The following is a 115,343-nucleotide window of genomic DNA, read 5'->3' as shown; positions in this document are numbered from 1 at the left end:
TGCCGCTCGTGCTCGTCGCGACCGCGCCGCTGCTGATCTCGTCGTTCGCGTTCAGCTTCAACAACTTCACGGTCATCTACATGTTCAACAACGGCGGGCCGTCGATCCCCGGCGCACCGTACGCCCTCGGCGCCACCGACATCCTCATCTCGGCGATCTACGACATCTCCGGAGTGTCGGGCGGCGCGGCCGACTACGGTCTCGCGAGCGCCCTGTCGATCCTCGTGTTCGCGGTGGTCGGCGGCATCTCGGCGATCGCGTTCCGGCAGACCCGCAAGCTCGAGGAGTTCCAGTGATGTCCACCGCAACGACGGCCTCCGCTCCCGCCGCCACGACCGCCCGTGACCCGCGACGCGGCGCACGACGCCGGCGCTGGCTGCTCGACGTGGGCTGGAAGTACCTGCTCGCGGTCGTCGTCATCTTCTACGCGGTCTTCCCGCTGGTCTACGTGCTGTCGGCCTCGCTCAACCCGCACGGGACTCTCGCCGCCAGCAACGCCCTGTTCAGCGTCGTCGACCTGTCGAACTTCTTCGCGCTCGGCCAGACGCAGTTCTGGACGTGGGCCGGCAACACGCTGCTGATCGGCGGCATCTCGTCGGTCGGCGCCGTGCTGATGGGGGCCGCGGCCGCGTACGCGTTCTCGCGCTTCCGGTTCTCGGGCCGCCGTGCGGGCCTGACCGGTCTGCTCATCATCCAGATGTTCCCGCAGGCGCTCGCGTTCGTCGCGATCTTCCTGATGCTGCTGACGCTCGGCGAGGTGGTGCCGGCACTGGGACTCAACTCCAAGATCGCGCTCATCTGCGTGTACCTGGGCGGCGCTCTGGGCGTCAACACGTTCCTCATGTATGGCTTCTTCAACACCGTCCCGATCGAGATCGACGAGTCGGCGAAGATCGACGGCGCCACGCACGCGCAGATCTTCTGGCGGCTCATCATGCCGCTGGTGACGCCGATCCTCGCGGTTGTGGCGCTGCTGGCCTTCATCGCCGCGTTCGGCGACTACATCATCGCCAAGATCGTCCTGGTCTCCGAGGAGAACTGGACCCTCGCGGTCGGCATGTACCAGTGGGTGTCGAACCAGCTGGCATCCAACTGGGGCCTGTTCGCGGCCGGCGCCGTGATCGCCGCGATCCCCGTCCTCGTCCTGTTCCTGTCGCTGCAGCGCTACATCGTCGGCGGCCTCACCGCGGGTTCGGTCAAGGGCTGACCCGCCGCGCCGGTGCGCCCGGCATCCATGCAGTCATTCAGAGAGGAATGCGAACGTGCAGCGAACGACATCCCGAACCCGGAGGGCTGTGCTCGGCGCCGCCGTCGCAGTGACCCTCGTCGCGGGTGCCGCGGCACCGGCCGCGTGGGCGGCCGCCGGCGATGACCCCGTGGACGCCGGCATCTTCGTCGACCGGGTCGACGGACTGACCGACGACTTCGCGATGGGGGTCGACGTCTCGACCGTCCTCTCGCTCGAAGCGAGCGGAGTGGTGTTCCGGGATGCCGCCGGCCGGCCGGCCGACGTCTTCGAGGTGCTCGCCGACAACGGCGTGAACTCGGTGCGCGTGCGGGTCTGGAACGACCCCTACGACGCATCGGGCGGCGGCTACGGCGGCGGGACTGTCGACGTCAACCGCGCCGTCGAGATCGGTGAGCGTGCGACAGCGGCGGGCCTGGACGTCCTGGTCGACTTCCACTATTCCGACTTCTGGGCCGACCCGGCGCGTCAGCTCGCGCCGAAGGCCTGGGCCGCGCTGGACGACGCCGCCACCGTGACCGCGCTGCACGACTTCACGGCGGACGCGCTCCAGCGCTTCGAGGACGCCGGCGTCGATGTGCGCATGGTCCAGATCGGCAACGAGACCAACAACGCGATCGCCGGCCACACGCGCGCCGGGCGCGCGATCGACGAGCAGTTCGCCGCCCTGGTGTCGGCGGGCAGCGCCGCGGTGCGCGAGGTGCTCCCGGACGCGCTGGTCGCAGTCCACTTCACGAACCCCGAGACACCGGGCCGGTACGCCGAGTACGCGGCGGGTCTCGCGCAGTACGGCGTGGACTACGACGTCTTCGCGAGCTCGTACTACCCGTACTGGCACGGCACGCTCGACAACCTGACCACGGTGCTGTCGCAGGTCGCCACGACCTACGACAAGAAGGTCACGGTCGCCGAGACGAGCTGGGCGCGCACGCTCGACGACGGCGACGGCTACCCGAACGTCATCGGCGCGAGCGGCACCACCAGCCAGTACCCCGTCAGCGTGCAGGGGCAGGCCTGGGAGCTGCGCGACGTGATCGCGGCGGTCGCGGCCGTCGGCGATGCCGGCGTGGGCGTGTACTACTGGGAGCCGGCATGGCTGCCGGTGGGTCCGGCCGACCAGGTCGATGCGAACCGCCTGCTGTGGGAGCAGTACGGCTCGGGCTGGGCCGCAAGCGCGGCGAGCGGCTACGACCCGCTGCACGTCGGCGACTCCTACGGCGGGTCGGCGTGGGACAACCAGTCGCTCTTCGCCTGGGACGGCACGCCGCTGGAGTCGCTGCGCACCTTCGCATACGTCCGCACCGGCGCGGTCGCCCCGCGCGAGGTCGTGGCCGTCCAGCAGGTGTCGCTGACTGTCGTCGACGGCTCTCCCGTCGAGCTCCCGGCCGCGGTCGAGGTGTCGTACAACGACCGGACGAGCGAGCGGCAGGACGTGACGTGGAGCCGCGCCGTCGACTGGATCCGCGGTCCCGGGCACTACGCGATCCCCGGGCGGACGGCATCCGGCCTCACCCTGACCGCCGACGTCACCGTCGCGGCGGCGAACCACGTCGTCAACGGAGGGTTCGAGGACGCCGACATGAGCGCGTGGCGCCTCACCGACCCCGCCGCCCGTCAAGAGACCGCCGACGCCGCGGTCGGCGACCACGCCGTCACGTTCTGGAGCGGCTGGGCCTACCAGACGTCGGCGTCGCAGACGGTGACGGGCGTGCCGGCCGGCACGTACGTGCTGCAGGCGACGACGCAGGGCACGAACAGCCCCGCGACTGACACGCGCACGCTGACGGCCCGCACGTCCGCGGGCACGTGGACCGCACCGATGGCGTTGACCGTGTGGAACGACTTCCACACCGCCACTGTCGCCGGCATCGTCGTGGGCGCCGACGGCGTGGTCGAGATCTCGGCGGACTTCTCGCTCACGGCCGGAGCATGGGGCGTGCTCGACGACGTGCGGCTGGTGGACGCCGCCTCGGCGGGCGGTGGCGAGCCGATCGACAAGTCCGCTGTCCAGCAGGCGCTCGCCACGGCCGCCGCCGTGGACCGGGCGCGCTACACGGCGGCCTCGCTCGCACAGCTCGATGAGTCGACGGCGATCGGCGAGGTCGTGGTCGCGGCCTCGCAGGCGTCGGCGCGCGAGGTGAAGGACGCGGCGAAGCTCGTGGTGAAGGCCGTGCACCAGCTGAAGGTCGTCAAGACGAAGGGCTGAGGGATGCCGGCCCCCGGTGCCGTCGGCGCCGGGGCCGACATCACCCGCGGCGGGTGAACGCCGCCGAGACCAGGCATTCCCCCTCGTCTGGACCGGCGCGGTCGGCTAGGGTCTGGAATCACGACGCGTGCGGGTCCACGGGTGGGGAGGACGTGCGCACGCCCTGGAGGGATGTCGATGCGCAGGATCCAGCTGGTCTCACTCGTCGTCGTCGGTGCGCTGATCGGCGCGCTGGCCGCCCCCTTCGGCGTCGCGGGTGCCGCGACGGCCGCGACTCTGCAGCCCAGCGGGCTGCAGACCGGCATGCAGATCGACGGCGACAAGACCGGCGGAACCCCGCCGAACACCTTTGACTGGAACTCGTTCCTCAGCGCCCCGCAGGCCGACGGGACCTACTCGTTCACTCCCACGGGCTCGTACACCACCGCGCAGGGCAATCGCTCGACGGGCATCCTGGATGCGAAGTTCGAGTGGGACAACGGCACCCTCGCCGACGCGTGCGAGTCCACCACGCTCGATGCGACAGGCTCGCCCGGCAGCCAGACGCCGAACACGAACCCGTGGGCGCCCGGCCCGCAGAACACCAATGCCAAAGGCGACCTCTGCAGCACGGCCTCCGCGTACGAGGTCGTCGCCGACGCGCAGGGCGTCCGTCACGCGGTGCTGTACTCGTACTGGACGCGCGCCGTCGGCAACGGCAGCCTCAGCGTGCTGCAGGTGCTCGAAGGCGCCGCGGTCGGTCGCTGCGACGACGTCATGGTCGTGTTCGACTACGACTCCAGCACCAGCACCGCCACCATGCACACGAGGGCGTGGGTGCCCAGCGCCGGCGACGCCTGCGCCAATCCGAACGGCACCGGGGCGTGGGTCAGCACCGGCAGGGTCATCGAGACGGCCTGGGCGGTCGGCGTCCGCGCCGAGGGGCCACCGCTCGGCAACCAGTCACAGGCCACGTTCGGCGAGTTCGCTGTCGACCTCACCGCCGCCGGGCTGCTCAGCCCCACGCAGTGCTCCAGCTTCCGCGTGACGACGGCACTCACCCGCACCGGGGCGGACTTCACGGCGCAGACGCAGGACTACTTCCTGGCCGATGACCCGCTGGTGATCGCTAACTGCGGTGCGCTGACGGTGACCAAGAGGGCGGTCCCGGCCGATGTCACGAGCACTGACCGGTTCCCGTATGCTGTCGCCCGCGTGGACGGCGGCATCGTCCTGCCGGCGACCGCGGCGACAAGCATCCAGGACGACCTCGGCATCGGCGAGACCGACACGTTCTCGGGGGTGCTGTCGGCCACGGACTACCGGCTCTCAGAGGTGGTCTCGGGGCCATGGGCGCAGCAGTCCCTGGTGTGCACCACTGCCCAGCCGGGCACCGGAGCCCTGCTCACATTCGTCCTCGACGATCCTTCCGACACATTCCCGGTCTATCCCTCGTCGAGGACGGACTGCGTCATCACGAACGCGATCTCGACGGTCACGGTGACCAAGCAGACGCTGCCCGACGGCTCGACGCAGCCATTCGTGTTCGACATCGGCGGGAACCCCGCCGCGCTCAGCGACGGTCAGAGCGCGACCTTCACGTTCGCCCCCGGGTCGACCGTCGACATCACCGAGACGATCCCCGACGGCTGGATGGCGGGCCCCGACATCGTGTGCACCGACGCCGGCGCCGTCATCAGCGAGTCCGACGCCTTCGCCGAGGTGACCACCGTCGCGGGGGCCGACGTGCAGTGCACCTTCACCAACACGCAGCTGGGCGACATCTCGATCAGCAAAGAGGCGATCGGCACCGATCCGAACACCTCCTTCGAGTTCACGGGCACCTGGCCGGGCGGCGAGACGTTCTCGATCAACGCCGAGGTCGGCGACGGCACGAACTATTACCAGGACTTCACCGGGATCCCGCCGGGGCACTACACGGTCTCCGAGACCGGCGACCGCCATGGGACGCTGATCGGGTCGCTCATCTGCACGATCGGCGGCGTCGACACCGTCTTCCCCGCCGGGACGACCGCCGCCGAGTTCGATCTCGCGCCCGGCGACACCGTCACCTGCTACTTCGTGAACGTCGTGCCCGGACACATCCTCGTGGTGAAAGAGACCGACCCGTTCGAGTACGACCAGGACTTCCTGTTCGACTTCGGCCCGGCCGGCGAGGACCCCACCGATCAGTTCACGCTGAACCCGCGGCCCGGGTTCGCGACGTGGGACAGCCCGAGCCTGCCGGCCGGCAGCTACGACATCACCGAACTGCTGAGCGACCTCCCGGACTGGGAGCTGACGGACATCACGTGCGACGTGTCGGACGGCGGCAGCTCGACCGTCGACCTCGAGACGCTCACGGCGACGGTCGACCTGCCCGATCAGGGAATCGCCCAGTGCGTCTTCCACAACACCGCCGCGCGCGGCACGCTGAACCTGTCGAAGACCGTCACCGGGCTCGCCGGCGGCACGCCGTGGTCGTTCGACTTCGCGTTCACCGGCTCCGACGGTTCGTCGCAGTCCGTCACCGTGTCCTCCGCCGACCCGTCGGTGTCGTTCACCCAGCTCGTCCCCGGGGTCACCTACAGCCTGGACGAGACGCTGCCTGCCGGGTGGGACGGCACGCTCACGTGCGGCCTGGCGGATGCCGCGACCACGCTCGGATGGCAGTTCACCTTGGCGCCGGGCGACGAGATCACGTGCACGGCCGAGAACACGGCGGCACCGGCATCCGTCTCGGTGGCCAAGACAGTGACCGGGGTGACCGACGACCTCCCCTGGGAGTTCGACTTCACCCTGACCCCGCCCGACGGCGTGCTCCCGGCAGGCGGCGTGCAGACGATCTCGGGCACGGGACCGACCTCGCAGACGGCGACGTGGACGAGCCTCCTGCCCGGCCAGACGTACACGATCGCCGAGCAGGCCGAGCCGGGGTGGGCAGCCGGCGAGCTCACCTGCACGGGGATCGAGGATGCCGACACAGACCCGCTGACAGTCACGTTCGTCGCCCAGCCCGGCCAGGCGCTCGAGTGCGCCATCACCAACGAGCCCGAGTCGATCGACATCAGCATCACGAAGACCGCGCTGGCCGGCGACGGCACGTTCCAGTTCATCCTGACACCGCTGGACCCTGTGGCGCCCGCCCTGGTGTCCTCGGTGCTCACGGCGGACGGCACCGGCGTCGCCACGTTCACCGGCCTCGCGCCGCGCGGGCTGTACTCGCTCGTCGAGCGCGAGATCCCGGGATGGGTGCAGGGCGAGCTGGCCTGTACCGTGACCCACGCCGACGGCGCCTCCGAGCCCCTCGACGTGACCGGATTCCGCGTCGCCCCCGGCGACCAGATCGCGTGTGGCATCGAGAACACCGCGACCCCGGCGACGCTGTCGGTCACCAAGATCGTGACCGATGTCCCGGACGGCTTCGCCTGGTCGTTCCCGTTCGCGCTGACGCCTGCCGACGGGGTCACGCCCGACGGCGGCACGCAGGCGATCTCGGGCACCGGCCCGTCGTCAGAGACCGCGACGTGGACCGGGCTGCGCCCCGGCCGGACCTACACGATCACCGAGCAGCCGGTGCCCGGCTGGCAGCCCAGCCCCTTCGTCTGCGAGGGCGTCGAGGACTCGGACGACGACCCAGCCAGCGTCACCTTCATCGCGCAGGCGGGCACCTCCTTCGATTGCGTGATCGCGAACGCGCCGGACCCGGTCAGCGTGACGATCGACAAGTCGACGGTCGCCGGCGACGGCACGTTCGACTTCGTGCTCACCCCGACCGATCCGGCCGGCGACCCGATCGACGCATCGGTCACCACAGTCGACGGCGCCGGCACCACGACGCTGGACGACGTCCCGCCGGGCCGGTACACGCTCACCGAGAGCGGCGCCGCCGGGTGGGTCGCCGGCGACCTCGCGTGCACGCTGACCCGCAGCGGCGAGACCTCGCCGGCGGACGCCGCGGACCTCGATCTGCAGCCGGGGGACGCCCTCGCGTGCGGCATCCAGAACACCGCCACCGGTCGCATCGTGGTGGTGAAGGACGTCGACGGCGACGACGGCACGTTCGACTTCACGGGCGGCTGGCTCGACCCCGAGGACTTCTCGATCACGACGGCCGACGGCACCGGCTCCGCGACGTTCGAGGACGTCGCACCGGGCTCGTACGAGCTGGCCGAGGTCGCCCGCGACGGCTTCGACGCCACTGCCCTGGCGTGCGCCGACGGCGATGCCGACGGCACGGCATCGACCGTCGACGACCTGGTCGGCGCCGTCAATGTCGACCCGGGCGAGACCGTGGTCTGCACGTTCACGAACACCCAGTGGGGTTCGCTGATCGTCGACAAGACCACTCTTCCCGCCGGCTCGACACAGGAGTTCGCCTTCGAGTGGGGCCCGGACGGCGAGGAGTTCGCCCTCACCGATGCGGCCGACCCCTATTCGACAGGGCTGATCGCGCCCGGGACGTACACCGTGACCGAGACCAGCACGCTCGACGGCTGGCAGCTGGGCGCCATCCAGTGCACCGGCGCCGACGGCGATCCGGTGGTCGACGGCCCGTCGGTCACGGTCGACGTGCCGCTGCAGGGGACGGTCTTCTGCACGTTCGTCAATGCGTACCGTGCGCCGCTCGAGATCGAGAAGACGGTGTCATCGGGTCCGACGCTCCAGGACGACGGCACGTACGTGATCGGCTACACCGTCACCGTCGCCAATCCGGGCGGCGTCGCCGACGTCTACGACCTCGACGACGCGCTGCGCTTCGGCGAGGGCGTCACGGTGACGGCGGCATCCGTCACCTCCGCCGACGGCGTGACGGTGGACCCGAGCTGGAACGGCCTCGACGCCGTCCGGGTGACCTCAGGCGCCACGATCGAGGCGGGCGACACGCACGCGTTCGCGGTGACCGCGACGGTGACGGTGGCCTCCACCATCACCCCCGAGCAGGCCGACTGCAACCGGAGCTCCGAGACCGAGGGCACCGGTCTGCTCAACACCGCGATGATCGCCTTCACCGACGGGGATGCCTCCACGACGGCATGTGCGCCGGTGCCGCCGCTGGAGCCCCCGGTGCCGCCGATCCCGCCGGAGCCTCCCGTGCCGCCGATCCCGCCGGTGCCCCCGGTCCCCCCGCTGCCGCCGACCGGAATGACGCTCGACGCCCTGTGGCTGGGACTGGCGCTGCTCGCCGGCGGCGTGGCTGTCATGATCGTGCGCCGGAGGCGTCACCCGCGCACGGCGAGCGACGCCTGATACAGCTCGCGGCTGGAGTGTCCGGTCAGTCCGGACACTTCGGCCGCGGCATCCTTCAGCCGCATGCCGTCGCGGACGAGCTCGAGCACCTGGGTGACGGCATCGGGGAACGCGACCCCGCGCGCAGGCGCGCCCGCCACGACGATGACGAGCTCGCCGCGGACGCCGGGCTGTGCCCAGGCGGCGAGTTCGGTGAGCGTGCCGCGCGCGATCTCCTCGTGCAGCTTGGTCAGCTCGCGGCAGACCGCCGCGCGACGGTCCTCTCCGAACTCGGCCGCCATGTCGGCGAGGGTGGATGCCACCCGCGACGGCGCCTCGAAGAACACCATCGTGCGCGGCTCCGCCGCCAGCGCCCGGAGCGTCGAGGCGCGCTCCCCCGCCTTGCGCGGCACGAACCCCTCGAAGCTGAAGCGGTCGGTCGGCAGGCCCGAGACGGCGAGCGCGGTGACGACCGCGCTCGGGCCCGGGATCACCGTCACGACCACGCCCGCCTCGGCGGCCGCGGCGACGACGCCGTAGCCTGGGTCGCTGACTGTCGGCATGCCGGCGTCGCTGAGCACGAGGACGTCCTGGTCGCGGGCGAGCTCGACGATCTCGGGCGCCCGGTCCTTCTCGTTGTGGTCGTGCAGGGCGATGAGCCGCGGCCGGTTCGCGATCCCGAGGGCCGCGAGCAGGCGCTGGGTCGTGCGGGTGTCTTCGGCGGCCACGACGGTGGCGGCTTCGAGCGCCTCGACGAGCCGGCGGGACGCGTCCCCGAGGTTGCCGATGGGAGTGGCCGCGAGGATGATCACGTCCTCAGCCTAGACTCGGCCCTCCCAGGTTGCTCCGGGCGCGACGCCTAGACTGGGCCGGGTGACGGATGCCCCGCGGCTCGAGGCCGACCAGCCTGCCGCGCCCCTTCTGCCTCCCCCGCGCCCGACCCTCTACGACCGGTTCGCGACGAGCGTGGCCGCAAGCCCGCGGGCGCAGCGCCTGTACCGATGGCTCGGCCCGGCTCTGGTCGTCGTGCTCGCCGGCATCCTGCGGCTGTGGAACCTCGGCGCCGCGCACGATCTGATGAACCAGTTCGACGAGACGTACTACGTCAAGGACGCCTGGTCGATGCTGCACCTCGGCTACGAGGGCTCTTGGCCGTCGGACGGCAACGCGAGCTTCCTCGCGGGCGACCCGAACGTCTTCACGTCGAACCCGTCCTTCGTGGTGCATCCGCCGCTGGGCAAGTGGATCATCGGACTGGGGATGCTCGTGCTCGGCCCGGAGTCCGGCTGGGGCTGGCGCATCACGACCGCGCTGCTGGGCACCGCCTCGGTGCTGCTGCTGATGCTGATCGCCAAGCGCCTGACGCGCTCGACGACCTTCGCCGTCGTCGCCGGACTGCTGATGGCCGTCGACGGCCTGGCGATCTCGATGAGCCGCATCGCATTGCTCGACACGTCGCTGACGTTCTTCGTGCTGCTGGCGATCCTGTTCGTGATCCGTGACCGCGAGCGCACGATGACCCGCATCGCGGCGACGGTGGCCGCCCGCTACGACGGCGATGAGCCGCCGTCCTGGGGTCCGATCCTGTGGAACCGCCCGTGGCTCATCGCGGCCGGCGCGGCCCTCGGCGCCGCGAGCGCCGTGAAGTGGTCGGGCGCGTGGGTCCTGGCGGGACTCGGCGTGTACCTCGTGGTCACCGACGCGCTCGCACGCCGGCGCGCCGGGGTCGTGTTCTGGCCGACGGATGCCGTGCGTCAGGGGCTCGCGACGTTCGTGCTGTTCGTCCCGGTCGCCCTCGGCGTCTACCTCGCGTCGTGGACCGGGTGGCTCGTCACCGACGGCGGCTACGATCGCCAGTCCGGCAGCAACGCGCTGCAGAGTCTGTGGCTGTACCACGAGGCGATGTACCGGTCGACGTCGCAGATCACCTCCGGGCACACCTACGCGAGCCCGGCCTGGCAGTGGCCGCTGCTGGTGCGCCCGACGGGCGTGTACTGGCACCACGACGCGTTCGGAGTGAACGGGTGCGAAGCGGCGAACGGGTGCTCCGAGGTGATCTCGACCATCCCGAACCCGCTCATCTGGTACGCGGGCGTCGCCGCCGTGCTGTACCTGGCGTACCGGTTCTTCCGCACGCGGGACTGGCGCTACGCGCTCGTGCTCACGGGAGTCGCCGTGACCTACGTGCCGTGGCTCTTCCTGCCCGCGCGCACCGTCTTCCAGTTCTACACGGTGCTGATCCTGCCGTTCATGCTGCTCGCTCTGACGTTCGCGCTGAGAGACATCGCCGGCCCACCCGACGCGACCGCGTACCGGCGCACGACGGGTCAGCGGCTGGTGATCGTGTTCCTGGGCGTGGCGCTCGCGCTGTCGGCCTTCTGGTATCCCGTGATCTCGGCCATGGACGTCACGTACGACTTCTGGCACCTGCACGCCTGGATGAACAGCTGGATCTAGGGCACGAGCTCGGCGGGGTCGGTGACCGGCAGCCGGCACGCGAAGTCCCGGCAGTCGTACGCGGTCGCGAGCCCCTCGCGCAGGCCCTTGTCGGCGAACAGCCCGAACCCGGCGGCGGCCCACGCGGCCGCCTGCTCCGGGCTGACCACCGCGAACAGATCGGCGGGGATGCCGCGCGCCGCCGCCGCAAGGCCGGCATCCCGGTCGGGGGTCACGACGACGACCTGCCGCGGCGCGACCGCGAGGATCGAGGCCGCCCGCAGCAGCGCGCCGTACGCGAGGGGCTGCGCGAGCGCCGCGGCGGCGTGCGCGGCCACGAGGCGCTCCGCCCGCTGCCGGTGGTCGTCCGCGCCGAGCAGCCATAGCGCGACGGCCGCACCCGCAAGCGCTGCGGCGCCGGACGGCTCGTCCGCGTCGGAGGCGGCATCCGGGACACCGATGCCCTGCTGCGCGAGCACCGGGTCTCCTCCGCCGGGCACCGCGGCCTGCCCGTCGTCGTCGACGCAGGCCTCGACGAGCTCGCGCGCCCGGACGGCGTACGCCACCTCGCCGGTGGCCAGCGCCAGGGCGATCAGGCCCGCCGCCAGCTCGCCGTGGTCGGCGAGCGTGGCGGGCGATCGTGACGGGATCTCGTCGAGCGAGGCGCGCACGAGCCCGCCCTCGGCGCTCGTGCCGGCCTCCAGCACGGCGTCGGCGGCCCAGCGCGCGGCTTCGATCCAGCTGGGTTCGCCCAGTCGTGCGCCGGCGCGCGCGAGGGCGCCGATCGCCAGCCCGTTCCAGCCGGTCACGACCTTGCCGTCCACGGCCGGGGGTTCCAGGTCCGCACGGCCGCGGGCATCCCGCAGGTAGTACCCGCCCTCGCTGCGCGCGCCGTCGATCCACGACTCGGAGTCCTGCGCGGCGCCGAAGCCGCCGCCGGGCTGCTGCAGCACGTCGATCAGGAAGGCGGCGATCCCGCGCACGATCCCGGGCTGCGGCGGCACGGTATCGAGGGCGACCTCGAGCAGCTGCGCGTTGTCGGTCAGCATGCGCTCGTAGTGGGGCACGGTCCAGTCCGGTCGCGTCGCGTACCGGAAGAACCCGCCCTCGACCGGGTCGCGCAGGGGCGAGGACGCCATCGCCACGAGCGCACGGTCGGCGACGGCCGCCGCATCGGCCGCGCCCTCGCGGACGACCCGCGCCTGCAGGAAGCGCAGTGCCGTGGCGACCGGGAACTTCGGCGCCGGGGCGGCGGGATCGCCGAACCCGCCGTGACGCGGGTCCTCACGCGCGGCGAGCGCGTGAGCGGCGACGACGAGCGCCTCGGCGGACGGTGAGTCCGTTTCCGCCGCGGCGCTCGTGCGCGCCTCGGCGAGCGCGTCCGCGATCGCGTCCGCGGTCCGGTCGATCTCTTCGCGCCGCTCGGCCCATGCCTCTCGCACGGCTGCGAGCACCTGGCGGAACGCCGGGATGCCGGCGCGCGGCGCCGGCGGGAAGTAGGTCCCCGCGTAGAACGGGCGGCCCTGCGGCGTGACGAACACCGTGAGCGGCCAGCCGAGGTGCGGGGTGAAGGCGGACGCCGCGGCCAGGTACGCGGCGTCGACCTCGGGATGCTCTTCGCGGTCGACCTTGATCGACACGAACCCGTCGTCGAGCTCGGCGGCGGTCGCGGGGTCCTCGAACGACTCCCGGGCCATCACGTGGCACCAGTGGCAGGTCGAGTACCCGATCGACACCATGACGGGCACGTCGCGCCGCCGAGCCTCGGTGAACGCCTCCTCGCCCCACGGAAACCACCCGACCGGATTGCCCGCGTGGGCTCTCAGGTACGGGCTCGTGGCATCCGCGAGGCGAGGGTTCACGGCATCCGCTCCGGCAGGGGGTCCGGCGTCAGTTGACCTCGTCGGGGTGCGAGCTCACGCGGCCCGAGCCGTCGCCCGTGTCCATGGCGTCGATCGCGGCGATCTCGTCGGCCGTCAGCTCGAAGTCGAAGACGTCGAGGTTCTCCTGCAGGCGTTCGCGGCGCACCGACTTCGGGAAGACGATGTACCCCTTCTGCAGGTGCCACCGCAGCACGGCCTGCGCCGGCGTCTTGCCGTGGGCCGCAGCCGCTGCGGCGACGGGCTCCGCTCCGAACAGGTCGTACTTGCCCTGACCGAGGGGGCCCCACGACTCGATCCGCACGTCGTGCGCGGCTGCCCAGTCGGTGATGTCACGCTGCTGGTACGCCGGGTGCAGCTCGATCTGGTTCACGGCCGGCACGACGCCGGTCGCGGCGACGATGCGCTCCAGGTGCGGCACGAGGTGGTTCGACACGCCGACGCTGCGGGCGAGCCCCTGGCCGCGCAGCTCGACGAGCTTCTCCCACGCGTGCACGTAGTTGTCGTGCGCGGGCGCGGGCCAGTGCACGAGGTACAGGTCGACCTGGTCGAGCCCGAGCTTCTCGAGGCTCTCGGCGAGGGCGGCGTTCGGCTCGTCGCCGGCCTGGCGGTCGTTCCAGAGCTTGGTGGTGATGAAGAGGTCGTCGCGGGCGATGCCGCTGGCGGCGATGGCCGCGCCCACGCCCTCTTCGTTGCCGTAGATCGCGGCGGTGTCGATGTGACGGTAGCCGACCTCGAGCGCCTCGCTCACGGCCCGCTCCGTGTCGGCCGGCGGCACCCGGAAGACGCCGTAGCCGAGCTGCGGGATCTGGTTGCCGTCGTTGAGGGTCACGCTGGGGACTGTCATGCATCCAGCCTAGAAGCCCCCGCCGTCTCCGCGGTCCGCCCGCCCCGGATTGGCGACATCGGGCGAGGCAAGGCTAACCTAATCGGGTTCCCGCACATTCAGACACATGGAGACGCATGCCCTCCTTCAGCCCGCGCCGACGACTTCACGCCGCCCTCGGCGTCACCGCGGCTCTCGCCGCCGTCCTGGCTCTGACCGCCTGCTCCCCCACGACGGACGAGCCCGCTGCCGGGACTCCGGCGGCGGACGGCGCGTTCCCCGTGACGATCACCTCCGCCCTCGGCGATGCGGTCATCACCGAGAAGCCGGAGCGCGTCGCAACGTGGGGCTGGTCGACGCAGGATGCGGTGCTGGCGCTCGGCGTCGTCCCTGCCGCGATGCCGGCCTACGCGTACGGCGGCGTCGACGGCGTGCTGCCATGGGACGCGGATGCGATCGAGACGCTGGGCGGCCAGACGCCGACCCTGCTCACCGGCACCGACACCGGAGAGATCGACGTCGAGGAGTTCGTCGCGGTGCGCCCGGACGTCATCCTCGCGCCGTACTCGGGCCTCACGCAGGACGAGTTCGACGCGCTCAGCAAGATCGCGCCGGTCGTGGCCTACCCCGACCAGCCGTGGGCGACCACGTGGCAGGACCAGACCGCTCTCGTCGGCAAGGCCCTCGGCCTGAGCGACGAAGCCGATGCGCTCGTCGCCCAGACGGACGCCGACGTCGCCGACCTCGCCGCGGAGTACCCGGTCCTGGACGGCAAGACGTTCGCGTACGGCGCGAACAACGAGCCCGAGATCCTCAACCTCTACCTGGACAGCGACCCGCGCGTGCAGCTGCTCACCCAGCTGGGCATGTCCCTGGCCCCGTCGGTCACCGAGCTCGACCCGAAGGCCGACGACGAGACGTACTTCTACGGCCTCGGCTTCGAGAGCCTCTCGAAGCTCGACTCGGATGTGCTCGTCGCCTACTTCGGCTCGCAGGACGAGGCTGACGCCTTCGTCGCGGACCCGCTCGTGGCCGCGATGCCGCAGGTCGCGCAGGGCCGCTTCGCGCCGATCGTCGGCGAATCATTCGTGATGGCGTCGAGCGCGCCCACCGTCCTGTCGATCCCGTGGATGCTCGACCAGTACGTGCCGCAGCTCGCCGACGCGGCGGCACGTGTCGGCTGACACGACCCCCGCCGCGACGCGCCGGCACTCGTCCCGTTCGGGGACGAGGCCGGCGCGTCGCCGTGCGCTCGGCGCCGCGATCATCGTCGTGGCGCTCATCGTCGCGTGCCTGGCGAGTCTCGCCGTGGGGACCGCCGCCATCCCCCTGCACACGGTGTGGGACGCGCTGACCGCGTACGATCCGGCGAACCCCGAGCACATCGCCATCGTGCTCAAGCGGCTCCCGCGCACGATCGTCGGCGTCGCGGTCGGCGTCGCGCTGGGACTGGCCGGCGCCGTCGCGCAGGGCGTCACCCGCAATCCGCTCGCCGACCCCGGCATCCTCGGGATCAGCCAGGGTGCGGCCCTGGCGGTCGTCGCGGGCATCGTGCTGTTCGGCCTCACGCAGCCTTCGCAGTATCTGTGGTTCGCGTTCGCCGGCGCCTGCGTCGCGGGCGTGTTCGTGTGGGCTGTCGCCTCGCGCGGTCGCGAGGGCGCCACGCCGGTGAAGCTCGCGCTCGCGGGCGCCGCGGTCGCCGCGGCGTTCTCGTCCCTCGTCGCCGGCCTGCTCATCGCCAACCGGCAGGCGCTGGACACCATGCGCTTCTGGCAGGTCGGATCGCTCGCCGGTCGCGGGTTCGACGTCCTGCTTCCCGCGCTGCCCGCCCTCGTCGTCGGCACCGCCGCCGCGTTGATGATCGGGCGCATGCTCAACCTCTTCGCGCTCGGCGACGACACCGCCTCGGCGCTCGGGCTGCGCGTGGGACGCTCGCGGCTGATCGCCGGTGCGATCGTGGTGGTCCTGGCGGGTGCGGCCACCGCCGTCGCCGGACCGATCGCCTTCCTCGGGCTCGTCGTGCCGCACGCCGTCCGCGTCGCGACCGGGCCGGACTACCGCTGGATCCTCGCGTACTCGGCGCCGGCCGCCGCCGCCCTGCTCGTCGCCGCCGACGTGGTCGCGCGCGTCGTCGCACGCCCGGGCGAGGTGCAGGTGGGGATCGTCCTCGCGGTGCTCGGCGCGCCGGTCTTCATCGCCCTCGTACGCCGCGGACGGGCGGTGGCCCTGTGACCGCGGCATCCACCGCGCGCTCGGGCGCCACGACCCGCGCGTGGCGCGCGCATCTGCGCCGGCGGACCGCGATCGTCTGCGCCGGGCTCGGCGCCGTCGTCGTCGCGCTGTTCATCACCGCCCTGCTGCTCGGCGAGGCCGGGCTCTCTCCCGCCGAGGTGCTCTCGGCGTTCACCGGACGCGCCGACCGCATCACGGCCTACGTGGTGCTCGAGCTGCGCCTGCCGCGCGCGCTGGCCGCCGCGATCGTCGGCGCATGCCTCGGCGCTTCGGGGGCGGTGTTCCAGTCGGTGGTGCGCAATCCGCTGGCGAGCCCCGACATCGTCGGCATCACGTCGGGCGCCGGGTTCGCGGGTGTCGTCGCGGTGGTCGTGCTGCACGCGTCGGGGATCGCGCTGTCGTTCATCGTCATCGCGGGCGGGATCGCCGCCGCGATCGCCGTCGCCATGCTCACCTGGCAGCGCGGCATCCACGGGCTGCGCCTGGTGCTCGTCGGGATCGGCGTCGCCGCACTCGCGACCGCGCTCACGTCCTACCTGCTCACCCGCGTCGACATCCGTGAGGCGGGGGTCGCCTACACATGGCTGGTCGGCAGTCTCAACGGCGCGTCGTGGCCGATCGTGTCGATCACCCTGATCCTCGCCGTGATCGCCTTCGTCGCGCTCGCGTGGCGATCCCGTGCGCTGCGCGCGCTCGAACTGGGCGACACGACGGCGGCGGCGCTCGGGTTCCGCGTCGAACGCGACAGGGTCGTCGTGCTGCTCATCGCCACGGTGCTCGCCGCGATCGCCGTCGGCGCGAGCGGCCCCATCGCCTTCGTCGCGCTGATGGCGCCGCAGATCGCACGGCGGCTCGTCGGCCGCACCTCGCTCTCGCTGGTCGCCGCGGCGGCGACGGGGGCGGCCCTCGTGAGCGCCGCCGACCTGCTCGCGCAGTACCTGGTGCCGGGGGTCTCCTTCCCCGTCGGCGTCGTCACGGGCGCGATCGGCGCCCCGTACCTGGCCTGGCTGCTCGCCCGGTCGAACCGCACCCGTTCCGGAGGAACGACATGACCGCCGCACGCTCGCTCGCCACCCGCGACCTGACCCTCGCCTACGACGGCCGCACCGTCGTCGACGGGCTCACGTTCGAGGTCCCGCCGGGCCGCATCACGGTCATCGTCGGCGCGAACGCGTGCGGCAAGTCGACGCTGCTGCGGGGACTGTCACGCCTGCTGCCGCCGACGTCCGGCTCGGTGCTGCTGGACGGCGGCGACATCCACCGGATGCCGACGGCCGAGGTCGCACGTGTGCTGGGGCTCCTCCCCCAGGCGCCGGTCGCGCCCGACGCGATCACGGTGGCCGATCTCGTCGCCCGCGGCCGCTATCCGCATCAGGGCTGGCTGCGCCGTCGCCAGGGCGAGGACGACGCGATCGTCGACGCCGCGATGGCCTCGGCGGGCGTGCTCGAGCTCGCCGAGCGCTCCGTCGACGAGCTGTCGGGCGGCCAGCGCCAGCGCGTGTGGATCGCGATGGCCCTCGCGCAGCAGACCGACCTGCTGCTGCTCGACGAGCCGACGACGTATCTGGACATCAGCCACCAGATCGACGTGCTCGACCTGCTCGTCGACCTCAACGCCGAGCGCGACACGACGATCGTCATGGTGCTGCACGAGCTCGCCCTGGCATGCCGATATGCGGATCACCTCGTCGCGATGCGCGGCGGCGCGGTCATCGCCGCCGGCGCGCCGTCCGACATCGTGGATGCCGCGCTGGTCCGCGACGTGTTCGGCATCGACTCGGTCGTCGTGCCCGACCCCGTGAGCGGCACGCCGACGGTCGCCCCGTTCGGACGGCACCACCGGCTCCCCCGGGACTGAAGCCGGGCGGCCGGCCGACGCGATACGATCGAAGGCTATGTCTGCGCCCGAACCCGTCATCTCGTACCCGCCGGAGCTCCCCGTCAGCGCCGCGCGCGACGAGATCGCCCGTGCGATCCAAGACCACCAGGTCGTCATCGTCGCGGGCGCCACCGGGTCGGGCAAGACGACGCAGCTGCCCAAGATCGCGCTGGAGCTCGGCCGCACGCGCATCGCGCACACCCAGCCCCGGCGGCTCGCCGCCCGCACGATCGCCGAGCGCGTCGCCGAGGAGCTGCGGGTGCCGCTGGGCACCGCGGTCGGCTACAAGGTGCGCTTCACCGACAAGGTCTCGGCCGACACGAGCATCGCGCTCATGACCGACGGCATCCTGCTCAACGAGATCCACCGCGACCGCCTGCTGCGCCGCTACGACACGATCATCGTCGACGAGGCGCACGAGCGGTCGCTCAACGTCGACTTCCTGCTCGGCTATCTGCGCCGCATCCTCACCAAGCGGCCGGACCTCAAGGTCATCATCACGAGCGCCACGATCGACCCCGAGAGCTTCGCGAAGCACTTCGCCGAGCCCGACGGGACCCCCGCGCCGATCATCGAGGTGTCGGGCCGGACGTACCCGGTCGAGATCCGCTACCGCCCTTCGACGGGCGCAAGGACCGCGACGGGCGCAGGGACCGCACGGCGCGACGACGAGTCCGACGACGTCGACGGCATCACGGCGGCCCTGCGGGAGCTCGACCGCGAGCCGGCGGGCGACGTGCTGGTGTTCCTCCCCGGCGAGGCCGAGATCCGGGACGCCGCCGACGCGGTGCGCGGCCTGTATGCGAAGGACGCCGCCCCCACCGAGGTGCTGCCCCTGTTCGGCCGTCTCTCGGCAGCCGAGCAGCATCGCGTGTTCGAGCCGTCCCACGTGGCGGGCGTCCGTCGCCGGGTCATCCTGGCCACCAACGTCGCCGAGACGAGCCTCACGGTGCCCGGCATCCGCTACGTCGTCGACACCGGCACGGCCCGCATCTCGCGCTACAGCAACCGCAGCAAGGTGCAACGCCTGCCGATCGAGCCGGTGTCGCAGGCCTCGGCCCAGCAGCGCTCGGGGCGCGCCGGCCGCACCAGCGCGGGCGTCGCGATCCGCCTCTACGCCGAGGAGGACTTCGAGGCCCGTCCGGAGTTCACCGAGCCCGAGATCCTCCGCACGAGTCTCGCGTCGGTGATCCTGCAGATGCTGGCGCTCGGCTTCGGCGACATCTCGTCGTTCCCGTTCCTCACCCCGCCGGACTCGCGCGGGGTGAAGGCCGCATTCGATCTGCTCGTCGAGCTCGGCGCCGTGAAGACCGGCCGCGAGCACCATACGCTCACCGATCTCGGCCGCGAGATCTCACGGCTGCCGATCGACCCGCGGTTCGCGCGCATGCTCATCGAGGCGCGGCGGACGGGCGTGCTGCGCGACGTGCTCGCGATCGTGGCAGGCCTGTCCATCCAGGACGTGCGCGAGCGGCCCGAGGAGCGGCGCGAGGAGGCCGACAGGTTCCACGCGCGGTTCACGGACCCGACGAGCGACTTCCTGAGCCTGCTGAACCTGTGGAACCACCTGCAGGAGAAGCAGGCTGAGCTCGGCTCCAGTGCCTTCCGGCGCCTGTGTCGCGCCGAGCACCTCAACTACGTGCGCGTGCGGGAGTGGGCCGACGTGCATCGGCAGCTGAGCGCGCTCGTGAACGCCCCGCGCCGCGGGGTCGACCACGACGGCACCGCCGAGCCCGACCAGGTGCACAAGGCGATCCTCTCCGGGCTGCTCTCGCAGCTCGGCGTGCTCGACGAACGCACCGCCGCCCGCGCCGCGGGTCGCGGGCAGGCCGCTGCCGGCGACGCCAAGCGGCGCACCCCGCCGGCCGAGTACCTCGGATCGCGCGGCACGCGCTTCGCGATCTTCCCCGGCTCGGGGCTGCGCAAGCAGCGCCCGCAGGCGGTCATGGCCGCCGAGGTCGTCGAGACCAGCCGGATGTTCGCGCGGACGGTCGCCGCGATCGACCCGGAGTGGGCGGAGCCGCTGGCCGGAGACCTCGCCAAGCGGTCGCTGAGCGAGCCGCACTGGTCCAAGGCGTCCGGTGCGGCATCCGCGTACGAGAAGGTCACGCTCTTCGGCGTCGAGATCGTCCCCAAGCGCCGTGTGCAGCTGGCCCGCTTCGATCGGCCGTACGCGCGCGAGCTGTTCCTGCGTCACGCGCTGGTCGAGGGCGACTGGGACTGGTCGCACCTCGACAAGCGCCTGACCGCGTTCGAGCGCCGCAACCACGAGCTGCGCCGTCGACTCGAGAAGATCGAGGAGCGCGAGCGCCGCCGCGACATCCTCGTGGGCGACGAGGCCGTCTTCCGGTTCTACGACGCGCGTCTGCCGCAGGACGTCTTCGACGCGCGCTCGTTCGAGGCGTGGTGGAAGGATGCCGCCGCCCGCACGCCGCGGCTGCTCGACATGACCGAGGCCGACCTCGTCGACGAGGCATCGCGCGGCGACGAGCGCGACTTCCCAGCGCGCTGGCAGCAGGGCGACCAGGTTCTCTCGCTCGCCTACCGGTTCGAGCCGGGCGCACCCGACGACGGTGTGACGGCCGTGGTGCCGCTGGCCCTGCTCGCGCAGCTGCGGCCCGACGGCTTCGACTGGCAGGTGCCCGGCATGCGCGACGAGCTCATCACAGCGCTGCTGCGGGCGCTGCCCAAGTCGATCCGCCGGCACGTCGTGCCCGCGGCGGACTGGGCAACGACCTTCGCGGCCGACCTCGCGGGTCTCGGCCCCGAGGCGCACGACGGTCTTCCGCCGACCGCGCTGCGCGACGCCCTCGCCGCCCGCATCCAGCGCGTCGCGAACCAGCCGGTGACCGCGGCCGACTTCGAGCTCGACCGCGTCCCGGGCCACCTGCAGGTGTCGTTCCGCGCCGTGGACGAGCGCGGCCGCGCCGTCGGGTCAGATCGCGACCTCGCCGCACTGCAGGCACGGCTGTCGGACCGGGCGCGGGCATCGGTGTCGCGCTCGCTCAACGCCCCCGCCCGCGGCCCGCAGGGCCCCGCGACCACCTCGCGCCCCGCCCCCGCCGGCGCGCCCGCCGGCCCCGCCTTCGCGGAGCGCACCGGACTCACCGAATGGACGTTCGGCGACCTCCCGGACGTCGTGGACACCCGCGTCGCCGGCGGCGTCGTGCGCGGCTACCCCGCGATCGTCGACGAGGGCTCCTCCGTCGCGCTGCGCATCGAGGCGACGCCCGAGGCCGCCGTGAGCGCCACGCGCGCCGGCGTGCGACGGCTCGCGCTGCTGGCCGTGCCGTCGCCCACCGCGTACGTGCTCGATCACCTGACCTCGCCCGAGAAGCTCGCGCTGGCGGCATCCCCGTATCCGTCCGCGAAGGCGCTCGTCGAGGACTGTCGCGTGGCCGTGGCGGATGCCGTCATCGCCCGCGTCGCGGGTCCGGGCGCCGTGCGCACCCAGGCGGGGTTCGAGGCCGCGCGCGATGCGCTGTCGGCGGTGATCGTCGACGAGCTGTTCCAGACGGTGTCGCTGACCGCGCGCATCCTCACCGCCGCCCGCGACGTGGAGCGCAGCATGCGCGACGCGAACTCGCTCACGCTGCTCGGCGCGCTCGGCGACGTGAAGGCGCAGCTGGCAGGGCTCGTGTTCCCCGGCTTCGTGTCGCGCACCGGCACCGCGCGGCTCGCGCACCTTCCCCGGTACCTGCGCGGTGCGCTCGACCGCGTCAAGGCGCTGGCCGACAACCCCGGACGCGACCGGCAGCGCATGACGGAGTTCGAGCGCGCGAGCGCGCTGTACGCCGAGGCCGGCGGGACCATTCCGCCGGTCGCGGACGCGCCGGAGGCGATCGCGCATACACGGTGGCTGCTCGAGGAGTATCGGGTGAGCCTGTTCGCGCAAGGTCTCGGCACGGCCGAGCCGGTGTCGCTGCAGCGGATCGGCAAGGCGCTGCGCGAGTAGCGCCGGACGCCGGCATGTCACGCGGCGACACACGGGAATGGCCCGCGACCCCGGAGGGATTCACACGACATGACCAGAGCCATCGCGTACACCGAGTTCGGGGGCCCTGAGGTCCTGCACGAGATCGAGACCACCGACGTCCAGCCCGGACCCGGCGAGGTCGCGATCCGCGTCCAGGCCGCGGGCGTGAACCCGATCGACGCCAAGCTGCGCGCGGGCCTGCGCGCCTCGGCCGCCATCGTCGAACCACGCCGGGTGGGCGCGGACGGCGCCGGGATCGTCACCGCTGTCGGCGCGGGGGTCGACGGCTTCGGGGTGGGCGACGCCGTCGTGTTCGGCGGCGCCCACGGCGCGTACGCCGACGCCGTCGCGGTCCGCGCCGAGCACGTGCACCCGCGGCCGGCGGACGTGAGCGCCGCCGTCGGGGCCGCCATCGGCATCCCCGCCGGCACCGCCTACCAGACGCTGCGCTCGCTCGCCGTCGGCGCCGGCGACACCCTGCTGATCCACGGCGGATCGGGCGCCGTGGGGCAGGCGGCGGTGCAGTTCGCCGTGCTGTGGGGCGCGACGGTCCTCGCCACCGCGTCGCCCGCACGATTCGGCAGGCTGCGCGACCTCGGCGCGACCCCGGTGGCCTACGGCGACGGGCTCGCCGACCGGGTGCGCGAGGCCGCGCCGCAGGGCGTCACCGTCGCGATCGACGCCGCGGGCACCGACGAGGCGCTGCAGACGTCGCTCGAGCTCGTTCCCGACCGCCGGCGGATCGCCACGCTGGTGCGGGGTGCGGATGCCGCAGGCCTGGGCATCCGCGCCTTCTCCGGCGGCTCGCCCGAACCGCTCACGGCGCAGCAGCAGACCTGGCGCGCCGAGTCGGCACCGGTGACCCTCGCCCTCCTCGCGGCGGGTGCCTTCTCGGTCGAGCTCGGCCCGCAGTTCGCACTCGCGGACGCCGCGGCGGCGCATCGCGCGCTGGCCGAGGGCGTGTCCGGCAAGATCACGCTCCTCCCCTGACCCGGTGCGCGCAGGCGCTCACACGGTGCCGGTGACCTCCCCGGGGGCGGCGCCCGTGGCGATCGGGCGGCCCGGAGTGTTCGACCACTGGCTCCACGAGCCCGGGTAGAGCGCGAGCTCCAGCCCGGCCAGCTCAGCGGCGAACACCGCCTGCGCGGCGGTGACGCCCGAGCCGCAGTACGCCGCCGCGTCGGCGCCGGGCACCACGCCCACCGAGGCGAACAGCTCGGCGAGGGCGGCGGCATCCCGGAACCGCTCGCCGTCCATGTACGCCGTCGTCGCGAGGTTCACGGCGCCCGGGATGTGCCCGGCGATCGGATCGATGGGCTCGACCTCGCCGCGGTAGCGCTCGGCCGCGCGCACGTCGACGAGCACCCCGTTCGCGGGCAGTCCGGCCGCATCGTCGATCGACAGCACGGGTTCGGCGATGTCGTGCACCACCGCGTCTCCCGGCTCGGGCGTGACCGCACCGGTTTCGAGTCCGAAGCCGCCATCGATCCAGCCGCGCAGGCCTCCGTCGAGCAGCCGCACGTCGGCGATGCCCGAGCGGGTGAGCGCCCACCACGCCCGCGAGGCACCGAGCGCACGCGCATCGTCGTAGACGACCACCGTCTCGCCCCTGCGCAGTCCCCAGCGACGGACGGCCGCCTGCAGATCGGCGAGCGCGGGAAGCGGATGCCGCCCCTCATCGGGACGACCGTGACGCGACAGCTCCGACTCGAGGTCGACGTAGACGGCGCCGGGCACATGGCCGGCAGCGTGGTCAGCGCGGCCGTCGGGCTGGTCGAGGCGATAGCGGACGTCGAGCACGCGCACGGGGGTGCCGGTGCGGAGGAGGACGTCGAGTTCTGCGGGGGTGATGAGCTGCGCCACACGTCCATTCTCATCCCGTGCGCGCGTACCGCCCACCCGGCGCCCGCGGGCCGCGCCCGCAACAGTACGACACACGACGAGCACGCATCCAGGCGCGGGACCGACAATGGTTCCCATGCCCGAAGAGACTCGTCGCTCCGCCCCCTCTCGTCAGACCAGGTCGGGCTCCTTCGCGACGGCGCAGGTCCAGGCTGGTTACGTGTCGGGCCTCGCCGAGAACACCGCCGTGCCCTCGATCCACCAGTCGAACGGCTTCGAGTTCGCGTCGCTGAGCGAGGCGCGCGACCTGTTCGCCCTCCGCAAGGACGGGAACATCTACAGCCGTGCGGCCAACCCCACGGTGCTCGTGTTCGAGCGCCGGGTGGCCGAGCTCGAGGGCGGCATCGGGGCGGCGGGCGTGGCCTCGGGCCAGGCGGCCGTCGCGGTCGCCCTCCTCGCCCTCGCGAAGCAGGGCGAGCACATCGTCGCGGCACGGCAGCTGTACGGCGGCACCGTCGACCTGCTGCAGGACACGTTCGCCGACTGGGGAATCGAGGTCACCTTCGTCGACCAGGACGACCTCGACGCCTGGCAGGCCGCCGTCCGCCCCACCACCCGCGCGCTGTTCGCGGAGTCGATCTCGAACCCGATCGCCCAGGTCCTCGACCTCGGCGCTGTCGCGGCCGTCGCCCGGCGCGCGGGCGTGCCCCTCGTCATCGACAACACCGTCGCGACCCCGTACCTGCAGCGCGCGAAGGACTTCGGCGCCGACATCGTGGTGCACTCCGCGACGAAGTTCCTCGGCGGCCACGGCACGTCGCTCGGCGGCGTCGTCGTCGATCTCGGCACCTTCGACTTCACGGCCGAGCCCGAACGGTGGCCGCAGCTGACGCAGACCTACGCGCGCGTGCCCGACGGCAGCCTCGTCGAGCGCTTCGGCGAGACGGCATCGCCGTACATCGCGCTGGTCAAGACCAAGTACGTGCACGACCTCGGCCCATCGCTGTCGGCGTTCAACGCGTTCCAGCTGCTGCAGGGGCTCGAGACGCTCGACCTGCGCATGGAGCGCCACACCGCGACGGCGCTCACGGTCGCGCGATTCCTGGAGCAGCACCCCGCCGTCGCCCGCGTGCACCACCCCAGCTTGGAGTCCAGCCCGTGGCGCGAGAACGCCGCGACCTACCTGCCCGACGGCGCGAGCTCGGTGTTCGCGTTCGATCTGAGCGCCACCGGCGACGCCGAGGCGGACTTCCGCCTCGTCGAGGACCTCATCTCCCGGCTGCAGGTGATCCGCCTCGTCGCGAACATCGGCGATGCGCGCAGCCTCGTGGCCCACCCCGCGTCGATGACGCACAGCCACATGTCGCCGGCGCAGCTCGCCGAGGCCTACATCTCGCCGACGACGGTGCGGCTCTCGATCGGCCTGGAGGACGCGCACGACATCGTCGACGACCTCCGCCGCGCGCTCGACGGCGTCGCCGCCGCCCTCACCCCGGCCGAGGCGGATCGTCAGCTCGCCGAGACCAGCGCCCGGTAGAACCCGATCCCCCGCAGCCACACCTCGACGCGGATGCGCTCGTTGTGGGCGTGCAGCGCGTCGCGCTCGGCCCGCGTCAGGTGGAACGGCGTGAACCGGTACACGTTGTCGGAGATCGCGGTGAACCAGCGGCTGTCACTGGCGCCCAGCTGCAGATAGGGCAGCGTCACGACGTCCTCGCCGAGCGATGCCGTCACCGCTGCGGCGATCCGGCGCCACTGGTCGCCGCGCCACGGCGAGATCGGCGACGGGTCGGAACCGTGGGCCAGGGTCACCTCGACCTCGGGGTCGGCGATGACCCGGCGCACCCGCGCGGTCGCACCGTCCACGGTGTCGCCGGTCAGCAGCCGGATGTTCACGGCGGCCGTCGCCGAGGTCGCCAGCACGTTGTCGCCGGGTGCGCCGCGCAGCCGCGTGGCCACCGCGGTGGTCCGCACGGTCGCGTTCATCTCGGGCCCGAGCCGCGCCAGCACGCCTGCCACGAGCGGGCCGGTCACCGCGAGGCTGCGGAACAGCGCCCGCAGGGGCTGCGGCGCGTGCGGCGCCACTGTCGAGAGCATCGCGCGCACCGGCGCGGCGAGTCTCGTCGGGAAGGGATGCCGGTGCAGTCGGTCGACCGCGCGCGCGAGGCGTGCGGTGGCGGGGAACGACGGCGGGGTCGACGCATGCCCGCCGCCCTCTCGCGCGGTGAGCTCGAGAGTCATGACGCCGCGCTCGGCGACGCCGACCATCGCGGTGGGCACCGCCACGCCGGGGACCACGCCGTCGACGACGGCGCCGCCCTCGTCGAGCACGAGGCCCGGACGGATGCCGCGCCCGCGCAGCAGGGCGACGATCGCCTGTGCGCCGCCGCCCGCCGTCTCTTCGTTGTGGCCGAACGACAGGTACACGTCCCGCGCCGGCGCGAAGCCCTCGGCCGCGAGCTCCTCGACGGCCTCGAGGATCGCGACCAGGGACCCCTTGTCGTCGATCGCCCCCCGCGCGTGCAGGACGGCATCCGCGCCCTCGCCGACGATCTCGGCGGCGAACGGGGCGTGATCCCACTCTTCGGGCACGACCGGCACGACGTCGATGTGGGCCATGAGCACGAGCGGGAGCGCCGAGGTCGCGCCCCGCCAGCGATACAGCAGGGAGTGGCCGTCGACGACCTCGCGTTCGAGGCGCGCGTGGAGGGCCGGGTACAGCCGCACGACGGCGGCCGCGAAGTCGTCGAACGCGCTCCAGTCGGTCTCGGCCTCGTCGGCGTGCGACACGGTGGGGATCTGCAGCAGCTCGCGGAAGCGTTCGACGGAAGAACTCACGCGAAGAGCATACGCAGGCCACTAGCCTCGGTCTCATGACTTCTCAGGCATCCCTCCGCTGGGGCATCCTCGGCCCCGGCGGCATCGCCCGCGCCTTCACGAGCGACCTGCGCACCGCGGGGCTCGACGTGGCGGCGGTCGGGTCGCGCCGTCTCGAATCGGCTCAGGCGTTCGCCGCCGACTTCGGCATCCCGCACGCGCACGGCTCGTACGAGGACCTCGTCGCGGACCCCGACGTCGACATCGTCTACGTCGCCACGCCGCACCCGATGCACGCCGGTCAGGCGCTCCTCGCCCTCGAAGCCGGCAAGCACGTGCTCGTCGAGAAGCCCTTCACGCTCAACGCGGCCGAGGCCGAGGCGGTGCGCGAGGCGGCCGCGGAGCGCGGGCTGCTCGCGATGGAGGCGATGTGGACCCGCTACCTGCCGCACATGATCCGCATCCGCGAGATCGTCGCGTCGGGTGTGCTCGGCGAGATCCGCGCCGTCACCGCCGACCACACGCAGCGCATCACGAGTGATCCGGCGCACCGGCTGAACGCGCTGGAGCTCGGCGGCGGCGCGCTGCTGGATCTCGGCATCTATCCGGTGTCGTTCGCGTGGGACATCCTCGGCGAGCCGCTCACCGTCGTCGCCTCGGCGCGACTGGGCGAGACCGGCGCGGACACCGAGATCGCGACGATCATGGCGCACGCCAACGGCGCACTGTCGACCACGCTGACCTCGTCGCGCTCGGCGGGGCCCAACACGGCCTCGATCGTCGGCACGGACGCCCGCATCGACATCGACCGCGTCTGGTACACGCCGACCTCGTTCCGCGTGGTCGCGCCCGACGGCAGCGTGCTCGAGGAGTACCGCTCCGAGGTCGAGGGACGCGGGATGCAGTATCAGGCGCTCGCGGCCGAGCGCATCGTCGCGGCGGGGCGCACCGACTCGGACGAGCTGCCGATCGACGAGAGCGTCGCGATCATGGCGACCCTCGACGAGATCCGCTCGCTCGTGGGCGTCCGCTACCCCGTGGAGGACTGACATGGCCGACCTGCAGGGCGCCCGAGTCGCCGTCTATCTCGACTTCGACAACATCGTGATGTCGTGGTACGACCGCGTGCACGGCAAGAACTCCTACTCGCGGGACCGGCAGAAGATCGCCGCGAACCCCTCGGACCCCGAGATCGCCGAGCGCCTCGCGGCCGCCACCATCGACGTCGGCGCGATCATCGACTACGCGACGTCGTTCGGCACGCTCGTGCTCACGCGCGCGTACGCCGACTGGTCGTCACCTGTGAATGCCGAGTACCGTTCGCAGCTCGTCGCCCGCGCGGTCGATCTCGTGCAGCTGTTCCCCGCGGCCGCCTACGCCAAGAACGGCGCCGACATCCGCCTCGCGGTCGACGCGGTCGAAGACATGTTCCGCCTCCCCGACCTCACCCACGTCGTGATCGTCGCGGGCGACTCGGACTACGTGCCGCTCGCACAGCGCTGCAAGCGGCTCGGACGCTTCGTCGTGGGCGTCGGGGTCGCCGGCTCCACCGCCAAGTCGCTGGCCGCGGCATGCGACCAGTTCGACTCGTACGACGCCCTCCCCGGCGTCGCCGCGCCGCCGACCGGGAAGAAGGATGCCGCACCCGCCGGTGCCGCCAAGAGCGGCCGCCGCGCGAAGAAGCCGTCGGCCGACCCTGTCGAGAGCCTGCTCGAGCGCGCGCTCCGGCTGGAGAGCGACAAAGAGGGCGTGGAGTGGCAGCACGCGTCGGCCGTCAAGAGCCTCATCAAGCGCCTCGACCCGTCGTTCAGTGAGAAGGGCCTGGGCCACAAGAGCTTCTCGGAGTTCGTCAAGGCCCACCCCGACGTGGCCGAGGTCGACGAGTCCGGCAACATCGTGCTCATCCGGCTGGCGCCGTCACGGCGCTGACGCGGGGTCGCCGACCGACAGGCCCCCGTCTACCGGCCGGACGCCGGCGCGGTCCGCGCGAGGAACTCGAGCAGTCCCGCGTTGAACGCCCGGGGCTGCTCGATGTTCGCCGCGTGTCCGTCGTGAGCGATCACGGCCGACTCGCCTCGCGCCGCGAGCGCCGCGGACGCCGCGGCGTGCGAGCTCGGCCAGAACTCGCTGTCGGCCCCGGCGACGAACAGCACCGGCAGCCCGGTGGCCGCGATGACGCCTCTCCAATCGGCGGTCGCGTGATCGTGCAGGAGCGAGAGCTCGCCGGCGGTGAGAGCCCGCTCAGCGCCCTTCATCGCCCGCAGCAGCCGGACGAGCCGCAATCCGCGGCGCACCAGCGGCGTGCCGCGGCCGGTGGCGGGGATGCCTTCGGCGAAGTACGTGTCGGCGTTCGAGGGTGTGTAGCCGTAGAACCCGTGCGGCCAGTCCTCGGTATTGAGCATCTTCGGCGTCTGGTCGACCGACACGACGGCCGCAGTGCGCTGCTCGCCCTCGGCATGCAGATACGACCAGATCGTGCTCGCCCCCATCGAGCCGCCGATGAGCACGACGTCACGAAGGTCCAGCGCGTCGAGGATGTCGCGCACATCGCGAGCCCGCCGCGCCATGTCGACGCCGCTCTCGGGCCGCTCCCCCGCTCCGTGCCCGCGTACGTCGACCGACAGCACACGGTACCCGGCACCAGCGAGCGCGGGCACCTGATACATCCAGCTGGTCGCTGCGGCCTTGAAGCCCGCGAGCAGCACGACCGGACGCCCGTTCGGATCACCGGCCGCCTCGTACTGCAGCCGGACACCGTCGTCAGCACGGATCGCGGGCATGTCAATCTCCGTTCGGGAAGGCCTTGCCGGGGTTGAGGATCCCGGCCGGATCGAGGGCGTGTTTGATCGCGTGATGCATGCGGCGCACGACAGGGCTCAGCTCTTCGGCAGCGCCGGGAAGCTTGAGCAGCCCCACGCCGTGCTCACCGGTCACCGTCCCGCCCAGCGCGCGGCAATCGTCGACGATGCGATCGAAGGCCCGCTTCGCACGCGACCGCGCGGCGTCGTCGCCTTCTGGAGCGATGATGAGCGGATGCAGGTTGCCGTCGCCCGCGTGGGCGATGTTGGCGATCACGACGTCAGCTTCGGCAGCCGTCGCCTCGATGCGTGCGAGCATCTCGGGTACGGCTCCTCGCGGGACGCAGACGTCCTCGGTGAGTACCGGCCCCAGTCGCTCCAACGCGGGGTATGCGAGGCGCCGGGCCGCGAACAGCCGGTCGATCTCGGCAGGATCGACCGCACGTTCGACGCGGCTGCCGCCGGCGCGACGGAACAGCCCCTCGATCTCGGCCGCCAGTTGCTCGCCGCGCGCGCCCGGCTCGTCGACCTTGGCCAGCAGCAGCGCCCCCGCCGCCTCGGGCAGCAGCCAGCCCTGCCACCGGGCGACGGCGTGCAGGCACGTGCGATCGATGAGTTCGAGCGCTGAGGGCACGATGCCGGCCGCGGTCACCGCGGACACGGCGCGCCCGGCGTCCGCGAGGGTGCCGAAGTAGCCGACGACGGCCCGCTCCTCGCGGCCGCCCAGCGGACGAAGCTTCACCGTCACGTCGACGATCACGCCGAGCGTCCCCTCGGAGCCGACGAAGAGCCCGGTCAGGTCGTACCCCGTCACGCCCTTCGCCGTCGTTCGCCCGAGTCGGGCAACGGTGCCGTCGGCGAGCACCACTGTCATGCCCAGTACGTAGTCGCGGGTCACTCCGTACTTCACGCAGCAGATGCCGCCCGCATTGGTCGCGACGTTCCCGCCGATGGTCGAGATCGCCTGGCTCGCCGGGTCCGGCGGATACCAGAGGCCCTGGGCGGCCACATGCTGCCGCAGATCGTCGTTGAGGACCCCGGCCTCCACCACGGCGTACCGCTCGGCGGTGTCGACCTTCAGGACGCGGTTCATCCGCTCGAGCGAGAGCACGATGCACCCCTCGATCGCGTTCGCCCCGCCCGACAGCCCGGTGCCGGCACCGCGCGGCACCACCGCGACGCCATGCGCGGCCGCCGCGGCGACAGTCGCGACGACGTCTTCGAGGGACGACGCGAAGACGGCCGCGGCAGGACGACCGAAGTCGGCCCATTCCGCGTCGTCGTGGCTGAGCTGATCGAGCGTCTCGCGCTCAGTCGTGACGGCATCCGGCGGCAGGACGGCGCGAAGCGCCTCGGCGATGGGGGGCATGGCCCTCCGATGCTATGCCCGGCGACAGCCTGCCCCCGAACCGCACGCTTCGCTTCCTGGTCCGCACAACACCCGGCCCCGGAAAACACCGGTCCGGTACAGTGTGACCCGTGGCACGCCGTAATGCCCCGCCGGGCTCGCAGACCTCGCTGCGCGAGGCCAATCGCGCGCGCGTCGTCGAGTCCCTCAAGCGCCACGGCCGCCTCACCCAGATCGAGCTGGCCGGCAGCACCGGCCTGTCCCCCGCGACGGTGTCGAACATCGTCAAAGAGCTGACCGCCTCGGGACTGCTGCACACGTCGTTCACCACGAGCAGCGGCCGCCGCGCGACCCTCGTGTCGCTCGCCCGCCGGCTCGGCCTCGTCGCCGGAGTGCACTACAGCTCGCGGCACCTGCACATCGCGATCGCCGACACGGCCCGCACGATCGTCACGCAGTCCTCGCTGCCGCTCCCCCTCGACCACCGCCACGACTCCGAGCTCGACAGGCTGGCGCTGCTGCTCGGCGACATGATGGAGTCCATCGGCGGGTCGCTCTCGGACCTGCTGGCGGTCGGCCTCGCTCTGCCCGCACCCATCGACCCGCGCACCGGGCGCGTGTCGACGCCGGGTCTGCTGCGCGGCTGGGAGGGCGTCGACGTCGCCGAGTCGCTGTCGATCCGCATCGGACGCCCCGTGTACGTCGACAGCGAAGCCAACCTCGGCGGGCTCGCCGAAGCGCGCGAGGGGAACGGCCGGGCGGCGGCATCCAGTGTCTTCATCCGCGTCGGCCACACGATCAGCGCCGGACTCGTCGTCGACGGCGACCTGTTCCGCGGGGTCAACGGCAAGGCCGGCCAGATCGGGCACGTGACGCTCGACGAGAACGGGCCGATCTGCCGCTGCAGCAACCGCGGGTGCCTGGAGACCTACGCGGGCGGACCGGCACTGCTGTCGCTGTTCCCGCCGAGTGAGGGCATGCACCGTCTGGGCGACCTGCTGCAGGCCGCCGAGGCCGGAGACGGCAGCGCACGGCGCGTCATCGCCGACGCCGGACGCCACATCGGCATCGCCGCGGCGAGCCTGTGCAATCTGTTCGACCCCGAGCTGATCGTCGTGGGCGGCGAGCTCGGCCAGGCCGGTGAGATCCTGATGGCGCCGATGCGGCACTCGCTGGAGCGCACCGCGCTGCCCTCGGCCGACGGGCTGCCCGAGATCGTCGGCGCCTCGTTCGGCGAATGGGCCGAGACCCGCGGCGCGATCGCGATCGCCCTCGACCACGTGACGGTGCTGGATGCCGGGGCCGGCCTCGACGGCATGTCGGGCACCGGCCCGTTGCCCGGCGCACCGACCCTGCCGATCACGGCTTAGGCTCTTCCGATGCCCCTCACGCGACTGCTCCGGCCGCGACGGCGCCCGGCGCCCTCGCGCGGTCTGCCCTCGCACCCTGGCCTGCGACGCGCCGTGGCGGCGGCATCCACGATCCTGCTCGGCGCGACCATGCTCGCGGCGTGCACCGCGACACCCTCGCCCAAGAGCACTCCCGACGACTCCACGATCGCGCTGCTGCTGCCCGACGCCAAGACCGCGCGCTACGAGACGTTCGACCGGCCGCTGTTCGAGGAGCGCGTCGACGAGCTCGGCGACTACAAGGTGCTCTACGCCAACGCGGATCAGGACGCCGCGAAGCAGCAGCAGCAGGCCGAGTCCGCGCTCACGGCGGGGGCCGGCGTGCTCGTGCTCGACCCCGTCGACGCGAACGCGGCAGTCAGCATCGTGACCTCGGCCAACACGCGCGGCGTGCCCGTGATCTCGTACGACCGGCTCATCGCGGGCGGCGACCTGGCGTATTACGTCTCGTTCGACAACGAGAAGGTCGGCGTGCTGCAGGCCACCGCGTTCGTCGAGGGCATGAAGGACCTCGCCGACGGCAGCGGCATCCTGATGGTCAACGGATCGCCCACCGACAGCAACGCCGCACTGTTCAAAGAGGGCGCCCACAGCATCATCGACGACAGCGGCCTGCACGTGCTCGCCGAGTACGACACCCCCGGCTGGAACCCCGAGAAGGCCCAGGAATGGGTGTCGGGGCAGATCGCACAGCATCGCGGCCAGATCGCCGGCGTGTACGCCGCCAACGACGCCACCGCGGGCGGGGCCGTCGCCGCGCTGCGGGTCGCGAACGTGAGCCCGTGGCCGATCGTCACCGGCCAGGACGCCGAGCTGTCGGCGATCCAGCGGCTGCTCACCGGCGACCAGTACATGACCGTGTACAAGGCGATCAAGCCGCAGGCGCGCCTCGCGGCCGAGGTCGCCGTCGCACTGCTGCACGGTGAGACCGTGACCGCGCCGCTGGAGATCCAGGGCACGCCGTCGACGCTGCTCGACCCCGTCGCGGTCACCGTCGACAACATCATGCAGACCGTCGTCGCCGACGGGTTCTGGACGGTCGATGACATCTGCACACCGGCGTACGCCGATGCGTGCGAGGCCGCGGGCATCGGGTAGGGTCCGGAGGATGTCGATGACGCACCCGCGGACGGGACGACCGCGCGAACGAGTGCTGACGATGCGCGGCATCGGCAAGCGCTTCGGCGCCGTCAAGGCGCTCACCGACGTCGACTTCTGGGTCAACGAGGGCGAGGTCGTCGCCCTCGTCGGCGACAACGGCGCCGGCAAGTCCACTCTCGTGAAGGTGCTCGCGGGCGTCCATCCGCCTGACGCCGGCACGATCGAGTTCGACGGCGAGCCGGTCGACATCGACTCCCCCGCCGACGCGCAGGACCTCGGGATCGAGACGATCTTCCAGGACCTCGCACTCTGCGACAACCTCGACGTCGTCGCCAACCTGTGGCTCGGCCGCGAGCTGCGCGACGGCGCGACGCTCGACGAGGTCGACATGGAGCGCCGCACCTGGACGCTGCTGCGCGAGCTGTCGGCCAAGATCCCCTCGGTCCGCGTGCCCGTCGCTTCGCTCTCGGGCGGGCAGCGCCAGACCGTCGCGATCGCGCGATCGCTGATCGGCGAGCCGAGGGTCGTGATCCTCGACGAGCCGACCGCCGCGCTCGGCGTCGCGCAGACCGCCGAGGTGCTGAACCTCATCGAACGGCTCCGCGAACGCGGCCACGGCGTGATCCTCATCAGCCACAACATGGCCGATGTGCTCGCCGTCGCCGACCGCGTCGTCGTGCTGCGGCTGGGCCGCAACAACGGCGTATACAACGTCGCCGACGTCACGAGCGAGACGCTGATCGCCGCCATCACCGGCGCGGTCGGACCGGTGCGCCCGGCCACCGACCGGCGGCCGCCGGTGCCGACCGCCGCCCCGGACCCCGTCGCCCCCGAGCTGGTCGCCCCGGTCGACGAGGACACCGGCGGGACTGTCATCCGGATGCCCCACGCCGGCTCCCGCCGGCACCCCCGCGAGAACGGACGCCGATGAGCTCGCGCGGCGACGAGCGGATCGCCGAGCAGACCGCCGATGAGCGGCGGCTCAGCAGCAGCGGCATCCGCACCCTGTTCGAGGGCTTCGTGGCGCGCATCCGCGGCGGCGACCTGGGTGCGCTGCCCGTGGTGCTCGGCATCGTCGTGATCTGGTCGGTCTTCCAGGCGCTCAACCCGGTGTTCCTCTCCAGCGAGAACCTCGTCAACCTCACGATGCAGTGCGCCGCGATCGGCACGATCGCGCTCGGGGTGGTGGTCGTGCTGCTGGTCGGCGAGATCGACCTCTCGGTCGGCTCCGTGTCGGGCCTGGCCGCTGCGGTCCTCGCCGTCACGTTCGTCCAGCTGCAGTGGAACCTCGTGGTGTCGATCATCGCGGCACTCGCGATCGGCTGCGCCGTCGGCCTCCTGTACGGCTATCTGTTCACGCGGTTCGGGCTGCCGAGCTTCGTCATCACGCTCGCCGGCCTGCTCGGCTTCCTCGGGCTGCAGCTGTGGGTGCTCGGCGAGACCGGTTCGATCGCCATCCCGTTCGACTCGTGGATCGTGCAGTTCGCGCAGCAGCTGTTCCTGCCGTCGTGGGCGGCGTACGCCCTGGCCGTGGCCTCCGTGGGTGCGTACGCGTGGTCGCGCGTGCGACACGCGCAGCGGCGGGCGGCCGCCAACCTCGTGAGTCAGAGCTACACCTCCATCGCGGTGCGCAGTGGCGCGCTGCTCGTGTTCCTGGTGGCCGCGATCTGGTACCTCGACCTCGACCGCGGGGTCGGCGTGATGTTCCTGTTCTTCCTCGCCCTCGTGGTGGTCATGAACTTCCTGCTCACTCGCACACGGTGGGGCCGGTCCGTCTATGCCGTAGGCGGCTCCGTCGAGGCGGCGCGGCGCGCCGGCATCCGCGTCGATCGGATCTACCTGTCGGTGTTCGCGCTGTGCTCGACGCTCGCGGCCGTGGGCGGCATCCTGGCCGCCGCGCGACTGGCGTCGGCCAATCAGAGCTCGGGCACCGGCGACGTCAACCTCAACGCGATCGCGGCGGCGGTGATCGGCGGCACGAGCCTGTTCGGCGGCCGCGGATCGGCGTTCTCGGCGCTCGTCGGCATCGTGGTGATCCAGTCCATCTCGTCGGGTCTGACCCTGCTCAACCTCGACTCGTCGGTGCAGTTCATGGTCACCGGCGTGGTGCTCGTGCTCGCCGTCATCGTCGACTCGCTGTCACGCCGCACCCGCGCCGCGACCGGTCGCGCCTGAATCCCGCGACGCACCGCTGCCTTCATTTGACGAACACGGGTGATGGCGGCATCCACTGACCTTCTCCTCTTGCTGCGCAGAACTTCGTGAATTGATGCCATTGACTGGGCAATCTGCACGGTAAGCGCTCTCTCTTTGAGACCGCTCTCAGCGCACACGCCGACGTTCCACGTGCGTTGCCAAAGCGTTACGTTCAAGACTTGACGATAAGAATCCCCATCGTCGATGATCGCTTTCAGCGATGAACACTCAGGACCGAACCTGGGCCTCGCTCGCTTCAATGACGAAAGGCGAAAGATGAAGAAGTCTTCATTCCTGGCTGCGGCCGCCCTCGCCGGCGCCGCCGCTATGGTGCTGGCTGGCTGTTCCAGCAGCAGCAACGACGGCGGTACGGACACCAGCACCGGCGATGCCGGCGCCGAAGGCCGCGCGTGCGTCATCCTTCCCGACTCGGCTTCGTCGAACCGCTGGGAAGACTTCGACCGCAAGTACCTGGAGTCGGGCCTGACCGACGCCGGCTTCGAGGTCGACATCCAGAACGCGCAGGGTGACACCTCGAAGTACTCGACGATCGCCGACCAGCAGCTCACCAAGGGCTGCGGCGTCATGCTCCTCGTCGACTACCAGGGTGCCGCCGAGGGCGTCGCCAAGAAGGCCAAGGCCGAGGGCATCCCCGTGATCGCCTACGACCGCCCCTTCACCGGCGCCGACTACTACGTGTCGTTCGACAACAACCAGGTCGGTCAGCTCGAGGGGCAGACGGTCGTCGACGGTCTGAAGGCCGCCGGCAAGGACCCGGCGACCGCGATCGTCATCTACATGGGCGGCGACCCGACCGACGGCAACGCCAAGATGTTCCACGACGGTGCCGTCGAGGTCATGGAGGCAGCAGGCATCAAGCCGGCCGCCGAGCCCGCCGGTGTCTGGGACCAGGCCAAGTCCGCGACCAACTTCGAGCAGGCCCTCACCGCCACCGGCGGCAAGGTCGACGGTGTGTGGTCGGCCAACGACGCCAACGCGGCCGGTGTCATCTCGATCCTGCAGAAGAACAACCTGACCGGCGTCGCGGTGTCGGGCCAGGACGCGCAGGTCGGCGCGCTGCAGTACATCCTGCTCGGCTGGCAGACGGCGACCGTCTACAAGCCGGTCAAGGACGAGGCGACCGCCGCGGTCGACACTGCCGTGTCGCTGCTGAAGGGCGACAAGCCGTCCGCCGACGCGAAGCTCGACGACGGCACGCCCTACATCCAGGTCACGCCGATCCTCGTCGGACCCGACAAGGTCAAGGACGTCGTCGCCGCAGGTGACGCGTCGTACGACGATGTCTGCACCGCCGACGTCAAGGCCGCCTGCGACCAGTACGGCGTCACCAAGTAAGCACCGCATCGCTGCGAGGGCGTCGCGTCGACAGGCGCGGCGCCCTCCGCAGCGCGACGGTTCCGCCGAGTCCCGCAAGGAAGCGAGCATGTCAGACACCATCACCCCACCCCTCCCCGATGCCCTCGCGGGCACCGGCGCCGAGCCGATCATCAAGCTCGTCGGCGTCAAGAAGTCGTTCGGGCCCGTCAGCGTCTTGAAGGGCGTGGACCTTCTGGTCCGCCCCGGCAAGGTGACGGCCCTCGTCGGCGACAACGGCGCCGGCAAGTCCACGCTGATCAAGGGCCTCGCCGGCGTGCAGCCCTACGACGAGGGCGAGGTCCTGATCGACGGCGTCCATCGAGACCTGCACGCGCCGCGCGACGCGTCGGGCCTGGGCATCGAGGTCGTCTATCAGGACCTTGCGCTGTGCGACAACCTCGACATCGTGCAGAACATGTTCCTCGGGCGCGAAGAGATGTCGGCCGGCACGTTCGACGAGGGCCGCATGGAGAAGGAGGCGTCCGACACGCTCCGCTCCCTGTCGGTGCGGACGGTCAAGTCCGTCCGCCAAAAGGTCTCGAGCCTTTCGGGCGGGCAGCGCCAGACCGTCGCGATCGCACGCGCCGTGCTCAAGAAGGCGCGCGTGGTGATCCTCGACGAGCCGACCGCCGCCCTCGGCGTGGCTCAGACCGAGCAGGTGCTGAACCTCGTGAAGCGGCTCTCCGAGCAGGGCGTCGCCGTCGTCCTCATCAGTCACAACCTCGCCGACGTCTTCGAGGTCGCCGACGACATCGCGGTGCTGTATCTCGGCCAGATGGTCGCCCAGATCGCGACGGCCGACACGACGCGCGACGACGTGGTCGGCTACATCACCGGAACGAAGACCCTCGGCAACGTCCAGATCGTGGGCACCGAGACCATCCGCACCGAGGGAGGCTCACAGTGAGCAGCGCAACGACACGCACCGAAGCCGCGCCCGACCCCGTCGCCGGAGACCTCATCGGCAGCGGTGTCGAGGGCGGGCTCGGCGACCAGATCCGCGCCTGGTGGCAGCGCGTGCGCGGCGGCGAGATGGGCGCCCTGCCCGCCGTCGGCGGGCTCGTCGTCCTCGGCGGACTCTTCACGGCGCTGAGCCCCTACTTCCTCACCGAGCGCAACTTCGCCAATCTTCTCAACCAGGCCGCGCCGCTCGTGATGCTCGGCATGGCCCTGGTCTTCGTCCTGCTGCTCGGCGAGATCGACCTGTCCGCGGGCGTCACCGGCGGTGTCGCGATGGCGGTCTTCGTCGTCCTGAACTCGCAGTTCCACGTGCCGTGGCCGTTGGCGCTGCTGATCGGGTTCGGCGTCGGCTTCGCCACCGGCGCGCTCATCGGCTTCTTCGTCGCCCGCGTCGGCATCCCGTCGTTCGTGGTGACGTTGGGCCTCTTCCTCGGATACCAGGGCCTGACGCTGCTGATCATCGGCGACGGCGGCCTGTACCGCATCGAGGTGCCCGAGCTCATCGCGCTGCAGAACGGCAACCTGCCGGTGTGGGGCGGGTGGGTGATGCTGGTGATCATGCTGGCGATCTCGGCTGCCACCTCGTTCTGGGACCGGGCCCGGCGCACCCGCGCCGGCGTCCCCAACCGTGCGCTCGCGCTCGTGTGGATCAAGCTCGGCGTCATCGCCGTGCTCGGCGGCGTCGTGGTCTTCGTCCTCAACGAGAACCGCGGATCGGCGCTGCACGCCGTTCAAGGCGTCCCGATCATCGTCCCGGTCACGCTCGTCATCCTGTGGCTCGGCACGTTCCTGCTCGATCGCACGAAGTTCGGTCGCTACGTCTACGCCATCGGCGGCAACGCCGAGGCGGCACGCCGCTCGGGCGTCAAGGTGCGCTGGATCAAGTGGTGGGCCTTCGTCCTCTGCTCGATGCTCGCGGTGGCCGCCGCCCTGTTCACGGTGAGCCGCATCCAGTCGGTCGACGCGACAGTCGGGCGCGACATCGTGCTCTCCGGCGTTGCGGCGGCCGTCGTCGGCGGCGTCAGCCTGTTCGGCGGACGCGGTCGACTCGTCCACGCTGCGATCGGCGCGCTGGTGATCGCCGTGATCACCAACGGCCTCGGGCTGCTCTCGCTGCCGTCGGGGATCAACCTGCTCGTCACCGGCGGCGTGCTGATCCTCGCCGCCTCCGTCGACGCGCTCTCCCGGGTGCGCTCGGGCGGGCTGCGCATGTAGCGGACGGCGCGTCGCCGAAGAGCGCCGGGTGGATGCCTCCACCCGGCGCTCTTCGTCTGTCCGCCGTCACGCGCGCAGCGCGAGCACCTCGTCCACCCACGCGGGCACGAGGTCGCCGGCGCGGCCTGCCCGCGCATCGTCGAACGGCACGGCGGGGTCGCTCGGCTCGAGGTTGAGCTCCACGGTCCACGCGCCGAACGCCGCGGCGAGGGCGACGTAGCCGGCCGCCGGGTAGACCTCTCCAGACGTGCCGATCGACACGAAGACGTCGCTCGCGACCACCGCCTGCTCGATGCGGTCCAGGCCGTACGGCATCTCGCCGAACCACACGACGTCGGGGCGCAGCATCCGCTCTCCGCATTCCGGGCACGCAGGCCGGTCGATCAGGTCGGCGTCCCAGACCGGCCGCGCATCGCATGCCAGACAGCGGGCGCGACGCAGTTCGCCGTGCATGTGCACGAGGTTGCGACTGCCGGCGCGGTCATGCAGATCGTCGACGTTCTGCGTCACGACGAGCAGATCGTCCCCGATCGCGCCTTCCAGGCGTGCGAGCGCGCGGTGCGCCGCATTCGGGACGACGCTCCCCAGCGCCCGGCGCCGCGCGTCGTAGAACGCCAGCACGGCATCGGGGTCTGCGGCGTACCCTTCGGGCGTCGCGACGTCTTCGACGCGGTGCCCCTCCCACAGCCCGTCGGGGCCGCGGAACGTGGGCACCCCGCTCTCGGCCGAGATGCCGGCGCCGGTGAGCACGACGATGCGCATGACGGACCGCTCAGCCGCGCAGCAGCGCACGCAGCGTCTGGATCGTGTCGGCCTCGTCGGCGCGCTTGTCGGGCCGGTACCCCTTGACCCGGGCGAACCGCAGGGCGATGCCGCCGGGGTAGCGGCTCGAACGCTGCACGCCGTCGATCGCGATCTCGACGACCGTCACCGGCCGCACGTGCAGAGCGTAGGCCGAGCGGCGCGTCTCGATGGTCGGGAAGTGCTCGGTCTGCCAGCGCAGGGTCGCGTCGGTGAGGCCCTTGAACGTCTTTCCGACCATGACGAAGCCGCCGGGCTCGCCGAACTCGCCCATCGGATCGAGCGCGCCGAGGTGCAGATTCGACAGCAACCCGGTGCGCCGGCCGGAGCCGGGTTCGACGGCCAGCACCACCAGGTCGTAGGTGAGCACGGGCTTGACCTTGAGCCAGCTCTTACCGCGTCGCCCTGCCGCATACGGCGCGTCGAGCGCCTTCACCATGACGCCCTCGTGCCCGGCCGCGAGCGCATCGCGCGAGAAGGCCTCCGCCTGCGCAACGTCGTCGGTGACGATTCCGGGCATCCGTGCGGCGCCGGCGACGCGGGCGAGCGCTTCGAGTCTCGTCGACAGCGGCTCGTCGATGAGGTCGCGGCCGTCGAGATGCAGGATGTCGAAGAACCACGGTCGCAGCAGGGCCGCGACCTCGGACTCGGAGCCGAACCGCGCCATCGTGTCCTGGAACGGGCGCGGCGCGCCGTCCTCGTCGAGGGTGAGGGTCTCGCCGTCGAGGATCACCCGCTCTGCCGGCAGCTGCCGTGCAGCCTCGACGATCTCGGGCACGCGGTGCGTGATGTCGGCAAGGCTGCGGGTGTAGACGTGAACCTCGTCGCCGTCGCGGTGCACCTGGATGCGTGCGCCGTCGAGTTTGAACTCGATGGATGCCGCACCTCGGGCCTGCGGCCCGCCGATCGTCGCGAGGGCGTCGGCCACGCTCGACGCGGTCGATGCGAGCATCGGCATGACAGGGCGCCCCACCTGCAGGCCGACGGCGCCGAGCTCGGCGGCGGTGCCGGTGAGCGCCAGCCGGGCCGTCTCTCCGACGTCGCCCGAGAGCATGGCCGCGCGGCGCACCGACGGCGCGGCCCGGTCCGCGGCCTGCGCGACAGCGTCGAGGAGCACGCCCTCCAGCGCCCCGGTGCGCAGCTCGCCGAGCATGATCCGGGTGAGCAGGTCCCACTCCCCCGAGGTGGCCCGACCCGCGAGCCCCTTCAGCTCGGCGGCGCGGGCGGACGCCGACCCGGGTCCCTCGGCCGCGGCCAGACGATCGAGCGCCGCGTCGACGTCGAGGACCGTGAGACCGGGTTCGGCCGCGTGCGCGACGTCGAGGCTCGTGACGCTCCGCCAGCCGACCCCGAGACGCCCCTGCCGCGGCGACGCCAGCAGGAACCCCACCGCCGGGCCGATCTCGTCAGGCTCGAGCCGGCGCAGCAGCTCGGCAAGCGCCGCGACCTTGGCCAGGCGCGACGACGTCGCGGCGACGGCATCCGTCACCGTCACGAGCTCCGCGAGCAGCATGGGTCACCCCGCAGTCATCGCGTCGGCGGCAGACGCCGTGAACGCCAGATAGTCGGCGGGGTCGTCACCCGAGACGATCGCCCGCAGCACGACTTCGTCGGCCGCTTCGCGGTAGGCGGCGAGTTCGGCGGCGAAGCCCTGCGGGCGCAGCACGGTGTCGGCCGCGGCGATGCCGAGGCGGGCGAAGTTGGCCGCGTACGACGGATACCCCGCGTAGCGCGCGGCCTCGTTCTGCAGCCGGTCCAGGGCGGCCGGATCCGTCGCCGCCCGCACGTAGAGGGCGGCTCGGGCCGCGGGCGAGACCTCGTGCGCGGCGTCCGTCTGCGCACGCGCGGCCTCCGGCGTCAGCCAGCTGAGCAGGACGCCGTCGGATGCCCCGGCCCCGAGCCGCCGCATCTTGGGGCCCAGCGCACCCACGACCACGCTCGCATCGGATCCGGCGCGCAGGGCGGCGGCGGCATCCCTCACCCGCGCCAGTGCGCCGACCGCGCCGCCGGAGCCGGACCCGATGCCCAGCACGAGCCGATCCACCGGCAGACCCAGCGCATCCACGCGAGCCACGATCGACTCGGGTGTGCGCCGGTCGACCGGCAGCACACCGGTCGCGAGCACGAGTCGGTCGGTCACGGCGGCAGCCGCCGCGAGCACCTCGAACGCGTCGGCGCCGGGGGTGTCGTTGACCCAGAGCGCGTGGAACCCCGCACGCTCGGCCGCGGGTGCGAGCAGGGCGGCGACCTCGACGCCGGCAGCCGCGGCGATGCCGAGCGAGACGGGTGCGCTCATTCGACCGCCGCCACGAGACGGGCGACCTCGCCGGCCGCGTCGTAGAACTCGACGAGGTCGACCCGCGACGAGGGCTGCAGGATCACCTCGTCGATCCCCGCGGCGAAGTACGCACGTGCACCCTCGGCGACCTGCTCGGGCGTCCCCCACAGCGCCCGCGCACCGGGATCGGGATGGTCGTCGCCGACATCGGCCAGCGCGCGGGCCTCGGCGTCCGCGCCGAAGGTCGCGACGACGAACGCCACGGTGTCGTGCTCGTGGGCGCGCTGGTCCTGCGCCCCCGGACGCCCGGCATCCGCTCGGCCGGCCCGGATCGACGCGACCCGCTCGGCGAGCTCTTCGACGGTGTGCCGCGAGTCGAGCACCGAGCCGTCCGCCACCTCGCCGCTGAGCCGCACGGTCTTGGGCCCCTCGGCGGCGGCGTAGATCCGTGGGGCGACGGTCGGCGGATAGTCCAGGACGACATCGTCGAGCTTCACGTATCGCCCGTCGACGCTCACCCGCTCACCGGCAAGCAGGCCGCGCAGCGCCGGCACGTACTCTCGCATCAGGGTCAGCGGCGAGGCGACGCGCGCGCCCACCTGCCCCATCCACGGCAGCACGCCGTGCCCGACACCCGGCAGCAGGCGCCCGGGGAACAGCCGCTCCAGCGTCGCGATCTCCATCGCGGTCGCCGCGACGTTGCGCAGCGGCATGGGCGCGATGCCGATCCCGACCTTGAGATTCTCGGTCCACGCGAGCGCCGCGCCCACCGTGGCGAAGGACGACTGCTTGAAGCAGTCCTCCCACACCCACAGCTCGGGCACACCCGCCCGCTCGGCCGCGATCACGGCGTCGTGGAATTCGTCGGGGGTGTGCGTGTACGGGTTGAAGATCGCACCGATGCGGGTCATGGACCCACTCTGGCAGGAGCCGCCGACACTCGCGACGAGAACATCGCGGGTGTCGGCGGAGGCTCAGGCCGCGGCGGCGAACGGCGCGGCCGCGAGCACGGTCAGCGCGTCGGCTGCGGCATCCACCGTCACCGTCCCGCCGTCGCTGAGCGCACCCGTCACGAGCAGGTCGGCGATGCGGTCGTCGACCTCGCGCTGGATGAGCCGGCGCAGCGGCCGGGCGCCGTACTCGGGCTCGTACCCGTTCTCGGCGAGCCACGCCACGGCCTCGTCGGTCACGACCAGGCCGATGTCGCGCTTGGCGAGACGGGCGTCGGATGCCGCCAGCAGCAGTCGCACGATGCTCTGCAGCTGCGGTTTCTCGAGCTTGCGGAACAGCACGATCTCGTCGATGCGGTTGAGGAACTCGGGCCGCATCGCCTCGCGGAGCTTCGCGAACACGCGGTCGCGCAGGTCCTTCTCGGAGCCGAACCCGGTCGAGCCGCCGCCGTCTGCGAGGAAGCCGATGGCGCCGCCGCGCGAGGCGAGGAACTCCGAACCGAGGTTCGAGGTCATCACGACGACCGTGTTGCGGAAGTCGACCGTGCGGCCCTGGCCGTCGGTCAGCCGACCGTCGTCGAGCACCTGCAGCAGCAGGTTGAACACGTCGGGGTGCGCCTTCTCGATCTCGTCGAACAGCACGATCGAGTACGGGTTGCGCCGCACGCGCTCGGTGAGCTGCCCCGCCTCGTCGTATCCGACGTATCCGGGAGGGGCGCCGACCAGGCGCGACACGGTGTGCCGCTCGCCGAACTCGCTCATGTCGAAGCGGATCACGGCGCCCTCGTCGTCGAACAGGCTCGCGGCGAGGGCCTTGGCCAGCTCGGTCTTGCCGACGCCGGTGGGGCCGAGGAACAGGAACGAGCCCACGGGCCGACGGGCGTCGCCCATGCCGGTGCGGTTGCGGCGCACGGCCTTGGCGACCGCCGTGACCGCGTCGTCCTGCCCGATCACGCGGTCGTGCAGCTCGTCCTCGAGCGAGGCGAGACGCTCGCGCTCGGTCTCGGTGAGGCGGTTGACGGGGATGCCGGTGGCGCGGCTGATCACCGCGGCGATCTCGGGCTCGTCGACGATCGCGGCGGTCGTCGTGGCGGCGCCGGCAGCGGTGGCCCGCTCCAGGCGCCCCTGGACATCGGCGATCTGATCGCGGATCTGCGACGCCTCTTCGTAGTGCTCGGCCGAGACCGCGGCGTTCTTGTCGGCCTCGAGGGTCGCCAAGCGCTCCACGAGCGCGCTCACGTCCACCTTCGATCCGAGCCGCAGGCGCAGCCGCGCTCCGGCCTGGTCGATGAGGTCGATCGCCTTGTCGGGCAGCACGCGCTCGGTCAGGTAGCGGTCGCTCAGCTCGACGGCGGCGCGCAGCGCCTCGTCGGTGTACACGATGCCGTGGTGCTCCTCGTACGCGGACTTCAGGCCGCGCAGGATCAGCAGCGCATCCTCGATCGAGGGCTCGCCGACGCGCACCGGCTGGAAGCGCCGCTCCAGCGCCGGGTCCTTCTCGATGACGCGGTACTCCTTGAGAGTGGTCGCGCCGACCAGGTGCAGCTCGCCGCGCGCGAGGCGGGGCTTGAGGATGTTGCCGGCGTCCATGCCGCCGTCGCCCGCGCCGCCGGCGCCGACGACGGTGTGCACCTCGTCGATGAAGACGATGAGCTCGCCCTTGTGCGCCGAGATCTCGTCCATCGTCTTGGTGAGGCGCTCCTCGAAGTCGCCGCGGTAGCGCGTGCCCGCCAGCATCGCCGGCAGGTCCAGCGCGACGACCCGCTTGCCGAGCAACTGCTCGGGCACGGCGCCGTCGACGATCGCCTGGGCGAGCCCCTCGACGATCGCGGTCTTGCCGACGCCGGCCTCGCCCACCAGCACCGGGTTGTTCTTGGTGCGGCGGCTGAGGATCTCGATCGTCTGCTCGATCTCGTCGGCGCGCCCGATCACGGGGTCGAGCCCGCCCGCGACGGCGCGTGCGGTGAGGTCGGTGCCGTACATGTCGAGCATCGGAGAAGTGGATGCCGCGGCATCCGGCTCTGCGTCCGCCGACGACGCACCCGCCGGGGTGACGGTCTCGCGCACGCTCTGCGTGAGCGCCTCGGCGGTGACGCCGGCGCGCGCCAGCACTTGACCGGCGGGCGTGTCCTGCGCGAGCACGAGGGCGAAGAACAGGTGCTCGGGGTCGACGTAGGTGGACCCCGACGAACGGGCGACCTGGAACGAGTGGAACAGCGCGCGCTGCACCGACGGCGTGATGACGGCGCCGTCGACGTCGGCCGGGCGGGATGCCGCCGGCAGGCGCTCCTCGGTGGCGCGCACGATCGCGTCGGGGTCGGCGCCGATGCCGCGGATGGCCTCGCGCGCAGGCGCCTCGGCGGCGAGGATGCGCAGCACGTGCAGGGCGTCGAGCTCGCGCTGACCGCGGTCGAGCGCGTACTTGCCTGCGCGCTGCAGCAGCTCCTGCGTGCGTGCGCCGAGGAAGCGGCTGAGGTCGATCGAGCGCTCCTCGCGGGCGCGCTCGCCGGCGAGGTAACGCGCCAGGAAGTCGTCGAACGCGCTGCCGTCACCGGCCTGGGGAGTGAAGTCTTCGGGCATTCCATCTCCTGAAACTTGAGTGGATAGGCATCAAGTCTTGAACTTGACACAAGCGATGTCAAGTTCAACGAGAGGGATCCGCAGGTATTCCCCGGCGCGCGAAACAGTCCGACACCCGCGCGTGTCGGCGCCTCGGCGTAGCCTCGGGCGCGGAGGGGACCCGCTTCACCGCAGAGAGGGAGAACCATGGACTGGAAGATCGAGCTCATCTACGTGCCGGTCACCGACGTCGATCGCGCGAAGGAGTTCTACGAACGGATCGGCTGGAACGTCGATCACGACCAGACCCCGTTCGAGGGGCTGCGCTTCGTGCAGGTGACCCCGCCCGGCTCGGCGTGCTCGATCGCATTCGGCACGGGACTCGGCAACACCCTGGAGCCGGGGCGCCAGAACACGATCCAGCTCGTCGTGCCCGACGCCGACGAGGCTCTCGCGCACCTGCGCGGCGTCGACGTCGATGCGCAGGGCGTCGACGAACAGGCATGGGGCCGCTTCGTGCAGTTCGACGACCCCGACGGCAACACCTTCACGCTGCAGCAGCTGCCGCCGCGCTGAACGACGGCGGCCGGCACCCTCCGCTGTGGGCATGTCGGCCGCCGTGTCAGAAGGGTGGCGCGGGTTCTGGTGCGGGTGTGGTGAAGACGGGGACGCGGCGTTCGGGTGTGACGAGGTATCTTCGCCCGGTGGGTGAGGTCCACTCGATCACCCCGCCCGATCCGGGGACCTGCCTGACCCGCCAGGCGGTGTTGTCCTTGATCAAGTGGTGTCCTCTGCAGAACGGGGTGTTGTTCGCCAACCCGGTGTGACCGCCGTCGGCCCACCGGATCTGGTGGTCGATCTCGCATCGGGAGGCGGGCATCACACACCCCGGTGCCATGCACCGGTCTGCCCGCCACTTCACCAACCTCCGCAGCGCCGCCGGGGGCTCATAACGATCCCGGCCGACGGAGAGCACCATCCCGGTCTCGGGATGGGTGAGCACCCGCATCCATGTGCCGGCCCCGCCGCACAGATCCCGCGCCCGCGAGAGCGGGATCGGACCGACACCCTCCACCACCGGAAGATCCCCCGAGTCGCCCCGGTCGTCGTCGAGCAGGCCGAGCACGGGGACCGTGACCACGACCTGCGCGCGGATTCCCGACACCACCGCCGGCATCGCCTCGGTGGTGCCGTCGATCAGCAGATCACACACCACATCGGCACGGAGCTGATCCAACGTCCGCTGGTCACCGGCCGTCTTGATCGCCTTGGCCATCGCCGTCACGCGACCCTCGATCGCGTGCAGCTCCACCAGCGGGGCGTGCACCCACAGATCGCCCATGCCATCCACGCCCGGCTCCACGACAATCCGCCGGCCCGCGACCGCGCGGACATACCGGTCCTCCAACGCCTCCGCCTGCGCCGCGGTGACCCGGGCCCGCAACGCCCGCCGGAACGTGCCCACCGGCTCCGCCTCGGCCAACGCCACCGCGTCGGCTACGAATGCCTCACTCGCCCCGTCCGGCAGCTCACCGAGCAGATCCACCAGCACCTCGGCATGCTTCTCGGTGATCCGGCCACCGGCCAATGCCTCCCACGCGGCCGGATACGACCGCACCAGCGCCTCAGCGACCACGATCAACCGGCCCGCCGCGTACTCGGTCACCCGCATCGCCGCGGCCAGCTCCAACCGGATCGACCGCTCCACCAGCTCGACCTCGCCCGCCCCGAACCGCCGCGCCTGCGCGACCTGGTCGCGGCGCATCGCGTCCACGCGGGCGTAGCGCTGCGCGGCGAACACCGACACCATCGTCGATGCCTCCACCACCAGATCCACCGCATCCGGCACCGGCGGGAACCAGCCCTCACCACCCTCATGGAAGGGAGGAGCGGCGGGTTGGGTCATACCTTCAGTTTAGAAGATCTGTTCGAGGACCACAAGATCCGAAATCGGTTCTGATCAGCTTTTTTCCGGCATCCACCCCTACCATGAACACCGACGCTCATCCGACGGGTGGGGCCCACTCGACCCCGCGAGCAGCCGGGAGCAACGGCATCCCCGAGGCTCCTCTGGCGACTGCGTTCGTCTCGCTGACGCTCGCTCGACGACCGAGCGGCTCACGTTGGGCGGTCGCAGTCGACACGACGGCGACCGGCATCCTCCCGTCGCGAGGGGATGCCGGCCTCCGAAGTCGCTCGTCAGTCCCGACCGCCTGGCGGGCCGATGATCAGCAGCACCGCGAACAGCGCCACGACGGCGAGCGCGATGAGCGCGCCGAGCACCCACGGGCGGCGCAGGAACCAGCGCATGAGGCTGTCGTACCAGCGGCGGTCGCGCGGGTCGTCGGTGGCATCGAGACGCCAGGAGCCCACCAGGCGCCCCGTGCGCTGCAGCCAGATCTCGACGGGGATCGTGGCGTACGGCACGATGGCGCTCGCGAGCGCGACGACGGCCGGCCAGACCCGCCAGCGGTTGTTGAGGGCGACGAGGATGGCGGTGGCCCCGTACGACAGGAAGATGAACCCGTGGATGCCGCCGCCGATGGTGACGCCGAGCGCCCAGCCGGTCGTGGCGCGGATGATCAGCCCGGCGATGAGGAGCGTCCACGAGATCGCCTCGGCGATCGCGAGCGCCCGGAAGAGGGAGTGGGGATTGCGGAACACACCTTCAGCCTAACTGAAACACTTTCAGGCTTGCTGAAGGTTCGCCGAACGGGGGCGCGGCTCAGCCGTGATCGAGCCCGAACGGCTCCTCGTGCAGACCCTTGAGCGCCGCGGCCAGCTCCGGCGCCCCCGACGCGAGGCCGGCGTCGAGCGCGGCGAGCCGCTGCTCGGCGGCGCGCAGCACCTCTCCTCCGCGATCGGTCACCCGGAGGTCGGACGCCGCACCGGCGTGCGCCGTCGCGTCGGCGACGAGCCCGTCGGCCACGAGGGACTGCACGGCAGTGTGCGCCGACTGCACCGTGACCTGCGATCGCCGCGCAAGCTCGCTGAACGAGATGCCCGGTGTAGAGCGGATGTGCGCCAGCAGACCGTACTTGCGCGTGGTGAGCCCGAGGTCCTTCAACTGGGCGCCGAGGTGGGCGTCCCACACGCTCGCCACGGTCAGGAGCGAGATGACTGGACTGAAGGGGCGCTCGGACGACACGCGCTTCATGCTAGCCCCGCTACCGTGGGACGGTGACGTCCCTGTTCGAGAGCCTGCGGCGCTGGCCCGATGTCGAGGCGCCGGATCTCGTCGCGGTGGATGCCGCCGACCGGCTGATCCTCGACGAGTCGGCCGCCGCGCGCGCCGTCGTACCCGACGGAGGACTGGTCGTGATCGGCGACGCGTACGGCGCACTCACGCTGGGCGCCGCGGCCTCCGGGGCCCGCGGCATCCGCGTGCATCAGGATCCGCTCACCGGCGAGCGCGCGCTCCACGCCAACGCCGACAGGCTCGGGATCGCCGACGCCTTCATGTCGCTGCCCCTGGACGCGGGACTCGTCGACGGCGCCGAGATCGTGCTGCTGCGACTCCCCCGCTCGCTCGACGCGCTCCGCGAGATCGCCGGGCTCATCGCCGCACATGCCGCCCGCGACGTCGTGGTGTTCGCAGGCGGTCGCGTCAAGCACATGACGCTGGCGATGAACGACGTGCTCCGCGGGGACTTCGCCCGGCTGGACGTGTCGCACGCACGGCAGAAGTCCCGCGTGCTGATCGCGCGCGAACCGGGACCAGGTCACGATCCGGTTCCCGCGTGCGCGACCGATGACGGCCTGTTGGTGTGCGCATACGGCGGAGCGTTCGCCGGCGCCGCGGTCGACATCGGCACGAGACTGCTCCTCGAGCACCTGCCGGCTGCTCTCCCCACCGGCGGAGCCGTGATCGACCTCGCGTGCGGAACCGGGGTCATCGCGACGACGCTGGCGCTGCGGCATCCCTCGCGCGACGTGATCGCGTGCGACCAGTCAGCGGTCGCCGTCGCCTCGGCGCGCGCCACCGCGACGGCCAACGAGGTCGGCGATCGTGTCGACGTCGTCCGCGACGACATGCTCGGTGCGCAGCCCGACGGATCCGCGGCGTTCATCGCGCTCAACCCGCCGTTCCACTCGGGCGCTGCCGTGCACCAGGGGATCGCACCGCGCATGTTCGCGGAGGCCGCACGCGTGCTGCGGTCCGGCGGCGAGCTGTGGACGGTGTGGAACTCGGGCCTGCAGTACCGGCCGACGCTGGAGCGCCTGGTCGGCCCGACGCGGCAGATCGCCCGCAACGCGAAGTTCACCGTCACCGCGTCGACGCGGCGCTGAAGGTTGACCGGGGGGCCGACGCGAGATGCCGGCTCCCCCGGTAGCCACAAGCTCGGGACTCGCGGCCGGGGCGCCGGACCGGGGCTCCGGCACTCTCCCCCGCCCTAGAGACGATGGGGAGCCGCGGTTATTACGCGACTCCGTCGATTCCGTTTCATTTCCACGATGTGGATAATGATTTCTTCCTTGTGGAATATCACGCTTCGTTCTTACACTTGTCGGGCGCCGCGACATCGCCGTCGCGCGGAATCGATGGAGAACCACGTGTCGGAACAGCTCACGAAAGAGCACGTCGCTCACACCGCGATCTCGATGACCGGAACGGTCCACGAGATCCCCGAATCGACGAGCCCCCGCCTGTACAACCGCGACCTCGCCCCCAGCAAGCGTGCCGGTCGCAGCTGGAGCGCGTACAGCATCTTCACACTGTGGGCCAACGACGTGCACAGCCTCGGCAACTACGCCTTCGCGATCGGGCTGTTCGCGCTCGGCCTCGGCGGGTGGCAGTTGCTCGCGGCCCTCGCGATCGGCGCGGTGTTCCTCTTCCTGCTGCTGACGCTCTCGGGCTTCATGGGCGAGAAGACGGGGGTGCCCTTCCCCGTCATGAGCCGCATCTCGTTCGGCATCTACGGCGCCCAGATCCCCGCGCTCATCCGCGGCGGCGTCGCGATCGCCTGGTTCGGCGTGCAGACCTTTCTCGCGTCGCTCGTGCTGCGCGTCGCGCTGATCGCCGTCTTCCCGGGCCTGCAGCCGCTCGACGAGGACAGCATCCTGGGTCTGTCGACGCTCGGCTGGATCACGTTCGTCGCGCTGTGGATCGTGCAGGTCATCATCGTCAGCTACGGCATGGAGATGATCCGCAAGTACGAGGCCTTCGCCGGACCGATCATCCTCGTGACCTTCCTGGCGCTGGCGATCTGGATGCTCGCCGAGGCCGGCTTCACGATCTCGTGGGAGACCGCGAACGCCTTCACAGGCGGTGAGATGTGGGCGCACATCTTCGGCGGTGCGGCCCTGTGGATCGCGATCTACGGCACGTTCGTGCTCAACTTCTGCGACTTCACGCGCGGCGCCACATCCAAGAAGGCGATCGTGCGCGGCAACTTCTGGGGCATCCCGGCGAACATGCTGCTGTTCGGCGCGATCGTCGTGACCCTCGCCGGCGCGCAGTACAAGATCGACGGCCGCATCATCGAGTCGCCCGCCGACATCGTGGCGGCGATCCCGAACACCGCACTGCTGGTGCTCGCCTCGCTCGCGCTCATCGTGCTGACGATCGCCGTGAACCTCATGGCCAACTTCGTCGCCCCCACCTACGCGCTCACGAACCTGTTCCCCAAGCACCTGAACTTCCGTCGGGCCGCGCTCATCTCGGCGGTCATCGGCCTCGTGATCCTGCCGTGGAACCTCTACAACTCGCCGGTCGTCATCGTGTACTTCCTGGGCGGGCTGGGCGCCCTCCTCGGGCCGCTCTTCGGCATCATCATGGTGGACTACTGGATCATCCGGAAGCAGAAGGTCAACGTGCCCGACCTGTACCGCGAGAACGCGACGGGCGACTACTTCTACCGGCGCGGCTTCAACCCGCGCGCGGTGTGGGCGCTCGTGATCTCCGGCGGGCTGGCGCTGCTGGTCGCGTTCCTGCCGGCGCTGTCGTCGCTCGCGGACTTCGCGTGGTTCTTCGGCGCAGGATTCGGCGCCATCGCGTACTTCCTGCTCGCGGACCGCCGGCGCCCGTTCGTGGACGCCGACGGCGAGGACATCGCCGTGGCCACCAAGCACTGATCCCCACCCGAGAGGACCCGCGCATGCGCATCCTGACCGTCAACGTGAACACCACGCCGTCCATGACGGACGGCATCGCCGATGCCGCCCGCCGGGCCGCCTCACCCGGCACCGAGATCATCGGTCTGACGCCGCGCTTCGGCGCCGAGTCGTGCGAGGGCAACGTCGAGAGCTACCTCGCCGCCGTCGCCGTGATGGACGCCGTGCGCTCGTACGCCGAGCCGTTCGACGCCGTCATCCAGGCCGGCTACGGCGAGCACGGCCGTGAGGGGCTTCAGGAGCTGCTGGACGTACCGGTCGTCGACATCACGGAGGCGGCGGCATCGACGGCGATGTTCCTCGGCCGTTCCTACTCGGTGATCACGACGCTCGATCGCGCGGTGCCGCTCATCGAGGACCGCCTGATCCTGGGCGGGCTGTTCGACAGGTGCGCCTCGGTCCGCTCGTCCGGCCTCGGCGTCCTCGAGCTCGAGTCGGACCCCGAGCGAGCCGTCGCCGCGATCGTCGAGGAGTCGCGCCGTGCCGTCACCGAGGACCGCGCCGAGGTCATCGTGCTGGGCTGCGGCGGCATGGCCGAACTCGAGCCGCGCGTGCGCGAGCAGTGCGGCGTCCCCGTCGTCGACGGGGTGCAGGCCGCGGTGAAGATCGCGGAGTCGCTGGTCTCGCTCGGGCTGCAGACCTCCAAGATCCGCACCTATGCCCCGCCGCGCCCGAAGCGCGTGAGCTGGCACCCCTGAGGCTGCCGTCGTACAGGAAGAGATGGTGGATGCCGGGCGCCCGGCATCCACCATCTCTATCTCGCACTCGTCTCAGGCCGCGGGGATCACGTTCCGCTGGGCGAGGTCGCCGAGCCACCCGAGGCTCGGCTTCGGAGTGCGGACGAACGTCTGGCGATCGACCGCGATGAGCCCGAACGTGGGCCGGAACGATCCCCACTCATAGTTGTCGAGCAGGGACCAGTGCAGGTACCCGCGCACGTCGCAGCCATCGGCCATCGCCGCGGCCATGCCCGCCAGGGCGCCCGTGGTGTAGTCGATGCGACGAGCGTCGTCGGTGGTCGCCATGCCGTTCTCGGTGACGATCATCGGAACGCCGCCGGTGACCTCGCGGGTGTGACGGAGCGCGTGGCCCAGCGCCTCGGGGTAGTACTCCCAGCCGGTGAGGGTGCGCTCGGTGCCCTCTGGCCACTCCTGCGGTCCGTAGCCGAGCTCGTCGTCGGTCGGGCCGATGATGGTCCGCAGGTACGACTGCACGCCGATGAAGTCGTCCTTGCGGGACTGCTCGAGGAAGAAGTCCTCGCGCCAGTACTGCCACTCGTCGCGCTGCTTCTCCCATCCGGGCACCGCCTGGAACACCTGGTTGGCGACGGTCCATCCCGAGCGGATGCCGCCGACACCGCGCAGCACCTCGGTCGAGGCGTGGTGCGCGTCGGCGATCGCACGAGCGACGAACGGGGACGGACCGGGGAAGTTGACGCCGTGCTCGGTGTCGATCCGCGCCTCGGTCTGATTCACCATCATGTTCGGCTCGTTGATCGTGACGACGAGGTCCACGTCGTCGAGGATCGTGGCCGCGATCTCGGTGAAGCGCCGGAACCGGTCGGTGCTCTGCTCGGAGTACCAGCCGCCGGAGTGGTCCCACCAGCGCGGGAAGGTGAAGTGGTGGAGCGTCACGATCGGCTGCACGCCGTGGTCGCGGCATGTGTCGATCATGCGCCGGTAGTGCGCGAGCTGTGCGCGCGAGACCACCCCCTCCTCCGGCTCGATGCGCGACCACTCCAGCGAGAAGCGGTACGCCGTCAGGCCGGCATCGGCCAGCAGGGCGATGTCTTCCGGGTAACGGTGGTACGAGTCGCAGGCGTCACCGGACGGCTCCGGGATCTGCGTGCCCGGCGCGTACTCGTTCTCCCAGTGTCCGGTGTTGACGTTGCCGCCCTCGATCTGGTGACCGGCGGTGGCCGCTCCCCAGATGAACCCCTCGGGTGCGGCGATGACACTGCTCATGAATGCTGATTCCTTTCTGTCGGCGATGTGATGTCGGTGGCGGGGATCCGGGTCACTTGATCCCCGTCAGCGCGATCCCCTGGATGAAGTGGCGCTGCATCGCGATGAACAGCACGAGCACCGGGATGACGATGAGGAACGACCCCGCCATCTGCAGCCCGAAGTCCGACCCGTGTCCGCCGGCCTCGGCCGAGAACAGCGCGAGCGACACCGGGAGCGTGTACATCGAGTCGTCCTGCGAGATGATCAGCGGCCACAGGAAGCTGTTCCACGACCCCATGAAGGTGAAGATCGCGAGGGTCGCCAGCGGCGCCTTGCACAGCGGCAGCACGATCTGGAAGAACGTGCGGAACTCCCCCGCACCGTCGATGCGCGCCGCATCCAGGAGCGAGTCGGGGATCTCGAGCATGAACTGCCGCATCAGGAAGACGCCGAACGCGCCGACCATCCCCGGCAGGATGAGACCCCAGTAGGTGTTGACCATGCCCAGGTTCGCGACCAGCACGAACTGCGGGATGAGGGTCACGATGCCGGGGACGAACAGCGTCGCCAGCACGACGACGATGATCACGTTCTTGCCGGGGAACTTCATCTTCGCCAGTGCCCAGCCGACCATCGACGAGAACAGCAGCGTCGTGGCGACCGTCACGGCGGCGAGGAACACCGAGTTGAAGAAGGGGCGCAGGATGTCGAACTCGAACAGCCACGCGCGGAAGTTGTCGAGCGTGGGATGCTGCGGCCACCACGTGACGGGGCGGGCCATGATCTCCGCCTTCGTCTTGAAGGCGCCGAGCACCATCCAGACGAACGGCAGGACCGTGGCGGCAAGGCCGACCGACAGGACGACCAGCACCGCGAGGTTGCCCCACCGGATGGGTTTGCGCGGCGGCCGGGCCGGCGACGGTTCGGCCGCCGCGACGGCGACCTTCTCGAGGGTTGTCGTCATGTCAGGTCCTCTGGCGGAAGAAGCGGAACTGGATGAGCGCGAGGATGCCGACCAGTGCGAACAGCACGTACGCGCCGGCGGCGCCGACGGAGTAGTTGCCGTACTTGAACTGGTTGTAGACCTGCAGCGCGATCGAGGTGGTGGACTCCAGCGGGCCGCCGTTGGTCATGACGAACGGCTCGTCGAAGAACTGCATGTAGCCGGTCGTCACCAGGATCGTGTTCAGCAGGATCGTCGGCATCATCATCGGGATGGTGATGCGGAAGAACTTCTGCACGGCGTTCGCACCGTCGATCGACGCGGCCTCGTTGACGTCGGCGGGGATGCCCTGCAGGCCGGCGAGGAAGATCACCATCGAGGCGCCGATGTTGCGCCAGATCGCCATGATCGTGATCGCGAGCAGGGCGGTGTTCGGATCGCTGAGCCAGTTCGGCCCGGTGATCCCGACCCAGCCGAGGATCGTGTTGATGACGCCCGTGTTCTGGTACATGATGCGCCACACGACAGCCACCGCGACGATCGTCGTGATGACCGGCGTGTAGTAGCCCACGCGGAAGAACGTGGCGACCCTGCGGCTCACCGAGTTGAGGAGCACCGCGAGCACGAGCGCCAGGAACAGCGTGGCGGGGACGCCCACGACGACGAACATCAGCGTGTTGAACAGCGCGCGCTGGAACGACGGGTCGGTGAGCACCGCGACGAAGTTGTCGAAGCCCACGAAGTTGACGTTGAACGGGTTGCGGATGTCGCGTGCCCGCAGGTCGGTGAACGACATCGCGAGCGAGCTGACGAGCGGGATCAGTCCGAAGACCCCGAACGTCAGGACGAACGGCGCGACGAAGACCCACGCGATGAGGGCCGAGCGGCGCCGCTGCGCGGCCAGGGAAGAGACCTTCCCCGGCCGCGCGCTGACGGATGTCACCACCCGAAGCCGATCTTGTCGGCCTGCGACTGGATCTCCTTCGCGGCGTCGGCTCCCGTGATCTCGCCTCGGGCCACCTGCTCCGAGTACTTGCTGATGAGATCCGAGATCTGCGACCATGCCGGGTAGTTCGGCGTGGCGACGGTGTTCGCCAGCTGCTCAGTCAGGGTCTTGGTCACGGGGTTGTCCTGGATCGGGGCGTACTGGCCGGCCGCGACGTTGGCCGGAAGCTCGCCCTGCAGGTCGTACCAGGCCTCCTGCTGGTCCTGCTCGCCCAGCCACGACAGCAGCGACCACGCCGCAGACTTGTTGTCGGATGCCGAGAAGACGCCGAGGTTGCCGCCGCCCATGTACTGGTCGTTGTTGCCGCCAGGGCCCTCGGGCGAGACGGTGTAGCCGACGGAGTCCATCGTGAAGCCCTCGGGTGCGGTGCCCTTGTCGATCTCGTCCTGGTAGATGTCGAGCATCCAGGGGCCCGAGATGAACATCGGCGTGCCGCCGTTCTCGAACGTCGCGTCGCTGTCGCCGAGCGGCGCCTCGCCCCGCTGGAAGAAGCCGCCGTAGTAGTCCAGGGCCTCGATGAACTCGGGGGTGTCGATCGTCCACGCGTCGCCGTCGGTCATCTCGCCGCCGGCCTGTGCGTCGAACGGCACGATGACCTGCGCCGGCTGTTCTGTGGGCTTGGGCAGGCTCAGCCCGAAGGTGCCGCCGGGGCGCGCCTTGAACGCCGCGGCCATCGCCTCGGTCTCTTCCCAGGTCGTGGGCGCCGAGAGACCGAGCTCGGCCGCGATGTCGGCGCGGTAGAACAGGAAGCGCGTCTCGACGTACCACGGCATCGCGTACAGGCCGTCCTCGCCGGTGGCCGAGTCGACGGCGGCCGGGTAGAAGTCGTCGGCGTCGTAGACGCCGTCCGGAACGCTGTCGAACGCGCCCATCCCGATCACTGTCGCCGTCTGGTCGGCGCCCGTCATGATGATGTCCGGCCCCTTGCCGGCCGCCGTCGCGGTCTGGGCCTTGGTGATGACCTGGTCCCAGGGCACGTCGGTGATCTTCACGCTCGCGTCGGGGTTCGCCTTGACCCAGTCCGCCGTGAGCTTCTTCAGGTTGTCGGCGTGGCCGCCGGCGGTCCAGATCTCGACGACGCCCGATGCCTTGCCCTCCTCTGCCGGGGCGGCCGACGAATCCTCGGCCGCGCCGTCAGCGCTGCGCCCGCATCCCGCCAGGACCAGGACCGCGCCGAGCGCCATCGCCGTGATCGCAGTGACTCGCATCCCTTGCATGCTCACTCCCTTGTGTGATTTCGATACGAAAGCTCGAAATTTCGTGCCTCAGGGTGAGACTATAGAGCGATCGACGGCCGCTCGTCCAGACGACACCGCGAAATGCGCGAGCGATCGTTACTGTTTCCGCTAACATTTTCGGAAAGTTGATCCGGAGGAAGAATGGCAGTCCAGCTCGCCCAGATCGCGACCGAGGCAGGAGTCTCCATCCCGACGGTGTCGAAGGTGCTCAATTCCCGTCCGGACGTGTCACGGGCCACGCGGGACCGGGTCGCCGCCGTGCTGGAGCGACACGGCTACGAGATCCGGATGCGGCCGCGGATGGCGACGGGGTTCCTCGACATGCGCGTCGTGAACCTCGATCAGGCGTGGTCGGAGGCTGTCGTCCGCGGCGCCGCCGAGGCCGCGAAGGTGAACGGCAAAGACCTCGTCCTCGCCGTCGAACCCGATCCTGTGGAGTGCGACGACTGGGTGATGCACGCCCTCGAACGCGGCTCCGACGGGCTGCTCAGCGTCGTCGCTGTGCCGAGCCCCGAAGCGCGGCAGCAGCTCGCAGAGGCGGGCATCCCGCTGGTGGTCGTCGATCCGCTGCACCGGGTGCCCGAAGGCACGTACTCGATCGCCGCGACGAACTTCCAGGGGGCCTTCGACGCCGCGCAGCACCTGCTCGAGCTGGGACACCGGCACATCGCGACGATCACCGGCCCCCTCGATCAAGACAACGGCATCGCCCGTCTCGCAGGGTTCCAGGCTGCTCTGCAACAGGCGGGCATGCCGGTCGACGACGACCTGATCATCCGCACTCATTACGGCGTCGATCAGGGGTACGACGCGACCCGGCTGCTCCTCACCCGCCAGACGCGCCCGACCGCGATCTTCGCCGCGAGCGATGACTCCGCGCTCGGCGCGATCCGCGCCCTCCGCGAGAGCGATCTGCGGATCCCCGACGACATGTCGGTGATCGGCTTCGACGACCTCCCCCACTCGTCGTGGATCGATCCGCCGCTGACGACGATCCGGCAGCCGCTCGCCCAGATGGGCAGCGCCGCGGTCGAGGCGATCGTCCGCGTGCGGTCGGGCCGGCACCCGGCCGCGCGCACGGAGCTGTCGACGACACTGGTGGTCCGCTCATCGACCGCGCCGCTGCGGGACTGAGACCCGTTACGCCCCCGATTCGCGGGCGTCGCGCGCTCTGCGGCGACGATCGAGTTCCGCGCGCAGCCGGTCCTCCTCGATCTCGCGTTCGAGGTCGGCGAGCTGCTGCTCCGTGGTGCGGGTGTCGCGCGGCATCGCCGGCGATGGAGCCGCGGCGGCCGGTCGCGGCGCACGCACCCCACGAGGCCGGTCCTCCGGATAGACCCGCCCGATAGTGAACCAGAGCAGCGTCCCGATGAGGGGCAGCAGGATGACGACGATCACCCAGCCCATCTTGGGGAGGTATCGCAACTGTGCCTCATCGCGGCGGATGATGTCGACGAGCGCGGCGATCATGATCGCCAGGAAGACCAGGGAGATGAGGACGGGCATCGGGGCCAGCCTAGGGGCCACCGGGCTCCGGTGCCTACGGCCTTCGAGGACAGGTCTCTTTCGCCGCTGACGCTGTGGGGCTACCGTGACGATGGATGGGGTTCTGGTTCCGGGACACTGGGGTTACGGAAATGAACGCACACGAGGGGCTGTTGCCCGCGTCTCGGCGAGTGTCTTCTGCACTGCTCGTGGCGGTCGCGATCGCCGTCACAGGATGCACCGCCTCGGCAGCCGGGCCGCCGCCGTCCCCATCCGTGTCGGCTTCGGGTGACGCCGACGTCGCACCGGCATCGGACGCCGACACGCTCGCCGCCTACGACTGGCGTGCGATCACCGTCCCCGCCTCGTCGTGCGACCCGGACGCCACCGGCGACATCACGTTGGTCGACGGCAAGGGTGAGCTGGTGGGCGACGAGTTCCACACCTACTCCGTCGTCGCTCAGCTCCCGCCCGACATCGGCGAGCTGGCGGAGGGCACCGCCGCCGTGCTGCGCCTCACCTGCTTTCTGGAAGGCGCGAATGCGCTCCCGCCGCTTCCCTTCGCGATCTTCGCGGTGGGTGACGACGGTCCCGAGCTCATCGGATTGCTGCACAACACGGACCTCGGGGTCTCCGCGTCCGGTTCGGCACTCGTGGTCGATGCCCTCGAGATCGTGGATGGGCAGATCGTCGTCACCGGCGCGTACCTCACCGATCAGGACGCGCATTGCTGCCCGAGCGGCGTCGGGTGGACATGGATCGCCGTCGTCCACGGCAGGATGGTCACGCAGGGGTACATCGCCGACGGCGCGCCACCCGCCGAGCTGCCCGCGCGAGGTGCACGCGCCGAGGGCGACCTCATCATCTACGACCCGCCCGTCGAGGTGCAGGAGCAGTCCGACCTCGAGTTGCTGGAGGGCGCGCCGCAAGACTTCAAGGACTTCATCTGGACACAGAAGCAGCAGAACGACGGGCCGGGCTGCGACAGCGTGATCACGGTGAGCAGGCTGCACCTCGCAGGGTTCGCCAGCGGTGGCGTGGGCTGCGATCCGCCGATGGGCGGGGCCGCGCTGCTCTGGATCGAGCGCGACGGGGCGTGGTCGGTCCTCCTCACGCACCAGGACACGCCTCCCTGCGACGTGCTCACAGCGGCGCAGTTCCCGGCGAGCGTTCTCGGTGACGCGCCGGAGTGCGCGGACGCTCAGTGGCAGCCTGTGCCTTACGCGCCGTGACCTCAGGTGCCGCGGGAAGGATGTTGAAATGACGACGAGCCTCACGCTCTCGAATGGGCGCCGGATGCCGCAGCTCGGCCTCGGCGTGTACCTCGTGTCGGATCCCGCCGTGTGCGAGTCGAGCGTGACGTCGGCGCTCGGGGCGGGGTATCGGCTCGTCGACACGGCGTTCGCGTATCGCAACGAGAGGGCGGTGGGACGCGGCATCCGCGCGTCGGGCGTGCCGAGCGAGGAGGTGTTCCTCACGACGAAGCTGTGGCCATCGGACTATGGCTACGACAAGGCCCGCTCCGCCATCGCCGGGTCGCTCGAGAGGCTCGATTGCGGGCACATCGACCTGCTGCTGCAGCACCAGCCTGTCGGCGATGTGCTGGGCGCCTGGCGGGCGATGGAGGAGGCCGTCGACGCGGGCACCGTGCGGGCCATCGGGGTGAGCAATTTCAGAGTGGACGATCTGGAGAAGCTGCTCCCGAAGGCTCGGATCACCCCCACCGTGGATCAAGTCGAGCTGCACCCGCACTGGCAGCAGCCGGAGCTGCTGCCCTACCTCGGCCGGCACGGGATCGTCGCGGAGGCCTGGTACCCGCTCGGCCACGGGTCCGCGAAACTCCTGAACGAGCCGCCCGTCGTGGTCGCGGCATCCGCTCACGGCAAGTCCGCTGTGCAGGTCATCCTGCGCTGGCACGTCCAGCGCGGGTTCGTAGCGATCCCGAAGTCGACCGACCCCGCGCACATCGCCGCGAACATCGACGTGTTCGACTTCGAACTGACTGAAGCCGAGATGGCCGGCATCGACGCGCTGGGCAAAGACAAGCCCATGTTCCGGATGCCGCGCTGGCTCATGTCGGCCGTCATGCCGCTGGCACGTCCTCGGCCACTGCCCTAGGGCTGAGGGGCCCCTGCGTCACTCGGACGTGGAAGGAACGACAAAGGCCCGGACCCGCGGATTCCTGCGGGTCCGGGCCTTTGAGCAGCGCTGAGCGACGGCGTGGTCCGGAACTTCTAGAAGTCCCAGTTCTCGTCGCGACCCGCGGAATCATGCAGGAAATCTACGTCGGCGCGGTCCCCGTGCCATCTGCGTGCCACCCCTGCCGAAATCCTGACAGCTTGCGGTTTGATCCACGCACAATCAAGCGTAATTCACCCGATGCCGACGCGGCATCCCCGCTCTGGAGCGTGCACCCCTCACCTACCTCAGAGGTGGAGAAGGGAGCTCACGATGAGCAATCGCACCACCGCAACAGCCTCACCTCATGAGTCCGGGCCCAACGCCGAGCGGCGCTGGATGAGCGTCGTCTTCTTCCAGGGCGAGGACGCCGACACCGTGCTCGAAATGATCGACAAGAGCGGAGTCGAGGTGGCAATCCAGCATCTCTCTCAGTGGGATTTCGGCGACGAGACGCGGGATGCCGCGCTGGACAACGGATACGTCTACGACGAGATCCCCCAGAGCCCCACCGACCGTGTCATCAGGGACGAAGCCGTGGGGTACGCGCTCACGTACAACCACCTCTTCGGGTACGTGTCCCTGCTGTGCCGCTTCAATCCGGTCGTCGAGGACGCCCAGAAGCCCGTGGCACCACCGGCGCCGCTCGGATTCGAAAGGCAACGGGCCGCGCGGCGCCCGAACTCAATCCGACTGTAGGCATCTCCGACTGGCAGCTCGCGAGGATCCCTCTACGTGCGCCGCGCGATGAAGGTACCTCACTGAGAACCTGTCGTCAGGACCGATCTCGTCAACGCATGGGGTCGGTGTGTTCCGCCACGGCGATGGCGTCGACGAACGCGAGGTTGCATGCGCGGCACGCGAAGCCACGTCTCGCGGTCTGCAAGACGGTACCGCACTCCGGGCACCGAGGCTGCTGCGCATCGTCAAACGGATCCACGGACATCACGCTACGCCGAGCGACTGTGACGTGCGAGCACCATCCGTATACGGGCACTGCCCGCTGAGGGGACCGGGTCGCGCATCTGGGATGTCGACCGGCTGACGCGATCCTTACTGTGCCGGGCTGTCCTTCGCGCAGATCCACGCCCGCACGAGCTCCTCAAAGGCGTGGGTCTTGCTCCCAAGATCCGCGGCATCTGCGAACTTCGCCACGCGGGAAATTGGGCCCTCCCCGTCGGGAGATACCTTCTGTGCTGTCACTGGTGCTCGATGCCGCGGGTGAGTCGGAGGGTGGCGCGCAGGGCGTGGTTGTCGTCTTCGAGCTGAATGATCCGGCGTGCTCCGGCGAGGTTGACGCCTTCCGCGAGGAGGGCGACGACGCGCCGGAGCACGTCGATGTCGGCATCACTGTACCGGCGCGTCCCACCCGCGCTGCGGGCGGGGTCCAACAGTCCGCGGGATTCGTACAGCCGTAACGTCTGGATGCCGACGCCGACCAGCTCCGCGGCGATCGCGATGCTGTAAACCCCCCGCGTCCGGCCTGTCTCGGGACCTGACTCCATTACCACCTCCGAGATTCACGGGAATGCTACTTGCATTGCTGTCCACGTTGAGGTACAAAATCTACTGCATTCGATATAGATAGCGGATGCATCCGATCGATGTGAACAGGAGGAGATCCGAAATGCTGCTGCAACACGACCCGTTCCGCGACCTCGACCGCCTCACACAGCAGGTGTTCGGAACCGTCAGCCGCCCGTCGAGCATGCCGCTGGATGCGTGGCGCGAGGGCGACCAGTTCGTCGTCGAACTCGATCTGCCCGGCATCGAGCCGGACAAGCTCGACATCGACGTGGAACGCAACGTCCTCACCATCCGAGCCGAACGACTGAGCCGGATGCCGGATGCTGCGAACTCCGTCGCTGCCGAACGCACCTGGGGTGTCTTCAGCCGACAGCTCGTGCTGGGCGACGCCCTCGACACCGAGCACGTCGACGCCGATTACACCGCCGGGGTGCTGCGCCTGCGCATCCCGATCGCCGAGCGCGCCAAGCCCCGCAAGATCGGCATCACCAGCGGCGACACTATCGTCCAGCAGGAGAACCGCAGCATCGACGCGTGACCGTGCCCGCGAGCGGCCTCACGCCGAGGAGCCGATCTCGCCAGCGCCGCGACGTCGGTACTCGCACCGATGAAGAGCGGAGCACCCGGGACGTATCGACGACTCGTGTGGATCGCAGGCGAACTCGCCGCGATCGTGGCTGCCTCCGCAGCGAGGACCCCGCGTGAGGGGTCTCGTTCGCTCGACGGGAGAGACCCCTCACTGCGCGGCGCTCGACACCGGGCCATCGCGCGGGCAACGGTCGTATTCAACCTTGATCGCTCGTCGCATCTCACGGCGACCGACCTCAGAGCTACGGCAGGAGGATCTGACATGGCCGGACCGGAACGCCTCGCGGCACGACTCCTTCGCGCAATGGTCGCCGACGACGTAGACGCCGTCAGCGACCTCGTCGTCGAAATCGAGGACAGCGGCTACGCCGGCCTCGTCGCGACAGGTCTCGCGCAGTCCTATATCAGTGAGCTGCTCAAGACCACCCGACGAGAACCACTCCTGCGCGCGCTCGAAGCGCGAATCCTCGAACTGACACACATCGCCGAGCACACCGACAACAACCCCGACTAGCCCCACCCGAGCGGCCGGTCCCATCGGAACGCACTACTCGAAGGTTGACGTCACAGTCCAAGGACAAGGTCGCGGGATCCCCATCCGGGCAAGGCGCGGTAGCGGTGGGTCGCCGGGCAGGACGGACGACGTTCGCTGGGTGCTCTTTAGAATGCGGCGCATGAGCATCTCGATGGTGAACGTGGGAATCGCAGTCCGGGATCTCGAGGCGGCGATCGCGTTCTTCACAGATCTCGGCTTGACGCTCATGGGCCGAGACGAGGTGAGCGGGGAGTGGGCGGATACGGCGGTCGGACTCGACGGCAACCATGCGAAAATCGCGCTGCTGCAGACACCCGAGGGCGACGGACAGCTTGAACTCTTCGAGTACATCCACCCGCCTGCAATCGACACCGAACCCACGCGCCCCAACGAGATCGGGATGCATCGCGTGTCGTTCTCGGTCGATGACATCGAGGCGGCTCTCGAGGTCGCCGCTCGGCACGGCTGCTACCCCTTGCGTGCCGTAGCGACCTACCGGGATCTCTACAAGCTCACCTACCTGCGCGGCCCGAGCGGCATCCTCGTGATGCTCGCAGAAGACCTCAGAAGGAGCTGACTCCCGCACCTCGCGGATCCGCGAACGCGCAATGCGCGATAGCGGTCCCTGGCCTGCAGGCCGTATGGCGTTCGTGGTCCATTGGCGACGGCGCTGTCGGTCGACCTCGAAGCAGCGGCGGTGTCGGCGCCGAACAGCTCGACGCCGAGGATGTGGTCGTGATCCTGTCGGGGTTGGCGAGTCCCGCCACCTCGGCGAGCGTCAATCAGCCTCTCTGTCAATCTGTCGGGCCGCGGCGAGGTCGCCTACTTCGGAGACCCAGGACCGGAATCGACGTGACGGGCTCAGGAGACGTCGAGCGCCGCTGACGCACATCGAGCGGGGGTGCCGCGGGCTCCCCGCCCTGAGGAGCCCGCGTCGTTCGTCAACCGGACGCGCCCTTGCGCGGCTTGATGAACGCTCGGGACTGCGCGCTCGCGCGCTTCTCGGCGCGCTTCTCCTTCGGCGAAGACTGCGCCACCTTCTTGGCGTCGCGCGCTCGCGGTGATCTGCCTGACATGATGCCTCGCTTCCCCTGATTGGCTGGCGGGTGAACCCCCGACCTTAGCCGCCTTCCAGGGAAAGTCAACTCGCGACCTCCCCGCACAAAAAAGATCCGCTGACTTGCCTTTTTCTGCAACCCGGCTATGGTGATGGCCATGACCGCGATCACCTGTCGCTACCGTACGGAGCGTTTCATCGACGCCTCCGTCGTGACGGCAGTGGTCGACATCGCTGGCTCACGCCACGAGGTACTCCCGCCCCGGCAGAGCGTCGCGGCTGGCATCTCCACGCCGCTCACCTGGGACGCAGCGCCTCCGTGAGACTGGATCCGTCGAACCGGTCGAACCGGACACCCCATCGCGTCGCACCTGCGGCGCGTTTTCGTTTATCCAGGAGGATTCATGACCATCGAGACGCCCGAGACCGACCCGATCGCTGCACTGCGGCGCGAACTCGAGCAGCAGCTCGACGAGCGGCTGTTGGCGATTCAGGAACTCCAGCCGTTCGCTGCGCCGAGCGTCGACCCGGTCGCCTACCAGGCCACGGCATCCCACCGCCTAGCCGTCGACCACATCACCGCGGCGCTCAACCGCATCTCTGCCGGCACGTACGGACGCTGCGTCCGGTGTGGAAACCAGATCGCGCCCGCGCGACTCGAGGTGCTGCCGTCCGCGGCCGCCTGCATCGAATGTCAGAGCCATGCTGAAGCGGCATAGTCGCAAGCCGGTAGCCATCCCGTCCTTCAAGCCGATCACCGCCCGGCTGTCGCCAACGGCAGGCGAGATCGTGCGCCCGCGAGGGGCCCGCCGTGACACCCACCGCCCGCTCGCGGACGACGGCTCGGAGACGCCGCCCGGCCCCGCAAGCCACTCCGCCGTGGCCGGCCAGACCCCGAGCACGTTCCACGGCACGACCGCGCGCTTCATCGCGTACGGCTGACGATGCCGTCTCAGCGAGCGTTGGTTCCCACGCCCAGCGTGTCGTCGAGCCGGTCGAACATGCGATCGGCGACCGAGTGTGCGGGCCACGCGACAGCTGTCCGGTGATCTCGTCACTCAGCCGCTTCTCGACGCCGCAACCACTTGCGAGAAACGCCGACAAGCGCTCGACAGCGGGTGGCTCAGCGGCCGCCCCGGAGTTCGTCGCTTCGTTGACCGCGCCGAACGGAAAGTGCACGCGCGCGTCCGGCCGACCAGGCCGACGTGCGACTGGCGACCGCGGGATCCAGATGACCCGCATCTGCGCCGGGTACGCTGGGCGGCATGTGGACTGAGAGCGGGGGCATCACCGGCGTCGGCTACGAAGGCAAGACCATCGAGCAGCTGGTAGCGGACCTGACCGCCCTCGAGGTGACCACCCTCGTGGACGTCCGACTAAACGCCATCTCCCGCAAGAAGGGCTTCTCCAAGCGTGCGCTCGCCGAGGCCCTCGACGCAGCCGGGATCACGTACCAGCACCGACCCGAGCTCGGGAACGCCCGTGACAACCGCGCCGGCTTCTCGGAGGAGTGGCGCACCGACGTCGGCCGCGCTGCCCGTGACACCTACACCGACAGCCTGACCAGGCCCGACGCAGCTACGGCCATTGATGAGCTTGCAGACCTGGCGATCACCGACAAGGTCGCGCTGTTGTGCTTCGAAGCTTCGGAACTCCACTGCCATCGCCGAGAGGCCCTCGCCGCGATCCGCATCCGCATGGACGAGCTCGTCGGCGCGTAGCCGCTCAGAACAGCGGCACCTTCGACGCCACTGTCAACGGCGGATAGTACGTGCCGAGAACACTGAACTTCGCCCGCTTGAACGGTGCCTCGAAGTTCCCCATGAAGAACGATGTCTGCCGGCGATCCTCGAACATCTGCCGGATGAACTTATCCTTGACGATCTCCCGTAGGTGATCGAGTGATTCGCGGTGATACCGGTTCTGCAGTGCGGTCAGCTCCCAGTCCAGGTTCAACCCCTGATGAGTCGGACACTCAGGCTCCTGGCACTTGTACTGGTACCGGAGCTTGAGCCGCGGCGCTCTGAGCTTCGTCGCCGGGGGAGCGCTCGTTCCGAACAGATCCAGCTCCGAGCTCATCATGGCCTTCGCGATCTTTGCTTCCTCCTCAGCGGTCCAGCCCGGGTGATCTTCTAGGGCGTACCCTTCTAGGCTCGCCACCCGCACCATCCCCAACGACGGGGCCGCATGATCCCGCTCCGCCTCACTCATCAGCCGGCATGTCGCCGTCGTTGGCAGCAGGTTCATGTACGGCGCCCGAGCTTCCCAGCCGTCCAGATGCTCCACCACCTCGATCGACTGCGTATCCGGGACGAAGCTTTCGGTCCTGCTGTCTTGCACTCGTCGCTTCACGGTCACGTCGATGATGTCGAACTTGCTGAACTGGCTGCTCGAGCTCAACCACCGGAACGGCACCGGGTACAAGCGAATCCATCGGTGCGGCGACTCATCGATCCGCAACCCGGCGACGCACACGGTGTCCCCGTATTTCGCAGAAGGCTGCGGCGACGCCTTGACCGTCACCAGCACCCGGGCGCGCTCCCCAACAATCCCCATGTCGCGACCCTACCGAGCAGACCAGGTGGTCAATGCATGCGATCCCGGGGTGTCCGCACCCCCGGTGTCCTCGAGCACAGATACCGTTCGGCGATGGCCGCGCCGAGCGCACCACTCGATATTCGCACGCGGCTTAACGCCCAGCGAGACCGCATGACCAGCGAGCCTGTCTACGGGCTGGTCAATCTCGTCGGCCCGCGAGCCGGTCGCTCAGTGAACGGCAGGGAAGCGACTATTGGCCGAATTGCGTTTCCTTGTGCGGCGCACCGGAGCGATCGTAGGTAGTCCAGACACCGACCCGGCGACCGCGCTCGAACGATCCGCTGCGCATGATGGTCCCGTCTAGTCGGAACCATTCCCAGTAGCCATGCATCTCATCGTCGAGCATCTGACCGCGCCCCCGCACGCTGCCGTCCTTGTGGAACTCTTGGTACGGCGTGGGCTCGATCACTCGACCATGTTCCCACGGGCAGGTGGCAGCATTCGCTCGCGCAAGCACGAGGGTCGGCCCCGCACTGCTCACGCTGAGGCGCACTCGAGGCTGAATTGCCCCCGACGCCGTCGGCCCTCACTATGGAGCGATGAAGTATAAGTGCAACTGCTGCGGGTACTTCACGCTGGACGATCCGGAAAATGGCAGCTACGAGATATGTCCCGTCTGTTTCTGGGAGAATGACTGGGTACAGAACAACGACCCGTCCTACTGGGGTGGAGCAAACAAGCCCAGCCTGATCGAGGCGCGGCGCAACTTCGAGCGGTACGGCGCAGTCGAGCAGCGACTCGCCGGCTACGTCCGTGCTCCATTGCCCGAGGAGCATTCAGAGCCAAGCTGACCTGTCATGTCCGCACATGGTCCTTCAGCGCGCGGATCTCGGAGTGAGCGGGCAATAGCGCCCGTCAACTATGTCGATTGATTCAGGGGTCTCTCCCAAGGCACGCGAAGTCGAGATTCGTCCCTTTGGACGACCGGGACATGGTCAAGCTTCGTCGGGGACTGCAAAGTCACTGCTTCGGAACACGAACGGCACCTTCCGGTTCAGGACTCTCAAGTCGTCCAACTCCTCAGCTGTGGCAGTTCTCAATCGATCTTCAACCGTCGCCCGAATCCGCGTCACGGTCTCGAGGACACCGTCGATGTCGAAGAAGATGTCCCGGGTTGGTCCGGAGAGTGGGCCGTCGCCTCCCAACCCTGGCGAGTCGATCTGATACCAGCCCACGCCAGAAATCTCGGCGCGAGGCGCCTCCTCAATGATGGTGATAGAGGCTCTCAAAGGTGCCTCTCCCTGCCCCACGAGTATCTTGTGGTCGGCCAGTCCCCAGGCATAGCCGAGGTGCATCGTGGGGTTGCGGATCGCCTTCCAAAATGCTTTCGCCACGTGTTTCGGCCAGCCCGATGCCGCCTGCAGCCAAGCAATGAGTTCGCTGTCCTCCTTCAGGTGATCCGCTCGGCGGAGGTCTATCTGCGCTAGGCGGTTGATGATCACGCACGTACTGAAGACGATCTCCGCCTCCACCACCGGGTTGCGCACGCCTTGATCCAGTGCCAGGCGCGCTTCACGTATTCGGGTTCCGACGTGGAAGAACCAGAGATCCAGTTCCCCAACGCCGTTCTCAATCCACCTGCGTCGGCGACTTTCGATCGCTGTCTTGGTTGACACAACCAGAGGATACGCCGGTTCGTCCCGACCGAATGCTGGTCGGTTACGGGGCGCTGGATGACTGCGAAGTATTGCGATCCCCTTCAAGGAAACGGATGAACCTGTCCATTAGATAGATGGCCTCGACGGCGGCGTCAGCCGGAACTTCCTGCCCGTGCACCGCTCTGTTTGCGACGGAGGCAGAGTCTCACTACAACGCTGAGTGCTGATACCGCCGCTACGCCCTGTGGTCGCGTCGCAGACGCGCTGACTGAACCCCGGCGGGCCGTTCGGATGTGCCTGCTACGTGCATCTGCCCGGCAACCGCGGCGCGACAGTTGTGGCTGGTCACCGCGCGCGGCATGGCGCCTGTCGCGATCGCGTTGGCTCGACTTCAAGTGAGAGCTGGCTGCGGCGCGGATCTCTACTTCTGATGCTCACGTGTCGGGCCAAGCACTTTGGTGAGCCATTCAACTCGTATACGGATGCCGATCGAGTCGGCGTGCGCGGACGGGCGGCAAATCGGACGGGGTTGGGCGACCGTACGGCCGGATGACCTCGGTCAGGGGCAGGGAATTGGTTCGAAGTGGCGACCCTTGGTGTCGATCATTCCGTAGCCGTTGTAGTTTCGGCATCCGGTGTATGTGCTTCCGCCCCCATCGCCGGACGATCCTCCTCCGCCGCCGGACGATCCGCTATTCCTGCTCTGGCGCTCGGCGGCCTCACGCGCGGCCTGATCGGCGGCGGCCTTCTCGGCTGCGGCCCGTGCGGCCTCCTCTGCAGCCAGGCGGTCCGCTTCGGCCTTTTCGGCTGCGACGGCGGACGCGTATGAGGCTTCTTGATCGGTCTTCGCCTTTGCCACCTCGCCCCTGAGATCGTTGATCTGCGTCTTGTAGGGCTTGCGAAGATCTGGTGTCACCCACTCGATCGCGTCAATGGTTGCGTTAGCCACATCCGCCGCAGCGAGCGCGACGGTGGTGGCACCGATGACATTCGCGATGCTTGCGGAGTCGCTCGGCACCGTGCTGGCCACGGCGGCGTCTGCTTGCGTGCGGTAGCTCGCGACGGCGGAACCGAGGGTGCAGGGCAGAGAAGTGCCGAAGATGCCGGCTTGATTCGTCATTGCCTCGGTCACCGCCGACTCCACGTCTCCGATGAATCGCGTGTTACTTCCGACCACCAGCGGCACGGCGAGGCCCTCGCGCGCAATCTCAGCATTGATTAGCACGCCGTCGACGAAGATGCCGGCAAGGAGCCGGTCGTAGCGGTCATAGCGCTCCGAGTCATACCGCAGCGTCACAGCGGAGCCTTCGGGAAGCAGTTTCGCGAGCGCAGCTGTCGCCTCCGGCCCCATGCACTCAGCGACACCGGTGGCCGCGTTGTCTTCAGGCGAGTCGATGTTCAGGAGTCGTACACGGTGCACATCCCCGTACATCCGAACGTCGATGGTGTCGCCATCAATCACTCGGGTGACAACAGCCTCATCGGAGTTGTTGGCCTCGCTGACGGCGGAGACTGTCGCAATAGCCCCGCCACCAAGCACGAGAGTGCCCACGACTGTAATAGCGATCAAAGGAACTGGCACAGCGGGCCTCCGGCGCGCGAAGAGGGGTTCAGCGGAGCGGCTGAGGAAGGTCAGGACTGGCCTGATCGGCGAGATCCGACGCACATGCGGATCTTCAGCCAGGTTAGGGGACGCGCCTTCATATCCGCATAGAGCATGCTGAGCAATGCCCGAAGAGTTGGCACGCGTTTTTCATGGCCTCTTCATGCTGGGCAACTCGAGCGAGCCGGGTTTGGAAAGCGAATCGCCCGCAAGTCGGTCCTCCCGCGTGCGCACGCGAATTCAACGGCGTTTGTCGCCGTGCGCGGCGCACCGCGCCCGTAGAGCCGGTGCATTGAGATGAACGATGAGGGCATGCCGACTGAGACTGCCTTCACGGGCTGACGCGGTCGCGGAGGGCGTGATCTCAGGCGATCGGCATCGAATCACTCGCAGGGAGGCCTGCCGCGCGGTAGTGGCGCTCGAGTGACCGAACTCGCACCAAGCGAATGAGTGTGATCGGCCCGTTCACGACGAACTTGAGCGCGTTCCAGAGGCACATCAGCACGAGGAGGTTGATCCATCCCGGCGCTCCGCCGGCGACCCACTGGGCGAGCGTCGCGGCGATGACGAAGTACACGGCCGCAAGGAGCATCGCGGGCACTCCCCACTTGAGCCCACGCCGGGTGTGGGTCGCGCGGAGGATCATGTTCGTCGGCATCGTCCGCTGGAAGAACGCGTACATGCGACTCACGAAGGCGATCAGCAGTTGGAACATCGGCCAGGCCTCTCCTTCAGGCATGAGGCTTGCGGTTGCGCTCAGGGTACGCCCGCGCCTCGGGCACGAACAGGACCACCCGCTACAGGCTGGGGACAGTCCGGTTGCGCCGAGGCGCCCGCTGAGCCTGTGTAGGAGCATCCGATCTTGCGAGTCGGACCGCCCGATCCCGCGCCGCGACTGCCGCTGCAGCATCCAATCGTTGATTCGGCGACGCGGCAGGAGCCCCTAGAGCGTCATCCTCGAAAACGCCGTACCGGTCACGGTACGCAGCAACGACTCGCGCCTGATTCCGCCAAGCAGCCGCTCGCGCCGGATCGACAGGAACGCGCCCGAGCGACGCGATCCACTTCTCCGCCGACGCCACAGCGGCTTCGACGAGCACGGCCGCGCGCTGCTCGATGAGGTGTGCCCGTTCGTCGAGGGCACGCCGCATCTCGGCATCCATCTCCCCCGCCGCCCCAGGGATGAGGCCGGCGATCATCCGCCCGCCGCTCCCCCGCGACCGACCACTCGAAGGCTGAGCGAGGACGCGCTCGAGTCGCTCGTGGAGTACGGCCGCGGCATCCTGAGCATCCTCGAATCCGCGCGCAGCAGCGATTCTCGGAAGAAGGGTATCGACGTCGTGTCCGAGCGCCTCGGCGCGTCGAAGCCCCGCAGTCAGCGCGCCGAAGGCATCCGACGAGATCACCTCTTGAGCCAACTCGGCTGCGAGCCCGCAGGCCTCCACAAGCCTCGTCCAACGTGGCCGCTGCGCGGTCGACGCGATCGTGTCGTACTCGGCGGCGAGCTGCGCGATCGACCCCCAGTTCTCCTGCTCGGTGGTGATCTTCTCGTGGGCCGACAACTCGGCGCCGACGTGGCAGAGCACGCCTGCGAGGATGTCGCGGGCCGTGGCGTCCGGCCGTTCACCGGGATGCCGAGCGGAGTGGTTGTCGTCGGGGCGAGACGTCACCACATAGGCCTTGTTCGACGCTCTCCCCCGGGTCATCGCGACGTACAGATTCTCTCGCGTCGTTCCGGGCTCGACGACTGTATGCGCGGTGTCAGTCGTGATCCCCTGCGCCCGGTAGGCCGTCACCGCGTAGCCGAGGTCGACGTGCTCAGCCACGTACGCGGCGGGCAGGGTGATCGGCTTCGCACCGACGTGATCAGCGTTCCGCACGCGTAGCGAGCCATCGCGACGCAAGGCGACAACCTTCCACCGCCCGCCGTTGCGCACCCAGTCACGTCCCGAACGCAGGCGGCGGTCGTTCTTGCGGGTGAGGACGACGTCACCGACGGATGCTGCAGCCTCGTCCCGCAGGGATGCTTCGGCACCGGCATCCACAACGCCTGACAGGATCAGCTCGGCGCGCGCCCGTTGGTTGAGCGCGGACACCGCTTCGCCTGTGCCTGCGACCAGCACCGACGACATACCGGCCCCGATGTCCTGGAGCCACGCACTGTAGGCGGCATCGGACATCGCGTCGGCGTCGCCCCCGACGATCCTGTCGTGTTCACCGTAGGTATCGACGGCATGCAACCGTCCGTTGCGGAGGTCGAGGGATGCTTCCTTCTCCCATGCGTGGCGGAAGCGGTGCACGTCGGCGAGCTCGGGCGCATCCGAGCGTGCGTCGACGAGCATCCGGAATGCACCACCCGCATCGACCGATTGCAGCTGCGCCCAGTCCCCCACCAGAAGGACCTTCGCACCCGCACGCGTGGCGAGGGTGCAAATGCGATCGAGCGTGAGAGTGCCGGCGAGGGATGCTTCGTCGACAATGACAAGCTGACCTGCAGTGACCGTTGCGCGCCCCTGACGATGCTCGTGCAGCCACTTGGCGGTGTTCTCGGTGGCGATGCCGAGATCGTCGGCGAGTTCCCGCGCGGCCGCAGCGGATGGTGCGAGCCCGATGACCGAGCCACGGCCGTGTTCGTGCTCCCACGCAAGGCGTAGTGCATGCATCGCGGTCGTCTTGCCCGCACCCGCCGGTCCGATCAGCACATCGAGCGATCGCGATGACGTTGCGATCGCATGAAGCGCGGTGCGCTGATCCTCGCCCAGGACAATCCCGTGATTACGGCGCGCACGCTCGGCGTGCTCGAGGGTTGCGGTGCTGACCAGCGGCGCTCCACTCGCATGGGATGCGGCGAGCAGACGCTCCTCCGCATCCAGCAGCGCGATCGATGAGTAGCGTTCGGCGTTGCGCGGGCGGAAGACGCTCGTCCCGTCCTCCCGTCGAAACTCCGAAGGCGAGACGGCGAGGTCGGGGGGTGTGAGCCGCACGGAGCGCTGCTGCGCGGCATCCGTGATCATCCCGACGATCACCTCGCGGTCCATTGTTGCCGCGAATCGCCATTGCATCGTCTGCCGCGCGGCCTCGGCGTAGAGGTTCCAGCGGTTCCAGGTCGCGCGGCGCTCACTTACTGCGTCGAGCACGCGAGCCGATACATGTTGGAGGATGCCGGGCGAGATGTCCTGCGCACGCAACGGCGTCGGAGCATCCTGAAGATTCAGCGCGGTACGCGCCCAGGCGGTGGCGTCACGCCGGAGCAGTCGGCTCGCGCGAGCGCGCCACTCGTGCGTGAGGTCCGCGAGCGAGCGCAGCTGCTTCTCAGGGCGGGTCGCAAGCGTCGCCTGCTGCCGCAGGCGGATGGTCGTCACTTTCGAGGGAGCGCGACCGTGCGTGGCGATGTACTCGTCGATGAGTCGGTCCTTCTCGACGTCGATGTGACGTGAGCGCGACGAGAATTCCGTGACGAGCGACTCGGGAACCGCGGCGATCGCCCACACCGGGTTGCGGTCCTCTTGACGCTCTCGCTGTTCCCAATGCACGCCGAGCGCCCGCGACAGGTGGTCCGCGAACACCGCGGTGTGCAGCTCCGATAGTGCGACCGTCGCCGCGTGCAACGGTCGCCCGTCGAGTGAGCGCCACCTGCCGTCGAGCACCGTGCGCACCTTGTTGCTCACCACGACGTGCGTGTGCAACTGCGGATCGCCCGCGCGGGAGTCGAAGTGGTCGAAGGCGGCGGCGGCGAGGCCCGCGACCTCGACCTGGGCGACCGCGCCGTCGCGGCCGGCTGCGCCCACGCGGGTGGCGGCGAGCTCGCGCTCCATGAACGCAAGCACGTCGTCGATCGCTCGGTGGTGCGCGTTGACGATCGTGGCTTGCGTGTTGGCATCGGCGACAGCCCAGAGGACGGATGCCGACTTCGGCAGTGAGAACGTGAAGTCGTAGCCGGCGACGGCGCGGCGTTGAGCGCTTGGTTGTGTAGCGCCCGGTTTCGTGGCCGGTTGGCCCACGGTCGCTTCGCATGGCGCGTACTCGGGATACGCCCGCCCGAGCGGAGCACCCGTTCCGGGGTCCCGGCCCATCCCCAGCAGAAGCTCCAGTTGCGCCTCAGAGACTCGCGATCGTGCCTCTAGTCTTCCGTCGGCGAGCTCCGGCAGCCCGCTCCCGAGCCAACGGCCGGGTGGGGTCCCGGCCTCAGCGTAGTAGTGGGTCAGCGGGGTGGAGAGGGGTCGTTCGCCGTCAGCAGCGGCGACGGTGCGGAGGAGGTACTTGTACCCATCCCCCGCACTCATCACCCGCATCGAGACCGACACCGGGCCCCCTCTCGCCTGCCAGAGAGGTAGGTTGCGGTGCCCGCGCCGGCCGGCACGGTCCTCGATCTGCAAGACGTGTAGAGCCGGATTCGAGGAGGTCGGCCCTTCAAGTCAGCTGTGCGCGGTGTCGAGTCGTGCGTCCGCCCCGCGGTAGCGAACCAGAGGATCCGCAGCACCGCAGACAATCATCCCTCGGTGCCATGCGTGGCCGGCAGATCGGCACCAAGGCCGATGTGCCGGCGCACCTCCATTCGCAGCGTTGAGCTCATGATCGTTGCAGAGGGCCTCACGAAGGGGTACGGAGACAAGACGGCCGTGGATGATGTGAGCTTCACGGTGCAGCCTGGCCGGGTGACAGGGTTTCTCGGCCCCAATGGCCGCCGTGCTCATCGCGCATGGTCTCGCTGCCCCCAGCCGAGGCGACATCGAAGTCTGAGACCCCTGCCGGTCGGAGCTCAGTGGGCGGCGAACCACTCCGCCGTCAGCTGCTCCCCTGCGCGGCCCGCAGCGCCATTGAGCCCCATGAGGTGCCCCGTCCAGGGAATCGGCACTGACTTGACCTCGACGCCGAGCTGTCGGCAACGGAGCACGTAGGCGATGGGCCCTTGAGCCGGAACGAGCCAGTCGTTGGGCCCGTAGATGAGGAGGGCAGGCGGCGAGGCGGGGGTCAGGTGAGCGGTCGCATCGACCGCGGCATACCGCTCAGGGTGTTCCTCCATCGTCCCCCCGACGAGGCCGTGCACGAGTCGACGGCCGACAGCTCCTGCGGGTACATACCGGTTGGCCTCGGCGATCGCCGGGTCGACGGCGGGGATGAACAGCGACATCGCAGCGATGGTCGGAAGCGCATCGGCATCTTGGCCGATCGTGTCGCCCGCGGCGAGACGGTTCGCGACCAACGGTGCGAGCTGTCCCCCGGCAGAGCCCCCCACCAAGTAGACCTGCTCCGCCGACCCACCGTACTGCGGCGCGAGTGCCTTGACCTCCACGAGAGCACGGGCGATCTGACGGGGCGCGAGCTCCCAGGTAGCCAGCTCCTCACTGGCGTACGTGTAGGTCGGGGTGAAGACGAGGTACCCGCGATCGGCGAGCTGCCGCATGAGTCCCCGATCGCTCGACTCGTCGCCGTCAGCCCATCCGCCGCCGTGCACGTTTACGACAACGCGGGCCGGTGTGCTGGAGGGAGCGGGCTTGTAGATGCCCATCCGCGGTGAGTGTCCGTCAACCGGACCGTACGTGACCACTTCATCCGGCCCTGCTTTGGATCCGCGGTAGGGACCGAAGAAGTCCTTTGCGTGAACCCTGACCCCGACCTCCGCGAGCGCACGCCGCTGATCCGCGATCACGCGGACGCCAACCGGAATCGTCAGCAGAGAGAGCACGGCCGCGACGATCGCGGAGACGGACGGATCGATCAGCCAGGCAGCGATCGCCGAAACGGTACCTGACGCGGCGAACGCGAGGAGCCAGCCCGGCAGATACCCGCCGAGCGAGCCGAACAGACCGACCCACGGTGTCTGCCACGCGATCGTGCCGACAGCAAGCAGCAGGGCGAGCGCCATGAACACATAAGCGACCCAGATCACAGAGCACATCCTTTCGCACCGCCGCGCGACCTCGCGAGCGGTGTACCAATAAAACCACACAGTTGGGCGCTTTTCATGTATGGTGGCCACGTCACCGACGACCGAGACATGGAGTATCAATGACGATCGCGGCAGTAACCACCCTCGAGGCGCAGGATCCGGCCTTCGTCGATCAGGCCGTCGAAGCAGACCCCGTCGACTTCTACGGATACCGCGATCTGCTCACCGCCGACGAGCGGGCACGCCTAGCCGCGCTTCGCGACTTCCTCGAGACGGAGGTAGCCCCCATCGCGGACGACTACTGGGAGCGTGCGGAGTGCCCGCGCCACCTCTTCCTCCCACTGGCGGACCTCGGCATGTACGGTGCCGGCTTTCCTGAGGTCGCCGACTTCGACAACTCCGCGCTGTTCCGCGGCTGGGTGAGCTACGAGCTTGCGCGCGCCGATTCGTCGGTGGCGACCATGGCCGGAGTCCACAGCGGCCTGGCGATGAACTCCGTCGCGATCGGAGGATCCGACGAACAGCGCGCTGACCTTCTCCCGAGGATGGCGCGCGGCGAGATCGTGGGAGCCTTCGGTCTGACAGAGCCCCTCTCGGGTTCCGACACCGCACGTGGAATCCGTACCACGGCTCGCCGCGACGGCGACGCGTGGGTGCTCAACGGCGCCAAGCGGTGGATCGGCAACGCGACCTTCGCTGACATCGTGATCATCTGGGCGCGAGATGTCGCAGACGGAAACGTCAAGGGATTCATCGTTCCGGGTGGAACCCCTGGGTTCACCGCCACGAAAATCGAGCGCAAGCAGTCACTGCGTGCGGTCGAGAACGCCGACATCACGCTCACCGACGTGCGCGTGCCAGAGTCGTCGCGCCTTGCCCGCGTGCGGTCCTTCCGCGACGTGGCGCTCATCCTGCGCCAGACGCGGTGCGATGTCGCGTGGCAGGCACTCGGCAACGGCGTGGGCGCGTACGAAGCCGCGGTCGAATACGCGCGCCGTCGCGAGCAGTTCGGCAAGCCCATCGGGGCGAACCAGCTCGTGCAGAGCAAGCTCGTCACCTGCCTGACCGAGATCACGGCATCAATCGCGCTGTGTACACGGACGGCGCAGCTGCAGGATGCCGGCACGCTCACCGACGAGCAGTCGGCGATGGCGAAGGCGACGGTGAGCGAGCGGATGCGCCGCGTGGTGTCGCTGTGCCGCGAGGTCCTCGGCGGCAACGGCATCCAGCTCGACTACGGCGTCGCACGACGCTTCGCCGACGCCGAGGCCATCTACACGTACGAGGGCACATTCGACATGAACAACCTCATCGTCGGCCGCGAGATCACCGGCATCCCCGCCTTCGCCTGACCCACGCACCGAAAGCACTGCACCCATGACTACTGCCATCGTCACCGGCGCCGCGCGCGGCATCGGGGCCGCCACCGCCCTCCGCCTCGCCGCAGACGGCCACGACATCGCCGTGATCGACCTGGATGAGGCCGCCGCCGCAGCAACCGCTTCCGCAATCAACGAGTCGGGCCGTCGCGCCATCGCCATCGCGGCCGACGTCGCCGACGCTGTGTCTGTCGAGGCCGCCGTCGGCCGCGTGGTATCCGAGCTCGGAGCACCGGGCATCCTCGTCAACAATGCCGGCGTCCTGCGAGACAACCTGCTGTTCAAGATGAGCGAATCCGACTGGGACACCGTCATGAACGTGCACCTGCGCGGTGCCTTCCTGATGACCAAGGCGGTGCAGTCGTACATGGTGGATGCCTCGTGGGGCCGGATCGTCAACCTCTCGAGCACTTCCGCACTGGGCAACCGGGGGCAGGCGAACTACGCCGCAGCAAAGGCCGGCATCCAAGGTTTCACCAAGACCCTGGCGATCGAGCTCGGGCGCTACCGCATCACCGCGAACGCGATCGCGCCCGGCTTCATCCAGACGGACATGACCCGAGCCACGGCGGAGCGCCTCGGTGTGAGCTTCGAACAGCTCATCGAGGCGCAGGTGTCGCAGATCCCCGTCTCTCGCGCCGGGGTGCCCGACGACATCGCGGCGGCGGTGTCGTTCTTCTGCCGTGAAGAAGCTGGCTTCGTCTCGGGACAGGTGCTCTACGTCGCGGGCGGGCCAAAGTCATGATTCGCGCCGAACGGCCGCAGGATCTTCCGGCACTCGTCGGCACGACCGCGGTCGGCGACTGGCTCGAGGTCTCGCAGGAACGCATCGATGCTTTCGCCGACGTCACGGAGGACCATCAATGGATCCACGTCAACGTGGAGCGAGCAGCGGACGGCCCGTTCGGCACTACCATCGCGCACGGACTGCTCACGCTGTCACTGATCCCCCGACTCATCCAGGACCTCGTCGAGGTGCAGAACGTCGCGGCGGTGGTCAACTATGGCGTTGACGGCGTGCGCTTCCTCTCCCCCGTGCCGAGCGCGTCTCGAGTGCGTGCCTCCACCGAGCTTTTCGAAGCCGTCCAAACAGATCGCGGCGTACGCGCGCGCCTCAAAGTGACGGTCGAGCTCGACGGCAGTGAGCGTCCCGCGCTCGTCGCCGAAACAATCCATCTCTTCGTCCCCGCTCCGTAGCCCCATACCGAACTGCTTTTCAACGTCGAAAGGAACACACCATGACCGCACTCAACGACCGCGCCATCCAGGGCGATGGATTCGCGACCCTCAACGTCGCAACGATCCTCGCCGAGAGCGCCGCGCGCTACCCCGAGTCGCCCGCCGTCCATTTCGCCGGCCACACCATCCCCTACGCCGCACTGTGGAATCAGGCGCGCGCGTACGCGGGCGCACTGAAGGCGCGTGGAATCGGCAAAGGCTCGCGCGTCGCGCTGATGGCGCCGAACGTGCCCGACTTCATGCGCGTGTACTACGGGGCCCTCGCGCTCGGCGCCATCGTCGTTCCCGTGCATCCGCTGTTCAAGAAGAACGAGATCTCGTTCGTCCTCGGTGACGCCCAGGCTGATCTGTTCGTCGCCGCAGCGCCGTTCCTGGCCGAGGCCCTCCCCGCCGCCGCGGCCGCTCAGGTGCCGACGCTGTCGGTGCTCGTTCCCGACGAGATGGTCGCCGCGACGGGAGTGCCCCGCCTCGAGGAGGAGGCTGCCGTGGCGACGCCGATCGCGGGGATCGAGCAGACCAACCCCCTGGATGCCGCTACCATCCTCTACACGAGCGGCACCACCGGCACGCCCAAGGGTGCCGTCAGCTCGCACTTCTCGATCGTCGAGCAGGCGCATACCTCGCTCATCGACTCGCTCGACATGCGCCGCGATGACGTGATCTTCGGCGGGCTGCCGCTGTTCCACACCTTCGGCCAGACCGCCGTGATGAACACCGCGTTCCGCCGCGGTGCATCGATCGCCCTCATGCCTCGCTTCGAGGCGGATGCGGCACTCCAGCTGGTCGTCGACCAGGGGGTGACCATCTTCGCTGCCGTCCCGACGATGTTCGTCGACCTACTGCAGGCGGGCGCGCGATCCGATCTCCAGCCGCGGTTCCGCTACGCAGTCTCAGGTGGGGCTGCGCTTCCCCGCGTGATCCTCGACAAGTTCGCGGCCCGCTTCGGCGCTCAGGTGCACGAGGGCTACGGACTCACCGAGACCACCCCGATCGTGACGTTCAACGTCGTCGGCGAAGACATCCGCCCCGGCACCGCCGGCACCCCCCTCTGGGGCGTCGATGTCGCGATCGCCAAAGCCGGCATCGACGACCGCATCGAGCTGACGACAGACCCCGAAGAGATCGGCGAGATCGTGGTGCGCGGTCACAATGTCTTCAAGGGATACATCGGCCGCGAAGAGGCCACCGACGCAACCGTCGTGGATGGCTGGTTCCGCACCGGCGACCTGGGCACCATGACCGACCGCGTCATCACGATCGTCGACCGCAAGAAGGACCTCATCGTCCGCAACGGCTACAACGTCTACCCGACCGAGGTCGAGCAGGTCATCGCCACCCACCCTCAGCTCGTCTCGGTCTCGGTCTTCGGACTCCCCGACGAACGACGCGGTGAAGAGGTGAACGCGGCCGTGGTCGTCAAGCCCGGCGAGGAGGTCAACGCCGAAGAGATCATCGCGTTCGCTCGCGAACGTCTGGCCGAGTTCAAGTACCCACGGGTCATTCACGTCGTCGACGAGCTGCCCCTCGGCGCCAGCGGCAAGGTCCTGCGTCGCGCGCTCGTCGACCGGTTCTCGGTCACGGCAGCGGCACCCGTCGCGGGCTGAACGACCTTCGCGGTGCGGGGTCGAGAGACCCCGCACCGCCCCGACTGCAGAGGATCACCCATGACCCGATTCGGCGCATTGGATGCGCTCATCACCGACCTCATCGACCGTGGAGAGCTGAAGGACGCGCAGTACGCGATCGGCTTCGACGGCCAGGCCGTCGAGACTCGTGCGTTCGGCGGCGCGACGGTCGACAGCCGATTCTGCATCTTCTCGTCGACGAAACCCGTCTTCGCGTCGCTCCTGTGGAGACTGATCGACCAAGGCCTGATCTCGCTCGAGACGCCGATCGTCGACATCTGGCCGGAGTTCGGTCAGCACGGCAAGGATGCGATCGTACTGCAGCATCTGCTGCTGCACACGGCCGGCATCCCGAGCCCGATGATCTCGCATGAGGCGATCGGCAGCCGCGAGGACCGTGCGCACGAGATCGAGCAGTGGCCGCTGGAGCTGGAGCCGGGGACGGCGTACACCTATCACCCCTTCTCGGCCGGCTGGGTGCTCGCCGAGGTGGTGACCCGCATCACCGGCATGCCGCACGGTGAGGCCCTCCGTTCCGAGATCCTCGAACCGCTCGGCATCGATCGGCTCGAGCTCGGCGTTCCGCGTGACCGCCTCGGCGACGTGCGCCGGATCGACTACATCCGACAGGCGCCATTCGACGTCTTCCAAGCCGTCACCGGCCAGCCGTCGCCACCGCAGGACCCCGGCGCAGAGGACCCGTTCGACATCCGCGGATTCGCCAACGATCCGGTCGTGATCGGCGCCGGCGCGCCCGGCGGGGGTGCGATCTCGGATGCCGCGTCGGTCGCCACGTTCTACCAGGCGCTGCTCCACAACCCGGGCGGCCTGTGGAGCGACGAGATCCTCACCGACGCGACATCGAACATCCGCAACACCTTCCCTGACGGCCTTGCGCTCGGGGCACCTGCGAACCGCACGATCGGCCTCATCATCGCCGGCTCCGAGCACCGGCGCTTCGCCCTCCCTCAGCACGGGATCGACCTCGTCATGCACCCCTTCGGGCCAGCGGTGTCGCCGCAGACCTTCGGTCACGGCGGCGGAGGCGGTCAGATCGCGTTCGCCGATCCGACGACCGGCGTCTCGTTCTGTTTCCTGTCGAACGTCATCGACCGGGATGCGTTCGGCGCATTCCAGAACCAGCAGGACATCATCGAGGCAGCCGTGACCTCGATCGCCTGACCAGTCCCCCCGGAGAGAGGCCCGCGCAACCCGAATGCGCGGGCCTCTTCTTCAGGCATCGAAGACGCTGAGCGCGAGGTTGGCTCGGGCCACGGAGCCGTCAAGGTGAAAGAGCGAGAGCGGCCCCCAGTGACCTGTCACAAGGTCGGGAGCCCAGGGTCGGATCCCCTCGAGCCATCCCTCGGATCGACCGCGCGCTGCGAGATCGCTCAAATAGGCCGCCTGCCCACTTTCGGCGCGTGGATAGCCTCGCACCTCCCGGCCGAACGGGAACGGGCCGATGACGTCGGCGATGGGATATGCGTACTCGGCGATGAACGTGGGGCGCCCCCAGCGTTCTCGAAGGAGCTGCGCGGCCTCCCCCACGAGGATGTGCAGGTCATCCGGATGATGCTCGACCGGGCCGGAGGGATACATCGATGTGCCGAAGACATCGGGAAGATAGCCGGCGTCCGCGACGACATCCCAGAACTCGGTCCACGCTGCTGTTGACTCCGGGTTCGCGGCAGCGATGTGAGTGCTGAATCGCGCGCGGGGATCCACTTCGCGGACACCCGCGGCGGCGGCGGCGAGGAGCCGACCGACGAGTGGCCAGATGTGCGCACTCAGCCACCGGATCCGGTCCGGTTCGGACGTGCGGAGGACGAGGTCGAACCGGTTGATCCTGCCGATCTCGGGGTCGATGGAATCGGTGCTTCCCGGTGTCGCCGGGTCTCGGGGACTCGGGGGTGTGATGCCGCAGATTCCGGAGTCGACCTCGTTGCCGAGATTCCAGGTGCCGACGACGACACCGGTGTCCAGGATCCGTTGGGCGGTGCGCGCCGCGTACGCCTGGATACGCGAGGCCATCTCTTCGAGCGAGAGTTCGAGCCACGCACCTGTCGGTGGGATGAGATCGGGGTGGTCGGCGAAGTCAGGCTGCTGCTGATAGGTCAGCACATCCCCGTACCCCGCGAACAACCCGATCTCGGGATTGAACGGGAGGCCGAGCCCACATGCGAGCGCGGCGCGCTCCAATCCCCGCGCGAGACCGTGTTCGGCTGTACCCGATCGCTCGTTCGTGACATCCAGCGTGCCGATGCGCGCGTACACCTCAGTGCCACCGTGCTCCACGAAGAGTTCCTGCAGTGCCTCGACGGTGACCGCCGATCGGGTTCCGTCGGTGAATGTCACCCCCTGTGCGAGCACCTCCTCTGCGAACGGGCTCACCGACAGGGCATATCGGAAGTCGCCCGTCACGACACCTCCAACAGCGCGGCAGCGCCTTGGCCACCACCGATGCACATCGTCACGACCGCGAGTCTTGACCCCCGCCGCCTGCCCTCGCGCAGCACATGGCCGACCATTCGCGCGCCCGACATCCCGTACGGGTGGCCGATGGAGATCGCGCCGCCGTTCACGTTGAGCTTCTCGGGGTCGATCCCGAGCTCGTCACGGCAGTGGACGACCTGTGAGGCGAACGCCTCGTTGAGCTCCCACAGGTCGATGTCGTCGACGCCCAAGCCCTCACGACGAAGCAGCTCTGTGACGGCGGGAACAGGCCCGATGCCCATCTCGTCGGGGGCGACGCCTGCGACGGCGATCCCTCGAAATACGCCGAGGGGCGTGAGTCCACGGCGGGATGCCTCATCCTCCGCCATCACTACGGTCGCGGCGGCCCCATCAGAGAGCTGACTGGCATTGCCTGCGGTCACCGACGACGCTGTCGCTGCGACGCCATCCGCGAGCACCGGGCGCAAAGCGGCGAGATCCGCGCGCGTCGTCGATGGGCGGTTGCCTTCGTCGCGGGTCAGCAACGTGTCGCGGAACGATACCTCCCCGCTCTCGCGGTCGAGAACGCCCTGAATCGTCGCGAGGGGGACGATCTCGTCGTCGAAGAGACCCGCGTCTTGCGCAGCGGCGGTGCGCTGCTGCGATGTCAGCGCGTAGGCATCCTGCGCATCACGGGTGATCCCGTAGCGCTCGGCGACGATCTCGGCCGTGTTCAGCATCGGGAAGTAGATTCCGGGAACATTCTCCTTCAGCCACGGGTCCGCGGCGCGGTGGGTGTTCATGTGGTCGTTCTGCACGAGCGATACAGACTCGACGCCCCCGGCCACGGCGATGCGCAGATCGCCGTTCGCGACCTGCGCCGACGCGAGGGCGATCGACATCAGCCCGGACGCGCACTGTCGGTCCACCGACATCCCGGGCACTGTCACCGGTAGGCCGGCACGCAAAGCGGCCTGCCGTGCGATGTTGCCACCGGTCGCGCCCTGCTGCAGTGCGGCCCCGAGGATCACGTCGTCGACCTCGGCCGGGTCGATGCCGGCGCGCTCGACGACCGATGCGATGACGTGGCCGGCAAGTTCCTGCGGCTGCGTGTTGTTGTAGGCCCCGCGATATGCCTTCGCGATGGGCGTACGCGCGCCGCTGACGATGACTGCTCTCGACATGGTTCTCCCTCTTCGTCGACGGGTGTTCAGCGGACGGACTTGATCGGCCAGATCGCGAAGGCGCCCAGCAGCGAAAGCACGATGGCCACGGGGAACAGCCCGACGTACCCGAAGATCGCGATGACGATGCCCGACGCGACCGGCCCGATGGTCGCCGGAAGGGATGCGGCGATGTTGATCACACCGAGATCCTTGCCGAACGACTTCGCCGACGGAAGCACCTGGCTCATGAGCGCCGTGTCGACCGCGACGTACATGCCGAAGCCGAGGGCGAGGATCGCGAACATGATGCCCCACCCCACGATGGTGGGCCAGATCCAGGGCACGAAGAGGGCGACAGCCATGGCGATCGAGGCACCGAAGACGAACGGCTTGCGCCGCCCGAAGCGGTCGGAGAGCGGCCCGGAGACGACCGTGCCGAGGATGATCCCGATCAGGCCGATGACACCGAAGAGCGGGATGAAGTCCTGCGGTCGCTCTACGCCGATGTAGTCCGAAAGCACATAGAACTGGTACCCGATGACCATGTTGTAGCCCGTGAAGAGCACGAGCCGAGCGGTGAACGCCCAGAAGAAGTCAGGGTGCTTGATCGGGTTGACCCAGAAGGTGCGGACGAAGTCCATCCATCCGAGCTTGTCGATGTGGATGTCGCGACTGGAGTGGTCGGGGTTGAACGTCACGAACAGCAGCAGGACGACGATGGCCAGCGCTGCGAAGACCATGTACCCGACGACATAGTCGTCGGTCAGAGCGGCCGCGACGATCGAGCCGATGACCGCGCCCGTCATTAGCGCGATCCCGGATGCCGCGGCGAACACCCCTCGGCGGTGCAACGGCACTCGGTCTGGAAGAATCGCGGAGAACGGGCCCTGCACGAAGGCCATGGCGACCTGCACGAAGAACCAGGCGATCGTGATGCCCCAGACACTTCCCGCGAACGCCATGCCCACGAGCGCGAGCGCAACGACAAGAGAGCCGACGACGATCCACGGGGCGCGGCGCCCGAACCGGCTGCGCGTGCGGTCGGAGATCTGACCCGCGATCGGCCCGGCGATGAGGGAGCCCGCTCCACTGACGGACAAGACGAGCGCGAGATTGAACTCCTTGTTCTCGGGGTCCATCAGCGCGAGCTGGAACGGCACCAGCACGCCGGGGATCGCGCTGATCATGGCGATCACAAGACCTGCGGGGAACACCCAGGCGATGAGGCGATTGATCGAGCCGCGCACCAGGGGCGGCGGGTCGTCATTCCCGTCGGCGGCTTCGATGAAGGCCGCTTCGAGGTCGGAAGCTGCCGGTTCGGGGAGAGGTGAGGTCATGTCGGTTCTTTCAGAAGTGGTACGTGCCACTGCCCACGGAGTGCACGAGGCCACGCCAGTGCACGCGAGCGGTGGTGTTCGGAGGGATGGTGACATCGAGCGAATCGGCTGTCCATCGCACCGTGATCTCGCCGGACGGGGTCAGCAGGGTGCGCGCGCAGAACGTGAGCGGCACCTCGGTGCGCGGCGCGATGACGATGTCCTTGTAGCCGGGCGCCGCGGCTCGGATGCCGGCGATCTCGCGCGTGATCCAGTCGTCCACCGCCCCGAAGGCGTAGTGGTCGAGGCTCGAGGTGGTCGGCGTGCCGTCGAGGTCGATCGCATCCCAGTTCTCCCAGATGGCCGTCGCCCCCTGGTCCACCTGGTAGAGCCAGGACGGCTTCCGGTCCTCCCAGAGGAGCCCGATCGCGAGGTCCGCACGTCCGATGTCGACAAGGACGTCGAGCAGGAACGGCGTCGCGACGAAGCCTGTGTCGAGCAGACCGTTGTTCGCAGCGAGCAGATCGACGAGTCGCGCGGCGTACGTCCCGCGACGTTCCTCGGGCACCAGGCCGAACGCGAAGGCGAGGACATACGCACCCATCAGCGACGTCGGCAGCTCGTCTGAGGCCATGAACACCATCTGGATCGCGGCCTTCGTCGCTTCGGCCTCGGCACGGTAGGCCGCGGCGTCGTCGACCCTGCCGAGAACGTCTGCCGCACGCGCGAACAGATCGAGCGATCGGTAGCCGAAGAAGGGGGCGACGTAGAAGGCCGATGACTTCGTGTTCTCCCAGTCGCCGCCCTGCTGATGCTGGCTCGGGATCAGCCACTCGCCGAAATGGAACCCCGTGTTCCACAGGTGGCGGTCCAGCTCATCGGGAATCTCTGCCGGACCCCGGGTCGATCGGGCGGTCTCGATGACGCTGTCGCACCACGCCTTCATGGACGCGTACGAGCGTTCGAGGATGACGGCGCCTCCTGTCGCTTGGTAGACCTCCCAGGGGACGATCACCGCGGCGTCGCTCCATCCCGCGATCCCGGTGACACCGCTGGTGCCGAACTGCTCGCTGGTGCGCAGCGAGAGCGACTCGTACAGCATTGTGAAGGGAACGGTCATCGGCACCACACCGTCGGGCAGCTGATCGGCCTCGAGGTTGCGCAGCCATGCCTCGAGGAAAGAGGTGACATCTTCGATACCGAACGCGGTCGGGGTGTACAGCTGGATGTCGCCCGTAAACCCTGCCTTCTCTCGCGTCGGGCAGTCGGTCGGGATGGACATGGTGTTGTTGCGCTGCGACCAGACGACGTTCTCGTGCAGCCGGTTGAGTCGCGGATCGGAACTTTCGAATGTCCCGGTGGATTCCTTCGGGGTGGACAGGACGACGGCTTCGAAGTCGCCGGCGACTACCCTGTCGAGACCGGTCACGCGGACGTACCGGAAGCCGTGGAAGGTGAAGATCGGTTCGTAGACGGCGAGCGACCCGTCGGAGACGTACACGTCCTTCTGCCCGGCCAGGGTGCCGTTGAAGTATTCGCCGTCCGGGGTGGTCGTCTCGAAGTGCTCGAGCGCGACCTCAGCTCCGGCCGGGGCGTCGATCCGCACGCGGACTCGGCCGTCGACGATCTGCCCGAAGTCGACGATCGCGTCACCCGACGGAGAGATACGAACTTCGACGGCGGGAATCGTGTCGACAGCACGGATCGGCTCGATCGGCTGTGCGACGAGGTTGCCGTATCCGAGGTCGATCACCGATATCGCACGGGAATCCGACACCACTGCCGTCGCGTCGTAACGCTCACCCCAGTACAGGTCCGACGACCGCACGGGACCCGTGCGGCACATGACCGACCCATCGGAACCGATCACGTCTACGGTGCCGTCGGTGTACTCGACCTCCAGCTGGAAGAGGACCGCGGGCAGATCGCGCAGCGGGTGCGACAGCGGCCGCGTGACCGGGCAGAAGTACCAGCCGTCGCCGACATACATTGAGACGACGTTCCGGCCGGCCCGCAGCTGGGAGGCGACGTCGTACGTCTGCACATAGAGGCGGCTGCGGTACACCGAGAACTCCGGGGCGAGCTCGCGGTCGTCGGGTCGTTCACCGTTGACCGAGAGCCGGTAAGCACCCAGCGCGGTGGCATACATGCGTGCGCGCCTAACGGGGCTGCGCAACTCGAAATCACGGAGGAACTCCACCGCCGGCGGCTGCGTGCCATGACCCCAGCCGTCGCCGACGGGTCTCTCGATCGTGCTCTCCACCCACAGCGCCGTCCAGTCCTCAGCGAAGATCGCTGTCTCGAATCCGGCAGTCGCCGTGGCCGCGGAGCCGTGGTTGTCGACTACCGTGACGGCCCACGCATACGAGGTCCGACTGCGCAGCGGCGGGCCGTCGTACCGGACGAAGGACTGGACATCCGATTCGACGAGACCGGAATCCCACACCGGCTCCCCCGCAGCCGAAACGACGACCCGATAGGACTGTTGAGTCACATCGCGCGCGCTCGTGTGCAGCATCCATGAGAACTCGGGATTCCCGTCGATCCCCATGGGCTCGACGCGGCCGAGCGTACGCAGTCGAGTGAGCTTCATCAGTGACCGACAGGTGCTTCCGTGCGGTGTCGCGCCACCCACTCGCTGATCGCCTCCAGGCTGCTCTGAGCCTGGGGCAGTCCGGGACGGTTGAGGTGACCGTGCGCGACGTCGGGTGCGAGCAGCACGTCGACGTCGACGTCGGCCGCCTGCAGCTGCGCGCCGAATCGCTCCCCCGACGCGCGGAGGCCGTCGTACTCGCAGTTGATGATGAGGGTCGGCGGCAGACCGGTGAGGTCGTCGGCGACACCGGCGATCGCGTGGGGGGATGCCGCGGACGCCGGACCGCCGAGGAAGTTCTCCATCACCGGTTCGATCACCTCGGGCACGAACGCCATTCCGGCGTTCAGACTCGCGAGCTTGGCGGCCAGTTCTGCGGATGCCTCGGGAAGCACCGCGTGCACGACGGGGTATGCAAGGACGACGGATGCCGGCTGCGCTCCGCCGTCGTCGCGAATCCGCAACGCGACCCCGGCCGTCAGGCACGCGCCCGCGCTCGCGCCCCCGATGCTGATGCGGGACGGGTCGGCACCCAGCCGCTCCGCGTGCCGGGTCGTCCACAGGTACACCGCGTGAAGGTCGTCATTCGGCGCAGGAAAATGGACGCCACCGAGGCACAATCGGTAGTCGACCGAGATCACCACAGCGTCGGCACGCTGCACGATCTCGCGGGCGACCGAGTCCGCTTCGGGCATGTCGAGGTCGCCGCCCAGGAACGCTCCCCCGTGGCACCAGATCAGGAGCGGACGCCCCTCTCTCTGCTCATGGGGGCGGTAGATGCGGACGGGAACCGGGCGGTCGGGCGACGGCACGACAGCATCCGTCACGTCGGCGGGCGGCCGAAGGTAGTCGGCCTCGCCGGCGCGCGGCAACGTGAGGCGAGCGATGAGCTCGCGATCTCCGCTCTGGTCGAGACCGTTCGCGGCCTCGGCCTGCAGCTTTGCGGCGACCGCTGCGACGCGCTCCCAATAGATGTCCGTCATTCCGAATGTCCCTTCCGAGAGGCGGTCATCAGTGCTTCGACGTCTGTCGCCGAGACGGATTCACCGAGCAGGTTCACGATCTTCTGCATGGGAAGCGTTCCCAGCAGGCGCAGCGCGTCGGGCTGCGCCATCGCGCGCAGCAGATCCGACTGGAGTGTGTCGAGCAGGATGGGACCGACGATCGCATGGTCGAACCACTCCTGGGCGGTGGATCCGAGGGTGAGCTCGCGGATGACCTCGTCGCCGCGCAACGCGATCGTGCCCTCGGCGGCGACCTCCACGGCATTGTCTCCGACGATGACGCGATAGTCGCCGGGGGTGACGACCCAATCGCCGATCTGCACGTCCCAGTAGGCGAACGCTCGACGGTCGAGCTCGAGCTCGACCTCCACCGAGGCCTTCGCCGGCACGCGCACCTTGGTGAAGGCCCGGAGTTCGCGCGTGCTGCGCTGCACGACCCCGAGTCCCGATGCATCGACATACACCTGCACGACGTGCGCGCCGTCGCAGTCGCCGGTGTTCTCGACGCTCACCCGTACCACGGCCGTGTCGCCACCGGTGACCTCGATCGAGAAGCCGGATGTCCGGAACGTCGTGTAGCTCAGCCCGTGCCCGAAGGGATACCTCACGGGGATCCCCCGCGTGGCGTACCAGCGGTAGCCCACGAGTGTCCGCTCTCCGTAGACCACATGCCCCTGCTCGCCGGGAAAGTTCCCGAAGGCGGGGGTGTCCTCGATGCGGAACGGAATGGTCTCCGCCAGGCGACCTGACGGGTTCACGATTCCGAAGAGAACGTCCGCGAGCGCAGCACCACCAGCCTGCCCGAGCAGGAAGCCGTCGAGGATCGCGTCGACGTCGTCGTGCCACCCTTCGAGCCCGACCACTCCGCCGTGCGACAGCACGACCACGGTGCGCGGCGCGGCGGCCGCCACCGCACGGATCAGCTGGACCTGCTCCGCGGGCAACTCGATGGTGGTCCGGTCGTATCCTTCCGACTCGTCAGCTTCGGCGAGGCCGGCGAACACGACCGAGACCTCGGACGTCGCCGCGAGTCGGACAGCGTCCTCGAACAATGCTTCGCTGCCCGACCCGTCGAGGGCGAAGCCGGGAGCGAACTCGACGGCCCGCGCGATCTCGGGGACGGCGTCAAGGAAGGGGTCGGTCCTCGTCGCGTTGACGTGCGAGCTGCCGCCGCCCTGGAACCGAGGCGAGCGGGCGAACTCGCCGATCACGGCGATCCGGGACTCCGGGCTGAGCGGGAGCACGCCGTCGTTCTTCAGCAGCACCACACTCTCGCCGGCAACCTGCCGTGCGAGGGCGTGGTGCGCGTCGAAGTCTGCTGCCCGTTCTTCTCGACCGCCCCAGCGCCCGAGCCCGATCACGCGCTGCACGCTGCGATCGACGATGTCTGCACCGAGCTCTCCGGCGGAAAGCGCCGCTTCGAGTTCGCGTACGCTTCGTCCTCGTGTCCCGGGCATCTCGAGGTCGAGACCGGCCGCGACGGCAATGGCGGGCCGGTGGACCGCTCCCCAATCCGAGACGACGACACCCTCGAAACCCCACTCGCCGCGCAGAACATCGGTGAGCAGCCACGAGTTCTCGGAGGCATAGGTGCCGTTGATCCTGTTGTACGCGCACATCACGGTCGCCGGCTGCGTCTCTTTCACCACCCGTTCGAATGCCGGGAAGTAGATCTCGCGAAGCGTCCGCTCGTCGACCTCGGCGCTCACCCGCATCCGGTCGGTCTCCTGGTTGTTCGCAGCGAAATGCTTCACCGACGATCCCGTGCCGGTGCCCTGCATCCCCCGCACGTAGCCGGCGCCGAGCGCCCCGGCCAGCAGTGGGTCCTCTGAGTAGTACTCGAAGTTGCGGCCGCACAGCGGGGAGCGCTTGATGTTGACGCCCGGCCCGAGGACGATGTCGATCCCGAACGACTGCGCCTCGCGTCCGAGCGCCTCTCCCACCTTGGCGGCGAGGGCGGGATCCCAGGACGAGCCCACAGCGACGGCGGGCGGGAAGCACGTGGCCGGCTCACTCGGCTGGAACCCGAGCGCGTCGCCGCCATCCACCTGCGCGCGCAGGCCGTTCGGGCCATCGGACATCCGAACGGAGCGCATTCCCTGTTCGTCGATCGGATGGGTAGTCCAGGTGTCACGGCCCGACAGCAGGAGCAGTTTCTGGTCGAGGGTGAGCGCCTCGACGGTGGCCGCGGCATCCTCGGTCATCAGTGGGCCTCTCGGATCGAGATGGTGTGGGCGCCAGCGGCCAGAACACGCGCGCTGCCGTCAGGGAGGATGAGGTCCGCTTCGACCGCTTCGGGCACGAGGCAGTCGACGACGATCTCGCCGGATGGCTCCCGCCGCCAGCCGCACTCGACGAGGCCGTGTCGCGTCTGCAGAGTCCCGCGCGCCCAGTCCAGGCCCGGGCCGGGTGTCGGCTCGAGACGAAGACGGGAGTAGCCCGGCTCGGCGGGTTGGATGCCCGCGACCCGCTTGTAGAGCCAGTCCACGACGGCGCCGAGAGCATAGTGATTGAAGCTCGTCATCTCCCCCGGATTCACCGTGCCGTCGGGAAGGAGCGAGTCCCACCGCTCCCAGATCGTCGTGGCGCCCATCTCCACGGCATATAGCCACGACGGCAGCTGATCCTGGAGCAGCAGCCGATACGCGTCATCGACGTGGCCGGTCTCGGTGAGCGCCCACACCACATACGGGGTGCCAGCGAAGCCCGTCGCGACCCGGTAGTCGCCTTCGGCCACGAGTTCGGCCAGTCGCTCCCCCGCCTGCGTACGCTCGACTTCGTCGAGCAGCCCGAAGTGGATCGCCAGGGCGTAGACGGCCTGAGCGTCCGATCGGATACGGCCTGCGAACTCGACGTAGTGCTCGCGGAACGCGGCGCGGGTGCGATCGGCCAGCGCGGTCCAGCGTTCGCTATCGGCACCGTGGCCGAGCAGGTGGGCAGTGGATGCTGCGAACCGTGCAGTGCGGTAGAGGCAGGCCGCAGCGATCACCGCGCGATCGGCTTTGGCGGCCATCGGCTCCTCTGGCGGGGCCGTGGGATCGAGCCAGTCGCCGAACTGGAAGCCGGTGTCCCAGAGACCGCTGGCGGAGAGCCGAGGCAGAATGGACTCCAAGTGCAGAACGATCCCGCGATAGTGCTCGGCGAGTCGCTCTCGGTCGCCGTACGCCCACCACAGGGCCTCGGGGACCCAGGCCGCCGCATCCCCCCATACTGCCGTCGGGCCGAGCATCGCGGCGCTGACGCCGAGACTGTCGCGAGGAATCAGCTTGAGCACGTTGGGTACGACGAACGGCACATAGCCGGAGTGCGCGGTCTCGGCCGCGAGATCCTGCAGCCAGCCGTGGAGCAGGTCGGACGCGTCGAACTGATAGCACGCGGTCGATGCGAACACGGCGATGTCTCCTGTCCAGCCCAGCCGCTCGTCGCGCTGCGGGCAGTCGGTGGGCACATCGAGGAAGTTGCCCTTCTGTCCCCACACCGCGTTCTCGACGAGACGGTTGACGCGCTCGTCGGAGCACTCGAACGCACCGGTCCGGTCCATGCGGGAGTGCACGACGACCGCTTCGATGGCGGACTCGTCGAGCTCGCCCGGGTAGCCCCGGACCTCGACGAAGCGGAACCCATGAAACGTAAGGGTGGGCTCGAAGACGTCGTCGGCGCCCGAGAGCACGTAGGTGTCAGTGGCGAGGGCGCCGCGCAGAGGTCGCGTCGCAAGTTCCTCATCCTCGAGCACCTCGGCATGGCGCAGCACGACTTCCGTTCCTGGGGCACCGGATGCGCGCAGCCGCGTCCAGCCGACCAGGTTCTGACCGAAGTCGACGAGCGTGCCCCCGGAGGGCGAGGTCCAGATGCGCTGCGGCGCAAGAACCTCGTGCCGCTCGATCGCCGGTTTGCCCTGCGGGATGATCGTCGTGCGATCGAACTCTGCGGTGACGGTTTCAAGCGACCGCGCCTGCGCGGTGCGGTCGATGCGCACCCCGTCGTACAGCGAGTTCGCGGTGACGACCGCGGTTTCCGCCCTCCACTCGGTCCCGCTGACGATCCGCTGAGCATGACCGTCCTCGAAGCGGATCTCGAGCTCTCCGATGAACCCGATCTTCGATCCGTAGTCGAGTGCGAGCCCGCTGAAACCGAGCTTGCCGCGCCACCAGCCGTTGCCGACGAGCACCTCGAGCTTGGCGCCGTCCCGTACGAGCGCGGTCACGTCATAGGTCTCCACCGGAAGCCGCCACTCGTAGGCGCTCCATCCCGGCGCGAGCACGCCCGAGCTCACGGCCACACCGTCGATGCGCGCTTCGAAGACGCCGTGGGCAGTTCCCCGGAGCGTGGCGCGCACGATCGGCGATGATGATTCGAGCTGGATGTCCGTACTGAGGACGAAAGCCTGGTCGTCGCCTGTGATGGTGACGAGCTCGGCCGACTCGAGCAGAGTCGCGGGACTCATGGGTGAACTCCTTCGTTGCAACGCATGGCAGCGCATTTCGCGTGCGTGACCATTGTATCAAAAACCACCCAGATGGGTGGCTTTCGTCGTGTCAGCCTCCGTCGCCCGTGTTCACGAGTTCGCGTCGCAGCATCCGCCGCTTCCGCTGCTCGTCCGGGTCCGAGACGGGAGCTGCGAGGAAGAGCCTCTGGGTGTACGGATGGGTCGGCCTCGACGTGACCTGGTCGCCATCGCCGATCTCGACGATCTCGCCCCGGTACATGACCGCGACGCGATGGCTGATGTGCCGCACCACCGAGAGGTCGTGCGAGATGAACAGGTAGGCCACCCCGGTGCGCTCCTGGATCTCGATGAACAGGTCGAGCACGCGCGCCTGCGTGGACAGGTCAAGAGCGGATACAGGCTCATCGCACACGATTACGCGCGGATCCAATGCCAGCGCACGGGCGATGGCCACCCGCTGTCGCTGGCCGCCCGAGAACTCACGCGGCAGTCGTGTCCGCGATGCCGACGGGAGCCCGACGCGATCGAGGAGCTCCACGACCTTCGCTTGAGCGTCCCGTCGATGAACCCCCGCCGCGGTCAGCGGCTCGGTCAGGATGCTCTCGATCGTCATCGACGGGCTGAGCGACGAGTAGGGATCCTGGAACACGACCTGGATCTCGCGACCGAGCGCGCGACGCTGACGCGCCGGCAGGCGGGTGATGTCGCGGCCGTCGAATCTCACTGTGCCCGAGACGACGGGCGCGAGACCGAGCACCGCACGTCCGAGCGTCGTCTTCCCGGAGCCCGACTCGCCCACGAGGCCCAGCGTCTCGCCGGGCGACAGATCGAACGAGACACCGTGGAGCGCTTGGAACGGCTTCGCGCCGAATCCCTTGCCGTGGTACTCGACGACCACGTCCTCGGCTTGCAGAATCGGGGACGTCATCACCGAACACCTTTCGCCTCGTGCCGCGCCGATCGCGCAGGAGTGTCCTCCAGGAGAGCGTCCAACAATGAACGCGTATAAGCATGAGCGGGCGTCACGAGCACGTCCCGGACCGCGCCGGTCTCGACGAACCGTCCCTGCCGCATCACCGTGACCCGGTTGCAGAGGTCGGCGACGACGCCGACGTTATGCGTGACCAGGAGCATGGTCAGCCCCCGTTCTTCCTGGAGGTCGCGAAGCAGATCCAGCACCTCCGCCTGGACGGTCACGTCGAGCGCGGTCGTCGGCTCATCCGCGATGAGGATGTCGGGGTCCATCGAGATCGCGCCCGCAATGAGGATGCGCTGCGCCATCCCACCCGACACCTCCCAGGGGTAGCTGGCGAGCGTGCGGGCGGGGTCGGCGATGCCGACCCGAGTCAGGAGGTCGACAGCACGCTGACGGGCATCGGCCTTGCTCAGCTTCAGGCGATGGCGCAGCGGATGCACGAGCTGGCTGCCGATGGTGAACGAAGGGTCGAGGTTGCTCATCGGCTCCTGGGGGATGTATCCGATGCGAGACCCGCGGATCGCCGACATCGCCCGGTCATCCGCTCCGTCGAGCACACGGCCGTCGAACCGGATCTCGCCGCCGGTGACGCGGCCCCCGCGCGGCAAGAGACCGAGAAGGGAGAACGCGGTCTGCGTCTTCCCCGATCCCGACTCACCGATGAGGCCGTGGACCTCGCCTTCTCGCAGCTCCAGCGACACACCGTGCACGACCTCGACATCCGAACCGTCGGTCTGCGAATACGCGACACGCAGGTCATGGACGCTGAGCAGCACGTCTCCGCCGCTGCGCACTTCCTCGCGATGAACGATCGGCGCGGCATCCTCATCATCGATGAGGGCGTCATCGAGGTCGCCCGCGCTCAGCGACACCGACGTGGTGACGGCGGCTATCGACCCCGTGCGGGTCGTGACCGCGCGACGACCGCGGCGGCGCGGTGGCACCGTGCGCTCCAATTCATCTCGAAGCCCGTTGCCGAGAAGCACGAAGGCGACGCCTGTCAGCCCGAGAGCGACCGCGGGGCCGACGATGAGCCAGGGCGCGCTGTAGACCTGCTGGAAGCCCGCAGACAGGAGCGATCCCCACGTGGGCGTGCTCGGGTTTCCCAGCCCCAGGAATTCGAGGCCGGCGAGCAGTGCCACCGACATGCCCGCCACCAGGGCCGACTGCACGATGATGGGCGCGCGCACGGCGGAGAGGACGTGGCGTCCGATGATGCGGCCGTTGCCGAGTCCCGACACCCGCGCGGCATCCACGTACAGCTCATCGCGCACGGATCGCACCGCGCCGTATGTGAGGCGGAAGAACACCGGCGACAAGAAGAGCCCGAGAAGGAACATCATCCCGAGAAGGGACGGTCCGATGATCGCGCGAGCAGCGACGATCATGACGATCGCGGGCAGTGCCATCAGGACGCCGACGATCCACGACGAGAGCGTGTCGAACCAACCGCCGAAGTAGCCGGCGACGAGCCCTCCGCCGACGCCGAACACGAGCGCGGTGACGAGCGCGAACAGTCCGGTCCAGACGCTCAGCGGTGAGCCCGCGATGACCCGGGAGAGTGCGTCACGTCCTTGGTTGTCGGTGCCGAGCCAGTGCTCGGGGCTGGGCGGCAGGAGGATGTCGTCGATCGATGCGACGGTCGGGTCGTACGGCATGATCCACGGTGCGAAGACGACGACGAACCCGATGATCGCGAGGAGGACCAGGGCGATGACCGTCAGGGGCCGCCGGAGGAGCCGTAAGAACAGTCGCGGCTGGCGAACGGCGGCAGCAGGAGTCAGCGTGGAGGCGAGCATCTCGGTCATTGGCGTGCCTTCGGGTTGACGGCGGCCTGCGTGAGGTCGATGAGGAGGTTGCCGATGACGACGACGATCGCGGTGACGACGACGACCCCCATGACGACGGGGATGTCGGTCGACAGCGTGGCGTTGATTGCCAGCTGCCCGATCCCGGGGAGCGCGAAGATCTGCTCGACGAAGACCGCTCCGCCGAGGAGGCCGATGAACTGGAGTCCGAGAATCGTGAGCGCAGGGCCGCTCGCGTTGCGCAGCACGTGTCGGTACAGCACGTGGTTGATGGTCAGACCGCGGCTTCGGAGTGTCCGCACGTAGTCGCGATTCACGGTATCGAGGATGGATCCGCGCACCTGCTGGGCGACGCCGGCGATCGCGCCGATCGACAGTGCCGCGACAGGCAGGGTGATCGAGGTGATCCATCCGCCGAACGACTCGGTGATGGGCGTGAACCCGGTCGCACGGAACCAGTGGAGGTTGATCGCGAAGACGATCAGAAGCCAGAGCGCGATGAGGAAGCTCGGGATCGCCAGAGCGACCACGCTCAGAATCTGAATGAGGGTGTCGACCCATCCGCCGCGGTAGGCCGCGAGAACCCCGAGACCGACCGCGATGATCGCGGTCACCGCCACCGTGAGGATGACGAGCGAAAGAGTGACCGGGAGCCGACTCGTGATCGCGTCGGTCACGCGCTGGCCCGTCACCCACGATCGTCCGAGATCACCGGTGAACGCGGACGTGATCCACTGGAAGAACTGCTGCATCAGCGGCTCGTCGAGTCCGAGCTCGGCGGCCTTCTTGGCCACGGTCTCGGGCGTCGCGGACTCCCCGAGGAGTCGTCGGGCGATGTCTCCACTGGAGCTGAAGAGCATCGCAAAGGTCACGAAGGCGACCACGAGCACCAGGACAATCCCGGAGAGCAGTCGCGCGGTGATGTATCGGCGCATGGTTCGATTCCCCGCCATCGGGGCCGGCCGTCGACCGGCCCCGATGGGGAAGGTGTTACTTGGGCTGGATGTCGAAGATCGACGGATAGGTCGTCAGCGTCGGAACAGTGACGGTGACATCGGGGCTCGATCCGATGAGCGAGAAGCTGCCCTGGATCGGAGCGAACCAGGCGTTCTCCACGATGTACTCATTGATCTCACGCGCAGCCTCGGCCTGAGCCACCTCGTCGCCCGTCTGCACCGACAGGATCAGCTCGTCAAGCGCCGGGTCCTGGGTGTGGAAGGGGTTGAAGGCCGCCTCGGGCGAGATGATCTGCTTGATCGTGCCCCAGTCGGTGGGCTCTCCAAGCGCGAAGTAGACCGCCGAGAACTTCTGGCTGAGGATGTCGGTGATCGAGTTCTGCAGCTGTGCCTCAGTCCAGGCGACCGTGATGCCAGCCTCTGCGAGCATCTGCTCGAGGATCGCGTAGTTGTCGCGGTTGCCGAAATCGGGGAGGTTCAGCGTGACGCCGTCGGGGTATCCCGCGTCGGCGAGCAGTTCCTTGGCCTTTTCGGGGTCGTAGGGGTAGGCCTCATCGAGGGCGGCGTCGTAGGCGGCGCCGGCCGACGGGAAGACCTGCGTGGTCGGCTCCCCGATGCCGTTGTTGAGCGCCGTGATGAGCGCGGGACGGTCGAGCGCGTAGTTGATCGCCTGACGAACCTCGACCTTTCCGAGTGGCTCCGAAAGCTGACCGTCGCGGTCGAACAGCATGAGCCCGGCGAACCCACCGGGCTGGATCTGGTCGACGGTCCATCCTGCGGCTTCAGCAGGGTCCACGCCTTCCTTGGGAAGCTGCACGACGTCGACCTCGCCGGCCGAGATCGCGCTCACGATCGCCGCCGGGTCGGCGAACGTCGTGACCGTGAGCTCGTCAAAGTACTGGACATCGGGGTTCCAGTAATCCGGGTTGGCGGTGTAGTGGTACGAGGAGCCGATGACGGTCGCCTCGGTGTCGAGCACGTAGGCCCCGGAACCGACAGGGTTGGTGGCGAGATCGGGATCAGCGAGCGCCTCCCCCGAGGCTACGAGGCCTGCCTCCGAGGCGAGGTAGAGAGTGAAGTTCGGGTCGGGGAGAGCGAGGGTGATCACGACGGTCGCGTCATCGGATGCCTCGATCGAAGTCACACCGGCGAGCCGGCTGGCGTTGGAGGCGGTGCCGTCCTTGAAGCGCTCGAGGTTCGCAACGACCGTCTCAGCGTCCAGCGCGCTGCCGTCGGTGAACTCGACGTCATCCCGGAGCGTGAGCGTGAGCTCGGTGCGGTCATCGTTGTATGCCCACTCAGTCGCAAGCCACGGCTGCAGTTCACCGGCGGCATCGACACGCAGAAGCGTGTCATAGACAGCCTCGAAGTACGGCGCAAGGGGGCCCATCGTCGCTGCGGCCGGGTCGAGCGAGCCCGGCGCCGCGACGGCGACGAGCGTCACCTCGCCCCCACGCTCGACGTCTGTGGGCTCGGTGTCGGGCTCCTGCGCGCCGGCGCATCCGGTCAGCGCCAGAGCCAGGACCGCGGTCACTGCCGCGGTCGTCTTCCATCGGAACATCGTCGTCCTTTTCGTTATCGGGCGGACCCGGCGGTGGGTCAGCGGCTCCCGGCGAGCATATCCGAAAACCACCCACTTGGGTGTGTTTTACTGAATCGTTATAACTCGTGGCATCTCCAGGCTCGCGGTCGAATCTCACGCGAGCGACTAGCGTGGGGCTTCGAGACACCTCCGCGACCGACGAAAGAACCGACCATGACGACACAGGACACCACGCCGCGAGCGCGGGGCGAGTACGCCAAGTCCGCTCAGAGGCGGAAGGAGATCATCGCCGCAGCCGTCGAGGTCTTCTCGGAATCAGGCTTTCGCGACGGGAGTCTGCGCACGGTCGCAGAGCGCGCGGGAATGACCCACGCGGGAATGCGACACCACTTCCCCACCAAGGTCGACCTCCTCGAGGCCGTCCTCCAGTGGCGGGAGGAGGAATCGCTCGAGCGTGCGCGCCTCTCACATCCCACCGGCATCGATGTGATTCGCGCCTGGATCAACTCGGTGGGTGAGAACTCGACACGCCCCGCCCTCGTCGAGCTCGAGGCGGTGCTGTCCGCCGAGGCGATCTCTGCCGACAATCCCGCCCACGAGTACTTCACCGACCTCTACCAGCGCGCGGAGGCCCTTCTCACGAGGGCATTCTCGACGATGGCGGATGAAGGCCAACTCCGGGCAGAGATCGAGCCGTCCGTCGCTGCCCGACTGCTCCTGTCGACCACCCTCGGACTCCAGACCCTCTGGCTCCGCAACCGCTCGATCGACACCGCTGCCGAGCTGAAGACCTACACCGCCGCGCTGCTCACCGTCCCGCTGTGACCGAGCGTCCACGACTCGGATGACCAGCCGACGAAGTCAACTCGCCGTCACTTGCACCGATGCGTCTCCCTGAGGCGAAACGGCGTGCAGGCGGATCCTTCCCGGCCCGATCGGGCGCACGATGGCGAGCAGACACCCCTCATGCGTCGCGTGTGTGGCACCGGCAAACGGCTCCTCGTCATCGGGCTTCGCGCTCGAGAGTGCGACCAGCTCACCAGGGCCGCTCACCGTCACCGTCACGTCGGATGTCGCATCGACGGCGACGGTCCCTGCGGCATCCCGAAGCGCGAGGTGCACGAACGCGAGATCATCCGGGGATGCGGCGATCCGCTTCCGCTCTGCTGAGGCGGTCAGCGCGAGCCGGCCGGTGAGACTGGAGAGCTCCGTTCGCCCGGCCTCGATTCCATCGCGTCGAGCGATGGCGACGAGGACGCCGCGGCGGTAGACCGTCTCAAAGCGCGCGATGAATCCCCGCGGCTGCCCCCCGACCTCGATCCCCACGGCAGCGGTGCCGAGGCTCTCACCGTCGAGAAGGAGTTCGACCTCATCGGCGTCGGAGTACACGTCGACGACCACCGGCGATCCGTCAGCAACATCCCACGCCCAGCTCGACACCACGTCGTCCCACGCCCAACGGCCGACGGTCAACGCGCGACCGTGCCCCTGCGGGCGGTGGACCGCGATGTATGGCTCGTCGCGCAGTCCCCACACCGTCTCGCGCCAGTACGAGATCGGGCGACGTCCGCCGTTGATGTCGAGGGTGCCCGCCTGCGAGAGCAGCCAGGGGTATGGCGATGCCATACCGATCGGCTGCAGCGGATCATCCGCGTATACAGCCCGTCCGGTGCCGGCTTCGCCGAGGTGGTCCCAGGCGGTCCAGGCGAAGTCACCGATCACCTGCGGGTGCTTCTCGACCAGCGCCCACAGCTTGTCCAGGCGTCCGGGGAATGTCTCCGAGCCGACGATGACCCGGTCGGGGAAAATCTCGGCGTCGAGGTCGTAGCGCGCCTCGGAATAGTTGATGCCTGCGACGTCGACCTGCGCGTGCGCTTCCTCGGTGCGGGCTGTCGCGGTTTCGGATGCACCGACCCCGGCAGAACCGTCGGAGCCGAGGATCGAGTTGAAGTCGATCGCGACCGAGTCGTCACTCGCGGTCACGCGCGAATCGATGATGGACACGAGTGCGTTCACCGAGTTCATGAGGGGTCGAGTCGGGTCGAGCGAGCGGAACTTCTCGGCGATCCGCCTGCCCCATACCGCACCTCCCGGTCGGCCGACCTCGAGGATCTCGTTGCCGATCGAGTACATGAGCACGCTCGGGTGGTTGCGGTCGCTGCGCACCAGAGCCTCGACATCGCGCTCCCACCATGCCGGAAAGCTGAGGGACGTGTCGTAGGAGGACTTGCCGACCGTCCACACATCGGACAGTTCGTCGATGACGAACATTCCGAGTTCGTCGCACGCGTCGAGCAGTGCTCGACTGGCGGCGTTGTGGGCGCTGCGGATCGCGGTGAATCCCGCCGCCTTGAGGAGTTCGACCTTTCGGCGCTCGGCCGCCGCGATCGCTGCCGCGCCGAGGGGGCCGTTGTCGTGGTGCACGCAACCACCCCGAAGCTTGACCGTCCGCCCGTTCACCCTCAGACCGTGGATGGGATCGACCTGGAGGGAACGAACGCCGAACGCGGTGATATCCGTATCGAGAACCTCCCCTGCTGCATCGATGAGCGTCGACTCGACGCGGTAAAGATGTGGGGATTCGACATCCCACAGCTTCGGCTCGCGCACGTAGTGAGGCACGCGGACGATCGCGGGTTCGCCCGGAAGCACTGTGACAGGAACCGACTTATCGCTGACGATCGTGCCCGTGGCATCCATCACCACTGACCACAGACGCGCGATGCGCTGATGACGGGAGTCGTTTCGCACCTCCACAGCTGCCGAGACGACGGCGAGGTCCGCGTCGATCTGAGGCGTCGTGACCACCACGCCGTCAAGCGGGATGTAGACGGGGTCCGCGACGGCGAGCCACACCGGGCGGTAGATCCCGACCCCCGCGTACCACCGGCTGTCCTGGTGTGTGCGCGCCTCGACGCGAAGAGTGTTCCGCGCGCCGGCGACGACTCGAGAGGTCAGATCGATCGAGAACGGACTGTATCCCGACGGCTGCTGTGCGATGAAGTCACCGTTGAGGTAGACGACGGCATCGCGGTAGACGCCGTCGAAAGCCACGACGACGCTCTTCTGTGCCCATTCCGCAGGCACGTCGAGTGACTTCTCGTACACGACATGAGCACTGGGGTAGTAGCCGGAGTGACTGCCGTTCGGGCTGGTCTCCGACCGCGGCAGATCGCGAAGGGCATCGTGTGGAAGAGTCACTTGTACAGGTGGCGCAGGCATGAGAGCCGCGGCGAACAGCGACTGCTTGGGCGCGACGGTCCACCCGTCGTTGAACGATGTGCGCAGCATCCTCGCCGCTCCTTCGGTCGGTGCGTCGAAACGCAGAAGAGTCTCCGACGACCTTAGATGAAATTCACCCAAGTGTGCGAAATCAACGTAGGATGATGGCGCGCGCATGCCCCAAGCGCCCACCGACTCGAGGAGGAGCAGGTGACCATGACTGATATCGACACCGATGCGATCGGCGAGCTGGATGCTTATGCCTCGCTCCGCGCCGCGCGGGACCGATTGGTCGCACTACGCGAAGACTATGTCTCCGCGACGCAGGGATTCGCGTGGCCCGAGTTCGGCGCACGGTTCAACTGGGCGATCGACTGGTTCGACCGCATCGCCCGAGGCAACCAGCGAACGGCGCTGCACATTGTGGAGGAGGACGGCACGGAGGCCTCCTACACCTTCGACGCGATGGCACGACGCTCCGACCAGGTCGGACGCTGGCTGGAAGGGCAAGACATCGGCAAGGGCGACGCCGTGCTGCTCATGCTGGGCAACCAGGTCGAGCTGTGGGAATCGATGCTCGCGGTCATGAAGATCGGCGCCGTCCTCGTGCCGACGACGACCGCGCTCGGGCCCGCCGACCTCGCCGATCGGATCGCACGCAGTCGGGTCCGTGCGGTGATCGCGAATCCCGCAGATACCGCAAAGTTCGATTCGCCGGAAGGTGACTACGTCCGGATCGTCGTCGGCGAAGCGCACGGGTGGACGGCATACTCCGACGCGGCGACCGCGCCCGATGACGCTCCCTTCGAGGTGACAACGGCACCGCACGACCCCCTGCTCCGCTATTTCACGTCGGGCACGACGAGCAAGCCCAAGCTCGTCGAGCACACTCAGTACTCCTACCCCGTCGGGCACCTGTCGACCATGTACTTCCTCGGACTACGTCCTGGAGACGTACATCTGAACATCAGCTCTCCGGGATGGGCGAAGCATGCGTGGAGCTGCTTCTTCGCACCATGGCTCGCTGAGGCGACGGTCTTCGTCTACAACTACGCCCGTTTCGACGCCGCCGCCCTGCTGCGCCAGATCGAGCGCGCCGGCATCACCACGTTCTGCGCCCCGCCGACGGTGTGGCGGATGCTGATCCAGGCCGATCTCTCGGGCGGGCACGGCGCACTCCGTGAGCTCGTGGGAGCGGGGGAGCCGCTCAACCCCGAGGTCATCACGCGCGTCCAGCAGCAATGGGGACTCACCATCCGCGACGGCTACGGCCAGACCGAGACGACGGCCCAGATCGGGAACACCCCGGGCTCGGACGTCGTCTTCGGAGCGATGGGTCGCCCGCTTCCTGGCGTGCCGGTGGTTCTGATCGATCCGGTCACGGGCGAGGCTGCCGACGAAGGCGAGATCTGCCTCGACCTCTCGAAGTCACCCCGAAACCTCATGACCGGATACGCCGACGACCTCGAACGCACCGCCGACGTCATGGCGGGGGGCCTGTATCACACGGGCGACATCGCATCGCGAGGCGCCGATGGCTACCTGACCTACGTCGGCCGCACCGACGACGTCTTCAAGTCGTCGGGGTACAAGATCTCGCCGTTCGAACTCGAAAGCGCGCTGATCGAGCACCCCGCCGTCGCCGAGGCAGCCGTGGTGCCTGCTCCGGACGAGACGCGCAACGCCGTCCCGAAGGCCTATATCGCTCTTGTGGAGGGATGGGCAGCGGACAGCAACACCGCATTCCAGATCCTCAAACATGCGCGCGAGACGCTCGCCCCCTACCTTCGGGTGCGACGGGTGGAGTTCGCGGAGCTGCCCAAGACGATCTCGGGCAAGATCCGGCGCGCCGAGCTGGGCACGCGAGAAGAAGCAGCGGCTGAGCGAAGCGAGGGCGAGTATCGCGATGATGACTTCGCCGAGTTGAAGGCCGCCCGGTGACGGCAACGCGCCGACAGTAGGCGCCATTCTCTGACACTCAGACCCGCAGCGTGGTCAGTCCCCCGTCGACGGTCAGCACGGTTCCCGTCGTCGACGCCGCGCGGGGCGAGGCGAGGTTCGCCACGGCGAACGCTACCTCGTCAGCGGTCACGAGGCGCCCCATCGGCTGGCGTCCGCGCAGGTTCGTCGCCGTCGCCTCAGGATCGTCGGCCGCGGCGAGCAGGCGTTGCACCCAGGGGGTGTCGGCCGTTCCGGGGGCGATCGCGTTCACACGGATGCCGTCACCCAGGTGGTCCGCCGCCATGGCGTACGTCAGACCGACGACCGCGCCCTTGGTCGCGCTGTAGAGCGCGCGGTTCGGCAACCCATTGGTCGCAGCGACGGAGGCGGTGTTGACGATCGCGGCAGCGCTCGACTTCTTCAGCCACGGCAGCGCGGCGCGTGTGACGCGCGCGATGCCGACGACGTTGATGTCGTAGACGCGGTGCCATGCGTCGTCGTCGTTGGCCGAGACGTCGCCTGCCGCGCCGATGCCGGCGTTGTTGACGAGCACGTCGATACCCCCGAGATCGTCTGCGATCCTCGCGATCGCGGCCTGCACCGAGGCGTCGTCACTCACGTCAGCGACCACCGCGAGCGAGTGGCCTCCCGGCGCGCCGGCGTCGCGGTCGATGATCGCAACCCGAGCCCCGCGACGGGTCAACTCTGAGGCGGTCGCAGCACCGATACCGCTCGCCCCGCCCGTGACGACGGCGACGAGTCCGGAGAAGTCATTCATGATCATGCTCCGATCGAGACGTGGAACTTCGGCCCCGCACCCGACTCCCCGGGACGCTCGCCCGCCAGGATCGCGGGCAGGTCGTCGAGGGTGAGGGTTGCGGCGATCAGTGGACGCGGGTCGACCGCCCCGGACGCGTAGGACCGTATCGTTCCCGCGAGCCCTGGTGAGGCGCTGAGGATGCCGACCGCAGTCACGTCCTTGAGGGCGATCTCGCGGGTATCGACAAGACTCGGCGTCCCGGCGAGGCCGACGTATACGACACGCTTGCCCGGCTCAACAAGGTCGACTGCCCTCGCAGGCAGATGCGGGGCATTGGACGCCTCGATCACCGCATCCCACGGCATAGCGGGCAAGGTCTCCTCGGTCCACACATTCTCGAATCCGAGCGATCGGGCGAAGGCGAGCGACCGCTCGCCGCGACCGAGCAGGTGCACCTCAGCACCCGCCGCGCGAGCGAAGAATCCACAGAGGAGCCCGATGGTTCCTGGACCGAGCACGAGGCAGCGGTCACCCGGCGACAGGCTCGCGGCCTCGACGGACCGGTAGGCGTTGCCGCCCGGTTCGACCATGGCGCCCATCGCATCGTCGACGGAGTCCGGCAGGCGGTGCAGCGAGTGCACCGGCACAGCGACCTGTTCGGCGAGGGCGCCGGGCGCGCCATCGCGGATGCCCAGTTCGCCGCGGAACTCGCAGACATGCTGCAGGCCCTGCGCGCAACGACGGCACGTGCCACACCCGAGCATGGTGTCACCCGTGACGCGGGCGCCCAGCCACGAGGCATCCACTCCTTCGCCGATCTGCGAGACGACACCCATCCACTCGTGTCCGATGCGCACAGGGAACGAGGTGTGGCGGGTCTCGTAGTACGCCATCTCGCCGGTGAAGAGCTCCATATCGGTGCCGCAGATGCCGGCGCGCTTCACATCGACCACCACGTGGCCGGGTGATGGGACCGGGGCCTCGACATCCTGCACCTCGGCGCGGTGCGGGCCGGTGATGACGAGGGCCTTCATCGGGGTGCGATGACGGTCTGTCGCTGGGCGCCGAGGCCGTCGATGCCGAGGGTCATGACATCGCCGGCCTGGAGCCAGATCTGCGGGGTGAAGCCCATGCCGACTCCGGGAGGGGTGCCGGTGTTGATGAGGTCGCCCGGTTCGAGCACCATGAACTGGCTGATGTAGTGGACGATGAAGTACGGGTCGAAGATCATCGTCGACGTGGAGCCGGTCTGTCGGCGGGTGCCGTTGACGTCGAGCCACATGCCCAGGTCGGTGACGGACGCGACCTCGTCCTGGGTAACCAGCCAGGGCCCGGCGGGGTTGAAGGTCTCGGCGGACTTGCCCTTGAGCCACTGCCCGCCGCGCTCCATCTGGAACGCCCGCTCCGAGACGTCGTTGACGAGAACCCAGCCGGCGATCGCGTCGCGGGCGGCCTCAACCGAGTCGAGGTAGCTGGTGCGCTTGCCGATCACGATCCCGAGCTCGACCTCCCAGTCGGGCTTGGTCGCACCGCGCGGGATGCGCACGTCGTCGTTCGGGCCGACGAGCGTGTTGGGTGACTTGGTGAACAGAATCGGCTCGGAGGGGACGGCCTGCCCGGTCTCGGCGGCGTGGTCGGAGTAGTTCAAACCCACGCAGATGATCTGGTGCGGGCGCGCCATCGGCGACCCGATGCGCTGGTCGCCGATCGGCTGCCCGCCGGTAGCCGCACGCTCCGCGACGACGGGGGCGATGCGTTCGAGCCCACCCGAGCCGAAGAAGGCTTCGTCGAAGTCGGTGACGACGTCGGAGAGGTCGATGTAGTGGTCGTCGCCGACGAGAGCGGCGGGCTTTTCGGCGCCGGGGGCACCGATGCGCAGGAGCTTCATGCTGTTTCCTCCAGAGAGAGTGCGGCGGGCGTTCCGGCCCACAGGTTCGGGTAGATGCCGCGGTGCCCGGTCCGGACCGTGAACAGGCGGCCCGACAAGGGATGCGCGGCAAGATCGTCGGGCGTCATGCCTTCGGTGGCGGTCGTGATGACCAGGGTGTCGAGATCGGGGCCGGCGAACACCGGGCACGACGTGTGCGGGGCGGGCACGTCGACCCGCCCGACGATCTCGCCGTCGGGTGAGATGCGGATGACGCATCCCTCACCCCACAGCGCCACCCACAGGTGATCGTCCGCATCGATCGTCATCCCGTCGGGGTACTCGTCGGTGATCTCCAGGAACACGCGACGCTCCCCCGTCTCACCGGTGGCGGGGTCGTAGTCACGGGCATGGATGCGGCGGCTCAGCGTGTCGATCGAGTACAGGGTGCGACCGTCCCGCGTCCACGCGAGCCCGTTCGACAGTCCGAGGTCGTCGTCGAGCACGGCGACGGTGCCGTCCGCGCCGATCTGCAGCAGCTGCTCCCCGCCCGGTCCCTTGGTGCCGACGACGAAACGGCCGACCGGGTCGGGCTTGCCGTCGTTGAACCGACGCTCCGCCCCCTCGAGCAGTTCCGGCCCCGCGGTGATCTCGCCGTCGACGCTGCGGGTGTAGAGGCGGTGGGTGCCGGCGACCAGCCACTCCCCGGCACGCGAGACGGCGACCGCGCCGGCGGTGTCCGGGAACGGGACCCGCTCGACCTGTTCGATGGCGCCGCCCGACAGAACCCGGCCGGTGTGGACGACACCCGCCATGATGTCGACCCAGAGCAGGATGCCGCGAGTCGAGTCCCAGGTGGGTCCTTCCGCGAGGAAGTGTGCCTGTCCTGTCGCGACGCGCGGGATACCGAGCGAGGGGATGTGAGCGTAGGCGCTCATGCGGGGGCCTCCGTGAGGGTGTCGTCCAGGATCTGCAGGATGTGTCGGTACGGCTGCCCGGTCGCGCGGGTCATGCCGAGCTCGCAAGTGCGGTTCAGTGATGCGTGGGCGACCGATGATGCGGCCGAGACGTCAGCGGCTTCGCGGCGGGTGGCGGAGTGAGTGAGTTCGGGATGCAGCATCCCGCGGTCTCCGGCGAAGCCGCAGCATCCCCAGTCCTCGGGAACCACCACGGCCTCGGCGGCGGCCCCGGCGACGCGGGTGAGGGCGCCGTTGATGCCGAGGTGCGTGGATGAGCAGGTGGGGTGCACCGTGACCGAGGCGACCTTCTCGCCCGCGGGCAGGTGCGGGAGGACCTGTTCGTCGACGAACGCGACCGCGTCGATCACGGTGATGTTCGCCTGGTCTGCGGCGTCGAGGAGCACCTGCAATCCCTCGGTGCAGCTGGACGCGTCGCACACGACCGGGAGGCTTCCCCCGTCGGTGGCGCGGAAGAGGGATGCAGCGACCTTGTCGGTCATGATCTGGTACCCGTCGGACAGTCCCTTGGACTTCCACGGGGTGCCGCAGCACAGCGACGGCAGGTCGTCTGGGGTCGCCATCCGTACACCGGCGCGTTCGCACAGGCGCAGGAAGGACTCCGCGACCCCGTCGCCGCCGACCGGACCGAACATCGTGTTCGTGCACGACGAGAAGAACACCGCGACCGGCTCCTCGGCCACGATCACCCGACGACGGGAACCGCCACCGGGGAGATCGGTCGTATACAGAGGGACGGTGTCCTCACCGAGCATGCCCCGCCCGGCCTTCGTCGCCAGCGCGGGCAGGGCGGCCGGCACCGCGTTCGCGACGCTCAGAGCGACCCCTCCGACCGCGGACACAGCATCCCACTGCTTCGCCGCGAGGTTCCAGCCCGCCTGCGCGACCGCGTTCTGGTTCTCTTTCCGTAGGCGTCGCACGAGGTCGCCGGTATTGATGAGCACCGGGCAGGCCGTCTGACACATGCCGTCGACCGCGCAGGTCTGCACCCCGTCGTACCCGTACTCCTTCTCCAGCGTTCGGGCGAGGGTGTCGTCGCCCAGGTCGCGGGCGCGCTGGATCTCGCGGCGCAGCACGATCCGCTCGCGTGGGGTGAGGGTGATGTCCTTCGACGGGCAGACGGGTTCGCAGTACCCGCACTCCACGCACCGATCGACCTCGGACTCGACGGTGGGGGCGGTCTTCAGATGACGGGTATGCGCCTGCGGGTCGTCGGTGAGCAGGACTCCCGGATTGAGGGTCATGCCCGGGTCGATGAGCCGCTTGACCGCCCACATCACGTCGTACAGTTCGTCACCGTACTGGCGGTGCACGAACGGGGCCATGATCCGCCCGGTGCCGTGTTCGGCCTTCAGCGTGCCGCCCTGCGCAAGGACGAGCTCGACCATCTGCTCGGTGAATGCCTCGTACCGGGCGAGTTTCTCGGGGTCGTCGAAGCGTTCGTTGACGAGGAAGTGGATGTTGCCGTCCTTCGCGTGACCGAAGATCACGCTCCCCTCGTACCCGTGCTTGTCGAACAGGGCGATGAGCTGCTCGCAGGTCTCGCCCAGACGCTCCACCGGCACCGCGATGTCTTCCAGCAGCGCCGTCGTGCCCGACGGGCGAGCGCCGGCAACGGCGGTGAACAGGCCCTTGCGGATATGCCACAGCTGCGCCCTGACCGCGGCATCCGTCGTCAGCACCGCCCGATCCACCAGCGGCAGCGCCGCAAGCAGCCGCTCCGCCGAAGTCCGACGCGCTGCCAGGATGTCTGCGGTCTCCTCCTGGAACTCGACCAGCAGCGCGGCGTGATCGACCACGACCAGGCCGGTCAGGTCGGCGGTCGCTTCCGGATCCTGCTGCGCGACGCGCAGGGATGCGGCATCCAGCAACTCGATCGTCGCGAACCCGGCCTCCACCAGGGCCGGCAGTGCCGCGGTCGCGGCGGCGAGGTTCTCGAACAGCAGCAGACCCGTCGCCAGCTGCGGCAGCACCGGCAGGGTGCGGAACGTCGCCTCGGCGACGAACGCGAGCGTGCCCTCCGACCCGACGATCAGGTGCGTCAGGATGTCGAGCGGCTCATCGTGATCCAGGAACGAGTTCAGCCCGTAGCCCATCGTGTTCTTGATCGCGTGCAGGGTGCGCAGCGTCTCGACGGAGTCGGGGTTGTTCCGGACGCGGTCGCGCAGCGCGAGCAGGCCGTCGTGGATTCCGGGCTCGACCGCCCGGAAGCGTTCGGCCGCGTCGGGTGCGCCGGTATCGATCACCGTTCCCGACGGCAGCACCAGCACCGCCGACTCCAGGGTGCGGTACGCGTTCGCGTGGGTGCCGCACGACATCCCCGACGAGTTGTTCGCGATCACCCCGCCGATCGTGCACGCGATCTCACTCGCCGGATCCGGACCCAGCTTTCGCCCGTGCCGAGCCAGCCGCGTGTTCACCGCACGCACCGTCGCACCGGGCTGCACCCGCACCCGCACCCGCTCCCCCGCATCCAGCACCTCGATCCGCCGGAAATGGTGCCGAGTGTCGATCAGCACCTGATCGGTGCCCGCCTGACCCGACAGGCTCGTGCCCCCCGACCGGAACGTCACCGGCACGCCCCGCGCACGGGCGGCGGCCATCACGCGGCCGACCTCGTCGACATCCGTCGGAGTCACCACCACCTGCGGGGTGAGGAGGTAATGCGACGCGTCGTGCGCGCCCGCCAGTCGATCCGTCGCACGCTCCCCCACAGCGGCGCCGACCGCTTCGATCGCGGCGACCAGGGCAGGGTCGACCGGTGCGAGCGTCGCAGTACCGGCATCCCGATCAGTGCGATTCACGCGACACCTTCGAACCGCTCGAACCCACCAAGAAGTCCATGTCCGCGCCCTGGTCCGCCTGCAGGACGTGATCGACGTAGAGCCGCTCCCAGCCGCGGCGCGGGTTGGCGTAGCCGTCGACCGTGGCCTGGTTCGGGGTCCGGGCCGCCAACTCCTCCGCGGGGACATCGAGGTCCAGCCGCCCGGCGCGCACGTCGAGAGTGATCCAGTCCCCCGTCTGGACGAGCGCGAGCGGTCCGCCGGCCGCCGCCTCGGGGGTGACGTGCAGCACGACCGTGCCGTACGCGGTGCCCGACATGCGGCCGTCACAGATCCGCACTATGTCGCGCACGCCCTGTGCGAGGAGCTTCGCCGGGAGCGGCATGTTCGAGACTTCCGGCATCCCGGGGTATCCCTTGGGCCCGCACCCGCGGAGCACCATCACGCTGTCCACGTCGATGTCGAGGTCGGGGTCGTCGATGCGGGCGTGGAAATCCTCGATGGAGTCGAACACCACGGCCCGGCCACGGTGCTTCAGCAGGTGCGGCGACGCGGCGGCCGGCTTGATGATCGCCCCGCCGGGGGCGAGCGAGCCCCGCAGGACGGTGATGCCCGCGGCGGGCTGCAACGGGCTCTCGCGCGGCGTGATCACATCGGCATCCCAGATCTTGGCGTCTTCGAGGTAGTCGACGAACGGCTTCCCCGTGATGCTCAGAGCCGCAGGGTCGAGCAGGTCGCGCACCTCGCGCATCACGGCGAGGAATCCGCCCGCGCGGTACAGGTCGTCCATGAGGTAGCGACCGGCGGGCTGCAGGTTCACCAGCAGCGGCACCTGCGCGCCGATGCGGTCGAAGTCGTCGATGGTCAGGTCGATACCCAGCCGCCCCGCGATCGCCAGGAGGTGCACAACCGCGTTGGTCGACCCGCCGATCGCGGCCAGCGCCACGATTGCGTTGTGGAAGTTCGCCTTCGTCAGGAACGTCGACGGACGGCGGTCATCGGCGACGAGCTGCACCGCAAGCCGACCGGTCTCATGCGCCGCCTCCAGCAGCCGGGCGTCGGGCGCGGGCGTGCCCGCGAGGCCGGGCACGATCGTCCCCAGCGCTTCCGCGACCAGCGCCATCGTCGACGCCGTGCCCATCGTGTTGCAGTGCCCCTTCGAGCGGATCATCGACGACTCGCTCTTCAGGAACTGCGCCTTGCTCAGCGTGCCCGCGCGAACCTCCTCGCTAAGCCGCCACACATCCGTCCCGCAGCCGAGCGCCTCGTTGCGGAAGTGCCCGGTGAGCATCGGCCCGCCCGGCACGACGACGGCAGGAAGATCGACGGATGCCGCGGCCATGAGCAGCGACGGGATCGTCTTGTCGCACCCGCCGAGGAGCACCACCCCATCGATCGGGTTCGCCCGCAGCATCTCCTCCGTCGCCATCGCCGCCATGTTGCGCCACAGCATCGCGGTCGGGCGCACCTGGGTCTCACCCAGCGACACCACCGGCAGCTCGAGCGGGATCCCCCCAGCCTCGTAGATGCCGTTCTTCACCGACTCCGCCACCTCGTCGAGGTGCGCATTGCACGGGGTCAGATCGGAGGCCGTGTTCGCGATCGCGATCTGCGGGCGTCCTTCGAACGCGCTCGACGGCACACCGCGTCGCATCCACGCGCGGTGGATGTACGCATTCCGATCACTACCCGAATACCACCCGGCGCTGCGCAACTCGCTCATGCCAGATACTCTCCCGAATCCCGCGACCTAGTAGGTCGCGCGGCCTCCACTGATGTCGTACACGGCGCCGGTCGAAAACGACACTCTTTCTGAGGCGAGCCAGGCCACGAGCTCCGCCACCTCACGGGCCTCGCCCACGCGCTTCATCGGGATGAGCGAGGTGATGTGGGCGAGAACTTCGGAAGCTGTGGAGTCGTTCATCGGGGTGGCGATCACCGCCGGAGCGATCGCGTTCACGATCACGCCCGTGGTCGCCAACTCCTTGCCTGCCGACTTCGTCAACGCGATCACGGCCGCTTTCGTCGCCGAGTACACGCTGAGGTTGGGATTGCCGTCCTTGCCCGCCATACTCGCGAAATTGACGATCCGCCCCCACTTCCGCTCGACCATCCCTGGCACGAACGCCTGCATCATCGCGACCGTGCCGAGCACATTCACCTCAAACGTCTGGCGCCAATCGTCGGCGTCGGTCTGCAGCAAAGGCAGGTTCGGTCCGACGATGCCCGCGGAGTTGATCAGGATGTCGATGGCGCCGACACGTTCCGCCAGCGCAGCGACTGCAGACCCATCGGTGATGTCGAGGATCTCGTCAGCCCCGTCGACGCGATCGACGGTGATCACGTCGATCGCGTCTGAACGTAGACGTTCGGCCGTGGCGGCTCCGAGGCCGCTTGCACCTCCGGTCACAACGGCACGTCGCATAAGCACGTATTCCTTCCGCTCTCAGTGGATTCCGTAGAGTCGTCACGCCGAGGGCGCGCGAGTCGGCAGTCGGACAGTCGACGCGGCACGCGCGTGCGAAACGACATGGGTGTTGGGAAAGAGCTCGTGCGCGGCGAGAGGATTCTCCCCAGTACCAGGATTTCGGCTGAACTGGGGAAAGGAGCCGCCTGCGACAATCAGACGGATACGGTGTCCTGCGCGGAACGTGTGCGCGGTGTCGTTCAGGGTGAGGGCGACCGGTTCTGTCGCGGATCCGACACGCACATAGGTCTCGCTCACTGCTGTCGATCTGCCGCGGGGATCAACATCGCTCACGCGCACGAACAGGTCTGCGTCAGCCCGCTCTGCCGTGTGATCGAGGCTGACGACCGGGGCGCCGAGCACGGTCAGTTCCCCATCGAGCGGATCGCTGTCGTAGACGATCACATCCGTACGTTCGATGTAAGCCGAGTCCTCGACGTATCCGCCCTTGGCGATGAGGTTGCCACCGATCGTCGGCGTGGGAGCTCCGGGGTCGTAGACGAAACTCGCCGGCGCAGCATCCGGCTCGGGCCGTTCGGTAGCGAGACGACCCTCGGGATGCAGGTGGAATGTCTTGGATGCGAGATCGAGCGGCGGCCATTGATCGAAGTCGAGCCAGGTCTTCCGGTCTGTCATCTGGACACGCACCGGGGCCGAGCGTGCCAACGGCATGCCGGCGAGGTGCGCGTCGAGCCAGCGAACACTTTCGCGAGCGATCGTGGTTCCGCCGCGGAGCAGGATGTCAGCGTGCACCCATGCACCAGCGGTCAGAGCGACATCGATACCCCGCTGACGGAGCCGCGCGTACTGCTCGAGCGACTGCGGAAGGAAGATGTCCTGCCAGCCCGCGACGATGAGCGTCGGGGTGCTGATGTTCTCGAGCGCGCGAGCGTGCTGCATCGGGCTCCAGTACGGATCCGACAGATCCGAACGCGAAAGCCTGTCCCGCATCCACGCCCGCTTGCCGACGAAGAAGGCTTCGGCTGCCGGCAACGACGGCACCGCGTCGATGACCGCCTCCGCGCCTTTGTCGAATGAGCGCCGAACCTTCATGTTGCGCAGCGGGTTTCTGCTCTCGGGCGGTCCCCCGACTCCACCGCTCCAGCCGATGAGGTCCGTGCGGAAGGAGCCTGTCCCCCAAGTGTGTCGACTGAAATCGTGTGGCCCCATGACGACGACCGATGCCGCTAGGTCAGCCGGCGGATCGGCCAACAGTGCCCACTGCGTGAAGCCGAGATATGAGCCACCGATCGTCGCCAAGCGGCCTCCGTACCAAGGCTGCTCTCGCAGCCAACTCACGATGTCGTGACTGTCATCGGCGTCGGTGCGCATCGGATCGAGAACTCCATCGGAGTCGGCCGTTCCGCGCGTGGAAGCGAACACGACGGTGTAACCCTGCCCTGCGAAAGCCCACGCGAACCCGACGGTGTAGACGAAGCCGCGACCGTAGGGCCCGACTGCAAGCAGCACGCCCTTGGATGGAACTGCCGGCTCATAGATGTCTGCGCCGAGCGTTATCCCGTCGCGCATCGGAATACGGACCGGACGCAATCGCCAGGGCGTGGGCTTCGGCAACTGCGCCCGTCGCGCATGCCACCGCGACCACAGCGGGAGTGTCGACTTCGACGTCTCGCTCACGCGGCGCCCTCGCCGTCGAGGCCACGAAGCCAGTCGGCCATGACCTGCACCGAGTGGAGGAACGGCGCCGCACCGCCCCTCCCGAGGTGCCCGTGGTAGACGTCCGGCTCGACCAGCTCAACGACTTCGACTCCGACTGCGCGAAGCTGCGTGGCGAACGCCTCGGCCGAGGCCCGCATCCCGTCGTATTCGCTGTTCAGGAACAGGGTGCGCGGATAGCCCGCGAGATCGTTCGCGACGCCTGGCATCGCGTATGCGGGAGCGTCGACCGCCGGCATCCCGATGTAGTTCTCGACCACGGTTTGCACGAGGTCGGGAGACGGGCGCAGCATCGGCGACAGTCTCGCGATCTTGCCCGCAAGCTCGTCACTCGGAACGGGCAGCACCGGGTGCAGCAATGGATAGAGGAGCAGGGTCGACGCGGGTTGGAGGCGCGCCCGGTCTCGCAGCGCCAGGGCTGCGCCCGCGGCGAGGTTCCCACCGGCGCTCGCGCCGCCAAGAGAGATGCGCTCCGGGTCGACTCCCAGCTCATCGGCTCGATCCACCACCCAGTCGAAGACCGCAAGGACGTCATCGTGCAAGGAAGGGAAGTGGATCCCGAGCGCCAGCCGGTAGTCGACCGAGATGACGACGGCATCCGCGCGCGCGCTCACCTCGCGGGCAACGGCATCGGCCTCGGCCATGTCGAGATCACCCGAGAAAAACGAACCTCCATGGCACCAGATCAAAGCTGGGCGATCGGGTCGGCGCGCAGGCGGGCAGTAGACACGGATGCGGCATTCGTCGCCCGAGACGGCGACCACCTCGTCCCGCGTCGATACCTCGGGGGCGACATACGTCGCCTCACCCTCGCGCGGGGCAAGCAGCCTCATGATGAGCTCAGCGTCGCCGCCCTCGAGGGGATTGGTTGCCTCCCACGCGGCTGCGCCGGCCTGGAGGCGTTCGAAGTAGATGTCGCCCATGACGTCCTTTCCGCGACAACCCTACCCGAAAGTCACCCAGTTGGGTGGTTTCTATGCTCGCTTCGCCGCGAGCCGCCGGCGAGGTTGAGATTGCGGATCGCGTTCTCGACGAATCGAGCCGCGAGATCCTGTGCCACGAAAAGATCATCGCCGCGCGCGATTGCGCGCTCGCAGACTTGACGTGCGAGTCCGACGCACGCAGCGGCGATGAGATCGGATGACTCTCCCAGTTCAGCGCCGAGCACCTTCTGCCTCCGGCGGATCAGCGCGTCGAGCTGTTCGATCACGCCTTCCACGACCTCTCGGCGAATCGTCACCACCTCGGCGCTCGGCGAATCGCCGAGGAAGAGAACGTGGAAACCCGAAGGTCTTTCACGGGCGAAGTGGAACAGCGG

Annotated in this window: 95 protein-coding genes and 1 pseudogene (2 of these 96 cut by a window edge); 45 read left to right on the top strand and 51 right to left on the bottom strand. The window is 69.2% G+C overall.

The window, feature by feature from the left end; translation table 11 throughout:
- The 4 genes from ABEA46_RS03405 to ABEA46_RS03390 all read left to right on the top strand — a co-directional run.
- On the top strand, positions 1 to 296 hold the final stretch of the coding sequence (locus tag ABEA46_RS03405; RefSeq protein ID WP_345542949.1) for an ABC transporter permease subunit. It extends 1,324 nt beyond the left edge of the window; 296 of the gene's 1,620 nt are visible here — the last part of the coding sequence; its start codon lies off the left edge, out of view; it ends in the stop codon at positions 294 to 296.
- Complete coding sequence (locus ABEA46_RS03400) at positions 296 to 1,207, top strand: sugar ABC transporter permease (RefSeq protein WP_345542948.1); 912 nt, start codon at positions 296 to 298, stop codon at positions 1,205 to 1,207. The genes ABEA46_RS03405 and ABEA46_RS03400 overlap by 1 nt, the downstream gene beginning before the upstream one ends.
- 55 nt (positions 1,208 to 1,262) lie before the next feature.
- Positions 1,263 to 3,452 carry a glycosyl hydrolase 53 family protein gene (locus tag ABEA46_RS03395; RefSeq protein WP_345542947.1) on the top strand — a complete coding sequence of 730 codons (2,190 nt, stop codon included), beginning with the start codon at positions 1,263 to 1,265 and terminating at the stop codon, positions 3,450 to 3,452.
- Positions 3,453 to 3,629: 177 nt separating this feature from the next.
- Positions 3,630 to 8,681 carry a prealbumin-like fold domain-containing protein gene (locus tag ABEA46_RS03390; RefSeq protein ID WP_345542946.1) on the top strand — a complete coding sequence of 1,684 codons (5,052 nt, stop codon included), beginning with the start codon at positions 3,630 to 3,632 and terminating at the stop codon, positions 8,679 to 8,681.
- On the opposite strand, the gene rsmI is transcribed toward ABEA46_RS03390, so the two are convergent.
- A complete protein-coding gene (gene rsmI, locus ABEA46_RS03385) occupies positions 8,654 to 9,472 on the bottom strand; it encodes a 16S rRNA (cytidine(1402)-2'-O)-methyltransferase (RefSeq protein ID WP_345542945.1) in 819 nt (272 codons plus the stop codon). The two genes, ABEA46_RS03390 and rsmI, sit on opposite strands and share 28 nt — an antisense overlap.
- Before the next feature lie 61 nt (positions 9,473 to 9,533).
- On the opposite strand from rsmI, the gene ABEA46_RS03380 reads away from it, so the two are divergent.
- Positions 9,534 to 11,117 carry a dolichyl-phosphate-mannose--protein mannosyltransferase gene (locus ABEA46_RS03380; protein ID WP_345542944.1) on the top strand — a complete coding sequence of 528 codons (1,584 nt, stop codon included), beginning with the start codon at positions 9,534 to 9,536 and terminating at the stop codon, positions 11,115 to 11,117.
- On the opposite strand, the gene ABEA46_RS03375 is transcribed toward ABEA46_RS03380, so the two are convergent.
- Both ABEA46_RS03375 and ABEA46_RS03370 read right to left on the bottom strand, forming a co-directional pair.
- Positions 11,114 to 12,958: a thioredoxin domain-containing protein gene (locus tag ABEA46_RS03375; RefSeq protein WP_345542943.1), complete on the bottom strand. Its 1,845-nt coding sequence runs from the start codon at positions 12,956 to 12,958 to the stop codon at positions 11,114 to 11,116. The genes ABEA46_RS03380 and ABEA46_RS03375 overlap by 4 nt on opposite strands.
- A 28-nt stretch (positions 12,959 to 12,986) precedes the next feature.
- On the bottom strand, positions 12,987 to 13,823 hold the full coding sequence (locus tag ABEA46_RS03370; protein WP_345542942.1) for an aldo/keto reductase: 837 nt from the start codon (positions 13,821 to 13,823) through the stop codon (positions 12,987 to 12,989).
- Positions 13,824 to 13,939: 116 nt separating this feature from the next.
- Between ABEA46_RS03370 and ABEA46_RS03365 the strand changes: the two genes are divergently transcribed.
- The 6 genes from ABEA46_RS03365 (at position 13,940) to ABEA46_RS03340 (ending at position 22,879) form a co-directional block, all read left to right on the top strand.
- On the top strand, positions 13,940 to 14,986 hold the full coding sequence (locus ABEA46_RS03365; protein ID WP_345542941.1) for an ABC transporter substrate-binding protein: 1,047 nt from the start codon (positions 13,940 to 13,942) through the stop codon (positions 14,984 to 14,986).
- Positions 14,976 to 16,034, top strand: coding sequence for a FecCD family ABC transporter permease (locus ABEA46_RS03360; protein ID WP_345542940.1), 1,059 nt, complete (start codon positions 14,976 to 14,978; stop codon positions 16,032 to 16,034). The genes ABEA46_RS03365 and ABEA46_RS03360 overlap by 11 nt, the downstream gene beginning before the upstream one ends.
- The gene (locus ABEA46_RS03355; RefSeq protein WP_345542939.1) at positions 16,031 to 17,086 is read left to right on the top strand and encodes a FecCD family ABC transporter permease; all 1,056 of its coding nucleotides are present in this window, start codon (positions 16,031 to 16,033) and stop codon (positions 17,084 to 17,086) included. Before ABEA46_RS03360 ends, ABEA46_RS03355 begins: the two co-directional genes overlap by 4 nt.
- Entirely contained in the window at positions 17,083 to 17,892 is an 810-nt protein-coding gene (locus ABEA46_RS03350; RefSeq protein ID WP_345542938.1) for an ABC transporter ATP-binding protein, read from the top strand. Before ABEA46_RS03355 ends, ABEA46_RS03350 begins: the two co-directional genes overlap by 4 nt.
- A 37-nt stretch (positions 17,893 to 17,929) precedes the next feature.
- The gene (hrpA, locus tag ABEA46_RS03345; RefSeq protein WP_345542937.1) at positions 17,930 to 21,868 is read left to right on the top strand and encodes an ATP-dependent RNA helicase HrpA; all 3,939 of its coding nucleotides are present in this window, start codon (positions 17,930 to 17,932) and stop codon (positions 21,866 to 21,868) included.
- Between the two features lie 69 nt (positions 21,869 to 21,937).
- Entirely contained in the window at positions 21,938 to 22,879 is a 942-nt protein-coding gene (locus ABEA46_RS03340; RefSeq protein ID WP_345542935.1) for a quinone oxidoreductase family protein, read from the top strand.
- Positions 22,880 to 22,897: 18 nt separating this feature from the next.
- Here the strand turns inward: ABEA46_RS03340 and ABEA46_RS03335 are convergent, their stop codons facing one another.
- A complete protein-coding gene (locus ABEA46_RS03335) occupies positions 22,898 to 23,752 on the bottom strand; it encodes a sulfurtransferase (RefSeq protein WP_345542934.1) in 855 nt (284 codons plus the stop codon).
- A 115-nt stretch (positions 23,753 to 23,867) separates the two neighbouring features.
- On the opposite strand from ABEA46_RS03335, the gene ABEA46_RS03330 reads away from it, so the two are divergent.
- Entirely contained in the window at positions 23,868 to 25,268 is a 1,401-nt protein-coding gene (locus tag ABEA46_RS03330; RefSeq protein ID WP_345542933.1) for an O-acetylhomoserine aminocarboxypropyltransferase/cysteine synthase family protein, read from the top strand.
- Here ABEA46_RS03330 and ABEA46_RS03325 read toward each other — a convergent pair.
- Positions 25,241 to 26,569, bottom strand: a complete 1,329-nt coding sequence (locus ABEA46_RS03325) for a M20/M25/M40 family metallo-hydrolase (RefSeq protein ID WP_345542932.1) — start codon at positions 26,567 to 26,569, stop codon at positions 25,241 to 25,243. The two genes, ABEA46_RS03330 and ABEA46_RS03325, sit on opposite strands and share 28 nt — an antisense overlap.
- Positions 26,570 to 26,604: 35 nt before the next feature.
- Here ABEA46_RS03325 and ABEA46_RS03320 point away from each other — a divergent pair, with 35 nt between their 5' ends.
- Both ABEA46_RS03320 and ABEA46_RS03315 read left to right on the top strand, forming a co-directional pair.
- On the top strand, positions 26,605 to 27,597 hold the full coding sequence (locus ABEA46_RS03320; RefSeq protein ID WP_345542931.1) for a Gfo/Idh/MocA family protein: 993 nt from the start codon (positions 26,605 to 26,607) through the stop codon (positions 27,595 to 27,597).
- Position 27,598: 1 nt separating this feature from the next.
- A complete protein-coding gene (locus tag ABEA46_RS03315) occupies positions 27,599 to 28,477 on the top strand; it encodes an NYN domain-containing protein (protein WP_345542930.1) in 879 nt (292 codons plus the stop codon).
- A gap of 29 nt (positions 28,478 to 28,506) precedes the next feature.
- On the opposite strand, the gene ABEA46_RS03310 is transcribed toward ABEA46_RS03315, so the two are convergent.
- Together ABEA46_RS03310 and ABEA46_RS03305 are read right to left on the bottom strand one after the other, a co-directional pair.
- Positions 28,507 to 29,328, bottom strand: a complete 822-nt coding sequence (locus tag ABEA46_RS03310) for an alpha/beta fold hydrolase (protein WP_345542929.1) — start codon at positions 29,326 to 29,328, stop codon at positions 28,507 to 28,509.
- A gap of 1 nt (position 29,329) precedes the next feature.
- Entirely contained in the window at positions 29,330 to 30,715 is a 1,386-nt protein-coding gene (locus ABEA46_RS03305) for an FAD-binding oxidoreductase (RefSeq protein WP_345542928.1), read from the bottom strand.
- A 110-nt stretch (positions 30,716 to 30,825) separates the two neighbouring features.
- On the opposite strand from ABEA46_RS03305, the gene ABEA46_RS03300 reads away from it, so the two are divergent.
- From ABEA46_RS03300 to ABEA46_RS03270, 7 genes are all read left to right on the top strand, one after another.
- Positions 30,826 to 32,064, top strand: coding sequence for an ROK family transcriptional regulator (locus ABEA46_RS03300; RefSeq protein WP_345542927.1), 1,239 nt, complete (start codon positions 30,826 to 30,828; stop codon positions 32,062 to 32,064).
- A gap of 9 nt (positions 32,065 to 32,073) precedes the next feature.
- Entirely contained in the window at positions 32,074 to 33,201 is a 1,128-nt protein-coding gene (locus ABEA46_RS03295; protein WP_345542926.1) for a sugar ABC transporter substrate-binding protein, read from the top strand.
- 10 nt (positions 33,202 to 33,211) lie between these two features.
- Complete coding sequence (locus tag ABEA46_RS03290; protein WP_345542925.1) at positions 33,212 to 34,135, top strand: ATP-binding cassette domain-containing protein; 924 nt, start codon at positions 33,212 to 33,214, stop codon at positions 34,133 to 34,135.
- Positions 34,132 to 35,379, top strand: coding sequence for a sugar ABC transporter permease (locus ABEA46_RS03285; protein WP_345542924.1), 1,248 nt, complete (start codon positions 34,132 to 34,134; stop codon positions 35,377 to 35,379). The genes ABEA46_RS03290 and ABEA46_RS03285 overlap by 4 nt, the downstream gene beginning before the upstream one ends.
- 297 nt (positions 35,380 to 35,676) lie before the next feature.
- The gene (locus ABEA46_RS03280; protein WP_345542923.1) at positions 35,677 to 36,756 is read left to right on the top strand and encodes a sugar ABC transporter substrate-binding protein; all 1,080 of its coding nucleotides are present in this window, start codon (positions 35,677 to 35,679) and stop codon (positions 36,754 to 36,756) included.
- A gap of 88 nt (positions 36,757 to 36,844) precedes the next feature.
- Entirely contained in the window at positions 36,845 to 37,684 is an 840-nt protein-coding gene (locus ABEA46_RS03275) for an ATP-binding cassette domain-containing protein (protein ID WP_345542922.1), read from the top strand.
- Entirely contained in the window at positions 37,681 to 38,952 is a 1,272-nt protein-coding gene (locus ABEA46_RS03270) for a sugar ABC transporter permease (protein ID WP_345542921.1), read from the top strand. Before ABEA46_RS03275 ends, ABEA46_RS03270 begins: the two co-directional genes overlap by 4 nt.
- A 66-nt stretch (positions 38,953 to 39,018) precedes the next feature.
- On the opposite strand, the gene ABEA46_RS03265 is transcribed toward ABEA46_RS03270, so the two are convergent.
- From ABEA46_RS03265 to ABEA46_RS03245, 5 genes are all read right to left on the bottom strand, one after another.
- Positions 39,019 to 39,714 (bottom strand): NAD-dependent deacylase, encoded by a 696-nt coding sequence (locus ABEA46_RS03265; RefSeq protein WP_345542920.1) that lies wholly within the window; start codon positions 39,712 to 39,714, stop codon positions 39,019 to 39,021.
- A 10-nt stretch (positions 39,715 to 39,724) separates the two neighbouring features.
- Positions 39,725 to 41,266, bottom strand: coding sequence for an ATP-dependent DNA ligase (locus ABEA46_RS03260; RefSeq protein WP_345542919.1), 1,542 nt, complete (start codon positions 41,264 to 41,266; stop codon positions 39,725 to 39,727).
- Positions 41,267 to 41,269: 3 nt separating this feature from the next.
- Positions 41,270 to 42,049 (bottom strand): LLM class flavin-dependent oxidoreductase, encoded by a 780-nt coding sequence (locus tag ABEA46_RS03255; RefSeq protein ID WP_345542918.1) that lies wholly within the window; start codon positions 42,047 to 42,049, stop codon positions 41,270 to 41,272.
- Positions 42,046 to 42,942, bottom strand: a complete 897-nt coding sequence (locus ABEA46_RS03250) for an LLM class flavin-dependent oxidoreductase (RefSeq protein WP_345542917.1) — start codon at positions 42,940 to 42,942, stop codon at positions 42,046 to 42,048. The genes ABEA46_RS03255 and ABEA46_RS03250 overlap by 4 nt, the downstream gene beginning before the upstream one ends.
- A 63-nt stretch (positions 42,943 to 43,005) precedes the next feature.
- Entirely contained in the window at positions 43,006 to 45,561 is a 2,556-nt protein-coding gene (locus ABEA46_RS03245; RefSeq protein ID WP_345542916.1) for an ATP-dependent Clp protease ATP-binding subunit, read from the bottom strand.
- Between the two features lie 186 nt (positions 45,562 to 45,747).
- On the opposite strand from ABEA46_RS03245, the gene ABEA46_RS03240 reads away from it, so the two are divergent.
- The gene (locus ABEA46_RS03240; RefSeq protein ID WP_345542915.1) at positions 45,748 to 46,116 is read left to right on the top strand and encodes a VOC family protein; all 369 of its coding nucleotides are present in this window, start codon (positions 45,748 to 45,750) and stop codon (positions 46,114 to 46,116) included.
- Between the two features lie 46 nt (positions 46,117 to 46,162).
- Here the strand turns inward: ABEA46_RS03240 and ABEA46_RS03235 are convergent, their stop codons facing one another.
- From ABEA46_RS03235 to ABEA46_RS03225, 3 genes are all read right to left on the bottom strand, one after another.
- Positions 46,163 to 47,446 carry an HNH endonuclease signature motif containing protein gene (locus ABEA46_RS03235; RefSeq protein ID WP_345542914.1) on the bottom strand — a complete coding sequence of 428 codons (1,284 nt, stop codon included), beginning with the start codon at positions 47,444 to 47,446 and terminating at the stop codon, positions 46,163 to 46,165.
- A 293-nt stretch (positions 47,447 to 47,739) separates the two neighbouring features.
- Positions 47,740 to 48,204 carry a DUF3817 domain-containing protein gene (locus tag ABEA46_RS03230; RefSeq protein ID WP_345542913.1) on the bottom strand — a complete coding sequence of 155 codons (465 nt, stop codon included), beginning with the start codon at positions 48,202 to 48,204 and terminating at the stop codon, positions 47,740 to 47,742.
- Positions 48,205 to 48,265: 61 nt separating this feature from the next.
- Positions 48,266 to 48,697: a MarR family winged helix-turn-helix transcriptional regulator gene (locus ABEA46_RS03225; RefSeq protein WP_345542912.1), complete on the bottom strand. Its 432-nt coding sequence runs from the start codon at positions 48,695 to 48,697 to the stop codon at positions 48,266 to 48,268.
- A gap of 23 nt (positions 48,698 to 48,720) precedes the next feature.
- On the opposite strand from ABEA46_RS03225, the gene ABEA46_RS03220 reads away from it, so the two are divergent.
- From ABEA46_RS03220 to ABEA46_RS03210, 3 genes are all read left to right on the top strand, one after another.
- Positions 48,721 to 49,830: a class I SAM-dependent methyltransferase gene (locus ABEA46_RS03220; protein WP_345542911.1), complete on the top strand. Its 1,110-nt coding sequence runs from the start codon at positions 48,721 to 48,723 to the stop codon at positions 49,828 to 49,830.
- A gap of 312 nt (positions 49,831 to 50,142) precedes the next feature.
- On the top strand, positions 50,143 to 51,615 hold the full coding sequence (locus ABEA46_RS03215) for an NCS1 family nucleobase:cation symporter-1 (RefSeq protein ID WP_345543110.1): 1,473 nt from the start codon (positions 50,143 to 50,145) through the stop codon (positions 51,613 to 51,615).
- A gap of 23 nt (positions 51,616 to 51,638) precedes the next feature.
- Positions 51,639 to 52,352 carry an aspartate/glutamate racemase family protein gene (locus ABEA46_RS03210; RefSeq protein WP_345542910.1) on the top strand — a complete coding sequence of 238 codons (714 nt, stop codon included), beginning with the start codon at positions 51,639 to 51,641 and terminating at the stop codon, positions 52,350 to 52,352.
- A 72-nt stretch (positions 52,353 to 52,424) separates the two neighbouring features.
- Here ABEA46_RS03210 and ABEA46_RS03205 read toward each other — a convergent pair whose 3' ends face one another.
- Genes ABEA46_RS03205 through ABEA46_RS03190 form a run of 4 tightly spaced genes read right to left on the bottom strand, consistent with a single transcriptional unit; the run spans position 52,425 to position 56,757 of the window.
- Positions 52,425 to 53,618, bottom strand: a complete 1,194-nt coding sequence (locus ABEA46_RS03205; RefSeq protein WP_345542909.1) for a glycoside hydrolase family 1 protein — start codon at positions 53,616 to 53,618, stop codon at positions 52,425 to 52,427.
- A gap of 52 nt (positions 53,619 to 53,670) precedes the next feature.
- Complete coding sequence (locus ABEA46_RS03200) at positions 53,671 to 54,564, bottom strand: carbohydrate ABC transporter permease (RefSeq protein WP_345542908.1); 894 nt, start codon at positions 54,562 to 54,564, stop codon at positions 53,671 to 53,673.
- A gap of 1 nt (position 54,565) precedes the next feature.
- Positions 54,566 to 55,486, bottom strand: coding sequence for a carbohydrate ABC transporter permease (locus tag ABEA46_RS03195; protein ID WP_345542907.1), 921 nt, complete (start codon positions 55,484 to 55,486; stop codon positions 54,566 to 54,568).
- Positions 55,483 to 56,757: an extracellular solute-binding protein gene (locus ABEA46_RS03190; RefSeq protein ID WP_345542906.1), complete on the bottom strand. Its 1,275-nt coding sequence runs from the start codon at positions 56,755 to 56,757 to the stop codon at positions 55,483 to 55,485. The genes ABEA46_RS03195 and ABEA46_RS03190 overlap by 4 nt, the downstream gene beginning before the upstream one ends.
- A gap of 171 nt (positions 56,758 to 56,928) precedes the next feature.
- Here ABEA46_RS03190 and ABEA46_RS03185 point away from each other — a divergent pair, with 171 nt between their 5' ends.
- Positions 56,929 to 57,921 carry a LacI family DNA-binding transcriptional regulator gene (locus ABEA46_RS03185; RefSeq protein ID WP_345542905.1) on the top strand — a complete coding sequence of 331 codons (993 nt, stop codon included), beginning with the start codon at positions 56,929 to 56,931 and terminating at the stop codon, positions 57,919 to 57,921.
- A 6-nt stretch (positions 57,922 to 57,927) separates the two neighbouring features.
- Here the strand turns inward: ABEA46_RS03185 and ABEA46_RS03180 are convergent, their stop codons facing one another.
- Positions 57,928 to 58,293: a PLD nuclease N-terminal domain-containing protein gene (locus ABEA46_RS03180; protein ID WP_345542904.1), complete on the bottom strand. Its 366-nt coding sequence runs from the start codon at positions 58,291 to 58,293 to the stop codon at positions 57,928 to 57,930.
- 170 nt (positions 58,294 to 58,463) lie between these two features.
- Between ABEA46_RS03180 and ABEA46_RS03175 the strand changes: the two genes are divergently transcribed.
- From ABEA46_RS03175 to ABEA46_RS03165, 3 genes are all read left to right on the top strand, one after another.
- Entirely contained in the window at positions 58,464 to 59,504 is a 1,041-nt protein-coding gene (locus ABEA46_RS03175) for a hypothetical protein (protein ID WP_345542903.1), read from the top strand.
- 28 nt (positions 59,505 to 59,532) lie between these two features.
- Complete coding sequence (locus ABEA46_RS03170; protein WP_345542902.1) at positions 59,533 to 60,390, top strand: aldo/keto reductase; 858 nt, start codon at positions 59,533 to 59,535, stop codon at positions 60,388 to 60,390.
- A 333-nt stretch (positions 60,391 to 60,723) separates the two neighbouring features.
- Positions 60,724 to 61,149: a hypothetical protein gene (locus ABEA46_RS03165; protein ID WP_345542901.1), complete on the top strand. Its 426-nt coding sequence runs from the start codon at positions 60,724 to 60,726 to the stop codon at positions 61,147 to 61,149.
- Between the two features lie 500 nt (positions 61,150 to 61,649).
- On the opposite strand, the gene ABEA46_RS03160 is transcribed toward ABEA46_RS03165, so the two are convergent.
- The gene (locus ABEA46_RS03160; protein ID WP_345542899.1) at positions 61,650 to 61,955 is read right to left on the bottom strand and encodes a MerR family transcriptional regulator; all 306 of its coding nucleotides are present in this window, start codon (positions 61,953 to 61,955) and stop codon (positions 61,650 to 61,652) included.
- A gap of 122 nt (positions 61,956 to 62,077) precedes the next feature.
- Between ABEA46_RS03160 and ABEA46_RS03155 the strand changes: the two genes are divergently transcribed.
- The 3 genes from ABEA46_RS03155 to ABEA46_RS03145 all read left to right on the top strand — a co-directional run bounded on the left by ABEA46_RS03155 (position 62,078) and on the right by ABEA46_RS03145 (position 63,677).
- On the top strand, positions 62,078 to 62,515 hold the full coding sequence (locus ABEA46_RS03155; protein WP_263797833.1) for an Hsp20/alpha crystallin family protein: 438 nt from the start codon (positions 62,078 to 62,080) through the stop codon (positions 62,513 to 62,515).
- Positions 62,516 to 62,827: 312 nt separating this feature from the next.
- Positions 62,828 to 63,079, top strand: a complete 252-nt coding sequence (locus ABEA46_RS03150; protein ID WP_345542898.1) for a hypothetical protein — start codon at positions 62,828 to 62,830, stop codon at positions 63,077 to 63,079.
- A gap of 160 nt (positions 63,080 to 63,239) precedes the next feature.
- A complete protein-coding gene (locus tag ABEA46_RS03145) occupies positions 63,240 to 63,677 on the top strand; it encodes a VOC family protein (protein ID WP_345542897.1) in 438 nt (145 codons plus the stop codon).
- A gap of 364 nt (positions 63,678 to 64,041) precedes the next feature.
- On the opposite strand, the gene ABEA46_RS03140 is transcribed toward ABEA46_RS03145, so the two are convergent.
- Complete coding sequence (locus ABEA46_RS03140) at positions 64,042 to 64,176, bottom strand: hypothetical protein (protein WP_345542896.1); 135 nt, start codon at positions 64,174 to 64,176, stop codon at positions 64,042 to 64,044.
- Between the two features lie 139 nt (positions 64,177 to 64,315).
- Here ABEA46_RS03140 and ABEA46_RS03135 point away from each other — a divergent pair, with 139 nt between their 5' ends.
- The 4 genes from ABEA46_RS03135 (at position 64,316) to ABEA46_RS03120 (ending at position 65,878) form a co-directional block, all read left to right on the top strand.
- Complete coding sequence (locus tag ABEA46_RS03135) at positions 64,316 to 64,480, top strand: hypothetical protein (RefSeq protein WP_345542895.1); 165 nt, start codon at positions 64,316 to 64,318, stop codon at positions 64,478 to 64,480.
- 81 nt (positions 64,481 to 64,561) lie between these two features.
- Entirely contained in the window at positions 64,562 to 64,876 is a 315-nt protein-coding gene (locus ABEA46_RS03130; RefSeq protein ID WP_345542894.1) for a TraR/DksA family transcriptional regulator, read from the top strand.
- The gene (locus tag ABEA46_RS03125; RefSeq protein WP_345542893.1) at positions 64,860 to 65,099 is read left to right on the top strand and encodes a hypothetical protein; all 240 of its coding nucleotides are present in this window, start codon (positions 64,860 to 64,862) and stop codon (positions 65,097 to 65,099) included. The genes ABEA46_RS03130 and ABEA46_RS03125 overlap by 17 nt, the downstream gene beginning before the upstream one ends.
- A gap of 323 nt (positions 65,100 to 65,422) precedes the next feature.
- Entirely contained in the window at positions 65,423 to 65,878 is a 456-nt protein-coding gene (locus tag ABEA46_RS03120; RefSeq protein WP_345542892.1) for a DUF488 domain-containing protein, read from the top strand.
- 4 nt (positions 65,879 to 65,882) lie between these two features.
- Here ABEA46_RS03120 and ABEA46_RS03115 read toward each other — a convergent pair whose 3' ends face one another.
- Positions 65,883 to 66,713: a hypothetical protein gene (locus ABEA46_RS03115; RefSeq protein WP_345542891.1), complete on the bottom strand. Its 831-nt coding sequence runs from the start codon at positions 66,711 to 66,713 to the stop codon at positions 65,883 to 65,885.
- Between the two features lie 232 nt (positions 66,714 to 66,945).
- Positions 66,946 to 67,164 carry a toxin-antitoxin system YwqK family antitoxin gene (locus ABEA46_RS03110; protein WP_345542890.1) on the bottom strand — a complete coding sequence of 73 codons (219 nt, stop codon included), beginning with the start codon at positions 67,162 to 67,164 and terminating at the stop codon, positions 66,946 to 66,948.
- Positions 67,165 to 67,294: 130 nt separating this feature from the next.
- On the opposite strand from ABEA46_RS03110, the gene ABEA46_RS03105 reads away from it, so the two are divergent.
- Complete coding sequence (locus ABEA46_RS03105; RefSeq protein ID WP_345542889.1) at positions 67,295 to 67,546, top strand: CPCC family cysteine-rich protein; 252 nt, start codon at positions 67,295 to 67,297, stop codon at positions 67,544 to 67,546.
- A 144-nt stretch (positions 67,547 to 67,690) separates the two neighbouring features.
- Here ABEA46_RS03105 and ABEA46_RS03100 read toward each other — a convergent pair whose 3' ends face one another.
- The 4 genes from ABEA46_RS03100 to mobF form a co-directional block, all read right to left on the bottom strand.
- Positions 67,691 to 68,371: a hypothetical protein gene (locus ABEA46_RS03100; RefSeq protein ID WP_345542888.1), complete on the bottom strand. Its 681-nt coding sequence runs from the start codon at positions 68,369 to 68,371 to the stop codon at positions 67,691 to 67,693.
- Positions 68,372 to 68,912: 541 nt separating this feature from the next.
- Complete coding sequence (locus ABEA46_RS03095) at positions 68,913 to 69,905, bottom strand: thermonuclease family protein (RefSeq protein WP_345542887.1); 993 nt, start codon at positions 69,903 to 69,905, stop codon at positions 68,913 to 68,915.
- A gap of 415 nt (positions 69,906 to 70,320) precedes the next feature.
- The gene (locus tag ABEA46_RS03090) at positions 70,321 to 70,671 is read right to left on the bottom strand and encodes a sulfate permease (protein WP_345542886.1); all 351 of its coding nucleotides are present in this window, start codon (positions 70,669 to 70,671) and stop codon (positions 70,321 to 70,323) included.
- A gap of 82 nt (positions 70,672 to 70,753) precedes the next feature.
- On the bottom strand, positions 70,754 to 74,248 hold the full coding sequence (gene mobF / locus ABEA46_RS03085; protein WP_486346775.1) for a MobF family relaxase: 3,495 nt from the start codon (positions 74,246 to 74,248) through the stop codon (positions 70,754 to 70,756).
- Positions 74,249 to 74,527: 279 nt separating this feature from the next.
- Between mobF and ABEA46_RS03080 the strand changes: the two are divergent.
- Positions 74,528 to 74,638, top strand: a pseudogene (locus tag ABEA46_RS03080) (ABC transporter ATP-binding protein); the annotation flags it as partial.
- A 77-nt stretch (positions 74,639 to 74,715) separates the two neighbouring features.
- On the opposite strand, the gene ABEA46_RS03075 reads toward ABEA46_RS03080, so the two are convergent.
- On the bottom strand, positions 74,716 to 75,846 hold the full coding sequence (locus ABEA46_RS03075; RefSeq protein WP_345542884.1) for an alpha/beta hydrolase: 1,131 nt from the start codon (positions 75,844 to 75,846) through the stop codon (positions 74,716 to 74,718).
- 119 nt (positions 75,847 to 75,965) lie between these two features.
- On the opposite strand from ABEA46_RS03075, the gene ABEA46_RS03070 reads away from it, so the two are divergent.
- The 5 genes from ABEA46_RS03070 to ABEA46_RS03050 are packed head-to-tail and all read left to right on the top strand — an operon-like array spanning position 75,966 to position 81,271.
- Positions 75,966 to 77,198 (top strand): acyl-CoA dehydrogenase family protein, encoded by a 1,233-nt coding sequence (locus tag ABEA46_RS03070; RefSeq protein ID WP_345542883.1) that lies wholly within the window; start codon positions 75,966 to 75,968, stop codon positions 77,196 to 77,198.
- A gap of 25 nt (positions 77,199 to 77,223) precedes the next feature.
- Positions 77,224 to 77,970 (top strand): 3-oxoacyl-ACP reductase FabG, encoded by a 747-nt coding sequence (gene fabG / locus ABEA46_RS03065; protein WP_345542882.1) that lies wholly within the window; start codon positions 77,224 to 77,226, stop codon positions 77,968 to 77,970.
- Positions 77,967 to 78,422: a MaoC family dehydratase gene (locus ABEA46_RS03060; RefSeq protein ID WP_116193414.1), complete on the top strand. Its 456-nt coding sequence runs from the start codon at positions 77,967 to 77,969 to the stop codon at positions 78,420 to 78,422. Before fabG ends, ABEA46_RS03060 begins: the two co-directional genes overlap by 4 nt.
- A 41-nt stretch (positions 78,423 to 78,463) precedes the next feature.
- The gene (locus tag ABEA46_RS03055) at positions 78,464 to 80,068 is read left to right on the top strand and encodes an AMP-binding protein (protein WP_345542881.1); all 1,605 of its coding nucleotides are present in this window, start codon (positions 78,464 to 78,466) and stop codon (positions 80,066 to 80,068) included.
- A 60-nt stretch (positions 80,069 to 80,128) separates the two neighbouring features.
- A complete protein-coding gene (locus tag ABEA46_RS03050; RefSeq protein ID WP_345542880.1) occupies positions 80,129 to 81,271 on the top strand; it encodes a serine hydrolase domain-containing protein in 1,143 nt (380 codons plus the stop codon).
- Positions 81,272 to 81,322: 51 nt separating this feature from the next.
- Here ABEA46_RS03050 and ABEA46_RS03045 read toward each other — a convergent pair whose 3' ends face one another.
- The 11 genes from ABEA46_RS03045 to ABEA46_RS02995 all read right to left on the bottom strand — a co-directional run bounded on the left by ABEA46_RS03045 (position 81,323) and on the right by ABEA46_RS02995 (position 98,349).
- Positions 81,323 to 82,363 carry a glycosyl hydrolase 53 family protein gene (locus ABEA46_RS03045; protein WP_345542879.1) on the bottom strand — a complete coding sequence of 347 codons (1,041 nt, stop codon included), beginning with the start codon at positions 82,361 to 82,363 and terminating at the stop codon, positions 81,323 to 81,325.
- Positions 82,364 to 82,506: 143 nt separating this feature from the next.
- The gene (locus tag ABEA46_RS03040; RefSeq protein ID WP_345542878.1) at positions 82,507 to 83,706 is read right to left on the bottom strand and encodes an acetyl-CoA C-acyltransferase; all 1,200 of its coding nucleotides are present in this window, start codon (positions 83,704 to 83,706) and stop codon (positions 82,507 to 82,509) included.
- Positions 83,707 to 83,732: 26 nt separating this feature from the next.
- Positions 83,733 to 85,025 (bottom strand): MFS transporter, encoded by a 1,293-nt coding sequence (locus ABEA46_RS03035; protein ID WP_345542877.1) that lies wholly within the window; start codon positions 85,023 to 85,025, stop codon positions 83,733 to 83,735.
- Positions 85,026 to 85,035: 10 nt separating this feature from the next.
- Positions 85,036 to 87,597: a family 78 glycoside hydrolase catalytic domain gene (locus ABEA46_RS03030; RefSeq protein ID WP_345542876.1), complete on the bottom strand. Its 2,562-nt coding sequence runs from the start codon at positions 87,595 to 87,597 to the stop codon at positions 85,036 to 85,038.
- Positions 87,597 to 88,580, bottom strand: a complete 984-nt coding sequence (locus tag ABEA46_RS03025; protein WP_345542875.1) for an alpha/beta hydrolase — start codon at positions 88,578 to 88,580, stop codon at positions 87,597 to 87,599. The genes ABEA46_RS03030 and ABEA46_RS03025 overlap by 1 nt, the downstream gene beginning before the upstream one ends.
- Positions 88,577 to 90,805: a glycoside hydrolase family 3 C-terminal domain-containing protein gene (locus tag ABEA46_RS03020; protein ID WP_345542874.1), complete on the bottom strand. Its 2,229-nt coding sequence runs from the start codon at positions 90,803 to 90,805 to the stop codon at positions 88,577 to 88,579. Before ABEA46_RS03020 ends, ABEA46_RS03025 begins: the two co-directional genes overlap by 4 nt.
- Complete coding sequence (locus tag ABEA46_RS03015) at positions 90,805 to 93,045, bottom strand: alpha-L-rhamnosidase (protein ID WP_345542873.1); 2,241 nt, start codon at positions 93,043 to 93,045, stop codon at positions 90,805 to 90,807. Before ABEA46_RS03015 ends, ABEA46_RS03020 begins: the two co-directional genes overlap by 1 nt.
- A 91-nt stretch (positions 93,046 to 93,136) precedes the next feature.
- The gene (locus ABEA46_RS03010) at positions 93,137 to 93,976 is read right to left on the bottom strand and encodes an ATP-binding cassette domain-containing protein (RefSeq protein WP_345542872.1); all 840 of its coding nucleotides are present in this window, start codon (positions 93,974 to 93,976) and stop codon (positions 93,137 to 93,139) included.
- Positions 93,976 to 95,832, bottom strand: a complete 1,857-nt coding sequence (locus ABEA46_RS03005) for a dipeptide/oligopeptide/nickel ABC transporter permease/ATP-binding protein (protein ID WP_345542871.1) — start codon at positions 95,830 to 95,832, stop codon at positions 93,976 to 93,978. The genes ABEA46_RS03010 and ABEA46_RS03005 overlap by 1 nt, the downstream gene beginning before the upstream one ends.
- A complete protein-coding gene (locus ABEA46_RS03000) occupies positions 95,829 to 96,767 on the bottom strand; it encodes an ABC transporter permease (RefSeq protein ID WP_345542870.1) in 939 nt (312 codons plus the stop codon). The genes ABEA46_RS03005 and ABEA46_RS03000 overlap by 4 nt, the downstream gene beginning before the upstream one ends.
- Before the next feature lie 55 nt (positions 96,768 to 96,822).
- Positions 96,823 to 98,349, bottom strand: a complete 1,527-nt coding sequence (locus tag ABEA46_RS02995; RefSeq protein WP_345542869.1) for an ABC transporter substrate-binding protein — start codon at positions 98,347 to 98,349, stop codon at positions 96,823 to 96,825.
- Between the two features lie 195 nt (positions 98,350 to 98,544).
- Here ABEA46_RS02995 and ABEA46_RS02990 point away from each other — a divergent pair, with 195 nt between their 5' ends.
- On the top strand, positions 98,545 to 99,156 hold the full coding sequence (locus tag ABEA46_RS02990) for a TetR/AcrR family transcriptional regulator (protein WP_116193401.1): 612 nt from the start codon (positions 98,545 to 98,547) through the stop codon (positions 99,154 to 99,156).
- A gap of 36 nt (positions 99,157 to 99,192) precedes the next feature.
- On the opposite strand, the gene ABEA46_RS02985 is transcribed toward ABEA46_RS02990, so the two are convergent.
- Positions 99,193 to 101,745 (bottom strand): glycoside hydrolase family 2 protein, encoded by a 2,553-nt coding sequence (locus tag ABEA46_RS02985; RefSeq protein ID WP_345542868.1) that lies wholly within the window; start codon positions 101,743 to 101,745, stop codon positions 99,193 to 99,195.
- Positions 101,746 to 101,769: 24 nt separating this feature from the next.
- Between ABEA46_RS02985 and ABEA46_RS02980 the strand changes: the two genes are divergently transcribed.
- Positions 101,770 to 103,494, top strand: coding sequence for an AMP-binding protein (locus tag ABEA46_RS02980; RefSeq protein ID WP_345543108.1), 1,725 nt, complete (start codon positions 101,770 to 101,772; stop codon positions 103,492 to 103,494).
- A 37-nt stretch (positions 103,495 to 103,531) separates the two neighbouring features.
- On the opposite strand, the gene ABEA46_RS02975 is transcribed toward ABEA46_RS02980, so the two are convergent.
- The 10 genes in view from ABEA46_RS02975 to ABEA46_RS02930 are tightly spaced (at most 42 nt apart) and all read right to left on the bottom strand, a layout consistent with a single transcriptional unit that may run on beyond the window.
- Positions 103,532 to 104,272, bottom strand: a complete 741-nt coding sequence (locus tag ABEA46_RS02975) for an SDR family NAD(P)-dependent oxidoreductase (RefSeq protein WP_345542866.1) — start codon at positions 104,270 to 104,272, stop codon at positions 103,532 to 103,534.
- A gap of 2 nt (positions 104,273 to 104,274) precedes the next feature.
- A complete protein-coding gene (locus ABEA46_RS02970; RefSeq protein WP_345542865.1) occupies positions 104,275 to 105,288 on the bottom strand; it encodes a zinc-dependent alcohol dehydrogenase in 1,014 nt (337 codons plus the stop codon).
- Entirely contained in the window at positions 105,285 to 106,142 is an 858-nt protein-coding gene (locus ABEA46_RS02965; RefSeq protein WP_345542864.1) for a fumarylacetoacetate hydrolase family protein, read from the bottom strand. Before ABEA46_RS02965 ends, ABEA46_RS02970 begins: the two co-directional genes overlap by 4 nt.
- Positions 106,139 to 107,059, bottom strand: coding sequence for an SMP-30/gluconolactonase/LRE family protein (locus tag ABEA46_RS02960; RefSeq protein WP_345542863.1), 921 nt, complete (start codon positions 107,057 to 107,059; stop codon positions 106,139 to 106,141). The genes ABEA46_RS02965 and ABEA46_RS02960 overlap by 4 nt, the downstream gene beginning before the upstream one ends.
- Complete coding sequence (locus tag ABEA46_RS02955) at positions 107,056 to 109,902, bottom strand: FAD-binding and (Fe-S)-binding domain-containing protein (RefSeq protein ID WP_425563151.1); 2,847 nt, start codon at positions 109,900 to 109,902, stop codon at positions 107,056 to 107,058. The genes ABEA46_RS02960 and ABEA46_RS02955 overlap by 4 nt, the downstream gene beginning before the upstream one ends.
- A complete protein-coding gene (locus tag ABEA46_RS02950; RefSeq protein ID WP_345542862.1) occupies positions 109,889 to 111,604 on the bottom strand; it encodes an IlvD/Edd family dehydratase in 1,716 nt (571 codons plus the stop codon). Before ABEA46_RS02950 ends, ABEA46_RS02955 begins: the two co-directional genes overlap by 14 nt.
- A 27-nt stretch (positions 111,605 to 111,631) precedes the next feature.
- On the bottom strand, positions 111,632 to 112,306 hold the full coding sequence (locus ABEA46_RS02945; RefSeq protein ID WP_345542861.1) for an SDR family NAD(P)-dependent oxidoreductase: 675 nt from the start codon (positions 112,304 to 112,306) through the stop codon (positions 111,632 to 111,634).
- 42 nt (positions 112,307 to 112,348) lie between these two features.
- The gene (locus ABEA46_RS02940) at positions 112,349 to 113,986 is read right to left on the bottom strand and encodes a CocE/NonD family hydrolase (protein ID WP_345542860.1); all 1,638 of its coding nucleotides are present in this window, start codon (positions 113,984 to 113,986) and stop codon (positions 112,349 to 112,351) included.
- On the bottom strand, positions 113,983 to 114,948 hold the full coding sequence (locus ABEA46_RS02935) for an alpha/beta hydrolase (protein WP_345542859.1): 966 nt from the start codon (positions 114,946 to 114,948) through the stop codon (positions 113,983 to 113,985). The genes ABEA46_RS02940 and ABEA46_RS02935 overlap by 4 nt, the downstream gene beginning before the upstream one ends.
- A 32-nt stretch (positions 114,949 to 114,980) precedes the next feature.
- Positions 114,981 to 115,343 carry the 3' portion of a TetR/AcrR family transcriptional regulator gene (locus ABEA46_RS02930; protein WP_345542858.1) on the bottom strand. It continues 294 nt past the right edge of the window, so only the last 363 of its 657 coding nucleotides appear in the window; the start codon falls outside the window, past its right edge — the gene reads right to left on this strand; the stop codon is at positions 114,981 to 114,983.

Source organism: Microbacterium jejuense (assembly GCF_039544225.1).
Classification (GTDB): Bacteria; Actinomycetota; Actinomycetes; order Actinomycetales; family Microbacteriaceae; genus Microbacterium; species Microbacterium jejuense.
Note: the sequence above shows the minus strand (reverse complement) of the source record. Positions and strands in the feature narration are given on the sequence as shown.

What these genes read in the sequence shown, in the direction of transcription:
- ABEA46_RS03400 (WP_345542948.1), top strand. Translation starts at nt 296, where the DNA reads ATGTCCACCGCAACGACGGCCTCCGCTCCCGCCGCCACGACCGCCCGT.
- ABEA46_RS03390 (WP_345542946.1), top strand. Translation starts at nt 3,630, where the DNA reads ATGCGCAGGATCCAGCTGGTCTCACTCGTCGTCGTCGGTGCGCTGATC.
- ABEA46_RS03370 (WP_345542942.1), bottom strand. Translation starts at nt 13,823, where the DNA reads ATGACAGTCCCCAGCGTGACCCTCAACGACGGCAACCAGATCCCGCAG.
- ABEA46_RS03365 (WP_345542941.1), top strand. Translation starts at nt 13,940, where the DNA reads ATGCCCTCCTTCAGCCCGCGCCGACGACTTCACGCCGCCCTCGGCGTC.
- ABEA46_RS03350 (WP_345542938.1), top strand. Translation starts at nt 17,083, where the DNA reads ATGACCGCCGCACGCTCGCTCGCCACCCGCGACCTGACCCTCGCCTAC.
- hrpA (WP_345542937.1), top strand. Translation starts at nt 17,930, where the DNA reads ATGTCTGCGCCCGAACCCGTCATCTCGTACCCGCCGGAGCTCCCCGTC.
- ABEA46_RS03340 (WP_345542935.1), top strand. Translation starts at nt 21,938, where the DNA reads ATGACCAGAGCCATCGCGTACACCGAGTTCGGGGGCCCTGAGGTCCTG.
- ABEA46_RS03330 (WP_345542933.1), top strand. Translation starts at nt 23,868, where the DNA reads ATGCCCGAAGAGACTCGTCGCTCCGCCCCCTCTCGTCAGACCAGGTCG.
- ABEA46_RS03320 (WP_345542931.1), top strand. Translation starts at nt 26,605, where the DNA reads ATGACTTCTCAGGCATCCCTCCGCTGGGGCATCCTCGGCCCCGGCGGC.
- ABEA46_RS03315 (WP_345542930.1), top strand. Translation starts at nt 27,599, where the DNA reads ATGGCCGACCTGCAGGGCGCCCGAGTCGCCGTCTATCTCGACTTCGAC.
- ABEA46_RS03310 (WP_345542929.1), bottom strand. Translation starts at nt 29,328, where the DNA reads ATGCCCGCGATCCGTGCTGACGACGGTGTCCGGCTGCAGTACGAGGCG.
- ABEA46_RS03305 (WP_345542928.1), bottom strand. Translation starts at nt 30,715, where the DNA reads ATGCCCCCCATCGCCGAGGCGCTTCGCGCCGTCCTGCCGCCGGATGCC.
- ABEA46_RS03295 (WP_345542926.1), top strand. Translation starts at nt 32,074, where the DNA reads ATGCCCCTCACGCGACTGCTCCGGCCGCGACGGCGCCCGGCGCCCTCG.
- ABEA46_RS03290 (WP_345542925.1), top strand. Translation starts at nt 33,212, where the DNA reads ATGTCGATGACGCACCCGCGGACGGGACGACCGCGCGAACGAGTGCTG.
- ABEA46_RS03285 (WP_345542924.1), top strand. Translation starts at nt 34,132, where the DNA reads ATGAGCTCGCGCGGCGACGAGCGGATCGCCGAGCAGACCGCCGATGAG.
- ABEA46_RS03280 (WP_345542923.1), top strand. Translation starts at nt 35,677, where the DNA reads ATGAAGAAGTCTTCATTCCTGGCTGCGGCCGCCCTCGCCGGCGCCGCC.
- ABEA46_RS03275 (WP_345542922.1), top strand. Translation starts at nt 36,845, where the DNA reads ATGTCAGACACCATCACCCCACCCCTCCCCGATGCCCTCGCGGGCACC.
- ABEA46_RS03265 (WP_345542920.1), bottom strand. Translation starts at nt 39,714, where the DNA reads ATGCGCATCGTCGTGCTCACCGGCGCCGGCATCTCGGCCGAGAGCGGG.
- ABEA46_RS03260 (WP_345542919.1), bottom strand. Translation starts at nt 41,266, where the DNA reads ATGCTGCTCGCGGAGCTCGTGACGGTGACGGATGCCGTCGCCGCGACG.
- ABEA46_RS03255 (WP_345542918.1), bottom strand. Translation starts at nt 42,049, where the DNA reads ATGAGCGCACCCGTCTCGCTCGGCATCGCCGCGGCTGCCGGCGTCGAG.
- ABEA46_RS03250 (WP_345542917.1), bottom strand. Translation starts at nt 42,942, where the DNA reads ATGACCCGCATCGGTGCGATCTTCAACCCGTACACGCACACCCCCGAC.
- ABEA46_RS03245 (WP_345542916.1), bottom strand. Translation starts at nt 45,561, where the DNA reads ATGCCCGAAGACTTCACTCCCCAGGCCGGTGACGGCAGCGCGTTCGAC.
- ABEA46_RS03240 (WP_345542915.1), top strand. Translation starts at nt 45,748, where the DNA reads ATGGACTGGAAGATCGAGCTCATCTACGTGCCGGTCACCGACGTCGAT.
- ABEA46_RS03235 (WP_345542914.1), bottom strand. Translation starts at nt 47,446, where the DNA reads ATGACCCAACCCGCCGCTCCTCCCTTCCATGAGGGTGGTGAGGGCTGG.
- ABEA46_RS03225 (WP_345542912.1), bottom strand. Translation starts at nt 48,697, where the DNA reads ATGAAGCGCGTGTCGTCCGAGCGCCCCTTCAGTCCAGTCATCTCGCTC.
- ABEA46_RS03215 (WP_345543110.1), top strand. Translation starts at nt 50,143, where the DNA reads ATGACCGGAACGGTCCACGAGATCCCCGAATCGACGAGCCCCCGCCTG.
- ABEA46_RS03210 (WP_345542910.1), top strand. Translation starts at nt 51,639, where the DNA reads ATGCGCATCCTGACCGTCAACGTGAACACCACGCCGTCCATGACGGAC.
- ABEA46_RS03205 (WP_345542909.1), bottom strand. Translation starts at nt 53,618, where the DNA reads ATGAGCAGTGTCATCGCCGCACCCGAGGGGTTCATCTGGGGAGCGGCC.
- ABEA46_RS03200 (WP_345542908.1), bottom strand. Translation starts at nt 54,564, where the DNA reads ATGACGACAACCCTCGAGAAGGTCGCCGTCGCGGCGGCCGAACCGTCG.
- ABEA46_RS03190 (WP_345542906.1), bottom strand. Translation starts at nt 56,757, where the DNA reads ATGCGAGTCACTGCGATCACGGCGATGGCGCTCGGCGCGGTCCTGGTC.
- ABEA46_RS03185 (WP_345542905.1), top strand. Translation starts at nt 56,929, where the DNA reads ATGGCAGTCCAGCTCGCCCAGATCGCGACCGAGGCAGGAGTCTCCATC.
- ABEA46_RS03180 (WP_345542904.1), bottom strand. Translation starts at nt 58,293, where the DNA reads ATGCCCGTCCTCATCTCCCTGGTCTTCCTGGCGATCATGATCGCCGCG.
- ABEA46_RS03170 (WP_345542902.1), top strand. Translation starts at nt 59,533, where the DNA reads ATGACGACGAGCCTCACGCTCTCGAATGGGCGCCGGATGCCGCAGCTC.
- ABEA46_RS03165 (WP_345542901.1), top strand. Translation starts at nt 60,724, where the DNA reads ATGAGCAATCGCACCACCGCAACAGCCTCACCTCATGAGTCCGGGCCC.
- ABEA46_RS03160 (WP_345542899.1), bottom strand. Translation starts at nt 61,955, where the DNA reads ATGGAGTCAGGTCCCGAGACAGGCCGGACGCGGGGGGTTTACAGCATC.
- ABEA46_RS03155 (WP_263797833.1), top strand. Translation starts at nt 62,078, where the DNA reads ATGCTGCTGCAACACGACCCGTTCCGCGACCTCGACCGCCTCACACAG.
- ABEA46_RS03150 (WP_345542898.1), top strand. Translation starts at nt 62,828, where the DNA reads ATGGCCGGACCGGAACGCCTCGCGGCACGACTCCTTCGCGCAATGGTC.
- ABEA46_RS03145 (WP_345542897.1), top strand. Translation starts at nt 63,240, where the DNA reads ATGAGCATCTCGATGGTGAACGTGGGAATCGCAGTCCGGGATCTCGAG.
- ABEA46_RS03140 (WP_345542896.1), bottom strand. Translation starts at nt 64,176, where the DNA reads ATGTCAGGCAGATCACCGCGAGCGCGCGACGCCAAGAAGGTGGCGCAG.
- ABEA46_RS03135 (WP_345542895.1), top strand. Translation starts at nt 64,316, where the DNA reads ATGACCGCGATCACCTGTCGCTACCGTACGGAGCGTTTCATCGACGCC.
- ABEA46_RS03130 (WP_345542894.1), top strand. Translation starts at nt 64,562, where the DNA reads ATGACCATCGAGACGCCCGAGACCGACCCGATCGCTGCACTGCGGCGC.
- ABEA46_RS03125 (WP_345542893.1), top strand. Translation starts at nt 64,860, where the DNA reads ATGCTGAAGCGGCATAGTCGCAAGCCGGTAGCCATCCCGTCCTTCAAG.
- ABEA46_RS03120 (WP_345542892.1), top strand. Translation starts at nt 65,423, where the DNA reads ATGTGGACTGAGAGCGGGGGCATCACCGGCGTCGGCTACGAAGGCAAG.
- ABEA46_RS03115 (WP_345542891.1), bottom strand. Translation starts at nt 66,713, where the DNA reads ATGGGGATTGTTGGGGAGCGCGCCCGGGTGCTGGTGACGGTCAAGGCG.
- ABEA46_RS03105 (WP_345542889.1), top strand. Translation starts at nt 67,295, where the DNA reads ATGAAGTATAAGTGCAACTGCTGCGGGTACTTCACGCTGGACGATCCG.
- ABEA46_RS03090 (WP_345542886.1), bottom strand. Translation starts at nt 70,671, where the DNA reads ATGTTCCAACTGCTGATCGCCTTCGTGAGTCGCATGTACGCGTTCTTC.
- mobF (WP_486346775.1), bottom strand. Translation starts at nt 74,248, where the DNA reads ATGCGGGTGATGAGTGCGGGGGATGGGTACAAGTACCTCCTCCGCACC.
- ABEA46_RS03070 (WP_345542883.1), top strand. Translation starts at nt 75,966, where the DNA reads ATGACGATCGCGGCAGTAACCACCCTCGAGGCGCAGGATCCGGCCTTC.
- fabG (WP_345542882.1), top strand. Translation starts at nt 77,224, where the DNA reads ATGACTACTGCCATCGTCACCGGCGCCGCGCGCGGCATCGGGGCCGCC.
- ABEA46_RS03060 (WP_116193414.1), top strand. Translation starts at nt 77,967, where the DNA reads ATGATTCGCGCCGAACGGCCGCAGGATCTTCCGGCACTCGTCGGCACG.
- ABEA46_RS03055 (WP_345542881.1), top strand. Translation starts at nt 78,464, where the DNA reads ATGACCGCACTCAACGACCGCGCCATCCAGGGCGATGGATTCGCGACC.
- ABEA46_RS03050 (WP_345542880.1), top strand. Translation starts at nt 80,129, where the DNA reads ATGACCCGATTCGGCGCATTGGATGCGCTCATCACCGACCTCATCGAC.
- ABEA46_RS03040 (WP_345542878.1), bottom strand. Translation starts at nt 83,706, where the DNA reads ATGTCGAGAGCAGTCATCGTCAGCGGCGCGCGTACGCCCATCGCGAAG.
- ABEA46_RS03035 (WP_345542877.1), bottom strand. Translation starts at nt 85,025, where the DNA reads ATGACCTCACCTCTCCCCGAACCGGCAGCTTCCGACCTCGAAGCGGCC.
- ABEA46_RS03030 (WP_345542876.1), bottom strand. Translation starts at nt 87,597, where the DNA reads ATGAAGCTCACTCGACTGCGTACGCTCGGCCGCGTCGAGCCCATGGGG.
- ABEA46_RS03025 (WP_345542875.1), bottom strand. Translation starts at nt 88,580, where the DNA reads ATGACGGACATCTATTGGGAGCGCGTCGCAGCGGTCGCCGCAAAGCTG.
- ABEA46_RS03020 (WP_345542874.1), bottom strand. Translation starts at nt 90,805, where the DNA reads ATGACCGAGGATGCCGCGGCCACCGTCGAGGCGCTCACCCTCGACCAG.
- ABEA46_RS03015 (WP_345542873.1), bottom strand. Translation starts at nt 93,045, where the DNA reads ATGAGTCCCGCGACTCTGCTCGAGTCGGCCGAGCTCGTCACCATCACA.
- ABEA46_RS03010 (WP_345542872.1), bottom strand. Translation starts at nt 93,976, where the DNA reads ATGACGTCCCCGATTCTGCAAGCCGAGGACGTGGTCGTCGAGTACCAC.
- ABEA46_RS03005 (WP_345542871.1), bottom strand. Translation starts at nt 95,832, where the DNA reads ATGACCGAGATGCTCGCCTCCACGCTGACTCCTGCTGCCGCCGTTCGC.
- ABEA46_RS03000 (WP_345542870.1), bottom strand. Translation starts at nt 96,767, where the DNA reads ATGCGCCGATACATCACCGCGCGACTGCTCTCCGGGATTGTCCTGGTG.
- ABEA46_RS02995 (WP_345542869.1), bottom strand. Translation starts at nt 98,349, where the DNA reads ATGTTCCGATGGAAGACGACCGCGGCAGTGACCGCGGTCCTGGCTCTG.
- ABEA46_RS02990 (WP_116193401.1), top strand. Translation starts at nt 98,545, where the DNA reads ATGACGACACAGGACACCACGCCGCGAGCGCGGGGCGAGTACGCCAAG.
- ABEA46_RS02980 (WP_345543108.1), top strand. Translation starts at nt 101,770, where the DNA reads ATGACTGATATCGACACCGATGCGATCGGCGAGCTGGATGCTTATGCC.
- ABEA46_RS02975 (WP_345542866.1), bottom strand. Translation starts at nt 104,272, where the DNA reads ATGAATGACTTCTCCGGACTCGTCGCCGTCGTCACGGGCGGGGCGAGC.
- ABEA46_RS02970 (WP_345542865.1), bottom strand. Translation starts at nt 105,288, where the DNA reads ATGAAGGCCCTCGTCATCACCGGCCCGCACCGCGCCGAGGTGCAGGAT.
- ABEA46_RS02965 (WP_345542864.1), bottom strand. Translation starts at nt 106,142, where the DNA reads ATGAAGCTCCTGCGCATCGGTGCCCCCGGCGCCGAAAAGCCCGCCGCT.
- ABEA46_RS02960 (WP_345542863.1), bottom strand. Translation starts at nt 107,059, where the DNA reads ATGAGCGCCTACGCTCACATCCCCTCGCTCGGTATCCCGCGCGTCGCG.
- ABEA46_RS02950 (WP_345542862.1), bottom strand. Translation starts at nt 111,604, where the DNA reads ATGAGCGAGTTGCGCAGCGCCGGGTGGTATTCGGGTAGTGATCGGAAT.
- ABEA46_RS02945 (WP_345542861.1), bottom strand. Translation starts at nt 112,306, where the DNA reads ATGCGACGTGCCGTTGTGACCGGAGGTGCAAGCGGCCTCGGAGCCGCC.
- ABEA46_RS02935 (WP_345542859.1), bottom strand. Translation starts at nt 114,948, where the DNA reads ATGGGCGACATCTACTTCGAACGCCTCCAGGCCGGCGCAGCCGCGTGG.